This is a genomic window from Yonghaparkia sp. Root332 (genome assembly GCF_001425665.1).
Taxonomy (GTDB): domain Bacteria; phylum Actinomycetota; class Actinomycetes; order Actinomycetales; family Microbacteriaceae; genus Microcella.
Window position 1 is genome coordinate 339,392 of the sequence record NZ_LMCX01000001.1, and the last position, 113,064, is coordinate 452,455.

107 protein-coding genes and 4 tRNA genes (2 of these 111 only partly in view) are annotated in these 113,064 nt (G+C 72.1%); 42 read left to right on the forward strand and 69 right to left on the reverse strand.

Going from position 1 to position 113,064, the window contains the following annotated elements; translation table 11 throughout:
• Nucleotides 1-1,118, reverse strand: the 5' portion of a protein-coding gene (gene menD / locus ASC54_RS01590; RefSeq protein ID WP_055896279.1) for a 2-succinyl-5-enolpyruvyl-6-hydroxy-3-cyclohexene-1-carboxylic-acid synthase. The gene continues 601 nt to the left of window position 1, outside the view; 1,118 of the gene's 1,719 nt are visible here — the first part of the coding sequence; it begins with the start codon at nt 1,116-1,118; its stop codon lies off the left edge, out of view.
• Nucleotides 1,090-1,443 (reverse strand): PLD nuclease N-terminal domain-containing protein, encoded by a 354-nt coding sequence (locus tag ASC54_RS01595; RefSeq protein ID WP_055858106.1) that lies wholly within the window; start codon nt 1,441-1,443, stop codon nt 1,090-1,092. Before ASC54_RS01595 ends, menD begins: the two co-directional genes overlap by 29 nt.
• 90 nt (nt 1,444-1,533) lie before the next feature.
• Between ASC54_RS01595 and ASC54_RS01600 the strand changes: the two genes are divergently transcribed.
• Nucleotides 1,534-1,809, forward strand: a complete 276-nt coding sequence (locus ASC54_RS01600; RefSeq protein WP_055858103.1) for a DUF4229 domain-containing protein — start codon at nt 1,534-1,536, stop codon at nt 1,807-1,809.
• A gap of 10 nt (nt 1,810-1,819) precedes the next feature.
• Here ASC54_RS01600 and ASC54_RS01605 read toward each other — a convergent pair whose 3' ends face one another.
• Genes ASC54_RS01605 through ASC54_RS01615 form a run of 3 tightly spaced genes read right to left on the reverse strand, consistent with a single transcriptional unit; the run spans nt 1,820 to nt 4,981 of the window.
• Complete coding sequence (locus ASC54_RS01605) at nt 1,820-2,821, reverse strand: 1,4-dihydroxy-2-naphthoate polyprenyltransferase (protein WP_235451355.1); 1,002 nt, start codon at nt 2,819-2,821, stop codon at nt 1,820-1,822.
• 10 nt (nt 2,822-2,831) lie between these two features.
• Entirely contained in the window at nt 2,832-3,962 is a 1,131-nt protein-coding gene (locus tag ASC54_RS01610) for an AMP-binding protein (RefSeq protein WP_055896285.1), read from the reverse strand.
• A 59-nt stretch (nt 3,963-4,021) separates the two neighbouring features.
• Nucleotides 4,022-4,981 (reverse strand): 1,4-dihydroxy-2-naphthoyl-CoA synthase, encoded by a 960-nt coding sequence (locus tag ASC54_RS01615; protein ID WP_055858095.1) that lies wholly within the window; start codon nt 4,979-4,981, stop codon nt 4,022-4,024.
• 66 nt (nt 4,982-5,047) lie between these two features.
• On the opposite strand from ASC54_RS01615, the gene ASC54_RS01620 reads away from it, so the two are divergent.
• Nucleotides 5,048-6,061 carry an o-succinylbenzoate synthase gene (locus tag ASC54_RS01620; protein WP_055896286.1) on the forward strand — a complete coding sequence of 338 codons (1,014 nt, stop codon included), beginning with the start codon at nt 5,048-5,050 and terminating at the stop codon, nt 6,059-6,061.
• Between the two features lie 7 nt (nt 6,062-6,068).
• Here ASC54_RS01620 and pulA read toward each other — a convergent pair whose 3' ends face one another.
• The 6 genes from pulA to ASC54_RS01650 all read right to left on the reverse strand — a co-directional run bounded on the left by pulA (nt 6,069) and on the right by ASC54_RS01650 (nt 17,353).
• On the reverse strand, nt 6,069-12,314 hold the full coding sequence (gene pulA / locus ASC54_RS01625; protein WP_082514781.1) for a pullulanase-type alpha-1,6-glucosidase: 6,246 nt from the start codon (nt 12,312-12,314) through the stop codon (nt 6,069-6,071).
• Between the two features lie 355 nt (nt 12,315-12,669).
• On the reverse strand, nt 12,670-13,680 hold the full coding sequence (gene ccsB, locus ASC54_RS01630) for a c-type cytochrome biogenesis protein CcsB (RefSeq protein ID WP_055858089.1): 1,011 nt from the start codon (nt 13,678-13,680) through the stop codon (nt 12,670-12,672).
• Nucleotides 13,680-15,347 (reverse strand): cytochrome c biogenesis protein ResB, encoded by a 1,668-nt coding sequence (locus ASC54_RS01635; protein ID WP_235451356.1) that lies wholly within the window; start codon nt 15,345-15,347, stop codon nt 13,680-13,682. The genes ccsB and ASC54_RS01635 overlap by 1 nt, the downstream gene beginning before the upstream one ends.
• Entirely contained in the window at nt 15,325-16,068 is a 744-nt protein-coding gene (locus ASC54_RS01640; RefSeq protein ID WP_156376769.1) for a cytochrome c biogenesis CcdA family protein, read from the reverse strand. The genes ASC54_RS01635 and ASC54_RS01640 overlap by 23 nt, the downstream gene beginning before the upstream one ends.
• An 8-nt stretch (nt 16,069-16,076) precedes the next feature.
• Complete coding sequence (locus ASC54_RS01645; RefSeq protein ID WP_055896288.1) at nt 16,077-16,724, reverse strand: TlpA disulfide reductase family protein; 648 nt, start codon at nt 16,722-16,724, stop codon at nt 16,077-16,079.
• Complete coding sequence (locus ASC54_RS01650; RefSeq protein WP_055858083.1) at nt 16,721-17,353, reverse strand: histidine phosphatase family protein; 633 nt, start codon at nt 17,351-17,353, stop codon at nt 16,721-16,723. Before ASC54_RS01650 ends, ASC54_RS01645 begins: the two co-directional genes overlap by 4 nt.
• A gap of 90 nt (nt 17,354-17,443) precedes the next feature.
• Here ASC54_RS01650 and aspS point away from each other — a divergent pair, with 90 nt between their 5' ends.
• Nucleotides 17,444-18,784: an aspartate--tRNA(Asn) ligase gene (aspS, locus tag ASC54_RS01655; RefSeq protein WP_055896289.1), complete on the forward strand. Its 1,341-nt coding sequence runs from the start codon at nt 17,444-17,446 to the stop codon at nt 18,782-18,784.
• Between the two features lie 121 nt (nt 18,785-18,905).
• On the opposite strand, the gene ASC54_RS01660 is transcribed toward aspS, so the two are convergent.
• Nucleotides 18,906-19,274, reverse strand: a complete 369-nt coding sequence (locus ASC54_RS01660) for a hypothetical protein (protein ID WP_235451357.1) — start codon at nt 19,272-19,274, stop codon at nt 18,906-18,908.
• Nucleotides 19,275-19,385: 111 nt separating this feature from the next.
• Between ASC54_RS01660 and ASC54_RS01665 the strand changes: the two genes are divergently transcribed.
• Nucleotides 19,386-20,354: a ring-cleaving dioxygenase gene (locus tag ASC54_RS01665; protein ID WP_055858079.1), complete on the forward strand. Its 969-nt coding sequence runs from the start codon at nt 19,386-19,388 to the stop codon at nt 20,352-20,354.
• Nucleotides 20,351-21,019 (forward strand): alpha/beta hydrolase, encoded by a 669-nt coding sequence (locus tag ASC54_RS01670; RefSeq protein WP_200932255.1) that lies wholly within the window; start codon nt 20,351-20,353, stop codon nt 21,017-21,019. Before ASC54_RS01665 ends, ASC54_RS01670 begins: the two co-directional genes overlap by 4 nt.
• A 93-nt stretch (nt 21,020-21,112) precedes the next feature.
• On the opposite strand, the gene ASC54_RS01675 is transcribed toward ASC54_RS01670, so the two are convergent.
• Nucleotides 21,113-21,898 (reverse strand): alpha/beta fold hydrolase, encoded by a 786-nt coding sequence (locus tag ASC54_RS01675; protein WP_055858076.1) that lies wholly within the window; start codon nt 21,896-21,898, stop codon nt 21,113-21,115.
• A gap of 143 nt (nt 21,899-22,041) precedes the next feature.
• On the opposite strand from ASC54_RS01675, the gene ASC54_RS01680 reads away from it, so the two are divergent.
• Together ASC54_RS01680 and ASC54_RS01685 are read left to right on the forward strand one after the other, a co-directional pair.
• Nucleotides 22,042-22,695 (forward strand): hypothetical protein, encoded by a 654-nt coding sequence (locus ASC54_RS01680; protein WP_055858073.1) that lies wholly within the window; start codon nt 22,042-22,044, stop codon nt 22,693-22,695.
• Nucleotides 22,692-22,937 carry a DUF6186 family protein gene (locus ASC54_RS01685; protein WP_055858070.1) on the forward strand — a complete coding sequence of 82 codons (246 nt, stop codon included), beginning with the start codon at nt 22,692-22,694 and terminating at the stop codon, nt 22,935-22,937. The genes ASC54_RS01680 and ASC54_RS01685 overlap by 4 nt, the downstream gene beginning before the upstream one ends.
• A gap of 22 nt (nt 22,938-22,959) precedes the next feature.
• On the opposite strand, the gene ASC54_RS01690 is transcribed toward ASC54_RS01685, so the two are convergent.
• From ASC54_RS01690 to ASC54_RS12945, 6 genes are all read right to left on the reverse strand, one after another.
• Nucleotides 22,960-23,919 carry an alpha/beta fold hydrolase gene (locus ASC54_RS01690; RefSeq protein WP_055896291.1) on the reverse strand — a complete coding sequence of 320 codons (960 nt, stop codon included), beginning with the start codon at nt 23,917-23,919 and terminating at the stop codon, nt 22,960-22,962.
• Between the two features lie 9 nt (nt 23,920-23,928).
• On the reverse strand, nt 23,929-24,282 hold the full coding sequence (locus ASC54_RS01695) for an ATP-dependent DNA ligase (protein ID WP_200932256.1): 354 nt from the start codon (nt 24,280-24,282) through the stop codon (nt 23,929-23,931).
• Between the two features lie 127 nt (nt 24,283-24,409).
• The gene (locus ASC54_RS01700; protein WP_200932257.1) at nt 24,410-24,772 is read right to left on the reverse strand and encodes a hypothetical protein; all 363 of its coding nucleotides are present in this window, start codon (nt 24,770-24,772) and stop codon (nt 24,410-24,412) included.
• Between the two features lie 100 nt (nt 24,773-24,872).
• A complete protein-coding gene (locus ASC54_RS01705; protein ID WP_055858065.1) occupies nt 24,873-26,996 on the reverse strand; it encodes a heavy metal translocating P-type ATPase in 2,124 nt (707 codons plus the stop codon).
• Between the two features lie 39 nt (nt 26,997-27,035).
• Entirely contained in the window at nt 27,036-27,662 is a 627-nt protein-coding gene (locus ASC54_RS01710; RefSeq protein WP_055858063.1) for a TetR/AcrR family transcriptional regulator, read from the reverse strand.
• Complete coding sequence (locus tag ASC54_RS12945; RefSeq protein WP_055858062.1) at nt 27,659-27,883, reverse strand: hypothetical protein; 225 nt, start codon at nt 27,881-27,883, stop codon at nt 27,659-27,661. Before ASC54_RS12945 ends, ASC54_RS01710 begins: the two co-directional genes overlap by 4 nt.
• Nucleotides 27,884-28,266: 383 nt before the next feature.
• Here ASC54_RS12945 and ASC54_RS01720 point away from each other — a divergent pair, with 383 nt between their 5' ends.
• From ASC54_RS01720 to ASC54_RS01735, 4 genes are all read left to right on the forward strand, one after another.
• Entirely contained in the window at nt 28,267-29,286 is a 1,020-nt protein-coding gene (locus tag ASC54_RS01720) for an isopenicillin N synthase family oxygenase (protein ID WP_055858060.1), read from the forward strand.
• 274 nt (nt 29,287-29,560) lie between these two features.
• Nucleotides 29,561-30,523, forward strand: a complete 963-nt coding sequence (locus tag ASC54_RS01725) for a quinone oxidoreductase (protein ID WP_055896294.1) — start codon at nt 29,561-29,563, stop codon at nt 30,521-30,523.
• Nucleotides 30,524-30,632: 109 nt separating this feature from the next.
• Nucleotides 30,633-31,493, forward strand: a complete 861-nt coding sequence (ppk2, locus tag ASC54_RS01730; protein WP_055896297.1) for a polyphosphate kinase 2 — start codon at nt 30,633-30,635, stop codon at nt 31,491-31,493.
• Entirely contained in the window at nt 31,490-32,491 is a 1,002-nt protein-coding gene (locus ASC54_RS01735; RefSeq protein ID WP_055896300.1) for a diacylglycerol kinase family protein, read from the forward strand. The genes ppk2 and ASC54_RS01735 overlap by 4 nt, the downstream gene beginning before the upstream one ends.
• A 13-nt stretch (nt 32,492-32,504) precedes the next feature.
• Here ASC54_RS01735 and ASC54_RS01740 read toward each other — a convergent pair whose 3' ends face one another.
• The 5 genes from ASC54_RS01740 to ASC54_RS12715 form a co-directional block, all read right to left on the reverse strand.
• The gene (locus tag ASC54_RS01740; RefSeq protein WP_235451358.1) at nt 32,505-33,254 is read right to left on the reverse strand and encodes an alpha/beta hydrolase fold domain-containing protein; all 750 of its coding nucleotides are present in this window, start codon (nt 33,252-33,254) and stop codon (nt 32,505-32,507) included.
• A gap of 133 nt (nt 33,255-33,387) precedes the next feature.
• Nucleotides 33,388-34,005, reverse strand: a complete 618-nt coding sequence (locus ASC54_RS01745; protein ID WP_235451359.1) for an acetylxylan esterase — start codon at nt 34,003-34,005, stop codon at nt 33,388-33,390.
• A 467-nt stretch (nt 34,006-34,472) separates the two neighbouring features.
• Nucleotides 34,473-35,990, reverse strand: a complete 1,518-nt coding sequence (locus tag ASC54_RS01750) for an APC family permease (protein ID WP_055858048.1) — start codon at nt 35,988-35,990, stop codon at nt 34,473-34,475.
• Between the two features lie 468 nt (nt 35,991-36,458).
• Nucleotides 36,459-36,890 carry a DUF5956 family protein gene (locus tag ASC54_RS13265; RefSeq protein WP_369813312.1) on the reverse strand — a complete coding sequence of 144 codons (432 nt, stop codon included), beginning with the start codon at nt 36,888-36,890 and terminating at the stop codon, nt 36,459-36,461.
• Between the two features lie 35 nt (nt 36,891-36,925).
• The gene (locus tag ASC54_RS12715) at nt 36,926-37,453 is read right to left on the reverse strand and encodes a hypothetical protein (RefSeq protein ID WP_156376692.1); all 528 of its coding nucleotides are present in this window, start codon (nt 37,451-37,453) and stop codon (nt 36,926-36,928) included.
• A 374-nt stretch (nt 37,454-37,827) separates the two neighbouring features.
• Between ASC54_RS12715 and ASC54_RS01760 the strand changes: the two genes are divergently transcribed.
• Nucleotides 37,828-38,358, forward strand: a complete 531-nt coding sequence (locus ASC54_RS01760) for a hypothetical protein (protein WP_055896305.1) — start codon at nt 37,828-37,830, stop codon at nt 38,356-38,358.
• 242 nt (nt 38,359-38,600) lie between these two features.
• Here the strand turns inward: ASC54_RS01760 and ASC54_RS01765 are convergent.
• Nucleotides 38,601-38,688 (reverse strand) — tRNA-Ser (locus ASC54_RS01765).
• A gap of 134 nt (nt 38,689-38,822) precedes the next feature.
• Between ASC54_RS01765 and ASC54_RS01770 the strand changes: the two genes are divergently transcribed.
• Nucleotides 38,823-39,491: an SGNH/GDSL hydrolase family protein gene (locus ASC54_RS01770; protein ID WP_082514785.1), complete on the forward strand. Its 669-nt coding sequence runs from the start codon at nt 38,823-38,825 to the stop codon at nt 39,489-39,491.
• Nucleotides 39,492-39,567: 76 nt separating this feature from the next.
• Nucleotides 39,568-40,920: a DNA repair protein RadA gene (gene radA / locus ASC54_RS01775; protein WP_055858035.1), complete on the forward strand. Its 1,353-nt coding sequence runs from the start codon at nt 39,568-39,570 to the stop codon at nt 40,918-40,920.
• Between the two features lie 112 nt (nt 40,921-41,032).
• Here radA and ASC54_RS01780 read toward each other — a convergent pair whose 3' ends face one another.
• The 5 genes from ASC54_RS01780 to ASC54_RS01800 form a co-directional block, all read right to left on the reverse strand.
• Nucleotides 41,033-41,506, reverse strand: a complete 474-nt coding sequence (locus tag ASC54_RS01780; RefSeq protein ID WP_235451360.1) for a dehydrogenase — start codon at nt 41,504-41,506, stop codon at nt 41,033-41,035.
• Nucleotides 41,507-41,617: 111 nt separating this feature from the next.
• On the reverse strand, nt 41,618-42,256 hold the full coding sequence (locus ASC54_RS01785; protein WP_055896311.1) for a hypothetical protein: 639 nt from the start codon (nt 42,254-42,256) through the stop codon (nt 41,618-41,620).
• A gap of 107 nt (nt 42,257-42,363) precedes the next feature.
• Complete coding sequence (locus ASC54_RS01790) at nt 42,364-42,879, reverse strand: amino-acid N-acetyltransferase (RefSeq protein ID WP_055858028.1); 516 nt, start codon at nt 42,877-42,879, stop codon at nt 42,364-42,366.
• Between the two features lie 121 nt (nt 42,880-43,000).
• Nucleotides 43,001-43,573 carry a fasciclin domain-containing protein gene (locus ASC54_RS01795; RefSeq protein ID WP_055859378.1) on the reverse strand — a complete coding sequence of 191 codons (573 nt, stop codon included), beginning with the start codon at nt 43,571-43,573 and terminating at the stop codon, nt 43,001-43,003.
• A gap of 323 nt (nt 43,574-43,896) precedes the next feature.
• Nucleotides 43,897-46,392, reverse strand: coding sequence for an ATP-dependent Clp protease ATP-binding subunit (locus ASC54_RS01800; RefSeq protein ID WP_055896315.1), 2,496 nt, complete (start codon nt 46,390-46,392; stop codon nt 43,897-43,899).
• A gap of 209 nt (nt 46,393-46,601) precedes the next feature.
• On the opposite strand from ASC54_RS01800, the gene ASC54_RS01805 reads away from it, so the two are divergent.
• From ASC54_RS01805 to ASC54_RS01825, 5 genes are all read left to right on the forward strand, one after another.
• Complete coding sequence (locus ASC54_RS01805) at nt 46,602-47,240, forward strand: hypothetical protein (protein WP_156376693.1); 639 nt, start codon at nt 46,602-46,604, stop codon at nt 47,238-47,240.
• On the forward strand, nt 47,240-48,013 hold the full coding sequence (locus ASC54_RS01810) for a hypothetical protein (protein WP_055858023.1): 774 nt from the start codon (nt 47,240-47,242) through the stop codon (nt 48,011-48,013). The genes ASC54_RS01805 and ASC54_RS01810 overlap by 1 nt, the downstream gene beginning before the upstream one ends.
• The gene (locus ASC54_RS01815) at nt 48,013-48,732 is read left to right on the forward strand and encodes a hypothetical protein (RefSeq protein WP_055896319.1); all 720 of its coding nucleotides are present in this window, start codon (nt 48,013-48,015) and stop codon (nt 48,730-48,732) included. Before ASC54_RS01810 ends, ASC54_RS01815 begins: the two co-directional genes overlap by 1 nt.
• Complete coding sequence (locus tag ASC54_RS01820; protein WP_055858019.1) at nt 48,732-48,965, forward strand: helix-turn-helix transcriptional regulator; 234 nt, start codon at nt 48,732-48,734, stop codon at nt 48,963-48,965. The genes ASC54_RS01815 and ASC54_RS01820 overlap by 1 nt, the downstream gene beginning before the upstream one ends.
• Nucleotides 48,966-49,276: 311 nt before the next feature.
• Complete coding sequence (locus tag ASC54_RS01825) at nt 49,277-50,263, forward strand: pirin family protein (protein ID WP_055896323.1); 987 nt, start codon at nt 49,277-49,279, stop codon at nt 50,261-50,263.
• 30 nt (nt 50,264-50,293) lie between these two features.
• Here the strand turns inward: ASC54_RS01825 and ASC54_RS01830 are convergent, their stop codons facing one another.
• From ASC54_RS01830 to ftsH, 14 genes are all read right to left on the reverse strand, one after another.
• Complete coding sequence (locus ASC54_RS01830) at nt 50,294-50,476, reverse strand: hypothetical protein (protein WP_055858011.1); 183 nt, start codon at nt 50,474-50,476, stop codon at nt 50,294-50,296.
• Nucleotides 50,477-50,614: 138 nt separating this feature from the next.
• Nucleotides 50,615-51,193 (reverse strand): hypothetical protein, encoded by a 579-nt coding sequence (locus ASC54_RS01835; protein WP_055858009.1) that lies wholly within the window; start codon nt 51,191-51,193, stop codon nt 50,615-50,617.
• Nucleotides 51,194-51,448: 255 nt separating this feature from the next.
• Nucleotides 51,449-51,601 carry a hypothetical protein gene (locus ASC54_RS12720; RefSeq protein ID WP_156376694.1) on the reverse strand — a complete coding sequence of 51 codons (153 nt, stop codon included), beginning with the start codon at nt 51,599-51,601 and terminating at the stop codon, nt 51,449-51,451.
• Between the two features lie 12 nt (nt 51,602-51,613).
• Nucleotides 51,614-53,122, reverse strand: coding sequence for a lysine--tRNA ligase (gene lysS, locus ASC54_RS01840; RefSeq protein ID WP_055896326.1), 1,509 nt, complete (start codon nt 53,120-53,122; stop codon nt 51,614-51,616).
• 329 nt (nt 53,123-53,451) lie between these two features.
• A complete protein-coding gene (gene panC, locus ASC54_RS01845; RefSeq protein WP_055896330.1) occupies nt 53,452-54,318 on the reverse strand; it encodes a pantoate--beta-alanine ligase in 867 nt (288 codons plus the stop codon).
• Nucleotides 54,315-55,145, reverse strand: a complete 831-nt coding sequence (locus ASC54_RS01850) for a Rossmann-like and DUF2520 domain-containing protein (RefSeq protein WP_082514786.1) — start codon at nt 55,143-55,145, stop codon at nt 54,315-54,317. Before ASC54_RS01850 ends, panC begins: the two co-directional genes overlap by 4 nt.
• Nucleotides 55,142-56,755 (reverse strand): PH domain-containing protein, encoded by a 1,614-nt coding sequence (locus ASC54_RS01855; RefSeq protein ID WP_055896334.1) that lies wholly within the window; start codon nt 56,753-56,755, stop codon nt 55,142-55,144. Before ASC54_RS01855 ends, ASC54_RS01850 begins: the two co-directional genes overlap by 4 nt.
• A complete protein-coding gene (locus tag ASC54_RS01860; RefSeq protein ID WP_235451361.1) occupies nt 56,752-57,285 on the reverse strand; it encodes a PH domain-containing protein in 534 nt (177 codons plus the stop codon). Before ASC54_RS01860 ends, ASC54_RS01855 begins: the two co-directional genes overlap by 4 nt.
• Before the next feature lie 32 nt (nt 57,286-57,317).
• Nucleotides 57,318-57,782: a DUF3180 family protein gene (locus tag ASC54_RS01865; protein ID WP_055858001.1), complete on the reverse strand. Its 465-nt coding sequence runs from the start codon at nt 57,780-57,782 to the stop codon at nt 57,318-57,320.
• Complete coding sequence (folK, locus tag ASC54_RS01870; RefSeq protein WP_055896337.1) at nt 57,779-58,276, reverse strand: 2-amino-4-hydroxy-6-hydroxymethyldihydropteridine diphosphokinase; 498 nt, start codon at nt 58,274-58,276, stop codon at nt 57,779-57,781. The genes ASC54_RS01865 and folK overlap by 4 nt, the downstream gene beginning before the upstream one ends.
• A complete protein-coding gene (folB, locus tag ASC54_RS01875; RefSeq protein ID WP_055896339.1) occupies nt 58,273-58,635 on the reverse strand; it encodes a dihydroneopterin aldolase in 363 nt (120 codons plus the stop codon). The genes folK and folB overlap by 4 nt, the downstream gene beginning before the upstream one ends.
• Entirely contained in the window at nt 58,632-59,480 is an 849-nt protein-coding gene (gene folP / locus ASC54_RS01880; protein ID WP_055896342.1) for a dihydropteroate synthase, read from the reverse strand. Before folP ends, folB begins: the two co-directional genes overlap by 4 nt.
• Entirely contained in the window at nt 59,477-60,061 is a 585-nt protein-coding gene (gene folE / locus ASC54_RS01885) for a GTP cyclohydrolase I FolE (RefSeq protein ID WP_055896345.1), read from the reverse strand. Before folE ends, folP begins: the two co-directional genes overlap by 4 nt.
• A gap of 5 nt (nt 60,062-60,066) precedes the next feature.
• The gene (ftsH, locus tag ASC54_RS01890; protein ID WP_055857993.1) at nt 60,067-62,088 is read right to left on the reverse strand and encodes an ATP-dependent zinc metalloprotease FtsH; all 2,022 of its coding nucleotides are present in this window, start codon (nt 62,086-62,088) and stop codon (nt 60,067-60,069) included.
• Nucleotides 62,089-62,243: 155 nt separating this feature from the next.
• On the opposite strand from ftsH, the gene ASC54_RS01895 reads away from it, so the two are divergent.
• The gene (locus tag ASC54_RS01895; RefSeq protein WP_055896349.1) at nt 62,244-63,020 is read left to right on the forward strand and encodes a flavodoxin family protein; all 777 of its coding nucleotides are present in this window, start codon (nt 62,244-62,246) and stop codon (nt 63,018-63,020) included.
• A 72-nt stretch (nt 63,021-63,092) separates the two neighbouring features.
• Here the strand turns inward: ASC54_RS01895 and ASC54_RS01900 are convergent, their stop codons facing one another.
• From ASC54_RS01900 to tilS, 3 genes are read right to left on the reverse strand one after another with little or no spacing between them, the layout of a single operon-like run.
• Nucleotides 63,093-63,503 (reverse strand): NUDIX domain-containing protein, encoded by a 411-nt coding sequence (locus ASC54_RS01900; protein ID WP_162242481.1) that lies wholly within the window; start codon nt 63,501-63,503, stop codon nt 63,093-63,095.
• Between the two features lie 18 nt (nt 63,504-63,521).
• Nucleotides 63,522-64,073 carry a hypoxanthine phosphoribosyltransferase gene (hpt, locus tag ASC54_RS01905; protein ID WP_055857987.1) on the reverse strand — a complete coding sequence of 184 codons (552 nt, stop codon included), beginning with the start codon at nt 64,071-64,073 and terminating at the stop codon, nt 63,522-63,524.
• A gap of 18 nt (nt 64,074-64,091) precedes the next feature.
• Complete coding sequence (gene tilS / locus ASC54_RS01910; RefSeq protein ID WP_055896355.1) at nt 64,092-65,129, reverse strand: tRNA lysidine(34) synthetase TilS; 1,038 nt, start codon at nt 65,127-65,129, stop codon at nt 64,092-64,094.
• 68 nt (nt 65,130-65,197) lie between these two features.
• Between tilS and ppa the strand changes: the two genes are divergently transcribed.
• On the forward strand, nt 65,198-65,689 hold the full coding sequence (gene ppa, locus ASC54_RS01915; protein ID WP_055857983.1) for an inorganic diphosphatase: 492 nt from the start codon (nt 65,198-65,200) through the stop codon (nt 65,687-65,689).
• An 18-nt stretch (nt 65,690-65,707) separates the two neighbouring features.
• Here ppa and ASC54_RS01920 read toward each other — a convergent pair whose 3' ends face one another.
• Genes ASC54_RS01920 through ASC54_RS13245 form a run of 4 tightly spaced genes read right to left on the reverse strand, consistent with a single transcriptional unit; the run spans nt 65,708 to nt 70,648 of the window.
• On the reverse strand, nt 65,708-66,850 hold the full coding sequence (locus ASC54_RS01920; protein ID WP_055897874.1) for a glycerate kinase: 1,143 nt from the start codon (nt 66,848-66,850) through the stop codon (nt 65,708-65,710).
• Nucleotides 66,847-67,824, reverse strand: a complete 978-nt coding sequence (locus ASC54_RS01925; RefSeq protein WP_055857981.1) for a hypothetical protein — start codon at nt 67,822-67,824, stop codon at nt 66,847-66,849. Before ASC54_RS01925 ends, ASC54_RS01920 begins: the two co-directional genes overlap by 4 nt.
• A gap of 40 nt (nt 67,825-67,864) precedes the next feature.
• Nucleotides 67,865-69,289: an NlpC/P60 family protein gene (locus ASC54_RS01930; RefSeq protein WP_055896358.1), complete on the reverse strand. Its 1,425-nt coding sequence runs from the start codon at nt 69,287-69,289 to the stop codon at nt 67,865-67,867.
• Nucleotides 69,290-69,298: 9 nt separating this feature from the next.
• Entirely contained in the window at nt 69,299-70,648 is a 1,350-nt protein-coding gene (locus tag ASC54_RS13245) for a M23 family metallopeptidase (RefSeq protein WP_156376695.1), read from the reverse strand.
• A 288-nt stretch (nt 70,649-70,936) separates the two neighbouring features.
• Here ASC54_RS13245 and ASC54_RS01940 point away from each other — a divergent pair.
• The 7 genes from ASC54_RS01940 to ASC54_RS01970 all read left to right on the forward strand — a co-directional run bounded on the left by ASC54_RS01940 (nt 70,937) and on the right by ASC54_RS01970 (nt 73,810).
• Nucleotides 70,937-71,012: transfer RNA gene (locus ASC54_RS01940), tRNA-Glu, on the forward strand.
• 28 nt (nt 71,013-71,040) lie between these two features.
• A tRNA-Asp gene (locus ASC54_RS01945) sits at nt 71,041-71,117 on the forward strand.
• Between the two features lie 89 nt (nt 71,118-71,206).
• Nucleotides 71,207-71,282: transfer RNA gene (locus tag ASC54_RS01950), tRNA-Phe, on the forward strand.
• A 320-nt stretch (nt 71,283-71,602) separates the two neighbouring features.
• Nucleotides 71,603-72,040 (forward strand): iron chaperone, encoded by a 438-nt coding sequence (locus tag ASC54_RS01955; protein WP_055857977.1) that lies wholly within the window; start codon nt 71,603-71,605, stop codon nt 72,038-72,040.
• Between the two features lie 161 nt (nt 72,041-72,201).
• Nucleotides 72,202-72,588: a DUF2510 domain-containing protein gene (locus ASC54_RS12530; protein WP_082514787.1), complete on the forward strand. Its 387-nt coding sequence runs from the start codon at nt 72,202-72,204 to the stop codon at nt 72,586-72,588.
• Between the two features lie 53 nt (nt 72,589-72,641).
• Nucleotides 72,642-73,454, forward strand: coding sequence for a DUF554 domain-containing protein (locus ASC54_RS01965; protein WP_200932258.1), 813 nt, complete (start codon nt 72,642-72,644; stop codon nt 73,452-73,454).
• Nucleotides 73,455-73,543: 89 nt separating this feature from the next.
• A complete protein-coding gene (locus tag ASC54_RS01970) occupies nt 73,544-73,810 on the forward strand; it encodes a glutaredoxin domain-containing protein (protein ID WP_055857975.1) in 267 nt (88 codons plus the stop codon).
• Nucleotides 73,811-73,816: 6 nt separating this feature from the next.
• Here the strand turns inward: ASC54_RS01970 and ASC54_RS01975 are convergent, their stop codons facing one another.
• The gene (locus ASC54_RS01975; RefSeq protein ID WP_055857973.1) at nt 73,817-74,545 is read right to left on the reverse strand and encodes a dienelactone hydrolase family protein; all 729 of its coding nucleotides are present in this window, start codon (nt 74,543-74,545) and stop codon (nt 73,817-73,819) included.
• A 95-nt stretch (nt 74,546-74,640) separates the two neighbouring features.
• Here ASC54_RS01975 and ASC54_RS12950 point away from each other — a divergent pair, with 95 nt between their 5' ends.
• On the forward strand, nt 74,641-74,787 hold the full coding sequence (locus ASC54_RS12950) for a hypothetical protein (protein ID WP_162242482.1): 147 nt from the start codon (nt 74,641-74,643) through the stop codon (nt 74,785-74,787).
• Here the strand turns inward: ASC54_RS12950 and ASC54_RS01980 are convergent, their stop codons facing one another.
• Nucleotides 74,788-76,938: an acyl-CoA dehydrogenase gene (locus ASC54_RS01980; protein ID WP_055857971.1), complete on the reverse strand. Its 2,151-nt coding sequence runs from the start codon at nt 76,936-76,938 to the stop codon at nt 74,788-74,790.
• 260 nt (nt 76,939-77,198) lie between these two features.
• Between ASC54_RS01980 and ASC54_RS01985 the strand changes: the two genes are divergently transcribed.
• Together ASC54_RS01985 and ASC54_RS01990 are read left to right on the forward strand one after the other, a co-directional pair.
• Nucleotides 77,199-77,579: a co-chaperone YbbN gene (locus ASC54_RS01985; protein WP_055896361.1), complete on the forward strand. Its 381-nt coding sequence runs from the start codon at nt 77,199-77,201 to the stop codon at nt 77,577-77,579.
• Nucleotides 77,580-77,673: 94 nt separating this feature from the next.
• Nucleotides 77,674-79,323 carry a DHA2 family efflux MFS transporter permease subunit gene (locus tag ASC54_RS01990; RefSeq protein WP_156376696.1) on the forward strand — a complete coding sequence of 550 codons (1,650 nt, stop codon included), beginning with the start codon at nt 77,674-77,676 and terminating at the stop codon, nt 79,321-79,323.
• Here ASC54_RS01990 and ASC54_RS01995 read toward each other — a convergent pair.
• From ASC54_RS01995 to ASC54_RS02020, 6 genes are all read right to left on the reverse strand, one after another.
• The gene (locus ASC54_RS01995; protein ID WP_055857966.1) at nt 79,320-80,030 is read right to left on the reverse strand and encodes a 1-acyl-sn-glycerol-3-phosphate acyltransferase; all 711 of its coding nucleotides are present in this window, start codon (nt 80,028-80,030) and stop codon (nt 79,320-79,322) included. The two genes, ASC54_RS01990 and ASC54_RS01995, sit on opposite strands and share 4 nt — an antisense overlap.
• 59 nt (nt 80,031-80,089) lie before the next feature.
• Nucleotides 80,090-82,294 carry a DNA helicase RecQ gene (gene recQ / locus ASC54_RS02000; RefSeq protein WP_082514789.1) on the reverse strand — a complete coding sequence of 735 codons (2,205 nt, stop codon included), beginning with the start codon at nt 82,292-82,294 and terminating at the stop codon, nt 80,090-80,092.
• Complete coding sequence (gene epsC, locus ASC54_RS02005; protein ID WP_055857964.1) at nt 82,179-82,745, reverse strand: serine O-acetyltransferase EpsC; 567 nt, start codon at nt 82,743-82,745, stop codon at nt 82,179-82,181. Before epsC ends, recQ begins: the two co-directional genes overlap by 116 nt.
• A complete protein-coding gene (gene cysK, locus ASC54_RS02010; RefSeq protein WP_055896368.1) occupies nt 82,746-83,681 on the reverse strand; it encodes a cysteine synthase A in 936 nt (311 codons plus the stop codon). It abuts the gene before it with no gap.
• A 165-nt stretch (nt 83,682-83,846) separates the two neighbouring features.
• A complete protein-coding gene (locus tag ASC54_RS02015; RefSeq protein ID WP_055857960.1) occupies nt 83,847-84,725 on the reverse strand; it encodes a neutral zinc metallopeptidase in 879 nt (292 codons plus the stop codon).
• A gap of 106 nt (nt 84,726-84,831) precedes the next feature.
• Entirely contained in the window at nt 84,832-88,818 is a 3,987-nt protein-coding gene (locus tag ASC54_RS02020; protein ID WP_055857958.1) for an ExeM/NucH family extracellular endonuclease, read from the reverse strand.
• Nucleotides 88,819-89,113: 295 nt separating this feature from the next.
• Between ASC54_RS02020 and ASC54_RS02025 the strand changes: the two genes are divergently transcribed.
• Nucleotides 89,114-90,076 (forward strand): EamA family transporter, encoded by a 963-nt coding sequence (locus ASC54_RS02025; protein WP_055857956.1) that lies wholly within the window; start codon nt 89,114-89,116, stop codon nt 90,074-90,076.
• Between the two features lie 86 nt (nt 90,077-90,162).
• Here ASC54_RS02025 and ASC54_RS02030 read toward each other — a convergent pair whose 3' ends face one another.
• Nucleotides 90,163-92,115: a DEAD/DEAH box helicase gene (locus ASC54_RS02030; protein WP_055896369.1), complete on the reverse strand. Its 1,953-nt coding sequence runs from the start codon at nt 92,113-92,115 to the stop codon at nt 90,163-90,165.
• A gap of 240 nt (nt 92,116-92,355) precedes the next feature.
• Here ASC54_RS02030 and ASC54_RS02035 point away from each other — a divergent pair, with 240 nt between their 5' ends.
• From ASC54_RS02035 to ASC54_RS02045, 3 genes are all read left to right on the forward strand, one after another.
• The gene (locus ASC54_RS02035) at nt 92,356-93,387 is read left to right on the forward strand and encodes an alpha/beta hydrolase (protein ID WP_055857949.1); all 1,032 of its coding nucleotides are present in this window, start codon (nt 92,356-92,358) and stop codon (nt 93,385-93,387) included.
• A complete protein-coding gene (locus ASC54_RS02040) occupies nt 93,384-93,854 on the forward strand; it encodes a GNAT family N-acetyltransferase (RefSeq protein ID WP_055896372.1) in 471 nt (156 codons plus the stop codon). The genes ASC54_RS02035 and ASC54_RS02040 overlap by 4 nt, the downstream gene beginning before the upstream one ends.
• Before the next feature lie 166 nt (nt 93,855-94,020).
• On the forward strand, nt 94,021-94,347 hold the full coding sequence (locus ASC54_RS02045; protein ID WP_055896376.1) for a hypothetical protein: 327 nt from the start codon (nt 94,021-94,023) through the stop codon (nt 94,345-94,347).
• Here ASC54_RS02045 and ASC54_RS02050 read toward each other — a convergent pair.
• Nucleotides 94,337-97,453 (reverse strand): efflux RND transporter permease subunit, encoded by a 3,117-nt coding sequence (locus ASC54_RS02050; RefSeq protein WP_055896379.1) that lies wholly within the window; start codon nt 97,451-97,453, stop codon nt 94,337-94,339. The genes ASC54_RS02045 and ASC54_RS02050 overlap by 11 nt on opposite strands.
• A 219-nt stretch (nt 97,454-97,672) precedes the next feature.
• Here ASC54_RS02050 and ASC54_RS02055 point away from each other — a divergent pair, with 219 nt between their 5' ends.
• Nucleotides 97,673-98,356, forward strand: a complete 684-nt coding sequence (locus ASC54_RS02055; protein WP_055857942.1) for a YitT family protein — start codon at nt 97,673-97,675, stop codon at nt 98,354-98,356.
• On the opposite strand, the gene ASC54_RS02060 is transcribed toward ASC54_RS02055, so the two are convergent.
• On the reverse strand, nt 98,353-99,096 hold the full coding sequence (locus ASC54_RS02060; protein WP_055857939.1) for a MerR family transcriptional regulator: 744 nt from the start codon (nt 99,094-99,096) through the stop codon (nt 98,353-98,355). The genes ASC54_RS02055 and ASC54_RS02060 overlap by 4 nt on opposite strands.
• Before the next feature lie 141 nt (nt 99,097-99,237).
• On the opposite strand from ASC54_RS02060, the gene ASC54_RS02065 reads away from it, so the two are divergent.
• The 4 genes from ASC54_RS02065 (at nt 99,238) to ASC54_RS02080 (ending at nt 101,650) form a co-directional block, all read left to right on the forward strand.
• A complete protein-coding gene (locus tag ASC54_RS02065; protein WP_055896380.1) occupies nt 99,238-100,053 on the forward strand; it encodes a DUF4097 family beta strand repeat-containing protein in 816 nt (271 codons plus the stop codon).
• A complete protein-coding gene (locus tag ASC54_RS02070) occupies nt 100,050-100,673 on the forward strand; it encodes a helix-turn-helix transcriptional regulator (protein ID WP_055896382.1) in 624 nt (207 codons plus the stop codon). Before ASC54_RS02065 ends, ASC54_RS02070 begins: the two co-directional genes overlap by 4 nt.
• A gap of 66 nt (nt 100,674-100,739) precedes the next feature.
• Nucleotides 100,740-101,234 (forward strand): CrcB family protein, encoded by a 495-nt coding sequence (locus ASC54_RS02075; protein ID WP_235451363.1) that lies wholly within the window; start codon nt 100,740-100,742, stop codon nt 101,232-101,234.
• An 8-nt stretch (nt 101,235-101,242) separates the two neighbouring features.
• Nucleotides 101,243-101,650 carry a CrcB family protein gene (locus ASC54_RS02080; RefSeq protein ID WP_082514934.1) on the forward strand — a complete coding sequence of 136 codons (408 nt, stop codon included), beginning with the start codon at nt 101,243-101,245 and terminating at the stop codon, nt 101,648-101,650.
• Between the two features lie 6 nt (nt 101,651-101,656).
• On the opposite strand, the gene ASC54_RS02085 is transcribed toward ASC54_RS02080, so the two are convergent.
• The 4 genes from ASC54_RS02085 to ASC54_RS02100 are packed head-to-tail and all read right to left on the reverse strand — an operon-like array spanning nt 101,657 to nt 106,010.
• Nucleotides 101,657-102,577, reverse strand: a complete 921-nt coding sequence (locus tag ASC54_RS02085) for a carbohydrate ABC transporter permease (protein WP_055896385.1) — start codon at nt 102,575-102,577, stop codon at nt 101,657-101,659.
• Nucleotides 102,574-103,689 (reverse strand): carbohydrate ABC transporter permease, encoded by a 1,116-nt coding sequence (locus ASC54_RS02090; protein WP_055857932.1) that lies wholly within the window; start codon nt 103,687-103,689, stop codon nt 102,574-102,576. Before ASC54_RS02090 ends, ASC54_RS02085 begins: the two co-directional genes overlap by 4 nt.
• Before the next feature lie 5 nt (nt 103,690-103,694).
• On the reverse strand, nt 103,695-104,930 hold the full coding sequence (locus tag ASC54_RS02095) for an extracellular solute-binding protein (RefSeq protein ID WP_082514791.1): 1,236 nt from the start codon (nt 104,928-104,930) through the stop codon (nt 103,695-103,697).
• A 33-nt stretch (nt 104,931-104,963) separates the two neighbouring features.
• Complete coding sequence (locus ASC54_RS02100; RefSeq protein WP_235451364.1) at nt 104,964-106,010, reverse strand: LacI family DNA-binding transcriptional regulator; 1,047 nt, start codon at nt 106,008-106,010, stop codon at nt 104,964-104,966.
• Nucleotides 106,011-106,185: 175 nt separating this feature from the next.
• Here ASC54_RS02100 and ASC54_RS02105 point away from each other — a divergent pair, with 175 nt between their 5' ends.
• Together ASC54_RS02105 and ASC54_RS12535 are read left to right on the forward strand one after the other, a co-directional pair.
• Nucleotides 106,186-108,198, forward strand: a complete 2,013-nt coding sequence (locus tag ASC54_RS02105; protein ID WP_082514792.1) for a glycogen debranching N-terminal domain-containing protein — start codon at nt 106,186-106,188, stop codon at nt 108,196-108,198.
• Between the two features lie 261 nt (nt 108,199-108,459).
• Complete coding sequence (locus ASC54_RS12535) at nt 108,460-111,636, forward strand: carbohydrate binding domain-containing protein (protein WP_082514793.1); 3,177 nt, start codon at nt 108,460-108,462, stop codon at nt 111,634-111,636.
• A gap of 259 nt (nt 111,637-111,895) precedes the next feature.
• On the opposite strand, the gene ASC54_RS02115 is transcribed toward ASC54_RS12535, so the two are convergent.
• From ASC54_RS02115 to ASC54_RS02125, 3 genes are all read right to left on the reverse strand, one after another.
• Nucleotides 111,896-112,189 carry a hypothetical protein gene (locus ASC54_RS02115; RefSeq protein ID WP_055896387.1) on the reverse strand — a complete coding sequence of 98 codons (294 nt, stop codon included), beginning with the start codon at nt 112,187-112,189 and terminating at the stop codon, nt 111,896-111,898.
• Between the two features lie 62 nt (nt 112,190-112,251).
• A complete protein-coding gene (locus ASC54_RS02120) occupies nt 112,252-112,566 on the reverse strand; it encodes a hypothetical protein (protein WP_055896389.1) in 315 nt (104 codons plus the stop codon).
• A gap of 103 nt (nt 112,567-112,669) precedes the next feature.
• Nucleotides 112,670-113,064 carry the end of an NAD(P)-binding domain-containing protein gene (locus ASC54_RS02125; RefSeq protein ID WP_055896391.1) on the reverse strand. Its footprint extends 706 nt past the window's final position, so the window shows 395 of its 1,101 coding nt (coding positions 707-1,101); its start codon lies off the right edge, out of view; the stop codon is at nt 112,670-112,672.

Genomic DNA, 113,064 nt, shown 5'->3' on the forward strand with positions numbered 1-113,064 from the left:
ACGGCCGCACCGAGATCGGGCGCGGGGTCGTCGGGCGCCTCCGACTCGAGCACGGCGCGCGACATCGCGACCCAGCCGCCCACCCAGCGCCGCACGACCGCCGGGTCGGGGATGCCGTGCACGCGGACGCCGTCGACGATGCGCGCGCGGCGACCCGGGTCGTACGCCTCGACCCCGGGCGTGCGGATGACGATCGCCTCGACGTCCGCGCGCTGCAGCAGCGCCGGCACCTCGCGGCTCAGCGTCGGATGGCCGACGACGATCGCGCGCGCGACCGCGTCGCCGTGGGGCCCGCGCAGCACGTCGCGGTAGGCCGCGACGACGTGCCGACCGAAGCGCGACTCGCTCGCGACCTCGGCGATGAGCGGGGCGCCGAGCTTCTCGGCGAGCTCCGTCGCGAGCGGCCCGGCCCCGGTGCCCGCGATGACGACGGTCGCGTCGTCGGGCTCCAGGTCGAGCACGATGCGGTCGCGGCGATCGCCCGGCGCGGTCGTGCCGCGCTCGTCGTCACCGGCGGCGGGATGCTCGCCCGCACCGAGGTCGGCGGGAAGCTCCACGGCTCCGCTGAGCGGCTCGCGGTAGGCGAGGTTCACGTGCACCGGGCCCTCCGCCGCGGCGCGGACGGCGAGCTCGGCCAGGTCGCCCGCGTCGTCGACCTCGTGGGCAGCGCCGACGGGAGCCGCGACGTCCCAGTCGGCGCGCACGAGGTCGCCGAAGATGCCCGGCTGCACGGTCGTCTGATTGCTGCCGATTCCCCGCAGCTCGGCGGGCCGGTCGGCCGAGAGCACGATGATGCCGACTCCCGAGTGGTGGGCCTCGAGGACGGCCGGGTGCAGGTTCGCGACGGCGGTCCCCGAGGTGCAGATGACGGGCACGGGCAGGCCCGACTCGGCGGCGAGGCCGAGGGCGGTGAACCCCGCGACCCGCTCGTCCACGCGGACGTGCAGCTCGATCGCGCCGGCGCGGGCGGCGGCCGCGACGGCGAGCGCGAGGGCCTGCGAGCGGGAGCCGGGGCTCAGGACGACGTCGCGCACGCCGTGGCGGATCAGCCCGACGACGAGGGCGGTCGCGGCGCGCTGCGCCGGCGACTCAGCGGGCGGAGTCGTCGCGGGTGTCATCGTCGAGGTCGGCGAGTTCCTGCTCGAGACGGCGGAGGCGCTCGTCCTGCTCCGCGCGGCGCGCGACGTCCTCCCGGTTGATGGAGCCGAGGAAGTCGGGGTCGTCGTCGGGGGCGATGATGCGCGTGCCGCCGGACGTGCGGCGGGCCTTGCCGATGACGAGCCAGAGGATGCCGCCGATGACCGGCAGGAGAACGACGAGGATGGCCCAGACGGGCTTCTGCAGGCCGCGCACGCGGGAGCGGTCGGTGAGCAGGACGTCGACGAGCGTGTAGATCGTGAACGCGACCGCGACCACGGCGAGCACGACGAGGAACCTGGCCATGGGGCGAGTGTACGCCGGACCCCTGGGCCCGCGCCGGGTGCGGTCGGGGAGCGGAGCGGGTGCTCGGACGGCCGCTCCTAGACTGGGGGCGTGAACCCCTGGATCCAGTACAGCCTCGTGCGTCTCGGCATCTTCGGAGCGGCGTTCGCCCTGCTCTTCCTGGTGCTGCCGGCCCCGCTGGAGTCGATCGGCGTCGTCGGGTTCGCCGTCATCGTGATCGCCGCCGTCATCGCGGCCGTCGTCGCCCTCACGGTCTCGTACATCTTCTTCGGCCGGCTCCGCGACGCGGTGGCCGCCGACCTCGCCGAGCGCCGGGCGAAGCCCGCCGTCGACCCGGACGCCGCGGCCGAGGACGCCGCGAGCTGACCGAGTACGACTAGAAGGCGATCGCGGCAGCGAGCCCGAGCCCGGTCGCGAGCGCCGCGAGCGAGGTGAGCTTGAGCGCGAGCACGAGCTCGGCCGCCGTGCGCGCGAGCACCACGATGAGGATGACGGGCGCACTGATCAGCAGAGTGAAGTACACGTACGGCGCCCACACGTAGAGCGCCGCGTACCAGCCGAGCACGCCGTAGGCGCCGACGATGAGCACCGAGAAGAGGATGCGGGCCGCCCGATCGCCCAGCCGCACGGCCAGCGTGCGCTTGCCGGCCAGGGCATCCTGACCGCGATCGCGGATGTTGTTGACGAGCATGACGGCCGCCGCGAAGAGACCTGCGATGACGCCCGCGAGCCAGGCGTCGAGCGGAGCGTCGACGATCTGCACGTAGGTCGTGCCGACGGTCGCGACGAGGCCGAAGAACACGAACGCGACGAGCTCGCCGAGGCCCGAGTAGCCGTAGGGGCGGCGGCCGCCGGTGTAGAACCACGCGGCGGCGAGCGCGACGGCTCCGATCAGCAGCAGCCAGTACTGGCCGCTCAGCACGACCACGGCGAGGCCGGCGAGCGCACCGAGGCCGAAGAAGACGAGCGCGACGGTGAGCACGGTGCGCGCCGGCGCGGCACCCGAGCCGGTGAGGCGCCGCGGGCCGACGCGCTGGGCGTCGGTGCCGCGCACGCCGTCGGAGTAGTCGTTGGCGTAGTTGACCCCGATCTGCAGGAGCACCGCGGTCGCGAGGCAGAGCACCGCGATGAGGATGTCCGCGCCGGCGTTCACGTGCGCGACGGCCGTCCCGAGGGCGACGGGCGCGATCGCGAGGCTCAGGGTGCGCAGGCGGGCGCCGGCGATCCAGTCGCGCGCGGTCGCGCGCGACGCCGCCGCCGGGTTGCCCGAACGCGCGGCCGAGGCCGGTCGTCCGCCGGGTCGCCCCGAGCGCTTCTTCGCCGAGGAGGAGCCTGAGGTCTTCTGGGGTGCCCTGGTCGCAGGTCGCTTCGTCGCCACGAGCATGATCCTAGGGGCGGGCGCGCTCCGCGATGGCGAGGCGGTCGGGCTTGCCGGAGGGCAGCGTCGGCAGAGCATCCACCGTGATGACGCGGTCGGGGCGCGCCTCGGGCGGGAGGACGGCGCCCACCGCGCGCCGCAGCGCCGCGAGGTCGGGGCGCGCGGTCGTCACGACGACGGGGACCTCGCCCCACTCGGGGTGGTGGCCCGCGACGACGACGGCGTCGGAGAGCCCGGGCTGCTCGCGGACGACGCGCTCGACGTCGCCGAGCCTCACTTTGAGGCCGCCCGTCACGATCGTGTCGTCGAGGCGGCCGGTGACGCGCAGCACGCCGTCGACGAGCTCGCCGGCGTCGTCGGTGCGGTACCAGCGGTGCTCGTCGTGCTCGACGAACGTGCGCTCGGTGCGCTCGGGGTCGCCGAGGTAGTACTCGGCGATCGTCGGGCCGCCGAGCTCGATGCGACCGTCGACGATGCGCACCATCGCCTGCCCGATCGGGCGGCCGTCGTACACGAAGCCGCCGCACGTCTCGCTCGAGCCGTACGTGCGGGTGACGCGCCAGCCGTGCGCGCGGGCGCGGTCGACGAGCGCGGCGGGCGTCGACTGGCCGCCGACGAGGATGCGCGAGAACCCGGCGATCGCCTCGCGCAGCTCGTCGTTCGCGTCGGCCTCGTCGAGCAGGCGCCCGAGCTGGGCCGGGACGAGTGCGGTGTACCGCACCTTCTCGGTCATTCGGCCGGTCGCGGCGAGGACGGTCGCGGCGTCCATACGGCCGGGCGCGACCGCAACAGGGGGGATGCCCGCCGCGAGCGAGCGCGCGAGCACGTTGATGCCGGCGATGTAGTGCACGGGCAGCGCGAGCAGCCACTGGCCGGGCTCGCCGAGCGCGCCGTTGGAGGCGGCGGCGCTCGCGAGCACGGCGTCGGCGCTCAGGGCGACGCGCTTGGGCGTGCCGGTCGACCCGCTCGTCTCCACGACGAGGGCGATGCGCTTCTCGACCTCGAGCGGGGCGGTCTGGACGGGGTTCACTCCGCCGCCGCGGAAGAGGACCGCGGGCCCATCGCCGCTCAGCGCGTCGCGCAGGTGCGCGAGGCACGCAAGAGGGTCGGAAGTGTCGATGACGGCGAGCGGACGGGTCACCCGTTCACGCTAGCGCGCAGGGCTGTCAGTACTGCCAGGGGCCCCGTGCTGCCAGGGGCCTAGTACTGCCAGGGGAACGGCGACCAGTCGGGCGCGCGCTTCTCGAGGAAGCTGTCGCGGCCCTCGACGGCCTCGTCGGTGCCGTATGCGAGCCGCGTGGCCTCGCCCGCGAAGAGCTGCTGCCCCACCATCCCGTCGTCGGTGAGGTTCATCGCGTACTTGAGCATGCGGATCGCCGTGGGGCTCTTGGTGAGGATCGTCTCGGCCCAGTCGAGCGCCGTGGCCTCGAGCTCGGCGTGCGGCACGACGGCGTTCACGGTGCCCATCGCGTAGGCGCGGTCGGCGTCGTATTCGCGGGCGAGGAAGAAGATCTCGCGCGCGATCTTCTGCCCGACCTGCTTGGCGAGGTAGGCGCTGCCGTACCCGGCGTCGAAGCTGCCGACATCGGCGTCGGTCTGCTTGAAGCGCGCGTGCTCGCGGCTCGCGATCGTGAGGTCGCACACGACGTGCAGCGAGTGCCCGCCGCCCGCCGCCCACCCGGGCACGACGGCGATGACGACCTTGGGCATGAAGCGGATGAGGCGCTGCACCTCGAGGATGTGGAGCCGCGGCGCGCTGGAGCTGGGGCGGAGGCCATTTCTGGCCTCCGCTGCGACGCCAGCGCCGACGCCCGTCTCGGGCGTCGGTTCGTACTCATAACCAAAGCGGCCGCGGATGCGCTGGTCCCCACCCGAGCAGAACGCCCACCCCGCATCCTTCGGGCTCGGCCCATTGCCGGTCAGCAGCACGACGCCGACGCGCGGGTTCTGGCGGGCGTCGTCGAGCGCGCGGTAGAGCTCGTCGACCGTGTGCGGGCGGAACGCGTTGCGCACCTCGGGCCGGTCGAACGCGATGCGCGCGATGCGCCCGCTCGTGTCGAGGTGGTACGTGATGTCGGTGAGGGCGTCGAAGCCGTCGACGGGGCGCCAGCGCTCGGGGTCGAACAGCTCGGAGACGTGCGGGGCTGCGGGCTCGGCCATGCCGCCAGCCTACGCGCGGGGGCGCGCGGCCGACCTGCGCGACAGGGCAGTGCCAGACTGGGGCGCATGACGGCCCTCGGTGCGGATGCCCTGCCCACGCTCGACGAGGTGCTGAGCGGCTCCGCGGTGGTGTCGGTGCAGCTGACGACGCGGTTCCGCGGCGTCGAGCATCGCGAGGCCGTGCTGCTGCGCGGCCCGGCCGGGTGGAGCGAGTTCAGCCCGTTCGCCGAGTACGGAGACGCCGAGGCCGCGACGTGGCTCGCCGCGGCCCTCGACTTCGGCTGGCGCGACTCGGGGGCGGCGGTGCTTCGACGGAGCATCCCCGTCAATGCGACGCTGCCGGCGGTCGCGCCCGACCGCATCGAAGCGGTTCTCGCGCGCTACGACGGCTGCCGCACCGTGAAGATCAAGGTCGCCGAGCGCGGTCAGACGCTCGCCGACGACGTCGAGCGGGTGCGCGAGACGCGCCGGCTGATCGGCGCCGAGGGGCGGATCCGGCTCGACGCGAACGGCGCGTGGAACCTGGACGAGGCGGAGCACGCGGTGCGCGAGCTCGAGCAGTTCGACCTCGAGTACGTCGAGCAGCCGTGCGCCTCGGTCGAGGAGCTCGCGGAGCTGCGACGGCGCATCCACCGCATCGACGTGCTCGTCGCGGCCGACGAGAGCGTGCGGAAGGCGGCCGATCCGCTCGCGGTCGCGCGCGCGGGGGCGGCCGACGTGCTCGTGATCAAGGCCGCACCGCTCGGCGGCGTCGACCGCGCGCTCGCGATCGTCGAGGCGGCGGGGCTTCCGGCGGTGGTCTCGAGCGCGCTCGACACGAGCGTCGGGCTCGCGATGGGCGCGGCCCTCGCGGCCCGGCTGCCCGCGCTCGAGTTCGACTGCGGGCTCGGCACGGGCGCGCTCCTGGCCGACGACGTCGCGGTCGCGCCCGTCGTGCCCGTCACGGGGGCCATCGGCACGGGTCGCGCGACGGTCGACGAGGATGCCCTGCGCCGGCTCGCCGCCCCCGACGAGCGCGCGCAGTGGTGGAGGGCGCGGCTCGAGCGCTGCTACGCGCTGCTCGCCGCACCCCCCGCCTGACCCCCGGCTAGCTCCTCCCGCGGCGGCGCGACGCGATCAGCAGGCCGAGCGCGACGAGCAGGGCCAGCACGAGCGCCGATCCGAGGGCGATCTCGGTGACCGTGAGCTCCTCCGGCGCGACCGTCACGGGGGCCGTGGCCTCGAGGCCGGAGTCGAGGCCGACGAGCCGGAACTCATGGGACCCGAGCTCGGCATCCGCGGGCACCGCGATCTCGAGGGACACCCCGCCGCTCGCGTCGGCGATCGTCGCGACGAGCAGCTGCGGAGTCGAGTGCATCCAGAGCTGGACGCGCTCGCCCGGCTGGAAGCCGCGCGCGGCGAGCGCGACCGTCGACGCGGGCGCGAGGGTCGACGAGCTCACCGCCGTGAAGCGCGGCTTGCCCTCGTTGCCGGTGCCGTTCCCCTGGCCGACGCCGCCGTTGCCGAGGCCCTTGCCGTTGCCGTTGTTGCCGTTGCCGTTGTTCGCGTTGCCGTTGCCCTGGCCGCCGCTGTTGCCGGGGGCCTGCTGCTGCGCATCGACGAGCACCGCGGCGGTTCGCGCCGGGATGCTCACCGAGCCCGTCGCGGCATCCCAGGCCGTCTGCGCGACGACCGGGTCTGCGCCGTTCGCGAGCGCATCGGCGAGGGCGAACTCGCGACCCGCGAGCCCCTCGACCTGCTCGGTGATCGCCTCGGGCGTCGCGTTGAAGACGACGAGCGCGCCCTCGAGCTCGGGGTCGACGTCCTCGCCCAGCAGGTCGTCGATGAGCATGACGACGAGGCCGGGGGTGGCGTCGGCTCCGCTGTTCGGGAAGCTGACCTTCTGGCCGATGAGCTCGGCCGATCCCAGTTGCAGCAGGTCGACCGAGCTGCGCACGCGCAGCAGGTCGAGCGCCGCCGCCTCCGCCGCCGCCATGTCGGCCGGCGCGGGCTTGAGCGCGGGGTCGGCGAGCAGCGGAGCCATGATCGACCACTTCTCGCCGTTGTCCGCCTCGCTCGGCAGCCCGGAGCCGAACGTCGACTCCTGCCCCGTCCAGTCGATGCGGTTGAACCAGTCGCCCGAGTTGTAGCTGTTGCGGTCGAGCGACTTCGAGCGCAGCAGCTCGGTGCCGGCGTGCCAGAACGAGGGCGCCTGCGAGAGCGTCACCGTCGCGAGCGACAGCGTGTTCATGCGGATGCGATCGGCCATCGTCGTGTCGCGCGGCAGCTTGATGACGCTCAGGTCGTAGAGCGTCTCGTTGTCGTGCGCGTCGACGTAATTGATGACCTCGTCGGGCTGGTCGGCGTAGCCCGCGGGCGAGCCGCGGTAGTCGAGCTCGTCGCCGGGCACGACCGCGCCGCTCGCCGACTCGAGCGCGTAGTCGCGCAGGTTGCCGACGAGGCCGAGCTTGACGAGATCGGTCTGCTTCAGCAGCTCGGCGATCGACTGCTCGGCCGAGCCGTTGATCGGGTCGCCGTTCGGGTCGGTGCCGAGGCCGGTGCCGAAGCCCTGGACGAAGGTCGAGGAGCCGTCGACCGGGCTGCCGCCGTGGACGGCGTCGCGCAGGCGATCGTTGAACGTCGCGATGCCCGTGCCGCCGAGCTGGCCCTGCGTGGCCTGCTCGAAGCGCGCGTTGTTCGCGACCTCGCCGAAGTTCCAGCCCTCGCCGTAGAGGAACACCTCGGAGCCGTCGACGCCGTCCTCCTCGAGCGTGAGGGCGTCGAGCGCGGCCCGCACGTTCAGCATGTTCTGCTTGGAGTGGTGGCCCATGAGGTCGAAGCGGAAGCCGTCGACCTTGTACTCCTTCGCCCACAGCACGACGGAGTCGACCATGAGCCTCTCGGCCGCGGCGTGCTCGGTCGCGACGTTCTGGCAGCAGGTCGAGGTCTCGACCGCGCCCGTGGCGTTCAGGCGGTGGTAGTAGCCGGGCACGATGCGGTCGAGCACCGACTTCTCGCCCTGACCGGACTGCGCGGTGTGGTTGAACACCTGGTCGAGCACGACCTCGAGCCCCGTCGCGTGGAGCGCGCCGACCATCTCGCGGAACTCCTCCACGCGCGCGCCGCCGTCGGCGTCGACGGCGTACGAGCCCTCCGGGGTGGAGAAGTGGTACGGGTCGTAGCCCCAGTTGAAGCCGTCGAGGTCGCGGATCCCGGCGATGCAGGCCTGCTGCTCCGCCGACGCCGGCCCGAACGAGGCCAGGTCGCACTCGGGCTCGGCCTGCTGCGCGCGGCGCTCCTCGATCGTGGCGATGTCGAAGGTCGGCAGCAGGTGCACGGTCGTGATGCCCGCCTCGGCGAGCTCGCGCAGCTGCGCCGTGCCGGCCGAGTCGCGCGTGAAGGCGCGGTAGGTGCCGCGCTCCTCCGCCGGAACGCTCTCGTCGCCGATCGAGAAGTCGCGCACGTGCAGCTCGTAGATCGCGCGGTCGACGCTGCGGTCGACAGTGGGCTGCGGGGTGTCGGCCCACAGCTGCGGCCGCAGCTCCGGAGCGTCGAGGTCGACCACGACCGAGCGGGCCGAGTTGACTGTGAGCGCGACCGAGTAGGGGTCGGTCACCGAGTTCGACTCGACCTCGCCGGTCGACGGGGCGAACACCTCGACCCGCCAGCGGTACTCGTCGCCCGCGGCGAGCCCGGAGTCGACGCTCCACGCCCCGCTCGCGTCGTCGTAGCCGGCGTCGATGAGCTCGGGGTCGCCGGTCATCCCGGCGTCCCAGCGCTCGAGCACGACCGAGCGCGCGGTGGGGGCCCAGAGCGACACGGCGGCCGAGGAGCCGTCGACGACGGGGCCGAGGTCGGTGCCCGCGAGGCCGTCGGCGTAGAGGTCGTCGAGCACCCCCGGGATCTGCACCCCGGTGAGCGCCGTCAGCGCGCCGTCGACGCGCTGGGCGACGAGCAGCTCGCCGCGCACGAGCTCCGCGATCGCAGCGCGGTCGAGACCGACCGGCGTGAGCGCGACGTAGTCGGCGAGGTGCGGGAAGGCCTGCAGGACGCCGGCGGGCAGCCCGTCGGGGTCGACCGCGAGGTCGATCGGCTCGCCGCGTCCGGTGACGGCGCCATCGGAAGTCGCGAGGCCGCCGTCGGCGGCGTGCTCGAGGGTGAACGTCGCGCTCGATGCGGGCGTGCCGCCGAGCAGGGCGACGGGCCAGGCGATCGCGTCGCCCGCGGCCCAGATGGCCTGCTGCGTGCCGACGCCCGCGAGGGGCGGGTCGGTCACGACGATCTCGAGGACGTTCGTGGCGAGCGTGTAGAGGAAGCGGACCTCCTTGCCCTCGCTCGCGCTGAAGGAGTAGTTGGCGCCGTTGCGGACGCCGTCGACGCCGTAGTTCTCGTCCCACGAGAGGCCGTGCGCGACCTTCACCTCGTAGCTGCCGCTCGGCAGGGCCGAGGTCGCGAACTCGTAGACGCCGTCCTTGTCGCCGTCCTGCGCCAGGGTCGCGAGGCAGTCGGGCTGCCAGTCGCCCGGGCAGCCGAGCTCCGACTGCAGGCTGCCGGGCAGCGTGACGACGGGGCCCTCGGCGCTCGAGGAGATGATCTTCGTCACGGGGTCGAAGTAGAACGTGATCGGGCCGCCCGCGTGCGAGTAGGTGATGTTCCCGCCGTCGCGCACGCCGTTCGCCCCGTAGTTCTCGGCCCACGAGCCGTTGACCGCGACCTTGTACTCGTAGTCGCCGGCCGGGACGTCGAAGGTGCCCGTCCAGATCCCCGAGGCGGTCAGCGTGAGCTCGGCGGCGCCGCAGTCGGGCTGCCAGTCGCCGGCGCAGCCCATCTCGCTGTTGTGGCTGCCGGGGACGACGACCGAGTCGTAGCCGGGCTCGACCGGGCCGCCGTCGTCGACGGCGCCGTCGATCGCGACGCCGACGGAGGCGTAGGTCGAGGCGGCCGAGCGGTTGCCCGCGGCGTCGACCGTGACGGCCCGGTACTCGACGAGCGTGCCCGTGGCGAGGCCGCGGGTGTCGTGGAAGAGACGCGGCGAGGTGTCCTCCGCCGTGCCGAGAGGCGTCCAGGCGTCGTCGCCCGCGATGCGCCAGGCGAAGCTCGTCTCGGCCCACGTCGCGTCGTCGATGTCGGCGGCGACCGGCGCGAGGTCGGTGACCGCGGCACCGGCGGAGGGCGCCGACACGGTGATGGCCTGCGCTGCCTCAGGAGCGGTGACCAGGCGGTCGGCGACCCAGACGACGGCGGAGAGCGCCGGCACCGTGACCGACACGAGGCCGGTCGCGTCGGCCGTCGCGGCCGCGCCGTCGCCGTGCAGCACCGAGAAGGAAGCCCCGGCCGTGAGGGTCGGGATCTCGACCGTCCGCGGCTCGGCGGCGTTGTTGACCGCCACGAGGTGCTCGATCCTCTCGTCGCGATCGACGCGGCTGAAGGCGTAGACGCCCGCGCCGTCGGCGACGTAGCGCTCGATCTGGGCGCCCGTGTCGAGCGCGGGGTGCGCCTCACGGAGGGCGGCGAGCTCGGAGATCGCGCCGTAGAGCGGAGCATCCGTGCTGAATCGATCGACGCTGCCGGCCGTCTCGCCCGTGACGAGCGGCTGGTTCGCGTACTCGGCCACCTGCGTCGCGAAGAGGGTCTGGCGGGCGTCCTTGTCGCCGCCCGTGCCCGCGAAGCCCTGCTCGTCGCCGTAGTAGACGACGGGCTGGCCGCGCGTGAGGTACATGAGCTCGTGGGCGAGGACGGTGCGCTCGAGCGGCTGGCCGGTCGAGGCGAGGAAGTAGCCGACGCGGCCCATGTCGTGGTTGCCGAGGAAGGTCGGCAGCGCCGTCGAGGACGAGTCGGGGGTCGTGTAGCGGTCGTCGCCCGCGAAGAGCTCCTGCAGGCCCTTCGCCGAGTTGCCGCTCGCGAACGAGACGGCCTTCTGCTGGAAGGTGAAGTCGAGCACCGAGTTCATGTCGGTGTCGCGGATGTACGGCGCGAGCTTCACCGGGTCGGCGTCGTAGACCTCGCCGAACATGAAGAAGTCGGGCTTGCCCGCGACGTTCTTGGCGTAGTCGAGGACCTCGGTGCTCCACTGCTCCCAGAACTCGAAGTTGACGTGCTTGGCGGTGTCGATGCGGAAGCCGTCGATGCCGAGATCGATCCACTGCTGGTAGACGTCGACGAAGCCGTTCACGACGGTCGGATGCTCGGTCATGAGGTCGTCGAGCCCGACGAAGTCTCCGAACGTCACCGACTCGCCCGTCCACGTCGAGTCGCCGCGGTTGTGGTACAGCGTGGGGTCGTTGAGCCAGGCCGGGACCTTGACGGTCTCCGTGCCCGGTGCGATGACGGGCGTGTAGGGGAAGCTCGTCGCCGCGTCGAGCGCGGGGAAGTCGCCCGTGCCCGCGTAGTCTCCCGGGTCGAAGGCGGTGCCGTCGGCCGCGAGGTACGGGCTCGTCGCCTGGTCGATGTACGAGTACTGCCCCTCCTCGTACGCGATCACATCGGCGGTGTGGTTCGTGATGATGTCGAAGTAGATCTTGATGCCGCGCGCGTGCGCCTCGGCGATGAGGGCCTCGAGCTCGGCGTTCGTGCCGAGGTGGGGGTCGATCTGGGTGAAGTCGGTGATCCAGTAGCCGTGGTACCCGGCGGAGGCGTTCGCGCCCTCGCCCTGCACCGGCTGGTTCGTGAAGCTCGGGGTGAGCCAGATCGCGCTCGTTCCGAGCCCGGCGATGTAGTCGAGGTTCTCGCGGATGCCCGCGATGTCGCCGCCGTGGTAGAAACCCTTGTCGGTCGGGTCGAAGCCCGTGACCATGCGGTCGCCCTCGAGCCCGCCGAGGTCGTTGGCGACGTCGCCGTTGGCGAAGCGGTCGGTCATGACGAAGTAGAAGTTCTCATCGCTTCCGGCCTGGCGCACGGGCGGGGCGATGATCGCGTCGTCGGCGGCGGAGTAGGCGCCCGCCATGCTCAGCAGCTCCAGGCCGACGCGCTGCGCCGCCTCGTCGAAGGTCACCCGGACGGTCGCGTCGCCGGCAACCGTGAGCGGGATGTTGTCGCCGCCTCCGTCGCGCCCCCACGCGGCGTCCCACGAGTCGTTCGCGGCGACCTTGTACTCCCACGATCCGGCCGGGATCGTGAATTCGGCGGAGAACACGCCCGACGTCCCGGTCGCGGCGAGCTCGGTCTCCGCGCACGCGGGGGCCCAGTCCTCGGCGCAGCCGAGCTCTGACTGCAGGCTGCCGACGAGGGCGTACGTGTCGCCCTCGGCCGAGGCCGCTGTCATCGCGGGGAGCGGACCGGCGACGAGCGCCGTGACGGCGAGCGCTCCGATCGTCAGCTGGGCGGACACGGTGCGGATGCGCGCGCGAGAGGTCATCGTCGACTCCGGTTTCTGCGGCACAGCGAGGTGCCAGGGGTGGTCGGGCCGACGCTAGCAACTGGCTGAGAATTGTGCAAGCGTTTGCACCTCTACCCCCCGAGTGCGGGGCCGGATGCCCGGAATGACGGGGCAGGAGTCTGCCCTGAATCCGGTTCACGCCCTGTGGAACCGGGCTGGAACTCGACGACCATCGACTGGAACCGCTTGCAACCACGGGCCGTGCCAACCAGAGCTCAGAGAGCGCCGACCACGGATCGGGGCGCGCCGACCACGGATCAGAGCGCGCCGGTTCCCGGCGAGACCGGCGCCGTGGCGGCGGAGCCGAGCGGGCCGGCACCGCCGGCCGCGCGGACTAGAGCCCGCTGTACGAGTGCAGGCCCTTGAAGAAGAGGTTGACGACCGTGTAGTTGAAGATGACCGCGCTGAAGCCGATGATCGCGAGCCACGCCGAGCGGTCGCCGCGCCAGCCGCGCGTCGCGCGGGCGTGGATGTAGCCGGCGAAGAGGGTCCAGATGATGAAGGTCCAGACCTCCTTGGTGTCCCAGCCCCAGTAGCGGCCCCACGCGCGCTCGGCCCAGATGGCGCCGGCGATGAGCGTGAAGGTCCAGAACACGAAGCCGACGACGTTCACGCGGTAGGCGAGCGACTCGAGGGCGGATGCTCCGGGCAGGGTCTGCACGAAGCGCAGCCCCTCGGCCTTCGACGCGGCGGCGCGCGATCGCAGCAGCTGCATGATCGAGAGCCCGGCGCCGATCGCGAAGAAGCCGGTCGCGAGCGTGGCGACGAGCACGTGGATCACGAGCCAGCCGGACTGCAGCGGCGGCGGGGTCGGCACGACGTCGACGTAGAAGTTCGTCGTCACGATGCCGAGGGCGAGCAGAGAGAAGCCCGTGATGTAGGCGCCGAGGTAGCGGATGTCCTTCCAGAGCAGGGCGCCGAGGAACGTGCCCATCCCGAGCGCCGTCGCCGTGAGCCCGAACTCGAACATGTTGGCCCACGGCACCCGTTCGGCCGCGATGCCGCGGGTGAGGACGGCGGCGAGGTGCAGCAGCCAGCCGAGCGCGGCGAGGGCGACCGCGACCTTCTGGAAGCGGGTCGCGCCGATCGGCGCGTCGACGGGGGTGCCGGATGCCCGGGCCGTCGTCGTCCGCTCGATCGTCGATGTTCCGCCGCGGGCCGACCCTGCGGCCGCCTCGGCGGTGAGGGAGGAGGCGGGGGCGACCTGAGCGGGCGCGACCCGTGCGGCATCCGTCGACGCCGCCGAACGCGTGGCGAGGTCGATCGTGAACAGCACGAACGCGATGGTGTAGACGCCCATGGCCGAGTAGACGGCGACGAGCGAGTAGGCGACGAGGTTCTCCATCAGGTCTCCAGAGTAGGCGCGAGTCGCTGGGAATGCGCATCGGCGAGGTCGGCGACCGCCGCCTCGAGCCCGGGGTCGTCGCCGCGGGCGAGGCCGGCGTACTCCAGGCGCACGCCGTCGTCGGTCGCGGTGGCCACGACCCACAGCCGTCGACGCGGCACGAAGAGGCTGACGACGAGCCCGCCGAGCACGAGCAGCGCCGAGATGAGCACGCCGGTCTGCGTCGGGTCGTGGTGCACATCGACGCTCACGAAGCGCTGCAGGCCGCTGAACTCGACGGACCCGAGCCCATCGGGCAGCTCGGCCGTCTGCCCGAGCCCGATCACGAGCGGATCGGCCGGCGCTTCGCGGCCCGCGATCTGGGTGAGTCCGTCGGTGTCGAGCGCGTAGGCGTTCCGCGGCACGCCGTCGTTCAAGCCGAGGTCGCCGGTGAAGGCGTTGAAGGTGAGGACGGGCTGGTCGGGCTCCGGGTACACCGACGAGAGCGCCCGCGACTCGAGCTGGATCGCCGAGGGGTAGAAGAAGCCGATCATGCCGAGCTGCTCCTCCAGGCCGTCGGGCACCTTGATGACGCCGATGCTCGTCAGGTTCGCGTCCTGCGGGAGGAAGGGGACGGCCTCGCTGAAGACGATGTCGCCGTCGCCGTCGCGCACGGTGATCTCGGGGGCGAATCCGTTGCCGAGGAGGTAGAGGTTCGTGCCGCCGACGGTGAGCGGGTCGTTGACCTTCAGCGTGCGCTGCGCCTCGCGGCCGTTCTCGACGACCGTCATGCTCGCGGTGAAGTCGAGCGGCTGCACCTGCCCGGTCGTCGTGTCGAGCCCGTACTCGGCCTCGAAGTCGTCGAGCCGCACGCCGTAGGGGTCGAGCAGGGCGTCGTCGAAGAAGCGGCCGGGGTTGAACGAGTCGTAGCTGCCGAGCTGGTTGACGAAGGTCTCGCCCTGCACGATGACCTTCTGGCCGTTGTAGCCGAAGCCGCCGGCGAAGCCGATGGTCGCGAGCACTCCGACGAGAGCCATGTGGAAGATGAGGTTGCCGGTCTCGCGCAGGTATCCCCGCTCGGCCGAGAGCGAGTCGCCGTAGCGCTCGACGCGGTACCGGCGGCGGCGCAGCTCGGCGCGCGCGGCCTCGAGCGCGGTCTCGACGTCGCCGGGAGCATCCGTCGCCCGGTACCCGACCAGGCGGTTCAGGCGGGCCGGCGTCTTCGGCGGAGCCGAGCGCAGCGCGCGCGCGTGGTGCAGCGTGCGCGGGATGATGCAGCCGATGAGCGAGACGAACAGCAGCAGGTAGATGGCCGAGAACCACACCGAGGTGTAGGTGTCGAACACCTGCAGGGCATCGAGCACGTCGAAGAGCTCGGGGTTGTCGACGCGGTACTGGGAGACGCCGTTCGGGTCGGCCGAGCGCTGCGGCACGAGCGACCCGGGGATCGCCGCGACGGCGAGCAGCAGCAGGAGGACGAGCGCCGTGCGCATGCTCGTCAGCTGCCGCCACGCGAAGCGCAGCCAGCCGACCGGGCCGAGCGACGGCTGGGCGATGGGCGCGGATGCCCCGCGCGCGTCGCCGCCGTCGGCGCCGTCGGCCGCCGCGCGGGCATCGATCGCGGCTTCGCGCTGCTCGGCGGCGAGCGCGTCGGCATCGATGTGGTCAGAGGGGCGTAACGGTTCCACCGATCACCGCCCCGAGGCTCGAGACGAAGAGCTGCCAGAGGCCGGTGACCATGGCGAGGCCGATGACGATGAGCAGGAGCCCCCCGATGATGTTGAGGACGCGGATGTTCCTCCGCAGCCACGCGGTCGCACCCGCGACCCAGCGGAAGCCCAGCGCGATGAGCAGGAAGGGCACTCCGAGGCCCAGGCAGTAGACGAGGCCGATGAGGGCCGCGCGCCCCACGTCGCCCTCGTTGAGGATGAGCGCGTTGACGGCGACGAGGGTGGGGCCGATGCACGGCGCCCAGCCGAGGCCGAACACGATGCCGAGCACGGGCGCCCCCGCGAGGCCCGTGCGGGCCGCGATGCGCGGCTTCATCGTGCGCTGAAGGAACGACACCTGCCCGATGAAGACGAGCCCCATGACCACGACGACGACGCCCGCGACGCGCGTGATGACGTCGAGGTACTGCTGCAGGAGGAACCCGGCGGTCGCGAAGACGATCGAGAAGGCGACGAAGACGACGCTGAAGCCGAGGACGAACAGCAGGACGCCGAGCAGGAGGCGCCCGCGCTCGCGGCGGTTCTCGGCGGGGCGCGTGATGCCGCCGACGTAGGCGAGGTAGCCGGGCACGAGCGGCAGCACGCACGGCGAGGCGAAGGCGAGGAAGCCCGCCGCGAGCGCGATCGGCAGTGCGAGCAGCAGGTTGCCGCTCAGCACGATCTCGCCGATCGGGTTCACCACGCCGATCAGCTCGACTCGGCGAGGGCGTCGGCGATCATGGCCCGCAGCGTCGACGGCTCGGAGACCAACCCTGAGATGCGGGCGGCGACCCGGCCCTGAGCATCCACCACGAGGGTCGTCGGCGTGGCCGTCGGCGCGACCTGCCCCGCGAAGGCGAGCCGGACGATGCCGGTCTTCGCGTCGAGCACGGAGGGGTAGGTGACGCCGAACTCGTCGGCGAAGGCGAGCGACTGCGCCGCGGCATCGCGCGTGTTGACGCCGATGAAGGGCACGCCCGCTCCACCCTGCTCGTCGGCGAACTCCTGGTGCAGCGCCTCGAGGTCGGGCGCCTCGACGCGGCACGGCGGGCAGCCGGCATACCAGAAGTTGACGACGTACACCTGGCCGGCGAGGTCATCGCTCGAGAGTTCGCCGCCCTCATCGAGCGGAGCCCCCTCCCAGGCGACGGGCGCCGAGCGCTCGTCCGCGGCGATGACCGTGTAGGCGCCGTCGCCCGAGATGTAGCCCTGCCCGGAACCCGAGCGGTACTGCTCGGCGAGCGGGTCGCTCGAGCAGCCCGTGAGGGCGATCGCGGCGACGGCGAGGGTCGCGGCGAGACGCGCGCGGGCGGTCGCGCGGCGTGCGGGCGTGCGGGCTGCGGAGAGGCGGGTCACACGGCTCCCAGATCGATGGACTGCGCGAGCAAGTCTGCCGCGGGATCCTGATAGCCGATCTCAGTGAAGGCGCCGTCGCGCCAGGCGAAGCTCGTGACGCTCGAGAGCGAGCAGCGGCGCTTGCGCGGGTCGTGCGCGAGCCTCTTGCCGGCGACGGCGCGGTGGGCCATCCAGATCGGCAGCTGGTGGCTGACCATGACGACCTCACCGGAGTCGGTGCGCTCGTGGGCGTCGCGCATGGCGATGAGCATCCGCGCCGCGATGTCGGCGAACGGCTCGCCCCAGCTCGGCGTCGACGGGTCGCGCATGAGGTGCCAGTGCTTCGGGTGCAGCAGCGTCCGCCGGTTCATCCGCTTGCCCTCGAACCGGTTCGTCGGCTCGATGATGCGCTCGTCGGTGCGGATCGGGAGCCCGAACGCGTCGGCCCACGGCTGCGCGCTCTCCTGGGCGCGCTGCAGGGGGCTCGCGTAGAGCGCGGTGACCGGATGCCCGGCGAGGGCCTGGACCGCCGAGGACGCCATGCGGTGCCCGAGCTCGCTGAGCCCGAACCCCTCGAGCCGCCCGTAGAGCACCCGCTTGGGGTTGTGCACCTCGCCGTGGCGCACGAGATGGACGATGTCGGCGGGCATGAGCCCAGTCTACGAGCGGGCGGATGCCCGGATTCGCGCCCGGTCGCGGCCCGAGCCCGGGTATCCCGCCCGCCGGTAGGCTGTTCTCTCGTGACTCGCACCCTCATCAAGAACCTCGCCCCCCTGCCCGACGGAACCGTGACCGTGGCCGGGTGGGTCGATACGGTGCGCGATCAGAAGAAGGTGCAGTTCGTCATCCTGCGCGACGAGTCGGGGGCCGTTCAGCTGGTCAACCCTGCGACGCGCGAGCCGGGTGACGACGCTGACGACGCCACGCGGTCGGCGCTCGCGCTCACCGAGTCGATCTCGGGCCTCGCGCACGGCTCGATGGTGCGCGTCACGGGCGAGCTCAAGCACGACGAGCGCGTCAAGCTCGGCGGGATCGAGGTGAAGATCGCGAGCCTCGAGGTCGTGAGCGAGGCGCTGCCCGAGACCCCCATCGCCGACGACTCGAGCCTCGACAAGCGGCTCGACTGGCGCTTCCTCGACCTGCGCCGCCCCGAGGCGAACCTCATCTTCCGCGTGCAGACGACGTTCGAGCACGCGCTGCGCACGTGGTGGGTCGAGAACGACTTCGTCGAGATCCACACCCCGAAGCTCATGGCGAGCGCGTCGGAGTCGCGCGCCGAGCTGTTCGAGCTCGAGTACTTCGAGGGCAAGGCCTACCTGTCGCAGAGCCCGCAGTTCTTCAAGCAGATGGCGCAGCCGGCGGGCTTCGGCCGCGTGTTCGAGATCGCGCCGGCCTTCCGCGCCGACCCCTCGTTCACGTCGCGCCACGCGACCGAGTTCACCTCGATCGACGCCGAGTTCAGCTGGGTCGACTCGCACGAGGACGTCATGCAGATGCACGAGCAGCTGCTCGTGGCCGGGTTCACCGCGGTCGTCGAGAAGCACGGCGCCGAGATCGAGGCCGCGTTCGGTGTCACCGTGACGGTGCCCGCCGTGCCGTTCCCGCGCATCCCTCTCGCGGAGGCCCTCGAGCTCGTGAAGGCCCGCGGCTACGAGGTGCCCCGCACCGACGGCGACCTCGACCCGGAGGGCGAGCGCCAGCTGTCGGCCCACGTGCGCGAGGCGTTCGGCCACGACTTCGTGTTCGTCACCGACTACGCGAGCGGGATCCGGCCGTTCTACCACATGCGCCATGAGGGGGATGCGGGGCTCACGAAGAGCTACGACCTCCTGTACAACGGCACCGAGATCTCCACCGGAGCCCAGCGCGAGCACCGGGTCGAGGTCCTCATCGCGCAGGCGCAGGAGAAGGGGCTCGAGCCCGAGGAGCTCGAGTTCTACCTCGACTTCTTCCGCTACGGCGTGCCCCCGCACGGCGGGTTCGGCATGGGCCTCGCGCGCGTACTCATGCTCATGCTCGGGCTCGGGTCGATCCGCGAGACGACGTACCTGTTCCGCGGGCCTACGCGCCTGCTGCCGTAGTGCTGCCTGCGCGGCCAGCGCCTCCGGCCCGAGTGAGCCGCGATGTCGCAGTTGAGCCTGAACTTTTCAACCCAACGGCGACTTTCGGGCTCACTCGCTCGCGGAGCAGGGGGCGGGTCGGCTAGACCTCGAAGTCGGGGCGGATGCTCCAGCCGGTGTACGTCTCGAGGGCGGCCATGAGGCGCAGGGCCTCGAGCGCGGCGTGCTCGTGGCTGACCGTCGAGTAGACGTCGATCGCGAGGGGCGGCGGCTCGCCGAACTTCGGGATCTCGATCTCGGCGCGGGCCCCGCCGGCGAGCTCGACGTAGGGCCGCATGGTCCGCGCTTCGCGCACGGGGCTGTCGACGGCGAGGGCGACGATCGCGAGCGCGTCGATCTTGGTCACCGGGCTGCGGACGACGATGGTCGCGCACCACTCGGGCTGCTCGGCTCCCGAGCGACCGATTCGGGGCAGGAGGCGGCCGACGAGGTCGCGGACGGGCTCGATCACACCGTCACGATAGGCACGCCGGCTGGGCGGCCGCTCGGCGGCGGTCGGGAATATCCCTGGCGTCTATGCGTTTGCATCGATATCATCGGCGCGACAACCTCAGGAGCTGACATGACCGCGACCACCCAGGGCCTGCACCACGTCACCGCGATCGCGGGCGACCCCCAGAAGAACATCGACTTCTACATCACCGGCCTCGGGCTGCGGCTCGTGAAGAAGACCGTCAACTTCGACGACCCCGGCACGTACCACCTCTACTACGGCGACGAGTCGGGGCGCCCCGGCACGCTCATGACGTTCTTCCCGTGGCGCGGCATCCAGCCCGGCCGCATCGGCGCGGGCCAGTCGACCTCGACCGCCTTCTCGGTGCCGGCCGGCTCGCTCGGCTGGTGGGTCGACCACTTCGCCTCCGTCGGCGCCGAGGCGCGCATCACCTCGACCTCCTCGAGCGAGGAGCGCCTGCTCGTCCACGACCCCGACGGCCTGCAGATCGAGCTCGTCGCGACGCACGAGCACGACCCGCGTGACCCGTGGGACTCCGCGAGCGTCCCCGCCGAGCACGCCATCCGCGGCCAGCACTCGAGCGTCCTCACCGTGCGTGACGCCGAGAGCACCGTCGCGCTCATGGTGAACGACCTCGGGATGCGCGTGGTCGAGCAGGAGGGCAACCGCACCCGCCTCGCCGCGGGCGACGGCATGCCCGGCGCCCTCGTCGACGTCCACGCCTCGTCCCTCGCCCCCGCCGGCCTCACCGCGGGCGGCACCGTGCACCACATCGCGTTCCGCGTGCCCGACCAGGCGACGCAGCAGCAGTGGCGCGACGAGCTCGCGAGCAAGGGCCACCGCGTCACCGAGATCCTCGACCGCCAGTACTTCACGAGCATCTACTTCCGCGAGCCGGGCGGCGTGCTGTTCGAGATCGCGACCGACACCCCCGGATTCGACATCGACGAGCCGCTGCTCGAGCTCGGCCGCGCGCTCAAGCTGCCGCCGTGGCTAGAGCCCTCGCGCGAGGCGATCGAGGCGCGCGTGATCCCCGTCACCCTGCCGGAGGAGAACAACCCCGAGGTCGCCGCGTGACCGGCGCGGCCGAGCCGGGCGGCGCGGCCGCGGGTGTCGCCCTCGACGCCTGGCCGCACCTGTTCCAGCCCGGACGGGAGGGCGCCCCCGTTCTCCTCACGCTGCACGGGACGGGCGGCGACGAGCGCGACATCGCGCAGATCGCGCCGCACCTGCTCGATGGGGCGGGCATCCTCTCGCCGCGCGGTCGCGTGAGTGAGCACGGCATGAACCGCTGGTTCCGGCGCATCGCCGAGGGCGTGTTCGACGTCGACGACGTGATCGTGCGCGCCGGCGAGCTCGCCGCGTTCATCGCGCTCGCCCGCGAGCACTACGGCATCCAGGATGCCCGGCTCATCGCCGTCGGATTCTCGAACGGCGCCAACATCGCGCTCGCGACCGCGCTGCTGCACCCCGAGGCGATCGACCGGGTCATCGCGTTCAGCGGCATGTATCCGTTCGGCGATCGCGACCCGATCGGCGACGTCTCGGGGGTGAGGCTGCTGCTCGCGAACGGCGCGGCCGACCCGATGGCCCCCGCCGAGAGCGCCGCGCACCTCGCGCGGGTCGCGGCCGAGCACGGCGCGGAGGTCGAGCGGCACATCCGCGCAGGCGGCCACGGCATCGACGGCAGCGACATCGCGGCCGCGCGGACGTGGGTCGCTGACGTGGTCGCGACCGTCTGATCGTGCGCTCGTGCCAGCACGTGCGGGCGCGCAGCTCGGGCTCGGCCCGACCTGCTCGCACGGGCGCGGGCTGAGCCCGCCCCAGCCCCGGGCTCAGGCCTGGTGGGCGACCGCGTCGACGAAGTCGAGCAGGGCCGCGGCGGTGGCGCGCGCATCCTCCGCGGGCGGCAGGTGAGCGACCCCGGGCACCATGACCGCCCGGCCGTCGACGACGCCGTGGGCGATCTCGGCGGCCCTCGCCTGGGGCGCGACGAGGTCGTGCTCGCCCCAGAGCGCGAGCACGGGCATCCCGATCTCGCCGAGTCGTGCCCGCACGTCGTAGTCGGCGAGCGCCTCGCAGCAGCGGGCGTAGCTCTCGTCGTCGGCGTCCTGCAGCACCCGTAGCAGGCGGTCGGTGAGGTCGGGCTCGCGCTCCCTGGATCCGGGGGCGAACCAGCGCTCCGCCGATGCCACCATGACCGCCGTGGTCGACCGCTCGCGCACGATCGCGGCGCGCTCGTGCCAGGACTCCGGCGTGCCGAGCCGGGCGCCCGAGGCGACGATCGCGGCTGCGACCACGAGGTCGGGGTGTCGCAGCGCGAGCTCGAGGCCCGTCGCCCCGCCGAGGGAGACGCCGGCGGACAGGATGCGGTGCTCGCCCCGAGCGCGGAGAGCGGCGGCCAGTCCGTCGGCGATCGCGCCGACCGTGACGGGCCCGTCGGCGGCGGGGCCGGCGCCGTGCCCGGGCAGATCCCACGCGCACACCCGGTAGCGCTCCTGGAGGAGCGGGGCCACCGCCTCCCACAGGATCGTCGACGTTCCGAGCGAGGGACCGAGCACGACGAGAAGCGCGTCCGCCGGGCCGACCGTCTCCGTGAGGCGGATGCTCGGGGTCGTCATCGTCCGTCGCCCTCGTCGGCGACGCCGCCGATCGACATTCCCGCGATCCGTCCGTCCATGGCGCGAGCGTAGCGCCCGTTCGCCCGCACCGGCTGGCCGTCGTCTGCCGCGTCGCGCGCCGCTCTCGCCCGTAGGCTGACGTCGTGACGCGAGCCGCCGCCCTGACCCGCGCGTCCGCCCAGCGCTGGCCGACGAGCGCCGTGCTCTGGGTGGTCGCGCTGGCGATCATGGCGGGGTTCCAGTTCTGGCGCGGCGCCCCGATCGACGGCGTGATCTTCGCTGTCATCACGTCCGGCCTCCTCATCGAGCGGTCGGTGCGGATGCGCCGCCCCGCCGCCGACCCCGCTCCCGCCCCGAGGAGGTCGCCCTTCACGCCCCGCCTCTCCGTCGTCGTCGGCGTCGCGCTCGCCGCCGGGCTCGCGCTCGTGCTCGCCCCGCGGACGGGCGCGATGAGCATCGCGCTCGTCGCGGCCCTCGGGCTCGCGGCCGTCGCGCTGGTGTGGGATCACGCGCCGGGCTCCCGCCCGAGCTCGCCCGCCTCGCGCCGCCGCTCGCGCATCGCGTGGGGCTCGATCGGCATCGCGCTGTGCCTGTGGGAGGCGGCGGCGTACATCCTCTCGGTCGCCGTGCCGCGCGGCTGGATCGGCTTCCCGACGGTCTCGCTGCTGCTCGAACCCGCCGTCGACTTCGACCCGACCCGCGCGCTGCTCGCCGCGGCCTGGCTCGCCGTCGGCGTCTGGCTCGTCGCCGGCGCGGCCGCGCGGCGAGCGACCCCCCGAGCGGGAGCGCGCTCGTGATCGACGTGGTCATCGACGTCGAGCTCACGCGGACGATCACGATCGCCGGCTACCTCGCCGTGATCGTCGCGGCCGTCGCGATCGACGTCGCCGCCCGTCGCGGGGTCGGCCGGCTCGAGCCGCTCGGCGACACGATCGCCGCCGCGATGGGCGACCGGACCATCCGGATCGCGGTGGTCGCCACGTGGTGGTGGATCGGCTGGCACTTCCTCGCCGACCCGACGCGCAGCTACGGTCTCTGAGGCGCGGCCGTCGCGCGAGCCGTCAGAGTCGGGCGGCGCGGTCGGTCGAGAGGAGCATCCCCTCAATGACGCCCGCGCACGCCGCGGGGTCGGCGAGCGGCAGGTCGTGGCGACCGGGCAGGCTGCGGGCCGAGACGCTCGGGAAGCGCTCGGCGAGCTCGACCGCGCGTCCGGTGACGGGGACCGGGTCGCGGTCGCCGTCGACGAGCAGGACGGGGATGCCGCGCTCGTCGAGGTGGGTGAGCGCGCCCTCCCAGGTCTGGCCGGCGACGAGGGCGTCGAAGCTGCGGGTGTAGGCCTCCCAGGTGTGGCGCACGCCCGCGCGGGCGATCGGCGCCGGGAGGTCGGGGTTGAGGGCGACGGCGAGGCGCGCGGCGCTGTCGCGGTTCTCGCACACCCACGCGCACGTGCGCTCGGCGACCGGTCCGCTCGCCATGAGCGCCTCGAACCAGCCCATGCCCGCGACGCGCTCGTCGGCCTCGGCCCGCGTGCGGTACAGCGGAGCGTCGAACGCGACGACCGCGCGCACGGTCGACGCCGTCGCCGCCCACTGGATGGCGAGGCTCGCGCCCATCGAGTGCCCGACCGCGATCGTCGGGCGGTCGCCGAGCCCGAGCTCGTCGAGGGCCGCATCGAGCGCGGCGAGGTGGGCCGCGAGCGAGACGGACTCGCCCGCGGTGCCGTGCACCATCGAGTCGCCGAAGCCGAGCGGGTCGGCGACGACGACCGTGGCGTGGGCGCCGAGCCGGTCGTAGACATCGCCGTAGAAGACCTGCGTGGCCGCGATGCCCGGCAGCAGAAGCACGACCGTGTCGCCCTCGCCGAAGACCCGCACCCCGAGCGGTCCGGCGACCCGTACGTCGCCCGCCCCCGGACGCCACGAGCGGACCGCGGGCGACGCGGCGCGGGCCGCGAACCAGCCCGCCGCGGTGAGGCCCGCGCCGAGGGCGAGGCCCGTGATGATGCGGAGGGCTGCGGTCATCGCAGGGCCCTAGTGGGCATCCTTGCGCTTGACGCTGTTGCCCTTGGCGGTGACCTGGCGCTTCATGCGCGGGTCGTCCGAGAGGTCGAGGCCCTGCGGGCCGAGAGCGGCGACCGCCATCTCCTCGAGCCACTCGCGGTCGAGCGGGCCGTGCGCGGCGCTCGAGTACTTGAAGTAGATCGGCACGGAGGTGTCGATCCAGATGGCGCTGCGCCCGTCGCCGACGCTCTGCGGGTCGCGCCAGTTGAGGAAGAAGTTCTCGCCGCGGCGCAGCTTGGCCGAGAACAGCGCCTGCAGGTGCGCGAGCACGCGGTCGTCGAACTCGAACTGCTGGCCGACCGAGCCGTAGATCAGGGTCCCCATCGTGCAGAATCCTTCCGGTGTCGCCGCCATCGCGGCGAAAGCGCATGATGGGGGCATGCTACCCGGGTGACCTGGACTCCATGCGGATGGATGATTCCTCATGCGGCCACCGGCCCCGACCCGGCGCTCAGACCGTCATCGGGAGGTCGTGCCTCTTCACGGTGTTGTGGGCCGGCATCGCGGTGCGGCTGAGGTGCACCTCGTCGGAGAGATCGAGACCCCCGGCGCCGTGCGCGGCGATGGCCATCTCCTCGAGCAGCTGCCGGTCGAGAGACGGCCGCTCGACGCTGTCGTAGTGGAAGCCCAGCGGGATCGCCGGGTGGAGCCAGATCGCACTGCGCCCTCCCCCGACGACCTGCGGATCGCGCCAGGACAGGAAGAAGCACTCGCCCCTGCGGAGCTTCGCCGTGACGACCGCCTGCACGTGCGCGAGCACGGCGTCGTCGAAGTGGAAGCTCATGCGCTCCGCGCTGTACGCGAGAACGCCCATGGTGCACCTCCCGATCCGAGGTAACCGAACGGCCACAGTATGGCCCTCTCCGCGGGCGCGCGCCAGAGGCTCTCGACACCCGTTCGCGCGACGGCGCGGCCTACCGCCCGAGGCGGTCGGGGCGCAGGTCGAGGCGGCGCAGCAGCTGCGCGTTGAGAGCGACGACGACCGTCGACGCCGACATCAGCAGGGCGCCGACCGACATCGGCAGGATGAACCCGATCGGGGCGAGCACGCCCGCCGCGAGGGGCACCGAGATGAGGTTGTAGCCGGCCGCCCACCAGAGGTTCTGCGTCATCTTGCGGTAGCTCGCGCGCGACAGCTCGATCACCGAGAGCACCGATCGCGGGTCGTCGCTCGCGAGGATCACTCCGGCCGAGCCGATCGCGACGTCGGTGCCGGCGCCGATCGCGATGCCGACGTCGGCCTGCGCGAGCGCCGGGGCGTCGTTGACGCCGTCACCGACCATCGCGACGCGGAAGCCCTCGCCCTGCAGCTCGGCGACCTTCGCCGCCTTGTCCTCCGGCCGCACCCCGGCGAAGACGCGGTCGATGCCGAGCTCGGCGGCGACGGACTGCGCAACGGCCTCGGCGTCGCCCGTGATCATGACGACCGTCAGCCCGCGCTCGTGCAGCGCGTCGACCGCCTGGCGCGACTCGGCGCGGATCTCGTCGGCGAGCGCGAGCGCCCCGACGACCTCGTCGTCGACGAGCACGTGCAGGATGATCGAGCCCTGCTCGCGCCACGCGTCGGCCGCCGGCAGCTCGGTCGCGCCGTGGCGCTGCAGCATGCTCGGGCCGCCGACGCTCACGGTGCGGCCCTCGACCCTCGCCGTCACGCCCGTCGCCGGACTCGAGGTGAAGCCCGAGGCCGCCGGCACGGCGATGCCGCGCTCGGCGGCCGCGCGCACGATCGCCGCGGCGAGGGGATGCTCGCTGTCGCCCTCCGCGGCGGCGGCCAGACCCAGCAGCTCGTCCTCGCCGATCGGGCCGGCGCTGCGCGCGCCCGCGGTCTCGACGGCCGTCACGGTCGGGGCGCCCTTCGTCAGGGTGCCGGTCTTGTCGAAGAGCACGGCGCTGACGGTGCGCATGCTCTCGAGCGCGAGGCGGTCCTTCACGAGCACGCCGCCGCGGGCCGCGCGCTCGGTCGCGATCGACACGACGAGCGGGATCGCGAGGCCGAGAGCGTGGGGGCACGCGATGACGAGCACGGTGATGGTGCGGACGATCGCGTCGCCGGGCATCCCGAGGGCGAACCAGACGATCGCGGTGATCGCGGCGGCGCCGAGCGCGAACCAGAACAGCCAGGCCGCGGCTGTGTCGGCGAGGCGCTGCGCGCGCGACGACGAGCTCTGCGCCGTCTCGACCAGGCGACGGATGCCCGCGAGCGCCGTGTCGTCGCCGACCGCCGTGATCTCGATGCGCACGCCCGAGTCGGTGGCCACGGTCCCGGCGACGACCGGGTCGCCGACCTCGCGCTGCACGGCCCGCGACTCGCCCGTGATCATCGACTCGTCGAAGGCGGCCGAGCCCTCGACGATGCGGCCGTCGGCGGGAACCCGCGCGCCCGGCCGCACGATGACGCGGTCGCCGAGGCGCAGCTCGCTCGGGGCGACCGTCTCGGTGCCGGAGTCGGTGATGCGCTCGGCTTCATCGGGCAGCAGGGCGGCGAGCGAGTCGAGGGCGCTCGTGGTCTGCGCGAGCGAGCGCATCTCGATCCAGTGCCCGAGCAGCATGATGACGACGAGCAGGGCGAGCTCCCACCAGAAGTCGAGCTCGTGCGGCAGCAGGCCGAGGCTCGCGCCCATGCTGGAGAGGAAGGCGGTCGTGATCGCGAGCGCGATCAGCAGCATCATGCCCGGCTTGCGGGCCTTCAGCTCGTCGACGGCGCCGGTGAGGAACGGCCGGCCGCCCCAGACGTAGATGACGGTTCCGAGTGCGGGCGAGATCCATTCGATGCCGGGGATGCCCGGGAGCTCGTAGCCCAGGATCATCGCGAACATCGTGCTGAAGCCGATGACCGGGAGGGCGAGGAGGAGGTTCCACCAGAAGAGGCGGCGGAACTGGCCGACGTGGTCGGCGTGGCCGCCGTGGCCGCCGTGGCCGCCGTGGCCCGCGTGCGCTCCAGCGCCCTGTGGGGCGTCATGGGCCTCGTGGCCCCCGTGCTCGGGCGTCGGCGCGGGCTCGTGCATCTGCTCCTGCGTGTGCTCAGCGTGCGTGCTCATGCCGGCACTGTATACCCCCCTGGGGTATGTGTCGAGGGTCTAGGAGGAAGTTGTCAGGACCCGGCGGACGAGCACGATGGAGTTCTCGATGAGCTCGCGCACCGTCCGGTCGAAGCCCGGCTCGTACCACTTCGCCGCCGTGTAGGTGAGGACGCCGCGTGAGAGCGCGATGACCATGTGGGCCTCGTCGTCGAGCTCGGCATCCGTCGCCTCGGTTCGCCCCGCGGCGCGGAACCGCTCGACGACGACGGCACGATAGCGCGCCTCCATCTCCCCGTCGATCGCGAGCCGCTTCGCCGAGAGCTCCGGCGTCGTGTAGATCACGCGCTGCCGCAGCCGGTAGAGCGCCGGGTCGACGGCGACCTCGGTGAGCGAGTCGATCACCATCGTCAGGAAGTCGACCAGCACGTCATCCGTCGGCTCGTGCACGAACCGCCGCACCTGCTCCTCCGACGCGAAGGGGGTGCGCGGCCCGAGGATGGCCGCCTCCTTCGAGCCGAGGTAGTTGTAGAAGGTGCGCGGCGAGGTCATGCACGCCTCGCAGATCATCTCGACGGTGACGGCGTCGTAGCCGTGCTCGGCGGCGAGCTCGACGGCCGTGCGCTCGAGCTGCTCGAGCATCGCCGCGCGCTTGCGTTCCCGCAGCGGCGGCGATGACGAGGTCACGAGCCGATCGCAGTCCGAATCGGCACCGCGGCCTCGTCGTCGAAGTAGCCGGCGCCGTGGGAGGGGAGGTCGAAGTCCCACTCGGCGAAGTACGGCGAGTGCACGCGCGGCTGCACCGGCTGCGGGTGCGCCGCCAGGTCGAAGTCGGGGTCGCTCTCCAGGCCGAGCGACGCAGCGACGCGAATCAGTCGCGCGGTGTCGAGTGAGTAGGTGAAAGGCACGTGTGCGCTCCGTTCCGACTGGGCGATATCCCGAGCCGGATGGTGCAGGCAAGGCATATTTGCAGGGTATGCAGAAGTGTAGGCATGCACCTTTCGCCACCGCCAGCATCGATCCGCCGTCAGGAACGCTCGAGGAACGAATGAGCCGCCCTCGCCAGCGCCGCGAGAGCCCCGCGACATCCGGGCTCCCGACCCGGGCGAGCGTTTGCTACTCTCGACGCATCATGAGTCGCCTCCTGTGTCGTCGCTGCTGTTGTCGCTCGTCTCTCTGACCGACCAGCACCCTCCGCGCATCCCCGCGCTCCCTCGACGACACTCGCGGCCGACCGCATCCTGACAGAACGGATGCCCGTCGCCGCCCGCTGCGAAAGGCACCGCTCATCATGTCCACGACCCCCGCTTCCGCCCTCACCCTCCCCGTGCTCGACCTGTCCCTCCTCGACGGGACGGACGCCGACGCCGCGCGCTTCCGCGACGAGCTGCGCCGCGCGACGCACGAGGTCGGCTTCTTCTACCTCGTCGGCCACGGGGTCCCGGCCGAGCTCATCGCCCGCGCGTTCGACACGGCTCGCGCCTTCTTCGCCCTCCCGGAGGAGGACAAGCTCGCGATCGAGAACGTCACGAGCCCGCACTTCCGCGGCTACACGCGCATGGGCGGCGAGCAGACGCTCGGGCAGACCGACTGGCGCGAGCAGATCGACATCGGCGCCGAGCGCCCCGCGGTGCCGCTCACCGAGGGCGTCGAGCGCTACTGGGCCCTGGAGGGACCGAACCTGTGGCCCGAGGCGCTGCCCGAGCTGCGCGAGGTGTCGGAGGAGTGGATCGCCCGCCTCGACGCGATCGGCACGCGCCTGCTGCGCGCCTGGGCGGAGGCCCTCGGCGCTCCGGCCGACACCTTCGACGCGGCCTTCGCGAACTCCTCCCCGCACCTGAAGATCGCCCGCTACCCCGGCGTCGACGCGCCCGAGCCGGCCCAGGGCGTCGGCGCCCACAAGGACCTCGGCGTGCTCACCCTCCTCTACGTCGAGGAGGGCCGCGGCGGCCTGCAGGTCGAGAAGGACGGCGCCTGGATCGACGCGCCCCCGATCGACGGCGCCTTCGTCGTCAACATCGGCGAGCTTCTCGAGATCGCCACCGACGGCTACCTCAAGGCCACCAAGCACCGCGTGCTCTCCCCCGCGCCGGGCACCGAGCGCATCTCGATCCCGTACTTCCACGGCCCGGCCCTCGACGCCGAGGTGCCCACGATCACTCTGCCCCCGGGGCTCGCCGCCGAGGCCCCCGGAGTCGACCGCGACCCGGCGAACCCGCTGCACCCCGTCTTCGGCCGCAACTGGCTCAAGAGCCGCGTGCGCGCGCACCGCAACGTCGTCGAGACGCAGTACCCCGACTGGCTCCAGTGAGCGGGTCGAGAGGTCGCTGACCCCCCTGTCGGGTGCCCCCCGAACGTAGGCTCCCCCTAGTGGGGGATGACCGCTCCCGGGCCGGCCACTACCGTCGTGGTAGCGGCACAGATCCGGGGGGATCGTACGTGACGCTTCACTGGGGGGCACGACTTCGGTCGGTGCACACTGCTTCCCCGGCTCGGGGGAGCCGGGGAGCAGGGCCCGCCTCTTCGGCCCGCTCTCGTCGGGCATCCTGGCTAGGCTCGTTCCGCACCCCGCGGAGAGGACGAGCATGCGCGCGATCGTGATGACCGAGACCGGCGGCCCCGAGGTCCTGCAGGCGACGGATGCTCCGCCTCCCGCCCCGGCGCCTGGCGAGGTGCTCGTCCGAACGCACGCCTCCGGGGTCAACTTCATCGAGATCTACCAGCGCTCCGGCGGCTACCCGGTGGGTCGGCCCTTCACTCCGGGCTCGGAGGCCTCCGGCGTCGTCGAGCAGCTCGGCGAGGGCGTCACGACCCTGCGCGTCGGCGACCGCGTGACGACGTGCGAGGCGCGCGGCACCTACGCCGAGCGCTTCACGGTCGCGGCCGACCGCGCGGTCGTCGTGCCCGACGGGGTCGACCTCGACACCGCGGCCGCGCTGCCGCTGCAGGGCATCACTGCCCACTACCTGTCGACGTCGGTCGCGCATCCCGGCCCGGGCGAGACGGTGCTGCTGCACGCGGGCGCCGGCGGCGTCGGGCTGCTGCTCACGCAGCTGCTCGCCGCGCGCGACGTGCGCGTCATCACGACGACATCCGACGACGAGAAGGCCGCGCTCAGCCGCGCGGCCGGCGCGTGGCGGACGATCCCGTACGAGGGCTTCACCGAGACCGTGCGCGAGCTCACCGACGGCGACGGCGTGCCGGTCGTCTACGACGGCGTCGGCCGCGCGAGCTTCGACGGCTCGCTCGCGGCGCTCGCCGTGCGCGGCCTGCTCGTGCTGTTCGGCGCCGCGAGCGGGCCGGTGCCGCCGTTCGAGCTCCAGCGCCTGAACTCGGGCGGCTCGCTGAGCGTGACCCGCCCGACGATCGGGCACTTCCTCCGCACCGCCGACGAGCGCGCCTGGCGCTACCGCGACCTGTTCGCCTCGCTCGCGGCGGGCGAGCTCGACGTGCGCGTCGGCGCCCGCTTCCCGCTCGCCGAGGCCGGGGCGGCGCAGGCCGCGCTCGCGAGCCGCAGCACGACGGGGAAAGTGCTGCTCACGCCGTAGCGGCGGCTGGCTCGTGATGCCCTCGGGGCTTACATGCTGCTGATGGGCCGACCATAACGATTCCTCGATTCCGCGCGGGGGCTAGGGTGAGGCGACCGAGAGGCGACGCATGTCGAAGAAGACGAAGAAGCACGGCACGAATGTGAAGCGCGTGCCGAAGAAGCTCTACGAGGCGGAGCTCGAGCGCCTGCAGATCGAGCTCGTCGAGATGCAGCAGTGGGTCATCGCGACCGGCGCCCGCATCCTCGTCATCTTCGAGGGCCGCGACGCCGCCGGCAAGGGCGGCGCGATCAAGCGCGTCATGCAGTACCTCAACCCGCGGCACGCCCGCGTCGTCGCGCTGCCGCAGCCCTCCGAGCGTGAGAAGGGGCAGTGGTACTTCCAGCGCTACGTCGAGCGGTTGCCGACCAAGGGCGAGATCGTGCTCATGGATCGCTCCTGGTACAACCGCGCCGGCGTCGAGCGCGTCATGGGGTACTGCACCGATGAGGAGTACCACCGGTTCCTCCACCAGGTGCCCGTCGTCGAGCGGATGCTCGTGGAGGACGGCATCACCCTCATCAAGTACTGGTTCTCGGTGTCGGACGAGGTGCAGCAGGAGCGCTTCACGTCTCGACTCGAGGACCCGATGCGGCGGTGGAAGCTGTCGCCGACCGACCTCGAGTCGATCCATCGCTGGGAGGACTACTCGCGGGCGAAGGATGCCATGTTCGACGCCACGGACATCCCCGAAGCGCCCTGGTGGACGATCGAGAGTGACGACAAGCGGGCCTCGCGCCTCAATTCGATCGCCCATCTGCTCAGCCAGATCGACTACCACCGCACCGAGCCGGAGCCGGTGGAGATCCCCGACCGGCCGGAGGCCACCGACTACGAGCGCCCGCCCCGCGATGACCATCAGTTCGTGCCGGACATCGCGGCGAAGCTCGTGAAGAAGGCGAAGAAGAGCAAGAAGGGGGAGGCGTCATGACAGCCGATTCGACGAACGGGCCCGCCGACCGCCGCCGCGTCGCCGCTGTCGTGTACAACCCCATCAAGGTCGACCTGCCGGCCATCAAGGCCGTGGTGGCAGAGGAGGAGTCCGCCGCAGGGTGGGGGACCACGCTGTGGTTCGAGACCTCGGAGGAGGATCCGGGCCAGGGCGCCACCGAAGCGGCCCTCGCCGAGGGCGCGGAGATGATCATCGTCGCAGGCGGCGACGGCACCGTGCGCGCCGTCGCCGAGGCGGTGCACGAGCACGGAGTGACGCTCGCCCTGCTCCCCTCGGGCACGGGCAACCTGCTCGCGCGCAACCTCAAGCTCACGCTCGACGACCTCGAGCACTCCATCCACTCCGCCTTCACCGGCGACGATCGCGCGATCGACCTCGGGATGATCGAGATCCGCCGTGCGGACTCCTCTGTCGACCGGCATGCGTACCTGGTGATGGCGGGGCTCGGGCTCGACGCTCAGATGCTCGCCAACACCGACGAGGAGCTCAAGGCGAAGGTCGGTTGGCTGGCTTACGTCAAAGCGATCGCCATCGCGTTGAAGGACGACAACCAGCTGCGCATCCGCTACAAGCTCGACGGCGGCCGATCGAAGTCGATGCGCGCGCACACCGTCATCGTCGGCAACTGCGGCACTCTGCAGGCCAACGTGCTGCTCATGCCCGACGCCGCCGTCGATGACGGAAAACTGGACATCGTGCTCCTGCGCCCCGAGGGCTTCGTCAACTGGGTGCAGGTGTTCACCAAGATCGTGTGGGAGAACGGAGTGCTCAGCCGCACGAGACTCGGTCGGAAGCTGCGCACCGACGAGGTCAAGGCCCTCAACTACCTCAAGGGCTCCCGTTTCACGCTCACGGTCGAGAAGCCCGAGCTGATCGAGCTCGACGGCGATGAGTTCGGCGAGGCGGTGGCGTTCCGCACCTGGGTGGAGGCCGGGGGCCTCACCGTGAAGGTGCCCGCCGAGTCATCGGAGGACTGAGGAGCCGCCGCCATCAGGGCCGCCGCACCACCTCGCGGAGAGCCGCGACGATTACCCGCCGCGCCCTCGCACCCTCGCGGGTGGGCAGCAGCGGGTAGACGTGCAGTTGTCCGGCGATCTCCGTGAACGCGACCTCGACGCCGGCCGCGCGGGCCTTCGCCACGAGCAGATGGGCGTCGGGATTGAGTACGTCGCGGGTTCCGGTGAGCACGGTCAACGGCCCGAGCCCGGCGAAATCGCCGAACAGCGGGCTGACGACGGGGTCGGTGAGCTCACGGTCGCCTCGCCAGAGGTCGGAGAGCACCTGGCCGCCCGGCACGCCGAGCCATGGGTCGGTGGGCTGCACCTCGGGGATGCGCGGGTTGCTCCAGCTCAGATCGACGGCCGGCGAGATCAGCACCGTCACGGGCAGTGCGATGCCGTCGTCGCGCAGGGCCAGCGCCGTGCTGAGTCCGATCTGACCACCCGCGGAGTCTCCGGCGAGGCAGGTCGGGCCGTAGCGCTCCCGGTTCTCGACGACGAGGGCCGCGACCCGCTCGGTGACCTCGGCCGCCGTGCCGAACGGCACCAGCGGGGAGATCGGAAGCGAGACGACCGTGGCGGATTCTGCCGCGATCTGGGCCGCCAGCTGCCAGTGCTGCAGTGCGATCTCGTTCACCCAGCCGCCGCCGTGGGCGTACACGACGCTGCCCACCGGGCTGCTGAGAGTCGGCGTGATCGTGTAGATCGGCCGTCCGCCGTCGGTGCGCACGTCGATGCGCACGTCGGGTCGCAGCCGCGCCGGCGGGCCGTAGCGCGCCGGCCGCAACGCCCGCTCGCGCACGCGGCGGCGAGCGCCCGCGGCGGTGATGAAGGTGCGGTGCCCAGTCGCCCGCAGGCGACGGCAGCGGCAACCTTCAGCGCAAGAGTCGCGCGAGCCATCGGTACTTCTCGACCTGGTGAAACTCCTGCCCGCCCTCGTGGTCATTGAACGGGTAGACCGCCATCGACTTGGGGCCCCCGTACCGGTTGTAGGCGGCATACACGGTCGAGGGCGGACACGTGGCGTCCATGAGGGCGACGGAGAACAAGGCTGACGCCGTGGCGCGCGAGGCGAGAGACGCGCCATCGACATGAGACAGCGTGCGCAAGATCCGCTCGGCGTGGTCGCGGTTCACGCTGAGGTAGCGCGAAATCTCGCGGTACGGGTCGCGGTCACTGACCGTGATCGCTCGGCCGAAGTGGCACAGGAACGGCACGTCGATGAGCGCCCCAACGGGCACGTCGCTGAGGCTCGCAGCAGCCAGCGCCAGCCCGCCCCCCTGGCTGCCCCCGGCCACAACGATGCGAGCCGGGTCGACGTGCACCGATTCGGCGACCGCGGTGATCGCCCGCACCGCATCCACGTAGACCCGGCGGTAGTAATACCGCTCCGGGTCGAGAATTCCCTCGGTCGTTTGGCCGGGCACCGCGTTCGAGAGCGACGAGTGATGAGGGTCGGGGGTCGCTCCCGGCGTGTTCGTGCCCGTCGTCATAGGACGCCCGGGGTTGACGCGGATCGAGGACGCGTCCCTGGGTGGGTTCCGCCTACGCCGCGGCACATCAAGCTTCGGGGATCGTTGGGGTCGTGCATCGATCAGGAACCGGAGAACTACAGGCCTGACCGACACCCGAACGTGATGGCTAACCGACATGCGCCGTAGGGCAACCCTTGTGTTACTGAGCCCGCCGGATCTAGCGACGAAGAACGCGATCGTGACCGCGATGGTGATGATCCAGATGAGGGGCGTGACGCCCTCAGGGGTGCTCCTTGGTCAGTCAATGAATGACCAGGGTCACTTCCACCCCGGCGAACCAGGGCAAGCCGCCCGGGGCACGAAGGCGTGCTCGTAGTGACGAGTCCGCTTCGAAGGAGTACTCCCCTTGATTCGCCGATCGTAGCGTGCCGAGTGCCGCACGGCGGAGTCGTTCCGTCGTGCGACACTCGGGTCAGTTCGTCGAATTACTTCCGCACGGTCGGGATCGAGCCGGTGCGACGGTTGATCTCGTCAGCCACCGCGATCGCGTCACCCGCCGGCGCAGTCGACTTAGCATCGGGCCGCGCCGCGAACAGGTAGATCGCGCCCGTGCCCAGCACGATGCCCAAGCCGATCAGCACGACCCAGTCGGTGACGAAGTCGCCCGACGCGCCCGGGGTGGCGAGCAGATACATGGCGAAGATGCCGTAGGCGAGCGCAAGGATGTTGACGACCATGCCGAACGCACCGAGCGAGAACGGCCCGGCAGGGCGCCAGCCCTTGAACCGCTGCCGCAGCGACGCCAGCACCACCATCTGGAACGCCACGTAGATGCCGAGCACCGCGAAGGCCGTCACGGGGTAGAGCAGAGCGGGGTTGATCCAGACCAACACTGAGATCACCGCGGGAATCGTGCAGGCCACGATGAGCGCGTTGACCGGCACCTTGCTCTTCGGCGAGACCTTGGCCAGCCAGCGGTGACCCGGCAGCATCCCATCGCGGGCGAAGGAGAAGAGCAAGCGGCTGGCCGCCGCCTGCAGGCTCAGCACGCACGAGAGGAACGCGGTCACGGCGACGACGAGGAAGATCTTGGCGCCGACATCGCCCAGGGTGGCGCTGAGGATGCCCGGGATCGGGTCGGCGTCCTCGCCGGCAACAATCGCCTCCAGGTTCGGTGCCGCCATCACGTAGCCGGCGAAGGAGAACAGTGCCGAGACGCCCCCGACGAGGATCGTCAGGACCATGGCGCGCGGAACCTGGCGAGCCGGCGACGCGACCTCTTCGGCAACATCACCGCAGGCCTCGAAGCCGTAGAACAAGAACAGCCCCGCAAGCGCGGCACCGACGAAGGCCGTCAGGTAGCTGCCATCGCCCTCGACGCCCATCGTGTCGAAAAAGACGCTGAACTCCTGCTGGCGCTGGAAGATCAGTAGGTACAGGCCAACCCCGATGACGCCGATCAGCTCGGCCGCGAGGCCGATGCGGGCGACGCGAGCCAGCCACGTCGTACCCGCGAAGTTGATCACGAGCGCGATGAGAAGAAGGGCGAGCGCCAGCAGCAGTCCGGATGTCGCATCCAGGGTGATGCCGAACAGGCTCGCCGCGAAGCCCGCGCCGTACTGCGCGACGGCGGTGATCGTGACGATCATCGCCCAGATGTAGACCCACGCAGCCATCCACGCATAGCGGCGGCTCCACAGGCGGCGTGCCCACGGGTAGATGCCGCCGTGGATTGGGTACTGCGAGACGACCTCGCCGAACACGAGAGAGACCAGCAACTGCCCGCCTCCGACAATGAGGAGCCACCAAATCGACGGCGGGCCACCCACCGTCAAGGCGAGCGCGAAGAGCGAGTAGACGCCGACGAGCGGTGAGAGATATGTGAATCCGAGGGCGAAGTTCGCCCACAGACTCATCGACCTGTTGAAGGTGTCGTCGTACCCGAGCACCCTGAGGTGTTCGTTGTCGGACAGCTCCGAAGGCTGATCGGGGTGGGTCGTCATGGTGCCCTTTCGATCGTCATTGAACTGCGGGACCTGGAGACTGCTACTGGGCGTGGTGACTCTCCGATGGCGCCGCCTCAGCGAGCGGTGGAGCAATCATGGTCCCGAGCCGGACCGTCGTCAACAACCACACCACGCGAGCCGCCGACGCTCTCCGAGGCTTCCTCTGAGAAGCAGAAAACCCCCGATCCAAGGGGGTCGGGGGTTTCCTATTTGCTGAGACAGGACAACGCGGGCTGCTTGCGAAACTCCTCCAGCCGCCCAGATGCAGGTCAGATTGAGCCCGGGAAAAGCGCTCATCCTCTGCGAGTGACCGGAAAATCCTCTGCGGGCCGCCTAGGCGGGCCGCCGCCGCAGACGACCCGCATGCTCGATCACCTACGGGAGATTAGCTCTCGTTCGCACTCTGCACCGGCAGCCCCTCATTTGCCCCGCCGCGCTACGCCCCGGCCGGGACGGCTCAATCGATCAATCGCTAACCAAGAGAGTACGAAGCTCTCTCTCTACGACCTCCCGGACCCGCTGTTGAGCCGGATCCAGGCCCACGACAGAGCGGTTGACGCGACCCCAGAACGAGTCTCCGTCCGTTCCAGCCGGAAGCACGAGGCGCCACTCGATCCCCTCCGGCGGATACGGCACAGAGTTCTCTTCCAGGAATACCCGCAACTCCTCGCTGCGGATCTGCTCTTCCTCGACTGTGGCCGGCCTCGAATGGCCTGTGGTATCGGAATACACAACGACCGGCTCGCTGGACGCGGTCACCTGATATGTCCACGCTGGGCCGGAAAGATAGGCGAGGAGCGCCTGCCAACCGTTTCTCTCCAGCCTCAGCTCGTCTCCACGCCGGGGTGGCTCGCGCGGTAAATCTTCCCAGCTTCGAGGCAGTGAGTCGCTTGTCATCCAGCCAGCCTCATCCCGGGAAGTAGCAATTGTCGTTACCGTAGCAGTTGAATTTCTGACCCATGAGCGGCGGGTTCATTCGGATAGGCGTGTCCGGACGGCACTACCCATCCACGGACTTCGCCGGTGTATTGAGCCGATTGCACCAGCCTATTCCCGTAGATAAGCGGTCCATTGAATCGGCCTAGCCCGATGGCTATGGATGCATCGCCGTTGTCCGCAGCGTGGGTGCCGCACGAGCTGAAAAAGGCACCCACCTGGGTGCAGTGCACATTTGCCCCGCTGATGGAGATGCGGGGCCCCGTCTCGTGGATCCACGAGACCGTCCAGCGAGCCTGCCGACCATTGAGGCTGTTGCGTATGATGACGTCGAATGTGCCGATCACACCATTCTGATCGCCGTAGGCCGCGTTACCTTTCGTCTCGGAAATGTAGGCGCTGATTCGACGGGTGCAGGTCGTTCCGAACTCACACCAGGTGTCGTAGTCGTCGCCCACGGCCATCGTCCCAATATTCGCCGCGGCTTCCACGGTCTGCGGGTCATCCGCCACGCGCTCGGTCACATACCGCGCAGGATGCTCGGCGTCAGCGCGCGGCGCCAGGTACGTGAGCTGTCCACCGAGGCAGGACCAGCTCTCCAGCTTCTTGGCCGTGGCTGCGGCAATGCAGGCCTCTAAAGGCGCACGTGCGGGCAAGTTCTCAGGAGGGGCAGCTGCCGCGGGGGCGCTTGAGAGTAGTAGAGCTACGACTGCAGCCGCCGCCGCCCATCCTGTGATGCTCTTCATCTGACTTGGCGTTCCGGGCTCCATTGCCCTGTGTTTTCGAGACGATCTCGAAAACTACTGTTGATGCTGACCGTAGGTCCTGCCGGAGCTGACGAAAAGTCGGCCATATGGGGGACTCGGGAGCCTTAGCGTCCGGGCCTCCCCGTAGGGGGATGTGCCCGGCCATCGGACCGCAGGCGAAGGTGGAGTGCCCGCTGCGCGAGATCCACCCACAGTCGTCGAAGAAGGCAAAGCCGGAGATCCTCAACGCACCCAGCGAGGACCAGCGCGATCGCATCTGCCGCCAGACGTCCGTGATGTTCCCGGTGTCGGAGGGTCAGAAACTTCGGCAGGAACTGATCTACGGCACCGAGGAGTGGGCCGCCGTCTACCGCCATGACCGCAACACGGTCGAGAGCTGGAACCGCGAGTTCAAGTACGAGAGCAGCTCCATCGCGGCGACAGCGCGGCGGCGCATGCGCGGCCTCGGCGCGGCCCAGTTCATGTTCGTCCTCGAGATCATGCAGCGGAACTTCGCGCGCATCGCCTCCTTCTTCGAGAAGCAGGCCCGAAAGAAGACTGCCCCCGTTGTGCGTCGCCGCCGCGATCGAGACGGACTGTCGCACTACGTGATGAACCGCGGTCCCAAGGACGAGACGTTCGTCGCGGTTCCCGGCGCTCCACCAAAGCCGCTCCGCACATAGAGGCTGCTCGGCCCCCAACTCCCGCTACAGGCACACCTGCACGACCGAAGGCTTCGCCGCGCCCGCACACGGGTCCGGCGGAGCCTTTCGTCGTCTTCGGGGCCGCGAGTACGGCCAGTGAGGCGTGCCGGCCGGCCAGTACGTCGCCGGGAACGCAGAAAACGCCGCCGATCGCTCGGCGGCGTTTTCTATGGGCCTAGTTTCGCAACCAGATCTCGCGAGTTTCGCAAGGAGCCCCAACGCGGAACCGGTGGGATTTGAACCCACGGTGGGCTCAACACCCACACAACTTTTCGAGAGTTGCACCTTCGGCCGCTCGGACACGGTTCCGCGGGAGAGTTTAGTACAGGCCGGCGGGTGGCGCGAACCGGGCCGGAAAGGCAGCATCCGGCCTTCCGTCGCTGCATCCGCCGCCGCATTCGCCCCGCGGCATCCGCTTCATCCTCGCTCGCTACGATGCGGGAATGGCCCCCTCAATGCGCACGCCCTGGCTGTGGCAGCGGCGGCGGCAGTGGGCGGCCCGCGAGCGCGCCGAGGGCGAGCTGCTCTACGTCGCAATCGGTGACTCGGCGGCGCAGGGCATCGGCGTGCGCGACCTGGACTTCTCCTACGTCGGACTGCTCAGGAACCGTCTGCAGCGTCTCTCGGGCCGTACCGTGCGCGTCGTTAACCTCTCGCGCTATGGCGCGCGCATCGGCGACGCGCTCGATCGGCAGCTGCCCCTGCTGCGCGCGATCATCGATGAGACCGGTCGCGAACCCGACCTCGTCACGGTAGCGATCGGCGCCAACGATATGCGCGACGTCGACCACGACGGGTTCGTCGCCGGCGTCGAGCGGCTCATCGACTCGGTGCCGCGGCACGCGGTGATCGCCGACCTGCCGTGCTTCCACTTCGGCCCTCGCGAGCTGAATGCCGCGGCCGCCTCGCGCGCCATCGAGACGCGCGTGCGCGCATCCGGCCGCCCCTTCGCGCCGCTGCACCGCGTCACCGAGCTGCGCCGCGGGCCACAGTCGTGGGCGGAGTTCACGTGGGACCAGTTCCACCCCAACCGCCTCGGCTACCGCGTCTGGGAGTCGGCCTTCGCCAGCGCCGTGAACCGCCGGGCGCGTCAGCTGCGGCTCGGCGACTGACCGCGCCCTGCGCGGGTTGCCCACCGTCGGCCCGCCTCATCGCCCGGCGTCGGTGCTCGGCCGTAGCATCGGGAGCATGGCCCGCCCGACGACGACCTTCCGCTGCTCCGAGTGCGGGTGGACGACCCCGAAGTGGGCCGGCCGCTGCGGCGAGTGCCAGCAGTGGGGCACGGTCGTCGAAGCCGGCCCGGCGGCAGTGACGCAGCGCACGACCTCGGCGCGCGTCGCCGAGGCCCGCGTCGCCCGCCCGATCACCGAGATCACGGCGCGCGACGAGAGCCACACCCCCACCGGCATCGCCGAGTTCGACCGCGTGCTCGGCGGTGGCATCGTGCCGGGCGCGGCGTTCCTGCTCTCGGGCGAGCCGGGCGTCGGCAAGTCGACGCTCCTGCTCGAGGTCGCCTCGCGCGCCGCCCGTCGCGGCCAGCGCGTGCTCTACGTCTCTGCGGAGGAGTCGACCGCGCAGGTCCGCCTCCGCGCCGGCCGCACGAACGCGCTGAGCGACGAGCTCTACCTCGCGGCCGAGACCGACCTCTCGGTGATCCTCGGCCAGATCGACGAGGTGCAGCCGCAGCTCGTCATCGTCGACTCGGTGCAGACCGTGGCATCCCCCCTCATCGACGGCCTCGCCGGCGGCGTCTCGCAGGTTCGCGAAGTCGCGGCGACGCTCATCCGCGTCGCGAAGGAGCGCGACCTCCCGGTCATCCTCGTCGGCCACGTCACGAAGGACGGCACGATCGCGGGGCCCCGGCTTCTCGAGCACCTGGTGGATGTCGTGTGCCAGTTCGAGGGCGATCGCCAGACCGCGCTGCGCTTCGTGCGCGCCCACAAGAACCGCTTCGGGCCGACCGACGAGGTGGGGTGCTTCGAGATGACCGGCGACGGCATCGCCGAGGTCGCCGACCCGAGCGCGCTGTTCCGGTCGCACGCGCCCGTGCCCGTGAGCGGCACGTGCGTCGCCATCGCGATGGAGGGCCGCCGCGCCATCCCCGTCGAGGTGCAGGCGCTCGTCGTCGCGTCGAGCGCGCCGCAGCCGAGGCGCGTCGTCAACGGCGTCGACTCCTCGCGCGTGGCCATGCTGCTCGCGGTGCTCGAGCGCCGCTGCGGCATGCCGCTGTCGAGCTTCGACGTCTACGTCTCCACCGTCGGCGGCATCCGCCTCACCGAGCCCGCCGCCGACCTCGCCATCGCTCTCGCGATCGCGAGCGCCCGACGCGAGAAGGCCCTCGATGGCCATCTCGCCGCGATCGGCGAGATCAGCCTCGCCGGAGAGATCCGCGCCGTCGCCGGGGCGCCGCAGCGCGCCGCCGAGGGCCGACGCCTCGGCTATCGCACGCTCATCGACGCCTCGGCGCTGCACGTGCGCGAGGCAGTGCGGCTCGCGTTCGCGAGCGCGAGCGACGAGAAGATCGACATCCCAGAGTTCTGACCTGCGGCAGGCGGATGCCGCGCGCTTGAGTGCGAAAGTCGCAGTTGTGCCGGGAAGTTCCGGCTCACTCGCGACTTTCGGGCACATCCGCCGGCAGTCTGGGCGTGCGGCCCTACTCCGCGGCGTCGGCGACCGGTGCCTCGAGCCGCAGCGCGTCGAGCACCGTCTGCGGCTCGGCCTGCATCGCGTGCGGGCCGGCGACGTCGAACCACACGGCCTCGAGAACGCCGATGTTCTGCTCGAGGAAGTCGGCGAGCGTCGCCCCGTCGTAGGCGAGCACGCGCAGGTCGGTCTCGTTCGGCAGCATCGAGACGTACGTCTCGGGGCTCGAGAACAGCAGCAGCATGTACTTGTCGGCCTCGCCGCGCCGGAACACCCGCACCTGCGACGGCCCGTCGACGGGGAGCAGGGGCACGATCACGTGGTCGTTGCGCAGCGCGAAGGCGACGGCCGCGGCATCCTGCCTCTCGAGGGCGGCGGCGAGGCGCTGCTCGATCGGCAGGGTCGACTCGGGCAGCGGGCTCGCGGCTCCGGGCATGCGGCGCGGGGTGCCGCCGGGGCGTGAGGGGCGCTTCTTCTTCGGCATCGCCACCAGCCTACGCGGGCGCCGCCGAACGACCGTGGTGGGGATGCCCGGGGAGAGCGGGCGCCGACCGCACGCGCCCGCGGGCGTCTCGCCGGGCATCCGCCCCCATCGCTACTGGAGGATGAAGGGCTTCGGCTCGGAGGTGAAGCCGCCGATCGTGACCGTCAGCCGGTAGGTCGCGCCGCCGCCGATCGCCGCCGTGCGCTTGCCCTCGCAGGCGCCCCCCGGCTCGGAGCGCACGCGCTGCCACGAGAACGGCGTCGTCGAGAGCGGCGTGCCCGGCTCGAGGGTGACCTCGGCCGGCGCGGGGTCTGTCTGGCAGTCCTTCGAGGACCAGATGCGGTCGCTGCCGGAGGTGATGACGTACTCCTGCACGTCGGTGCCGACGGTCGCGACGCACGGGGCCGAGCCCGTGTTGGTGAGCGTGAGCGAGAGCAGCGGCTGCACCTCGGCGGGGTACGAGTCGGCGTCGGTGACGGCCGCGACCTGCACCTGGTCGGGCGTGCACGCGTTCGGGTTGGCCGGGTCGACGGGCTCGGCGGGCTCCTCGGCGCCCGCCTCGTCGGCCGGGGCGTCGCTCGCGGCGGGGTTCGCGCCCGGGTCGCCCGCGCCCGCCTGATCGGCTCGGGGGCGGACGAGGATCAGCACGACGATGAGGATCACGGCGAGCAGGCCGATGCCGACCACCAGACGGCGGCGCCAGTAGACCTGGGGCGGCAGCGGCCCCACGGGTTGACGCAGGGTCTGCATGGGGTCAGGGTACGTCGCGGCGGGCCGGATTCCGGGGCGGGCGGGCGGCGTGTGCGCAGATCGCCCGCGGGCGAGGGGGCGGATGCCGTCGGCGGTCGCCGCCGGTGCTAGTGCAGCTGCTTGAGCATGCGCGTGTTGCCGAGCGTGTTCGGCTTGACGCGCGAGAGGTCGAGGAACTCGGCGACGCCCTCGTCGGGCGAGCGCAGCAGCTCGCTGTACACCTCGGGGTCGACGAGCAGCTGCTCGCCCATGGGCTCGAACCCGTGCCGGGCGAAGAAGTCGACCTCGAAGGTCAGGCAGAACAGGCGGGAGAGCCCGAGCGCGAGAGCGGCATCCTCGAGGGCTGTGAGGATGCCGTGGCCGACCCCCCTGCCCAGCCACGATTCGGCGACCGCGAGGGTGCGCACCTCGCCGAGGTCCTCCCAGATGACGTGGAGCGCGCCGCAGCCGATGACCTCGCCGCCGCCGTCGACGGCGACCACGAACTCCTGCACCGACTCGAAGAGCACCACGAGCTCCTTGCCGAGCAGGATGCGCTTCTGCACGAGCGGCTCGACGAGCTGCGTGATGGCGCGCACGTCGGAGGTGCGGGCCGGCCGCACGAGGAATCCGGGGGTGGTCACGCGATCAGCCTAGAGGCGGCGGCGGATGCCCGGCTCACCGACCGCGGACAGCACGGAGCCCCGGCCACCCGAACGGCCGGGGCTCCTGCTCGCGCCGACGTGACGGGGCGCGGAACCGCGATCAGGATCCGGGGACGAGGACCCGGTCGATCGTGTGGATCACGCCGTTGGAGGCGTGGATGTTGGAGAACTCGGGGAGGATCTTCGGGTCGGCGAGCGGAGCGCCGTCCCGCAGGTTGACGCCCTGGACGCGGAAGCTGACGCCGCTGAGCGTGTCCACGCTTCCGGCCTTGACGACCTGGGTGCGCGACTTCTCGCCGGCCGACACGTGGTAGAGCAGCACGTCGACGAGGTTCGGGAGCGTCGCGGCGGTTGCGAGGGCCTCCTGCTCGGTGGCGGGACGCGAGCCGGTGAGGTCGGTCACGAGGCGGAGGAAGGCCTCGTCGTTCGGGGCGAACACCGTGAGGTCGGCCGAGGGGTCGGCGGTCGCGCCGGCGAGGCCCGTGGCGACGAGGGCGCCGACGAGGATGTCGTAGTCGCCACCGTTGGTGTCGTAGGCGCCGACGCCACCCGAGGCCGCGACGGCGATGTCGGTGATCGTGGGGCCGTCGTGGCCCGCGGCGACCGCGGGGGCGGCGGTGCTCGCGGCGAGCGCGAGCGAGGCGAGACCGGCGAGGGCGAGACGCTTCTTCATCGAGGTTCTCCAGTTCATGAGCCGCGGGGGCGCGGCGGGGATCGGTATCGGCGGAGGGCGGAGATGCCCCCCGAATGAGGGTGCTTCTCCGTGCCCTCCGACGACAAGGCGCCCCAGCCTTCCCGCGGCGAGCCTGCGGCCGGCTCGCGGCTGGTGCGCAGGCAGCGCGCGGCCACTCGTCGGCAACTTCGCGGCGGAGGGTGCATCCGGACCAGGAGTGTCGCCGGTACGCGCGCGCGACGCTCCGGATCCTCGCGACCTCGGGAACGACGACGCCCCGCCCCGGAGATCCGGGGGCGGGGCGTCGGTCGTGGTGCGCGCGGCTACTCGACGGGCGGCAGCTCGCCGGCGACCGCGGGGCCGGCCTCGACCGCCGCGAGCTCCTTCTGCGTGGTGACGAAGGTGAACTCGCCGTCGACGAAGTCGACCTCGACGTGGTCGCCGCCGTTGAGGCGACCGTGCAGGATCTCCTCGGACAGGCGGTCCTCGATCTCGTGCTGCACCGCGCGGCGCAGGGGGCGAGCACCGAGCGACGGGTCCCAGCCGAGCTTGATGAGCTGAGCCTTCGCCGAGTCGCTGACGTTGATGGTCAGGTCGCGGTCCATCATGCGGTCGCGCAGGCGCTTGATGAACAGGTCGACGATCTGCAGCAGCTCGTCCTGGTTCAGCTGCGGGAAGACGATCGTCTCGTCGACGCGATTGAGGAACTCGGGCTTGAAGTGCTTCTTCAGCTCCTCCACGACCTTCGCGCGCATGGCGCTGTAGGTCGCGGCCGTGTTGCCCTCGAGCGTGAAGCCGACCGGGCCGCCCGTGATGTCCTTCGTGCCGAGGTTGGTCGTCATGATGATGACCGTGTTCTTGAAGTCGACGACGCGGCCCTGACCGTCGGTCAGGCGCCCCTCCTCCAGCACCTGCAGCAGCGAGTTGAAGATGTCCGGGTGCGCCTTCTCGATCTCGTCGAAGAGCACGACGCTGAACGGCTTGCGGCGCACCTTCTCGGTGAGCTGGCCGCCCTCCTCGAATCCGACGAATCCGGGAGGGGCGCCGAACAGTCGCGAGACGGTGTGCTTCTCGCCGTACTCCGACATGTCGAGCGCGATGAGCGCGCCCTCGTCGTCGAAGAGGAACTCGGCGAGCGCCTTCGCGAGCTCGGTCTTCCCGACGCCCGTGGGGCCGGCGAAGATGAACGAGCCCGAAGGGCGCTTCGGGTCCTTGAGGCCCGCACGGGTGCGGCGGATCGTCTTGGCGAGGACGGAGATGGCCTCCTCCTGGCCGATGACCCGCTGGTGCAGGGCCTTCTCCATGAAGATGAGGCGGCTCGACTCCTCCTCCGTGAGCTTGAAGACGGGGATGCCCGTGGCCTGCGCGAGCACCTCGGCGATGACGCCCTCGTCGACGGTGCCGCCGACGCCGGCCTCGCCCGAACGCCACTGCTTCTCGAGGCGCAGCCGCTCGCCGAGCAGCTTCTTCTCGTCGTCGCGCAGGCTGGCGGCCTTCTCGAAGTCCTGGTTCTCGATCGCGAGCTCCTTCTCGGAGCGCACGCCGGCGATCTTCTCGTCGAACTCGCGCAGCTCGGGCGGTGCCGACAGGATCGACAGTCGCAGCCGAGCGCCGGCCTCGTCGATCAGGTCGATCGCCTTGTCGGGCAGGAAGCGATCCTGCACGTAGCGGTCGGCCAGGTTCACGGCCGAGACGATCGCGCCGTCGGTGATCGAGACCTTGTGGAACGCCTCGTACTTGTCGCGAAGCCCCTTGAGGATGTTGATCGCGTGCGGCAGCGACGGCTCCTGCACCTGGACCGGCTGGAAGCGACGCTCGAGAGCGGCATCCTTCTCGAAGTGCTTGCGGTACTCATCGAGCGTGGTCGCGCCGATCGTCTGCAGCTCACCGCGCGCCAGCAGCGGCTTGAGGATGCTCGCCGCATCGATCGCGCCCTCGGCGGCACCCGCACCCACGAGGGTGTGGATCTCGTCGATGAAGACGATGATGTCGCCGCGCGTGCGGATCTCCTTCGTGACCTTCTTCAGGCGCTCCTCGAAGTCGCCGCGGTAGCGCGAGCCGGCGATGAGCGAGCCGAGGTCGAGCGAGTAGAGCTGCTTGTCCTTCAGCGTCTCGGGCACCTCGCCCTTGACGATCGCCTGGGCGAGGCCCTCGACGACGGCGGTCTTGCCGACGCCGGGCTCGCCGATCAGGACGGGGTTGTTCTTGGAGCGGCGCGAGAGGATCTGCATGACCCGCTCGGCCTCCTTCTCGCGGCCGATGACGGGGTCGAGCTTTCCGTCGCGCGCGGCCTGCGTGAGGTTGCGGCCGAACTGGTCGAGCACCTGCGAGCCCTTGTCGGCGCTCGGGGTGTCGCCGCCGACGGCGACGGCCTCCTTGCCCTGGTAGCCCGACAGCAGCTGGATGACCTGCTGGCGCACGCGGTTGAGGTCGGCGCCGAGCTTGACGAGCACCTGGGCGGCGACGCCCTCGCCCTCGCGGATGAGGCCGAGGAGGATGTGCTCGGTGCCGATGTAGTTGTGGCCGAGCTGCAGCGCCTCGCGCAGGCTCAGCTCGAGCACCTTCTTCGCGCGCGGCGTGAAGGGGATGTGCCCGGTCGGCTGCTGCTGACCCTGGCCGATGATGTCCTGGACCTGCTCGCGCACGGCGTCGAGCGAGATGCTGAGCGACTCGAGCGCCTTCGCGGCTACTCCCTCACCCTCGTGGATGAGGCCGAGGAGGATGTGCTCGGTGCCGATGTAGTTGTGGTTGAGCATCTTGGCCTCTTCCTGGGCCAGGACCACCACGCGACGGGCACGGTCGGTGAAGCGTTCGAACATCGGATACCTCCTCAGGCGCCGGGGCGCTGACGGGGCCCCGGTTGCTATCGAGGGTAACCAGGGGTGGTGGGGAAAACTGCCCCTGTTCGCCGTAGGCGTGCGGGATTCCGGGGCGTGCGCTCACCGGGCCGGAATCGACTCTTGCTCGATTGGGCATTCGCCGGTACCGTATCGATATTCGTTATTAACGATCATCGATAAGGATGCTCATGCCGACCTCGTCCGCCCCATCCGTCCCACCGCCCGTCGTCGCCAGTCGAGACGCGACCGCGCTCCGGTTCGTCGCGGCGCTCGCGCTCACCGCGAGCGCCGTATGGGCCATCGGCGCCATGCTGGCGGTGCTGCTCCCGCTCGTCGGGGGAGAGCCGGTCGAGGTGGAGCTTCTCGCGGCAGGGGCCGTGACCGTCGGCGACGCCGACGGCATCCCCCCGCTCATCGCCCAGAGCTATCTCGTGCTGGTCGATGCGGGCGACGTGAGCGGTGGAGCCTTCGGGCTGCTGCTCGCCGAGGCGGGTCTCACGAATCTGGTCGGCGCGGTCGTCGCCGGTGTCATCGCGTTCGCGCTGCGGGCGATCGCGCGAGGCGACGCGTTCCACCGCGCGATGCCCGGGCTCATGGTGGCGGTCGGCTCGGCGCTCGCAATCGGGATGCTCGCCGCCTCGGCGCTCGGCGGGCTCGGCCGAATGATGGCGGCCGACGAGCTCAACGCCGCGGCCGGATCGGAGCAGCTCGCTGTCGGCTTCGCGTTCGACCCCGTGCCGGTCGTGGTCGGAGTCGCGGTGCTGGCGCTCGCGTTCGTCTTCCGCGCGGGAGCGCGGCTGCAGCGCGAGACGGCGGGGCTCGTCTGATGGACGCGATTCTTCTCTGGAACATCGCGTACGCGGCGATCCCGCTCGTCGCACTCGCCGTGATCATCGTGACGGTCACGATCCGTAGGCGGCGAATTCGCGCGGCCATAGCCGCCGCGGGCGGCGAGCCCTCCGGCGCTCCAGCCGCACGTGTCATCGGCATGCTCGCCTTCATCTACGGGCTGGGTGCCTCTTTCGCAGCATTCATCGGGCTCGTCGTGACGATTTCGATGACGACCAGCAGAGTTCAAGGCGCCCCAGGCTCCAGCGCGCTGACGCTGCCGGTGCCCATCTCGCCCGCGTCAGTGATTCCCGAGTCGGTTCTTCGACCGCCCGTATTCGATGGTCAGCTCATCGGCTCGGGATACTTCACCGAGATCTCGATCCCGGGCGCAGGGCTCAGTCTCGGGACCGAGCTCCTGTACGTCGCGCCGATGCTTCTCGCCCCGGTGCTGCATGCGATCGTTGCTTTCGGCATCGCGTCGCTCGCTTCGCGGATCGAGAAGAACGAGGGCTTCGCGCCCGAGCTCGCCCGCACTGCCACGGTGGTCGGTGTCTCACTTGTCGCGATCGGCTCGGCCTCGCAGGTCCTGCATGGCTACGGCGTGAGTCTTGCACGGCACGAGCTGCTCGCCGGAACCGAGCTCGGCGGCTGGATCGGACCGGGGCCCCTCGACGTCACTCACATCGCCGCCGGCGTCGGGGTGCTGCTCGTCGGCGTGCTCCTGCGGCGAGGGGTGCGGCTCGAGCGCGAGACGGCGGGGCTCGTCTGATGGACCTGTCAGTCCTGCTCCTCATCGTCGCCGTGCTCGTCGGCGTCGCCGTCGTCGTCGGGGTGCTCTCACCACGGCGGGAGTCTGTCGAGGCTCGACGACCGCTGCTGCCGCGACTCGTCGCCGCCGCATGCCTCGTCGGAGTCGCGGTGGTGGCTCTGGGAACGGTGATCGGCGTCGCGCAGTCGCTCATCCCCACGAGCTGGGTGACGCTCGAGATCCCCGTCACACTCAGGGTTGAGCAGACCCCCGCCGACCTCCGCGCCGACCCTGCCGGCAGCCTCACCGACGCCGTCGTCTCGGCGCCTACCGCCCTCACCGTCGACGGGCTCGGCGCCGCGGCCCGGATCTGGCTCGCCGCAGGCACGCTGATCGAGGGCGCGGTCGCAGTGACGCTGCTGCTCGTGGTCGCCCGCTTCGCGCGCCAGTCGATCTCCGACACCCCCTTCACGCCCCGACTGAGCCGGCTTCTCGTCATCGCCGGAATCACCCTCGCCATCGGCGGGATCACGGGCCAGATCGCCTCGAGCATCGCCGGGACGCTCGCTCACGAGCAGCTGTTCGCGCTCTCGCCGGAGGCGCTCGGCGACGGCATCGCCGTTCCCCCGTCGCTGACGTTCGACCTCTGGCCCCTCGGAGTCGGACTCGCTCTCGTCGTCGTGGCCGGGCTCGTGCGCAGCGGCGAGCGGCTGCAGCGCGAGACGGCGGGGCTCGTGTGATGGCGCCGGCGGCGTCCGATGATGATGAGACGGGCATCCACTGCCGGCTCGACGAGCTGCTCGAGGAGCGCGGGCTCACCCTCACCCGGTTGAGCGAGCTCGTCGGCGTGAGCCTCGTCAATCTGTCGGTGCTGAAGAACGACCGCGCTCGGGCGATCCGGTTCTCGACGCTGCGGGCGATCTGCGAGGCGCTCGATTGCGAGGTCGGCGACCTGCTCGTCGTCGAGCGCTGAGCCCTTGCCCGGCGTGCGGTCGCCGGGCGCTGCCGGGCGTGCACTGACTCCGGAGTTCCGGAGGACGCGGCCTGTCGAGGCGCGGGCGGACGGGACCGCGACGACGGATCTCCGGAATTAGTGCACGCCCGGCGGCGGGGCGGTGGCGGGCAGCTGCGGCGCGGCAGCTGCGGCGCGGCAGCTGCGGCGCGGCAGCTGCGGCGGGCAGGCGCCGCCGAGCAGCCGCCGCCAGGCAGGCGCCGCCGGGCAACCGCGGCCGGGCAACCGCGGCCGGCGAGGCGCCAGCCCCACCGCCGACGTAGGGTGACGGCATGAGCAACCTCGAGCCCGAGCCCGCCGAGCTCGTGTGCGACGAGCAGCCGGCGCCGAGCATCCTCGTGCTCGAACCGCGCGAGGTGCCGCTCGGCGGGCCCCGCGCGATGACCGTGCGCCGCACGCTCCCCCAGCGCGGGCGCAGCCTCATCGGCGCCTGGTGCTTCGTCGACCACTACGGCCCCGATGACGTCGCAGAGACGGGCGGCATGGTCGTGCCGCCGCATCCGCACACGGGGCTGCAGACGGTGAGCTGGCTGTTCGAGGGTGAGATCGAGCACCGCGACTCCACCGGGGCCCACCAGCTCGTGCGCCCCGGCGAGCTCAACCTCATGACCGCGGGCAGGGGGATCCAGCACAGCGAGGTCTCAACCCCCGCGACCACGCGCCTGCACGGCGCCCAGCTGTGGGTCGCGCTGCCCGACGCCGACCGGCGCACGACCCCGTTCCTCGAGCACACCGAGCCGCGGCCGGTCGAGGTCGGCGCCGCTACCGTGCGCGTGTTCATCGGCGCGCTCACCGGCATCGCCGACGCCGCCGCTCGCGTCTTCAGCCCGCTCGTCGCCGCCCAGCTCGACCTGCCTGCCGGCGCGAGCGTCGAGCTGCCCGTCGACCGGCGCTTCGAGCACGGCCTGCTCGTGGATGCCGGCGTCGCGACGATCGACGACGTCGCCATCCCGACGGCGCACCTCGCGTTCACGCCCACGGGTCGGTCGACGCTGCGGGTCTCCGCGGGCGATGCTCCCCTGCGGGGGCTGCTCATCGGCGGCGAGCCGCTCGGCGAGCCGATCGTCATGTGGTGGAACTTCATCGGCCGCGACCACGACGAGATCGTCGGCTTCCGCGCCGCGTGGCAGTCCGAGGTGATCGACGGCACGGCGCCGGCCGATACCTTCGGCCGGGTCGAGAGGTGGCCGGGGTCGGCGCTTCCGGCACCGACGCTGCCGGGCATCCGCCTCAGGCCCCGTCGGCAGCCGCCCGCGTAGGGGCGAACGACGACGGATGCTCCGCGCGCGCTACTCGTGCGGGTCGGCGTGGAGCTTCTCGAAGCGCGCGCGCTCCTCGGCCTCGATGTCGCTGTAGGCCTGGCGCTCGGCGCGGTCGGCACGGATGATCGCACGCATCGCGAACCAGAAGATCAGGCCGACGACGATCGTCGGTGTGATCGAGAACACCGCGTTCGTCCAGAAGTCGTCCACGACACCAGGATACGTCGCGCCGGCTCGGAAGAAGGTGCCGCCGGGTCGTCATCCGTTGGGGGGGGTCGGACGACGACCCGGCCGGCGGAGCCGGATCGCGCATCGGGGGGTAAAGCGATCGGGCTCCCGTCGATCGAGCTAGGGGCGCATGAGCCTCCGGCCGGAAGCGATGCCGTACACCGCGACGCCGAGAGCGAGGATGCCGGCGAGGGCGAAGGCCGCGACCGCGATGACCGGGCCCGACTCGGCGGGCACCGCGGCCTCGATGGCCGAGGCTCCGTCGGTCGGTTCGGGGAGGGACTCGGTGGGGAGCTGGATGAAGCCGCGCAGGATCTCGTTGTCGATGCGGATGTCGGCCTGGACATCCGACAGCCGGCCGCGGTCGGCGACCGCGACGAGGCAGTACGTTCCGTCGGCGACGGTGAGGGTGTCGACGAGGGCGCTGAAGCCGTCGCGGGCGGAGACGGTCGTGGTCGTCGAGGCGACGGCGCTGCCGCACTCGCCGAGCTGCTGCGGTGCGAGCTGCAGGGTGAGCTCGTGCTCGCCGTCGCCGGCGATCGTGCCGGCGATGTAGAGCTCGCCCGAGACGATGGTCCCGGAGACGGGGGTCGTGATGCGCAGCGCGTCGGCGGCGATGCCGGGCGAGGCGACGAGGATGAGGCTCGTCGAGAGCGCAGCCGTGATGAGGCTGTGCGTGACGGCATGGGTGTGCTTCACGGGGGTTCGCCTTCGGGTCAGGCGAGGTCGACGACTCGTGGGGCGGGCCGTCGGCGTCGTATCGGGTGTGGTGCGTCAGAGCCGCGCGGGTGTCCGGTGGGTGGCCGGTCGCGGTTCTGCGAGCACCCTCATGGTACGGACGCCGCGGGCCGGCATGCTCGCCCCAGATAGGGGGTCACGGCCCGGAGGCGACCGCTACATGTTGTGGCTGGAGTGGGCGGTGAGGGCGGTGTGGCTCGTGTGACTGACGAGGTTTCAGCCCTTGGCGATGATGCCCACGAGGCCCGAGATCAGCAGGTACGCGCCGAACCCGCCGGCGATCAGCCAGATCGCCAGGCGCATCGGCGAGATCTCGCGCTTCTTCCGCTCGGCGTCGCCGGGGAGGGGGAGCTCGTTCTTGTCGGCCATGGGGGTCTCCGGCTACTTGACCAGCGGGAAGAGGATCGTTTCGCGGATGCCGAGCCCGGTCAGCGCCATGAGCAGGCGATCGATGCCCATGCCCATGCCGCCGCTCGGGGGCATCCCGTGCTCGAGAGCGGTGAGGAAGGCCTCGTCGAGGCGCATCGCCTCAGGGTCGCCGCCCGCCGCCAGCGTCGCCTGCGCGACGAAGCGCTCGCGCTGGATGACCGGGTCGACGAGCTCGGAGTACGCGGTCGCGAGCTCGAAGCCGCGCACGTAGAGGTCCCACTTCTCGACGCGGCCCGGAAGGCTGCGGTGCTCGCGCACGAGCGGGCTCGTGTCGACGGGGAAGTCCATGACGAAGGTCGGGCGCACGAGGTCGCCCTTCACGAAGTGCTCCCAGAGCTCTTCGACGAACTTGCCCGGCAGCGGGTGGTCGATCTCGATCTCGACCGCGTCGGCGAGCCTCTTGAGCTCGGCCATGGGCGTCTCGGGCGTGATCTCGACGCCCGCGGCGGCGCTCAGCGAGTCGTACATGCTGAGGCGATCCCACTCGCCGCCGAGGTCGTACTCGGTGCCGTCGGCCCACGTGACGACGTGCGAGCCCGAAATCGCGACGGCCGCGTTCTGGATCATCTCCTGCGTCAGGTCGGCCATCTGGTGGTAGTCGCCGTACGCCTGGTACGCCTCGAGCATCGCGAACTCGGGGCTGTGCGTGGAGTCGGCGCCCTCGTTGCGGAAGTTGCGGTTGATCTCGAACACGCGCTCGATGCCGCCCACGACCGCGCGCTTGAGGAACAGCTCGGGCGCGATGCGCAGGAACAGCTCGGTGTCGAAGGCGTTCGAATGCGTCGTGAAGGGGCGGGCGGATGCTCCGCCGTGCATCGTCTGCAGCATCGGCGTCTCGACCTCGAGGTAGCCGTGATCGGCGAACGTCCGGCGCAGGCTGCCGACGGCGAGCGCCCGGGCGCGGACCGTCTTGCGCGCCTGCTCGCGAACGATCAGGTCGAGGTAGCGCTGGCGGACCCGGGTCTCCTCGTTGAGCTCGTTGTGCAGGTTCGGCAGCGGGAGGATCGCCTTCGCCGCGATCGCCCAGCTGCGGACCATGATGCTGAGCTCGCCGCGGCGACTGGTGATGACCTCGCCCTCGACGAAGACGTGGTCGCCGAGGTCGACGAACTCCTTCCAGCGGGCGAGCTCGTCGTCGCCCACCTCGGCGAGCGACACCATCACCTGGATGCGGCTGCCGTCGCCGGACTGCAGCGTCGCGAAGCAGAGCTTGCCCGTGATGCGCGAGAAGACGACGCGACCGGCCAGGGCGACGCGCTCGCCCGTGGCCGTGTCGGGCTCGAGGTCGGGGTGCCGCTCGCGCACGGCCGGGATCGTGTCGGTGATCGGCAGGCCGACGGGGTAGGCGTCGATACCTGCGGCGAGCATCCGCTCGCGCTTGTCGAGGCGCACCTGCTTCTGCTCGGCGATCTCGGCGACGGTCGGCTCAGCGGCGTCGGGCGCGGGCGTGGTGTCGGTCATGAGGCTCCTCGGTTCAGCAGTTCAGCCTACCGGCGGGCGCGCGGGAGCCCGGCCGGGGCGGTGGGCGCGCACGGGGGTGCGCAACTCAGGAAGGTCGGGTCTCCGCAGGAGCCGGCGGCGCGGAAGGTCGCCGTCGGAGGGAGCGACGTTCCTGAGCTGCGCATGGTCTCGGCGCGACCGATACCGAATGCAGTCCCCGGATCGCTGCGAGGGGCGGGTCAGCGGGCTGCAGGCGAGCGTCACGTCGGATCGACTGCAATCGGTTCGAGGGCAGCGCGGGCGACGCGGGCGACACAGGCGGCGGGCGGATGCTCGCGCGGGGTCGCGCGTCAGGCGAGGTGCAGCAGGTGCGTGTCGATGAGGCGGGTCGAGCCGACGCGCGCGGCGACGAGGGCGCGTGCGGCTCCGGTGTGGCCGGGCTCGGCGGGCTGGAAGGTTTCCGGGTCGACGACGGCGACGTAGTCGAGCTCGAGCAGCGGCTCGGCGTCGAGCACCGCGAGCGCGGCCTCGAGCGCGGTCGGCAGCCCGGCACCGGCGATCGCTGCGGCGCGTGCGGCTGCGAGGGCGCTCGGCAGCGCGAGCGCCGCCGTCCGCTGCTCGGGCGACAGGTACGCGTTGCGACTCGAGAGCGCGAGACCATCCGAAGCACGCACGGTCTCGACGACGTCGATGCGCGTCGGCACGTCGAGGTCGCGCACCATGCGCTGCACGAGGAAGACCTGCTGCGCATCCTTCTCGCCGAAGACGGCGACGTCGGGGGCGGCGATGAGCAGGAGCTTCGCGACGACCGTGAGCATGCCGTCGAAGTGGCCGGGTCGTGAGGCTCCGTCGAGGATCTCACCGACCGCTCCGGCCGAGACGCGCGTGCCGATGGGTCCGCGCGGGTACATCTCGGCGACGGTCGGCGCGAAGACGACGGCGACCCCGCGGTCGGTGAGCGCGGCGAGGTCGGCCGTCAGATCGCGCGGGTAGCGGTCGTAGTCCTCCGAGGGCCCGAACTGCAGCGGGTTCACGAAGATCGACACGACGACCGCATCGGCGAGCGCCGCCGCGCGGTCGACGAGCGCGAGGTGCCCCTCGTGGAGCGACCCCATGGTCGGCACGAGCGCGACGGTGCGGCCCGCGGCGCGCTCGGCGTCCAGCCGGGCGCGCAGGCCGTCGATCGTGGTGTCGACGGGCGGCGGCGTGCGGCTCATGCGGCTCCGGGGTCGAGGGGGTCGGGGCGGTCGGGGCGGTCGGGGCGGTCGTCGGTGCGGCCGCGCGGGCGGTCGTCGCGCGGATCGGCTTCGGCGGGAGCATCCGCCCCCGCATCGGCGAGCGCCGCGAGGTCGATGCTATCGACGGTCGCGGACCGCAGCGCGTTCTCGACCGCGGAGCGCACGACTGCTCCGAGCACGCGGCCCGGCTCGTCGACGCCGATGTCGCGGAGGGCGCCCATCGCCTGCGACACGATCGCGGTCGAGAAATCGGAGGCCGACTGGATGGCGTCGGCGTAGGCGGCGCGGTGCTCCTCCGAGACGATGATCGGCTCGGCGCCCATCTCGACGACGAGGGCCTGCGCGATCGGCAGCACGGGGCTCGGCGCGGTCACCGCGCACCAGGCCTCGCGCAGGCGCACGAGATCGATCGACGTGCCGGTGAAGGCGAGGGCCGGATGCACGGCCAGAGGGATGATGCCCGCGGGCCGCGCGGGGTCGAGCACCCGCACGCCGTGCGCCGCCGAGGTGTGCATGACGAGCTGGCCCGGCTGCCACACGCCGAGGGCCGCGAGCCCCGAGACGAGTCCGGGCAGCTGGTCGTCGGGCACGGCGAGGATGACGAGCTCGCTGCGCTCGACGATCGCCGACACTTCGAGGTGAGGGACTCCGGGGAGGATGCTCGCGGCGCGCTCGCGCTCGTCGTCGGTGCTCGCCGAGATGCCCGTGATCGCGTGGCCGGCGCCGGCGAGGGCGGCGCCGAGGACGGGGCCGACGCGGCCCGCGCCGATGATGCCGACGCCGAGGCGTCCGTCGCGGGGGGTCACGCGTCGCCCCCGTCGACCGTGAGCGGGGCCGCAGTGCTCGCCCGCCAGCGGTGCGTCGTGTCGACGGTCGCCGTGCGGATGGCGGCCTCGGCGACCGCCGCGAACAAGCCGAGCGCCGCTTTTCGGTCGATCGCCCCGAGCGCCGGCGTGATCGGCCCGGACACCGTGTGCACGTGCACCGCCGCCAGTCGCAGCGGCCGCAGCACGGGGCCCTGCCGCACGCTCACGCTCTGCATGCGCGGGAAGGGCACGATCGTGAGCGAGCGCCAGATCGCTCCCGTCCGCAGCAGCACCCCCGACTCCGTCATCGCGAAGCCGTTGCGCGGCTGCGAGAACCAGCGCAGCGCCCGCGCGCGACGGGGCGAGTTCGTGAAGCCGTCCTCGCCGCCCGGCGAGAGCATGCCCCGCTCGAGCAGCGGCATCGCCTCGTCGGTCGCGACGTCGGGGAGCAGCAGTCGCAGCACCGTGCGCACGTCGTCGAGGTTGCCGACCGGGAGGATCGTCGTCTGCTGCTGGCCCGCGGCCCCCTGCTGCGATGAGCGGGATGCGCGGTTCACCGCGATCTGCCACCACCCGAGCGGACGCCACAGCAGCGGCTGGTTGACGCGCACCGAGTGGATGCGGCCCGGGGGCAGCGTCTCGTTCGAGGTCGACAGGAGCCCGAACCCGACGCGCACGCCGTCGGGCGTCGAGGCGATCGAGTAGCGCAGCGAGCGCGTGATGCGCGAGACGAGGAAGCCGCCGACGCCGAGGAGGGCCGGCAGGAAGCCGATGAGCAGCAGCGCGTCGCCCGTGATGCCGACCGCGATCGCGAGGCCGACCCCCGCGATCAGGAGGAACAGCATGGCGTCGCTCAGGACGGTCGAGCCGATGAGCCGCCCCGGGTTCATGCGCAGCACGGCCTCCGGTGGCGCGAGCGCCGGGTCGAGCTCGGGAGCGAGGAACTCGCGCGCGCGGTCCTCCAGCAGGGCGCCGACGCCACCGGGTCCCTGCCCGGCGCCGACGCCGACGCCGGGGCCGGGGCCGGGATGCTCGGGCCCTGCCTCGGCGTCGCCCGCGATCGCGGACCGGCGCGCGCCGGACGCGAGGAGCAGGATCTCGCGGCGGAGGGCATCCGCGTCACGGGACGTCAGGTACGACAGCGGCACGTTCGCGTCGTTGCCGGCGACGGAGATCTCGAGCTTCGCGGCTCCGAAGAGGCGCGGGATGAACGGGCGCGCGATGTTGATGCCCTGGATGCGGTCGAGGCGGCCCTTGCGGGTGGTGCGGAAGAGGATGCCCGACCGCACCTCGACGACCTCGTCGGTGATGCGGAAGGTGTGCATGCGCCACGAGAGCCAGAAGCCGCCGACGGCGAGCAGCAGCACGAGCAGGGCGACGCCGAGCGCGGCGAGCACGAGGTTTTCGCGCAGGATGAAGTCGAGCGGGTCGCCCGAGAACTCGCCGTCCGCGCCCGGCCCGTAGCCGGGGACTCCGACGAACAGCTCGATGAGCCGCTCGCGCAGGTTGCCGAACACGATTCCCGCGAGGATCAGCACCGTGATCCCGCCGCGGAAGAGCGGCGTCGCGCGGTGCAGGCGGTGCCACTCGCCGTCGGCGAAGTCGGTCACAGGCCCGCCCGGCGGGTCTCGGCCACTGCGACGAGGTGGTCGCGCAGGCGCTCGGCGTCCTCCGCCGGGAGCCCCGAGATGACGATGCCCGACGACGCGGCGGCCGTCACGAAGCGCAGCTCGGAGAGGCCCGCCGCTCGCGCGATCGGCCCTCGGGTGATGTCGACGAGCTGCATCCGCCCGTACGGCACGGCCGTCACGCGCTGCGACAGGATGCCTCGTCGGAACAGCAGGTCGTCCTCGCGGAGCGCGTAGCCGATCGCGCGAACCCGACGCGGGGTGAGCGCGATCACGAGGAGGAAGCACGCGCCGAGCGCGATGCCCAGCAGCGAGGCGGGCGCCCAGTCGCTCACCCAGAAGGGGATGAACCCGGCGGTCGTCATGATGGCGCCGAAGATCAGGTAGCCGACGATCTCGACGACGATGTACTTCGGCGAGACGCGCTGCCAGTCGGTGCCGTCGAGCTCGAGCGCGGCGGGCGGCGCCTGCGGCATCGGGGTCGCGGCGGTCGCCTGCGGCTGGTCGGTCACGAGTGCGTCTCCCCCGGTGGTCGTCGGCCGGCTCACGGCGATGCCGCGGCGGCCTCCTCCGACTCGTCGTCCTCGGGCGGGAGGCTGCAGAAGTGCTCCGCTACGAGAGCGGCGATCAGGAGGATCACCGCCGCGACGAGCGTGCCCGTCGCGGTCAGCGTCGAGCCTATCGGCACGACCGCGCGCGACAGTAGATAGGTGAGGATGCCTGCGGCGCCTCCCGCGAGCAGGGCCGCGGCGAGCGCGCTGGCCTTCGCGAGCACGACCACGCGGGTGGCGTAGAACGGGTCGATGCGCTTCTCGCCCTTCGCGGCGCGGCGCACCGGCCAGGCGAGGGCGATCAGCAGCGCGGCGATGAGCACGAGCCCGACGGCGAGCGAGGGCGGCGGAACGAGCACGGGCTGTCCGCGCATCGCGAGCGAGAGGTCGATGACGAACGCGAGAGCGAACCCGACGAGCGCGAGCACCGCGAGCGGGAGGGGGCGCGAGCGGCTCATCCCCGACCTCCGGCCTCGCCCCGCGATCGCAGGCCCGCCAGCAGGTCGGCGACGCGTCCGTGACCGGCGAGCTCGGCATCCGGCTGCACCTCGAGCCATGGGGCGAGCACGAAGTCGCGCTCGTGGGCGCGGGGGTGCGGCACCTGCAGCTGCTGGGAGTCGATCTCGAGCGCCCCGAACGCGATGAGGTCGAGGTCGAGCGTGCGGTCTCCCCAGCGCTCGACGCGCTCGCGGCCGTGCAGGTTCTCGATCGCGCGCAACCCGTCGAGCAGCTGGAACGGATCGAGCCGCGTGTCGAGCAGCGCAACGCCGTTGAGGTACTCCGGCTTATCGGGGTCGGGCCCGTCGACCGTGAGCGCGACGGTGCCGTGCCACGACGACACGGCGCGGATGCTCGACTCGGGCAGCGCGCCGAGCGCACCCACGGCGCTCACCAGTGTGGCCTCGCGGTCGCCGAGGTTCGAGCCCAGGGCGATGACGGCGAGGGCGGTCATGCGCGGCTCCGCTCGATCGCGACGGCGACGTCGGCGAACGGCACCGGGATCGGCGCCTCGGGCTTGTGCACCGTCACCTCGACGCGCTCGACCGCGCGGTGCGCGAGCACGACGGCGGCGACGCGCTCGGCGACGGTCTCGATGAGGTCGACGGGGTCGCGCTCGACGGCCTCGACAATCTCGACGGCGAGCTCGCCGTAGTGCACGGTGTCGGCGACGTCGTCGCTGCCGGCGGCGCGCGCGAGGTCGAGGTGGGCGACGACGTCGATGACGAAGGGCTGGCCGTCGCGTCGCTCGTGCTCGTAGACGCCGTGGTGGGCCTGCGCGCGCAGGCCGGTGAGGATGATGCGGTCGCTCATGCTGCGGCCCCTCCCGTGACCGGGGCGGGCACGCCGCGCCACGCCGCCCACACGGCGAGCGCTCGGCTCGTCGCGGCGGCGTTGTGCACGCGCACGGCCCGCACGCCGGCGTCGGCGCACAGGGCGCTCACGACGGCGGTCGGCAGGTCGCGCTCGTCGACGCTCGCGCCCTCGGGCAGCAGCGCGCCCAGGAACCGCTTGCGCGACGCCCCGACGAGCAGCGGGAATCCGAGCTCGGCGAGCGCCGGCAGCCCGTGCAGCAGCGTCCAGTTGTCGGCACCACGCTTCGCGAATCCGAGCCCCGGGTCGAGCCAGAGCCGCTCGGGCGCGATCCCCGCCGCAATCGCGGCGTCGGCGCGCGATCGCAGCTCGTCGCGCACCTCGGTGACGATGTCGGCGTAGTCGCTCACGGCATCCCATCGATCGCTGCGGCCGCGCCAGTGCATCGCGACGTAGTCGACCTCGAGCGCGGCTATCGTCGACAGCATGGCGGGGTCTTCGAGGCCACCGCTCACGTCGTTGACGATCGACGCCCCGGCCTCGACGGCCGCGCGCGCGGTCGACGCGTTGAGGGTGTCGATCGAGACGCGGATGCCCGCCGCGGCGAGCGCGCGCACGACCGGCACCACGCGGGCGGTCTCCTCGATCGCGGACACGGGCTCGGCCCCGGGCCGGGTCGACTCGCCCCCGACGTCGATGACGTCGGCGCCGTCGTCGACGAGCCGGCGGGCCTGCGCGACCGCGGCCTCGGGCTCGAGGTAGCGGCCGCCGTCGCTGAACGAGTCGGGCGTGACGTTGAGCACGCCCCACACCTCGGGCCGCACGGGCCCGGGTGCGGTGCTCACGCGCCGCTCCGGCCGATGAGCGCCATGACCTCGGCTCGCTGCACGGGGTCGGCGAGGCTTCCGCGCGAGGCGACGGTCACGGTGGTCGACTCGGCGTAGCGCACGCCGCGCGCGGCGACGCAGCCGTGCCGCGCCTCGATGACGACGAGCACGCCGGCGGGGGCGATCGCGCGGTCGAGCGCGTCGGCGACGTCCTCGCCGAGGCGCTCCTGCAGCTGGGGGCGGGCCGACACGATCTCGACCAGGCGCGGGATTCGCCCGAGCCCGATGATGCGCTCGGCCGGCACGTACGCGACGTGCGCGACGCCCGTGAACGGCAGCAGGTGGTGCTCGCACATCGAGCGCAGGGCGATGTCGCGCAGCAGCACGAGCTCGCCGCGCTCGCCGGGCTCGGTCGCCATCTCCGCGCCGTCCTGCAGCTCGGGAACGGGGTCGACGCCGACGCCTGCGAAGAAGTCTCCGTACGCCTTCGCGATGCGCTGCGGCGTCGTCGCGAGGCCGGACCGCTCGACGTCCTCGCCGATGGCGGCGAGGATCTCGGCGACCGCCGCCTCGATGCGGGGGATGTCGATGGGCGCCATGCGCGTCAGCTCGCCTGGTCGGTTCCCGGGTCGGCCTCGCTGCGCGCGACGCTCGCGGGCGCGGCGTGCTCGCTCGCGACGCCGCCGTCGGTCACGGAGCTGTCGATCGGCGCCTTCGCCGGCATCGGCACGGGCGGCAGGTCGGGCAGCGGTCGGTCGTCGCTCGAGAGCCACTGCGGGCGCTCGGGCAGCTTCTTGACGTCCGCGAAGATCTCGGCGAGCTGCAGGTGGTCGAGGGTCTCCTTCTCGAGCAGCTCGGTCGCGAGCCGGTCGAGCACGTCGCGGTTGTCGTTGATGACGTTCCACGCCTCGGTGTGCGCCTGGTCGATGAGCGCGCGCACCTCGGCGTCGACGCGCTCGGCGACGCGCTCGGAGTAGTCGCGCTGATGGCCCATGTCGCGGCCGAGGAAGACCTCGCCGCTCGACTGGCCGAGCTTGATCGAGCCGACCTCGGCGCTCATGCCGTACTCGGTCACCATCTTCCGGGCGATGCTCGTCGCCTTCTCGATGTCGTTGCTCGCGCCCGTGGTCGGGTCGTGGAAGACGATCTCCTCCGCGACGCGGCCGCCCATCGCGTAGGCGAGCTGGTCGAGCAGCTCGTTGCGCGTGACCGAGTACTTGTCGTCGAGCGGCAGCACCATCGTGTAGCCGAGGGCCCGGCCGCGCGGGAGGATCGTGACCTTCGTCACCGGGTCGGTGTGGCGCATCGCGGCCGCCGCGAGCGCGTGGCCCCCCTCGTGGTAGGCGGTGATGAGCTTCTCGTGGTCGCGCATGACGCGGCTGCGGCGCTGGGGGCCGGCCATGACGCGGTCGACGGCCTCGTCGAGATTGCGGTTGGTGATGATCTCGCCGTTCGTGCGCGCGGTGAGGAGGGCCGCCTCGTTGAGCACGTTCGCGAGGTCGGCGCCCGTGAAGCCGGGCGTCTTGCGCGCGAGCACCTCGAGGTCGACGTCGTCGGCCATGGGCTTGCCCTTGGCGTGCACGCCGAGGATCTTCGCCCGGCCCTTCATGTCGGGCGCGTCGACCTGGATCTGCCGGTCGAAGCGGCCCGGGCGCAGCAGGGCGGGGTCGAGGATGTCGGGGCGGTTGGTCGCCGCGATCATGATGACGTTCGTCTGGGGGTCGAAGCCGTCCATCTCGACGAGCATCTGATTGAGCGTCTGCTCGCGCTCGTCGTGCCCGCCACCCATGCCGGCGCCGCGGTGGCGACCGACGGCGTCGATCTCGTCGACGAAGATGATGGCCGGAGCGTTCTCCTTGGCCTCCTTGAAGAGGTCGCGCACGCGGCTCGCGCCGACGCCGACGAACATCTCCACGAAGTCCGAGCCGGAGATCGAGTAGAACGGCACGCCCGCCTCGCCCGCGACGGCGCGCGCGAGGAGCGTCTTGCCGGTACCGGGAGGGCCGTAGAGCAGCACACCCTTGGGGATGCGCGCGCCGACGGCCTGGAAGCGCGTCGGGTCCTTCAGGAAGTCCTTGATCTCGTGGAGCTCCTCGATCGCCTCCTCGGCGCCCGCGACGTCCTCGAAGGTGACCTGCGGGCTCTCCTTGCTCACGAGCTTCGCGCGCGACTTGCCGAACTGCATGATGCGGCTGCCCCCGCCCTGCAGGTTCGACAGCAGGAACCAGAAGATGACGCCGATGATGAGGAAGGGAATGAGCAGGCCGAGCAGGCTCACGAACCAGTTGGTCTGCGGCACCTGGTCGTCGAACTCGTCGAGGTTCGCGTCGTCGATCGCAGCGACGATCGCCTCGCCGCGCGGGGTGACGTACTGGAACTGCACGCGGTCGCCGTTGTCGCCGTCGGGCTCGCTGAGCTCGAGGTCGACGCGCTGCTCGCCGTCGATGATCGTGGCCTTCTCGACCGTCCCGCCCTCGAGGAGGGCGAGGCCCTCCTGCGTCGTGATCGTGCGGAATCCGCCGCCGCTCAGCAGGCCGAAGCCGATCCAGAGCGCGATGGCACCCGCGAGGATGTAGAGGAAGGGGCCTTTGACGATGCGCTTGGCATCGAACTTCTTGCGGGCCATGAGGCGAGCCGCACCTTTCTGCGAGCGTTCGTCCGGAACTCGGGATGCGAGGGGAACGGTTAACGGTATCGGGCGCCTCTTGGGCGATGCTGATCTGTTCGCGGTCGGCGCAGACCCCTTACGCCTTCCAGGAGGTCCGTGCTCGGGTGGAGCCCATGACCGAGATCACCGTCCCGAACCCCGACCGCTTCCGAGACCTCCGCGTCGTCGTGGTCAACACGACACTCAAGCGGAGCCCCGAGCTCAGCAACACGCAGGGCCTGCTCGACCGCTCGATCGCGCTGCTGCGCACCAATGGCGCGACCGTCGACACCTTCCGGCTCGTCGACCACGACGTCGCGCCGGGTGTTCAGCCCGACATGCGAGAGCAGGGATGGCCGACCGATGCGTGGCCGACGCTGTGGCCGCGCATCGCCGAGGCGGACATCCTCATCATCGGCAGCCCCATCTGGCTGGGCGAGCAGTCGAGCGTGACCCGCCGCCTCGTCGAGCGCCTCTACGCGCACTCGAGCGAGACCGGGGAGGACGGACTGAGCGTGTTCCACGGCAAGGTCGGCGGCGTGATCGTCACGGGCAACGAGGACGGCGTGAAGAACGTCGGCGCCTCGCTGCTGTACGCGCTGCAGCACATCGGCTTCACGATCCCCCCGGGGGCGGACGCCGGCTGGATCGGCCCGGTCGGCCCCGGCCCGAGCTATCTCGACGACGACTCGGGCGGGCCCGAGAGCGACTTCACGAACCGGAACACGACGTTCGCGACCTACAACCTGCTGCATGTCGCGCGACTGCTGAAGGATGCGGGCGGCTTCCCGGTCGGCGGCAACCGGCCGGGCGCGTGGGAGGACGGCGAGCGCTTCGGCTTCGACGCGGCGCCGCCCGCGACGCAGCCCGAGGCCGAGCCGCAGCAGACGGCCAACCCCGAGCACGACTAGCGCGTGGGTCCCCGCCGGGCAGGTGCGTCACTCAGGAATGGTGACGGCTTCGGCGCTTTCTCCCCTCGTGTTTCAGGGGGTCAGCACGTGCGAGTTGTCGGAGATTCCTGAGTTGCGCACCAGCCATGCCGCGGCGGACCGCACGGCTGGGCGGCCGTCGAGCCTCACGAGATAGGCGATCGTCACGAACGCGGACCCGTCGCCGTTCGGTTGACGTGCCCGATGCCGTGGGCCGCCATAGGCCCCGAGCATCTCTGCGCTTGCGATCCCGACACCGAGCTCCTCCGCGACCTCGCGCGCGACCGCGGCGAGGGGCGACTCATCAGGGTCGATCGCTCCGCCGATGGTGCTCCACCGGCCGGTATCGGCGTGAAGGCCCAGGAGCACGCGACCATCACCATCGACCGCGATCGCAGATACTGCGGGAAGAAGCATCATCCGGTGACCGATGAGGTCGCGCATCCCCGCGACGTACTCGCTCATCGGCATTGAGCCGCGGCCCTACTCGTAGACGTGCGGCGCGAGCACGCCGATGGCGCGCAGGTTGCGGTAACGCTCGGCGAAATCGAGGCCGTAGCCGACGACGAACGCGGGCGGGATGTCGAAGCCGACGTACTCGACGTCGACCTCGACCTTGATCGACTCGGGCTTGCGCAGCAGGGCGAGGATCTTCACGCTCTTCGCGCCGCGCGACTGCAGGTTCTGCAGCAGCCACGAGAGCGTGAGCCCAGAGTCGATGATGTCCTCGACGATGAGCACGTCGCGGCCGGCGATGTCGGTGTCGAGATCCTTGAGGATGCGGACGACGCCGCTCGACTCGGTGCCGGCGCCGTAGCTCGAGACGGCCATCCAGTCCATGTCGATGTGGATCTGCAGCTCGCGCGCGAAGTCGGCCATGACCATGACCGCGCCCTTGAGCACTCCCACGAGGAGCGGCGTCGTGTCGGCGTAGTCGGCCTCGACCCGGCGCGCGAGCTCGGCGAGCTTGGCGTGGATCTCCTCCTCGGTGATGAGCACCTCGGTCAGATCGGCGCGGATGTCCTCGACGTCCATCGGTCTCCCAGTCGCATGTCAGCTGTCGGCGGGCGAAGGCGCGGGCTCGGGCGCCGCCGTGAAGACGATGCGGCCCGCGGTGCGTTCCACCCTAATGCCGGGCAGGTGCACCGCTTTCTGCCCGTGCCAGTCGGTGACGAGGCGCGCGACCTCGAGCGTCTGCGCCCGGCTGAGGGCGGCCCCGAACTCGACGCGCGCGACGAGCCGGATCAGCCGGTTCCGCAGCGCGGCCGGGTTCGCGGCGAGCCAGTCGACGGGGAGCGAGCAGCCCGCCTCCTCGAGCTCGACGAGCTCCTCGGCGACCTCGTCGACCATCCGGTCGAGCGCCTCGGAGTCCTCCCGCGCGATCTCCGCGGTGCGGGCGAGCGCCTCCGTCGCGCCCGCATCGAGCTCCGATTCGAGCATCGGCAGGATGCTGCGCCGCACCCGCACGCGCGCGAACCGGTCGTCGCCGTTGTGGGGGTCGTGCCACGGCGCGAGGCCCGCGTCGACGCACGCCTGCGCGAGCACGGCCCGGCGCAGCCCGAGCAGCGGCCGCCGGTAGAGGCCCGCCTGCGCGGCCATGCCCGCGACGCTCGCCGTGCCGCTGCCGCGCGCGAGTCCGAGCAGCACGGTCTCGGCCTGATCGTCCATCGTGTGCCCGAGCAGCACGGCCGCAGCGCCGAGCTCGGCCGCCGCGGCGTCCAGCGCGCCGTACCGGGCCGCGCGCGCCGCCGCCTCGGGGCCGCCCGCGGCCCCCACGTCGACGCGTCGCACGAGCACCGGATCGAGCCCCAGATCGCGAGCGGACTCCGCCGCCCGCTCGGCCACCTCCGCCGAGCCCGGCTGCAGACCGTGGTCGACGATCACCGCGCCGGCGCGCAGGCCGGCCCGCGGCGCCTCGAACGCGACGGCCGCGGCGAGCGCGAGCGAGTCGGGGCCTCCACTGAGGGCGACGAGCAGCAGGTCGCCCGCCGCCAGGTCGGCGACGTGCTCGCGCACGGCGCGGCGCGCGTCGGCGATCGCGGGCGTGAGGCGCGGGCGCCGGGGGCTGTCTGCGGGCCGCTCGGGGGGCATCCACTAAGATTAGAGCCGCCTCCGGCGCGTCCGGGGCCGTCAATCTTCCCCTCCCGTCTGGAGCGTTCATGAGTGCCTACGCCGCCGTCATCGAGATCCCCAAGGGCAGCCGCAACAAGTACGAGGTCGACCACGAGACCGGTCGCGTGTTCCTCGACCGCGTGCTGTACACGACGTTCGTCTACCCCACCGACTACGGCTACTTCGAGAACACGCTCGGCCTCGACGGCGACCCGGTCGACGTGCTCGTGCTGCTCGACTACCCGCTCTTCCCGGGCGTCGGCGTCTCGGTGCGCCCCGTCGGCGTGTTCAACATGACCGACGACGGCGGCAGCGACGCGAAGGTCATCGCCGTGCCGGCGAAGGACCCGCGCTGGGCGCACATCCAGGACGTGACCGACATCCCCGAGTTCACGCGCAAGGAGATCGAGCACTTCTTCGAGCACTACAAGGATCTCGAGCCCGGCAAGTGGGTCACGACCGAGGGCTGGGGCGACGCCGCCGAGGCCGAGGCGATCGTGCAGGCGGGCCTCGCGGCCTACGTGCCCGGCGCGCACTAGCGCGCGTCGCCCTCGCACTCAGCGCAGTCGCTCGCCCATCTCCCTCGCGGCGGCGCGGATGCGCGCGCCCGCCTGCGCCATGAGCTCCGCGAGCGGGTCGCCTCCCTCGTCGAGGGCGACCGCATCGGCGATGCCGGCGCTGTCGCGCTCCTCCGCCGTGATCCGCACCGACCCGGCCACGACGACGAGCGGCACTCGCGCGGCCCGCGCCCGCTCGGCGAGGTGCCCGACGACCTTGCCTCGCAGCGAGGAGGCATCGAGCGCGCCCTCGCCCGTCACGATGACGTCGGCCCGAGCGAGCGCCTCCTCGAGCCCGAGAGCGTCGGCGACGAGCCGCGCGCCGGGCACGAGCTCGGTACCCAGAACCGCGTGCAGGGATGCCGGAATGCCTCCCGCGGCGCCGCCGCCGGGCAGGCGGGCGGCCTGCACTCCCGTCGCACCGTCGAGCGCCGCGGCGAGCCGCGCGAGCCCTCGGTCGAGGATTCGGACCTGCTCGGAGTCGGCTCCCTTCTGCGGCCCGAAGACCGCGGCCGCCCCCGCCGGCCCCGTGAGCGGGGTGTCGACGTCGCACGCCACGCGCCACGGCACGGCTCTCGCGGCCGGGTGAAGCGCGTCGAGCTCGACGCGCGCGAGGTCGACGAGGGCGCCGCCGCCGGGAGGGAGCTCCGCGCCGTGCGCGTCGAGGAACCGCGCCCCGAGCGCGCGCAGCAGCCCCGCCCCGCCGTCGGTCGTCGCCGAGCCGCCGACGGTGAGCAGCACGCGCGCCGCCCTCGCGTCGAGCGCCGCGCGCAGCAGGAGCCCGACCCCGGCGCTGTCCGCCTCGAGCGGGCGCAGCGCCACGTCGGTCACGAGCGGGAGGCCGTTGGCCTCGGCCGCCTCCACCACGGCGGTGCCGTCGGGCAGCAGGGCCCAGCGCGCGACCCTCGGGCGACCGAGCGCGTCGGTCGTCGGCGTGCGGTGCTCGGTCGCCCCGTCGAGGGCGAGCAGGGCATCCAGCGTGCCCTCGCCCCCGTCTGCCAGCGGGAGCCGCTCGATGCGCGCCCCCGCCCCGAGAGCGTCGGCGAGCCCGGCGGCGATCGCGTCGGCCGCATCGCGCGCCGAGAGGCTGCCCTTGAACGCGTCGGGCGCGACGAGCACGCGCAGGGGCTCGCGTCCGGTCACGCGGGCACGGCGGCGTCCCACCAGGCGAGCGCGCGCGTGCTGAAGAACGTCAGCCAAGGGGAGCGCTCGCCGACGGGCACGTCGATCTCGAACCAGACCCGCCCGGGGTAGCGGCGCTCCTGCAGCCACGAGCCGTCGGGCTGCCGGGCCGCACGCACCGAGTCGACGGCTTCGGCGAGCCGCGGGTCGGGCGCCGTGCCGTCGTGCAGCGACGCGGCGCGGAAGTAGTCGATCGCGCGCAGAGCCGTGTGCCGCCAGCGGAAGGGGTAGGCGATGCGCGTCACCCAGTCGCCGAGCGGCTCGCCCGTCGTCTCGCGGAAGAGGATGCGCCGCCGCAGCAGGTACCCCTCCGCGCGGTGGCGCGCGTCGCGCAGGCGGGTGTCGCCCGTGCGCGCCTCCCAGTCGAGGATGCTCGTGAGCGCGTTGATCGTCGAGTGCACCGAGGCGCGCGTCGAGCCCTCGACCCACTCGCAGTTCCAGCCGCCCTCCGCCATCTCGTGCTCGGCGAACCAGTCGGCGAGCTGACCCATGTCGACGCCGAGCCAGGCGCCGTTGGCGAGGGTCCAGCCGTTGATGCACGCGTCGACCTCGCCGCCCCAGTACGGCAGATCGTCGTACTCCCAGCGGGCGCTGGCCGCGAGCTTCTCGGCGGTGCCGGCGAGAACGGCGGGGTCGAGTCCCCAGTCGCGCAGGGTCGAGAGGCTCCACGTCGTCGCCGTCCACGGCTGGCCGGCGCCGTCCGCGGCCTCGGGGCCGTCGAAGTCGAAGTCGGCGGGGAAGTACGCGCCGCCGGCCCACTGGCCGTCCTCGCCCTGGTGCGCGAGCAGCGCAGCGCCCATGCCCTCGGTCGCGATGCGCGCCCGCGTCGCCTCCCAGACGGCGGGCGGCTCGCCGACCAGGTCGCGCTCGACCTGCCACCGGAGGCTCGGGTCGGAGTCGAGCATCCAGGTCAGCAGAGCGGCGTCGGTCGGCATGCCCGGAGCCTAGCGACGACCCCCGACGCGCGGAACGCCCCTACCCGGTGGGGCGCGCGACGTACGGCACGAGGTCGTAGGTGTAGACCGGCCACTCGCGCACGGTCTTGCCCGGCGACGGCGCCTCGATCATGCGGTTGCCCCCGATGTAGAGCGCGACGTGGTACTTCGAGCCCGTCGTCGACCCGCCCGACGCGTAGAAGATGAGGTCGCCCGGCTGACGCAGGGCGTACGGGACGAGCCGGCCCCGCTCCTCCGCGTAGCGGTACTGCATCGTCGCGCCGTGGCCGCCGATCGAGACTCCCGCCGCGGCGTACGACTGCATCGTGAGGCCCGAGCAGTCCCAGGAGTCGGGGCCGCGGCCGGCGAACGCGTAGGGCTCGCCGAGCTGCTGGCGCGCGAAGGCGATGGCCGTCGAGACGGCCGCCGCGTTCGGCGTCGCGTAGACGGGAGCGGGCCCCGCGGGCGCTGCGGGCGGCGGCGCGGGCGCCGTCGTCTCCGCCGGCGCGGGCGCGGGTGGCCGCGTCGCCGTCGGTGACGGGGCGGGCGCGGGCGACGAGGCGGTCGGGCTGGGCACCGGGGCGGGGATGCTCGGCGCGGGCGCGCTGGGCGTCGACGTTCCCGGCTGCGGGGTCGGAGCCGGCGCACCGGACGGTGCCGGCGCCGACGGCACCGGCGGCGCGGGCGCGGGCTCGGTCGGAGCTGCCGGGCTGCCCGCGGGCGGCTCGGCCGCGATCGCCTCGAGGTAGGCGCGCTCGATGTCGGCGGAGCGGCCGGTGAGCACGGAGAGCTGCTGCGCGAGCTCGTCCATGGCGGCGGACTGCTCGGCCACGCGCTGCTCGGCCACGGCGACGAGCTCGACCGCGCGATCGAAGGCCGACTGCGCGTCGACGGAGCGGGCCTCGAGCACGGCGCGGGCGGCATCCGCCTGCTCGGCGAGCGAGCTCGCGACGTTCCGGTCGTGCGTCGCGAGTGCCATGAGCGAGGCGGAGTGCTCGCCGAGCTTCGTCATCGTTCCCAGGCGGTAGAGCAGGCTGTCGGCGTCGCCGCCCACGAGCAGGCTCGTCGTGATGTCGCCGTGCCCGGCCCTCAGGAGCTGGGTGGCGAGGATCCCGGCGCGCTGCGCGGACTCGTCGGCCCGCTCACCCGCTGCGGCCTCGCGGCGCTCGAGCGACTCGACCGTGGCCGCGGCGTCGTCGAGGGCGACGATCGCGAGGGCGTAGTCCTCCGCGCTCTGCTGGGCGGCGCGGGCGGCGACCGCGTAGTCGGCCTCGAGGCGTCGCACCACGTCGGCGATGCGCTCGATCGCGGCCTCGGTCGCGGCGACGTCGCCGCGCGCATCCTGCACCTCGTCCCACGTGGGGGCGTCGGTCGGCGCGGCCTGCGAGGAGGTGACCCCGAGCCCAAGCGTCAGAACCGCCGCGAGTGCGGCGGCTCCGATGGCCAGGCGCTCGGGGCGCCGCATCAGCGCCGCCTAGCCAAGACTGACCCCTCGCGCCGCCATGAAGGGGACGGGGTCGATCGCGGTGCCGCCGGTGCGGACCTCGAAGTGGAGGTGGCAGCCGTTGGACGCGCCGGTGCTGCCGACCGCGGCGATGGTCTGCCCGGCCGAGACCTGCTGGCCGTTGCTGACGCGGATGCCCCCGTTGAGGATGTGCGCGTATCCGGTCGTGAGGCCGTTGCCGTGGCTGATCATCACGAAGTTGCCGTAGGTGCCGTTCGGGCCGGCGTACACGACGGTGCCGCTCGCGGCGGCCGCGATCGGCTGGCCGCAGCTGGCCGCGATGTCCGTTCCGGTGTGGAGGCGGTAGGTGCCGTAGATGGGGTGGATGCGGTAGCCGTAGGGCGAGGACACCCAGCCGTACGCGGGTCGGGTCCAGCCGCTCGCGGCGACACCGCCCCCGCCTCCCCCGCCGCCGTTGCCGGCGTTGGCCGCGGCCTCGGCGGCGCGACGGCGCTCCTCCGCGAGACGGGCCTCCTCGGCCGCCTTGCGACGGGCCTCCTCCTCGCGCTTCTTGCGCTCGCCCTCCTGGTACTGGGCCTCCGTGATGACGAGGTCCTCCTCGAGGACCTTTATCTGGAGCTCGAGCCGCGACTTGTTCGCCTCCTGCTCGGCGAGGGCGGCGGCCGCGGCGGCGGCGGCCTCCTGGGCCTGCTGGAAGGCGGCCTCGGCGGCGATCCTCAGTTCCTCGCGCTTCTGCTTGGCGACGACGGCCTGATCGGCGAACGACTGGGCGGCCTGCTGGTCGCGCATCGCCGCGGCGTAGATGCCCTCGGCCTGCTCGGAGATCTTGCTCGCGTAGCCCAGGCGTGAGAGCAGGCTCTCGGCCTGGTCGGGGTTGGTGAAGAGCGACGCGGAGAGGTCGGCGCCGCCGGCGCGCGAGAGCTCGGCGACGAACTGGCCGGCGCGCAGTCGCGACTCCTCAGCCTTCGCGGCCGCCTCGTCGGACTTGCGCTGGAGCTCGTCGGCCTGGAAGGAGGCCTCGTCGAAGGCCAGCTGGGCCTCCTCGTAGAGGGCGCCGAGGCGCTCGGACTCGGCCTGCGCGGCGGCCGCGGCCTCGGCCAGCTGCACGAGCAGCGCGCGGAGCTCGTCGGCCTTCTGCTTGGCGGTGGCGACGTTCTTCCGCGCCTCGAGGACGTCGTCGAAGGAGGGGTAGCTCGCGGCGAAGGCGGGCCGCTCGGCGCTCGCCACGCCCGTGGTCACGAGGAGGAGTGCCGCGGCGATGCCGGCGATGAGCGTCGTCCAGCGGGCGCGGCGAGGCGCGGTCGCGCTCGTCGTCGTGCTCCGGCCCATTCCGCTCCCCCAGCGTGCGTGCTCGCGCATGTGCGTGATTCCCCATCCGGTGCAACGCGTTATGTCGCAACAATCACACGCGCACCATCGTTAACACTAACAACGGATGCACTCGAACGCGAGGCACCCGAACAGGGGAGTGTGCGAATCGCGCACTCCCGTCGTTCCGGGCACCGTAACCCGGGGTCGCCCGCACGCCCGGGAGGCGGTGCGGACGGTCGGCGAACCGGCCCGCGCCGCGCATCCCGGCCGGTTTGGTGTTTCGCGCGGACGGCGGGTATGCTCGTGCCTCGGTTGCTGTACGGCTCGCGCCGCTTCGGCCCCATCGTTTAGTGGCCTAGGACACCGCCCTTTCACGGCGGCAGCACGGGTTCGAATCCCGTTGGGGTCACCAGACCGCAGCAGTACAATTCAATACGCATGGCCCTGTAGCGCAGTTGGTTAGCGTGCCGCCCTGTCACGGCGGAGGTCGCGGGTTCAAGTCCCGTCAGGGTCGCCACGGCGACGAGCCCTCCCCTCGGAGGGGGCTTGTTCCGTCAGGAGCGAAAGCTCCGGTGCCGGAAGGCGCAGTGGGCGGCAACGCCCCACGGCTCTGTAGCTCAGTTGGTAGAGCGCACGACTGAAAATCGTGAGGTCACGGGATCGACGCCCGTCGGAGCCACCACGGCATCACCGCCAGGAACCCCCGCCGCGTGCGGGGGTTTCGTCGTTCTCGAGTCCTGCGCTTCGCGAGCGCCGCTCGGCGCAACGGGCGCAGCGGGCGCAACCTGCGCAAGGTGCGCACGGTGCGCAACTCAGGAACCTGTCGTCGCACTCCGCGAACCTGCGCGCGGCGCCAGCCGTCGAGGCGCAGTTCCTCCTGCGCTGCGCATGGGCCAGGCCGCTCGGTTCCCTCGGGGATCGGCCGCGCGCACCCACCGCCGCGCGCGTACTCTGGGGCCGCGCGCTCACGCGGGCGGGCATCCAGACGTCGAGGAGGACCCCATGGCGAACGACGGATTCAGCGCCGACGAGCGCGCCGCGATGAAGGAGCGCGCGGCGGAGCTGCGCGCCGAGGCGAAGCGCGAGAAGGGTGCGGCGAGGGCGGCCGCCGAGCTGCAGGACGTCCTCGACGCGATCGCGAAGCTCGACGAGGGCGACCGCGCGATCGCGGCGCGCGTACACGAGCTCGTCACCGCAGCGGCCCCGCAACTGGCGCCGCGCACCTGGTACGGCATGCCGGCGTACGCGCTCGAGGGCAAGGTCGTGTGCTTCTTCAAGGCGGCGGGCAAGTTCGACGCCCGCTACGGCGAGCTCGGCTTCAACGACCCCGCCCGGCTCGACGACGGCAGCATGTGGCCGACGGTGTTCGCGATCACGGCGATCGGGCCCGCGGAGGAGAAGCGCATCACCGAGCTCGTGGAGCGCGCCGTCGGCCGCTGAACCGCCGCTGGACGGAATCGAGCACGGCATCGCCCGTCCTCCTCGGCATCGCGCGTCGATCGCGGCGCGGCGCGGCGCGGCGCGTGTCCTCTTCCATGAGCGATCATCGGTACTGTCGGGCGCACCCGGCACGACGACGGCCCGACTCGGAGGATGAGGCGATGACCCAGGCAGCGGCAGGCTGGTACGACGACGGGGCCGGACGTCAGCGGTGGTGGGATGGCCAGCAGTGGACGGATCAGTACCAGGACCCGCAGCCCGCGAACGGCCCGGGCGCCCTCATCGAGCAGATCAGGGCCGACGCCGTCTCCGGAGCCCAGCCGCGCCCCGCGCCGACCGGGATGAGCTACGTGGTTCTCCAGGTCGTGCTCAAGGAGAAGCTCTTCGGCTCCGGGTCGGGCAATCTCACCGAGCTCGAGGGCGCCATCAACCGCCAGGCCGCGCTCGGCTATCGTCTGCATACGATCACCACCGCGTCGTCCGGGAGCAAGGGGATGGGCGGCGGCGACCGCATCCAGGCGACCCTGGTGTTCGAGAAGCTCGTCTAGCGATCGCCCCGGCCGCGTCACGCGGCACATTCGCGGCCGAATAGCCTGATGACGTGATCGTCGGCCTCGGCACCCTGCTCAACGTCACGACAATCGTCGTCGGCGCGGCCCTCGGCGTCCTCATCGGCCACCGCCTGAAGGAGCGCACGACGCGCGTCGTCACCGACGCCCTCGGCCTCATCACGATCGTGCTCGGCGGCCTCAACCTCGTCTCGCTGTCCGACGCCGCGTTCGTCGACGCGGTCGGCGCGGGCGGCACCTTCCTCGTCGTGATCGGCGCCCTGCTCATCGGCAGCATCATCGGATCCCTCGCGGGCATCGAGAGCCGCCTCGAGGGCTTCGGCGGGTGGCTGCAGTCGCGCTTCACGCGGAAGGGCGCGAGCGGAGCATCCGTCGCCGGACCGATCGACCCCGCGATCGTGGATGCTCCGCTCGTGCTCTCGCCCCGCGAGCGCTTCATCACCGGGTTCGTGGACGCGTCGCTCGTGTTCGCGATCGGCCCCCTCGCGATCCTCGGCGCCTTCCAGGACGGCACGGGTCAGGGCATCGACCAGCTCGCCCTCAAGGCGACCCTCGACGGGTTCGCGTCGATCGCGTTCGCGGCCTCGCTCGGCTGGGGCGTCGCGGCCTCGGCCCTGCCCGTCGGGATCTGGCAGGGGCTCCTGACGGCGCTCGCGTTCCTGCTCGGCTCGGTCATGTCGGGCGCGGCGATCGCGGCGCTCACCGCGACGGGCGGCGTGCTGCTGCTCGGCGTGGGGATCCGCCTGCTCAACCTGCGCCACATCGCCGTCGGCGACATGCTGCCCGCGCTCGTCGTCGCTCCCCTGCTCGTGGTCGGCATCCAGTCCCTCGGCATCGCCGGCTGAGCGGGGCGGGGCGGGACTGAGCGGAGCGGGCGTGATCGCGCGCGGCCGCGTCGGGAAGACTTCCGGGCCGCCCGTGGTTGGCTGAAGGCATGACCGACACCACCTCCCTCACCCCCGTCGACGGCGGCATCACCATGTACGGCGCCGACTGGTGCCGCGACTGCCGCCGCACCGAGGCCCTGCTCAACGACCTCGGCGTCGAGTGGACCAAGATCGACGTCGAGCAGTCAGCCGAGGCCGCCGCGCAGGCGCAGGCGATCAGCGGGCGCATGAACATCCCCGTCGTCGTCTTCCCCGACGGCTCGCACCTCGTCGAGCCGAGCGACGACGCGGTGCGCGAGAAGCTGAGCGTCTAGCTCCCGTCAGGCCAGCTGCCGCTGGAAGAAGCGGTGGATGCGCTGCCACGCGTCCTCCGCCTCCACCGGTCGCGGCCCCAGCCCCATCGTCGGGCCCATGAGCACGCGCATCAGCCGCGGCCCCGCCGGCCGCGCGTTGAGGAAGGCGTGACCCGCGCCGGGGTACTCGACCACGTCGTGGTCGATGCCGCGCGCGGCGAGAGCCGTCTCCAGTCGCTCGGCCGCGCCGGGCAGCGTGCGGTCGCGCCCGCCGAAGGAGCCGACGATCGGGCACGCGCCGTCGAGCACGTCGTCGAGGTCGGGCGGGAGCATCCCGTAGTTGACGGAGGCGGCGTCGTACGCGCCGGAGCCGGCGAGAAGCAGCGCGAAGCCGCCACCCATGCAGAAGCCGATGACGCCGACCGTGCCGCGCGCGTCGGGCCGGGCGAGCAGCAGCGCGCGGGCCGCGGCGATGTCGTCGAAGGCCGGTCCGGTTCCCGCGCGCAGCGCGCGGAAGGTCGCGACGAGGCAGCGGCGGCGGCCTCCTCGGCTGAACAGGTCGGGCATGAGCACGAGGTACCCGAGCCCGACGAGGCGCTCGAGGTGGTCGCGCATCGCGTCGTCGACGCCGAACACCTCGTGCACGACCACGAGAGCGGGGAAGGGGCCGGGGCGGTCGGGGACCCCGAGCAGGCCGCGCAGCTCACCCCCGCGCGGATCGCCGGGCTGCGGGATGACGACGTCGGTGAGGGTCATGCTCGGATGCTAGCCCGGGCGCCCGGGCGCCCCGGCCGAAAGGGGCGTACGCTCAGCCCGACAGGGTCGCCTCGGCTCTCGAATGGAGAGACATCATGGGTGAGAAGTCAGTGCGCAAGAGCTCGGGCAAGACCGCGGCCTCGAAGACGCTCAAGGAGAAGCGCGTCGCCAAGGCCGACAAGAAGGCCGCGAGCGACCGCCAGCAGAACCACGACGCGGTCTCCCGCGCCGCGAAGAACTAGCTAGCGACGCACGCCCTTCGCCGCGACGAGATCCTTCTCGTCGATCGGCGCGAGCCCGCGCGCCCGCTGATCGGCGAGGTAGGTGCGCGCCTCCTCCTGGCGCTCGCGCTCGACGCCGGTCGCGATCTCGGCCCGGATGTGCTCGTCGCGGAGACCGAACGCCTCGGTGAGCGAGAGGGCGTGCGGGCGCAGGCGCGGCAGCAGGCGGCCGTCGATGTACTCGGTGATGGCCTGCGCGCGCTGCCCCGAGAGGCGGCCGTGGATCAGGTACCAGGCGAGGTTCTTCTCGATCAGGGTGAAGCCGAACAGATCGCGGAGCCAGGTGAGGACCTGCTTCGTGCCGGGGTCGACGACCTCGTCGAGCGCGTCGGTGAAGGCCTCCCACTGGAGGAGCTCGCCGTGCGCGCGGGCCGCCTCGATGAGCTCGTTCTGGTGGCGGTTGAAGAGCGCCGCGGCCTCGGCCTTCGGCAGCTTGGATGCCGAGCGCAGCCGGCCGGCCAACTCGGCGACCATCGTCTCGACGCGATCGGTCAGCAGCTGGCGCTGCGCCGCGCTGCCGCGGACGTAGCCGACCGAGCGCGCGGTAGAGCCGAAGTCGACGACCGACTGGGCGAGGCGACGCAGGCCCGAGCGGTGCACCGCGGCCTCACCGACCTGCTCGACCATGTACGCGGCGAGCGCGCCGGCGTCGGCCTTGGCGAACTTGCGGGAGTAGTCGGTCAGCAGGCGCTTGGCGACGAGCTGGAGGAGGACGTTGTTGTCGCCCTCGAAGGTGGCGTACACGTCGAGGTCGGCGCGGAGCTGCACGAGCCGGTTCTCGGCGAGGAACCCCTGCCCGCCGCAGGCCTCGCGCGCCTCCTGGATGATGTCGAGCGCGCTCCAGGTGCTGAGCGGCTTGAGCGCGGCGGCGAGGGTCTCGAGATCCTGCCGCGACTCGTCGGTGTCGTCGGCGCCCGAGAAGACGGCGTCGAACTTGGCGAGGAAGACCTCGTGCGCGAACGACATCGCATAGGTCTGGGCGAGACGCGGCAGCAGGCGGCGCTGGTGGCGCTGGTAGTCGAGCAGGACGACCTCGTCGTCGGTGTCGGCCGTGAACTGGCGACGCTCGCTGCCGTAGCGCAGCGCGATCGTGAGGGCGAGCTTGCTCGCGACGACAGACGCGCCGTCGAGCGAGACGCGACCCTGCACGAGAGTGCCGAGCATCGTGAAGAAGCGGCGGCCGGGGCTCGCGATCGGCGAGGTGTAGACGCCCTGGGCGTCGACGTCGCCGTAGCGGTTGAGCAGGTTCGTGCGGGGCACTCGGACGTTCGTGAAGTGCAGGCGACCGTTGTCGATGCCGTTGAGCCCGCCCTTGAGCCCGTCGTCCTCGCCGCCGATGCCGGGGAGGAAGTCGCCCTTCTCGTCGCGGATCGGCACGTAGATGGCGTGCACGCCGTGGTTCACGCCGCGCGTGATGAGCTGGGCGAAGACCACGGCGGCCCTGGCGTGGATGGCGGCGTTGCCGAGGTAGTCCTTCCAGGCGGCGCGGAAGGGCGTGTGGATGACCCACTCGTCGGTCGCGGGGTCGAAGGTCGCGGTCGTGCCGACGGCCGAGACGTCGGAGCCGTGCCCGGTCTCCGTCATCGCGAAGGCTCCGGGGACGGCCAGGCTGAGGGCGTCGGGGAGGAGGGCGACGTGGTGCGCCTCCGTGCCGAGATGCTGGATCGCCGCGGCGAAGAGGCCCCACTGCACGCCGGACTTGATCTGCATGCTCGGGTCTCCGAGCACGAGCTCCTCGAAGCTCGCGATGTTGCCGCCGTGGTCCTCCTGGCCGCCGACCGACTTCGGGAAGGCCCGGTGCACGGAGCCCGCTTCGACGAGCAGGTGCAGCTGGCCGAGCACGCGCTCGCGATGGGCGTCCTTGCCCAGCTCGGGGTCGCGGTGGAACTCGGGGCGGGCCATGAGCTCGCGGGCGTGGAGGCGGGCCTCGGCCCACGAGCCGAGCAGCTGGCGGCCGAGGCTCTCGACGTCGACGGCGATGGCGTCGGTCTCGGGGGCGGCGGGCGAGGCGGGGAGGTCGGCGGCGGCAGCGGCAGCAGGGCCTGCCGCCTCGGCGGGCGCGGGGGTGGGAGCGGCGGTGCTGGCGGTCGTGGAGTCGGCGAGCGGAGTCATCTCTGTCCCATCGTGTGGAGCCGGAAGAAGGGCGAGGCTCGACCGCGGGCGGCGGCGAGCGTTCCCGACTGCGACAGTAGGAGCGCGAGCGCGGCACCGGGCGATCGTGGTGCGCGACGCACGAAGGGTCGACGGATGCTCGCGGCACGCGTTGTAGGAATCCGCGGGTTCCTGAGCGCCGCCATGGTGGACTCCCCACGGCCGTTCGCCGTGCGCTGATACCCCTGGGGGTATCCGCGGATCTGTGGCACGATGGACGCATGGCAACCGTAGACCTGACCTCGGCCGACTTCGAGCAGACCGTGACGGCCCCCGGGATCACCCTCGTCGACTTCTGGGCGGAGTGGTGCGGCCCGTGCCGCCAGTTCGCCCCCGTCTACGACAGGGCGAGCGAGCAGCACCCCGACGTGACCTTCGGCAAGGTCGACACCGAGGCCGAGCAGGCTCTCGCCTCCGCGGCGAACATCCGCTCCATCCCGACCCTCATGGCCTTCCGCGACGGCATCCTCGTCTTCGCCCAGCCGGGCGCCCTGCCGGGCCCCGCGCTCGAGCAGGTCATCACCGCCGTGAAGGGGCTCGACATGGACGATGTGCGCGCGAAGGTGGCCGCCGCGCAGGCCGAGGCCGGGCGCGGTCAGTAGCCCTGCGCATCCCGACATCGCCGGACGAGCGGCGCCCGGAACTGCGGGCGCCGGTCACGGCGGAATCGCGGCCTCCCGGGAGTAGCGTGTGCCGGTGACCTCACCGCGCACCCGCTGGATCGGCCTCTTCGTCATCAGCCTGGCCGTCTCGCTCATCATCGTCGACTCGACGATCGTCAACGTCGCCGTGCCGTCGATCGTCGACGAGCTCGGCATCACCTCGACCGAGGTGCAGTGGGTGCAGGAGAGCTACACGCTCGTCTTCGCCGCCCTGCTGCTCGTCTTCGGCACGCTCGGCGACCGATTCGGCCGGCGCAGGATGCTCGTCATCGGCGTGGTCATCTTCGCGCTCGCCTCCGTCTGGGCGGCGTTCGCCGACTCCGGCTCGACGCTCATCATGGCGCGCGTCGTGCAGGGAGTCGGCGGGGCGATGATCCTTCCATCGACGCTGTCGACCCTCAACGCGACCTTCCAGGGCCGCGAACGGGGCATCGCGTTCGCCGTGTGGGGCTCCACGATCGGCGGAATGGCCGCCGTCGGGCCGCTGCTGGGCGGCTGGCTCACGACCGACTACTCGTGGCGGTGGGCGTTCGGCATCAACGTTCCGCTCGGCCTTCTCATCCTCGTGGGGCTCATGCTGTTCGTGCCGGCGACGCGCGCCGAGCATCCGCCCGCCATCGACGTCGTCGGCGCCCTGCTCTCGATCGTCGCGAGCGGATCGCTCGTGTTCGGACTCATCGAGGGCCGCACCTACGGCTGGTGGTTCACGGAGGAGGGGCTCGTACTCGGCGACTGGGAGTGGCCGCTGGACGTCAGCCCCATCCCGTTCGCGTTCGCCCTCGCCGTCATCGCCGGCGCCGCCTTCGTCGCCTGGGGCCTCCGCCGCGAGCGGGAGGGCAGGTCGACCATGCTCGCGTTCGGCCTGCTCCGGATCCCCTCCTTCCGAAACGGCAACATCGCCGCGCTCATCGTCTCGATGGGCGAGTTCGGCATCATCCTGTCGCTGCCGCTGTGGCTGCAGAACGTGCTCGGGTACGACGCGCTGCAGACCGGCACCGTCCTGCTCGCGCTCGCCGGCGGGTCCTTCCTCGCGAGCGGCGCGGGCGGATCGCTGAGCGGGAAGGTCGCGGCGGTCTCGATCGTGCGCGTCGGCATCGCGCTCGAGATCGCCGGACTCATCGTCATAGGGCTCGTCATCGCGGTCGATACGCCCTGGTGGGCGATCGCGGTCGGCCTGCTGGTCTACGGCATGGGCGTCGGTCTCGCGACCGCGCAGCTCACGGGCGTCGTGCTGCAGGATGTCCCGGTCGCCGCGAGCGGGCAGGCTTCGGGCACGCAGTCCACGGCCCGGCAGCTCGGCTCCGCGCTCGGCATCGCCGTGCTCGGGACCGTGCTCTTCACGTCCCTCGGCGGCGCCCTCGACACGCGGCTCGAGGCCGACGGTCTGCCGACCGCCGCGCGCGACGAGATCGTCCAGGTCGTCGTCGACAGCGCCGGGGCGGCGATCCCCGCTCTCGACGCGCAGTCGGCGCAGGTGGCGATGGAAGCACGGCAGGCCTTCAGCGACGCGACACGGTACTCGGCGTTCGCCGCGGCGGGCTTCCTCGCGATCGGGCTCCTCGCGACGCTGCGACTCACGGGGTCGGGCGGCGGCGCGAGCGCCGGCCGCCGGGAGGAGCCGGGTGCTGCGGAGCAGGGTGCTTCGGAGCCGCGCGTCGGGGAGCCCCGCCCGGCCGAGGGCTAGAGCTCGGCCCGCGAGCGGAACGCCCGCCGCACCTTCTCGACGACCCCGTGCGCGGGCGGCTCGTTGTAGACGCCCGCGTACTCCTGGCCCGACATGCGCTGGATCTCGGCCATGATCGCGTCGGTCGCCTGTCGGCGGGCGCGCCCGGAGCTCGCGGGGCCGAATCCGCTCACATCGATCGGGTCGCCGAACTCGACCCGGATGCGCGCGAGCCGGATGCGCCTCGAGCCCACCGGCTGGAGATCCTGCGTCCCCCGCAGCGCGACGGGGACGACCGGGACGCCGGCGGTCAGGGCGAGCCAGGCGACGCCGGTCTTGCCGCGGTAGAGGCGGCCGTCGCGCGAGCGCGTGCCCTCCGGGTAGATCGAGAACGGCTGGCCGGCCTGAAGGCGGGCGAGCCCGGCATCGAGGGCGTCCTGCGCGGCCTTGCCCGCTCCGCGCTCGACCGGGATCGCCCCGACTCCGGTGAAGAAGGCCCGCGAGAGGGCGCCCTTCAGCCCACGACCGGTGAAGTAGTCGGACTTCGCGAGGAAGCTCACCGGTCGCTGGGCGAGCAGGCTGATGACGACGCTGTCGATGAAGGACAGGTGGTTGCTCGCGACGACGACTCCGCCACTGCTCGGCATCCGCCGACGACCGATGACGACGGGCCGGAAGACGAGACGCGCGATCGGCGTGAGCACGAGTCGGGCGAGCAGGGTCAGCACCGGGTCATCCTGGCAGGCGGCACATTCCGCCGTGGGCATGCGAGTCGCGGGCGGTCGGGTCAGTGGTCATCAGGCGGCGGCGGGAAGAACTCGTCGTCGGGCGGCATCTCGTCGAACGGGATCTCGGAGTAGTCGGCGCGAGCGGTGCGGGTCGGGGCGGCGCGCGACCGGAGGGGAGCATCCGTCATCGGCTCAGCGGGGGCGCCGGACGCGGAGGACCCCGCGGGATCGAGAGCGGCGGGCTCCTCGCCGCGGACGATGGCGAGCACGGCCTCGCCGAACTGGTCGAGCTTCTTCGCGCCGACGCCGCTGATCTGCCCGAGCTCGTCGAGCGTCGAAGGGGTCGTGAGGGCGATGCCGCGCAGCGTCGCGTCGCCGAACACGATGTACGCCGGGGCGTTGAGGGCGCGGGCGGTCGCACCCCGCCAGGCGCGCAGGCGCTCGAAGAGCGGCGCCGCGCCTGCCGGGAGGTCGGAGGGGGCGCTGCGCTTCGACGAGCGCGTCGGACGTGCGACCTCGCGGCGCAGACGGACGACGCGACCGCCGGTGAGCACCTCGGCGCTCGCCTCCGTGATCACGAGCGTGCCGTACCCGTCGCCGTGCACGGCGAGCAGTCCCTGGGCGAGCAGCTGCCGCACGACGCCGCGCCACTCCTGCTCGCTCAGCTCGGTGCCGATGCCGAACGTCGCGAGGTCGCCGTGCCCGAGCTGCTCGACGCGCGGCGTGCGCTTGCCGAGAAGGATGTCGATGAGCTGGCCGGCGCCGTAGCGCTGGCGGCGCTCGCGGTCGAGCCGCACGATCGTGGAGAGCAGCTTCTGGGCCGGCACGGTGCCGTCGAAGCTCTCGGGCGGCGCGAGGCACGTGTCGCAGTTGCCGCAGGGTGCGGACTGCTGGCCGAAGTACGCCAGCAGCTGCACGCGCCGGCACTCGACCGTCTCGCACAGCGCGAGCATCGCGTCGAGCAGCTGGCCCATCCGCCGCTTGTAGGCGGGGTTGCCCTCCGAGCGGTCGATCATCTGGCGCTGCTGAACGACGTCCTGCAGGCCGTAGGCGAGCCACGCGGTCGAGGGCAGCCCGTCGCGGCCGGCGCGGCCGGTCTCCTGGTAGTACCCCTCGACGCTCTTGGGCAGGTCGAGGTGGGCGACGAAGCGAACGTCGGGCTTGTCGATGCCCATGCCGAACGCGATCGTCGCGACCATGACGATGCCGTCCTCCCGGAGGAAGCGCGACTGGTGGTCGGAGCGCGTCCGGGCGTCGAGGCCCGCGTGGTAGGGCAGTGCGGGGATGCCGTGGTCGACGAGCGCCGCCGCGGTCTTCTCGACGGATGCCCGCGACAGGCAGTACACGATGCCCGCGTCGCCCGGGTGCTCCGTCCTGATGAGCTGCAGCAGCTGCTGCACCGGCTGGTTCTTCGGCTCGATGCGGTACTGGATGTTCGGGCGGTCGAAGCTCGAGACGAACGTGCGCGCCTGCTCGAGCTGCAGGCGCTGCTGGATCTCCGTCGCCGTCGCCGCCGTCGCCGTCGCCGTGAGCGCGATGCGGGGCACGCTCGGCCAGCGCTCGTGCAGCATCGACAGCGCGAGGTAGTCGGGGCGGAAGTCGTGCCCCCACTGCGAGACGCAGTGGGCCTCGTCGATCGCGAAGAGCGAGACGTTCAGGCGGTCGAGGAGGTCGCCCGTCGAGGGCACGGTCACGCGCTCGGGCGCCATGTACAGCAGGTCGACCTCGCCTGCGGCGAGAGCCCGCTCGACCTCGCGCCGCTCGTCGGGCCCCTGGATGGAGTTGAGGAACGCGGCGCGCACGCCGACCGCCTCGAGGGCATCCACCTGGTCCTTCATGAGGGCGATGAGCGGCGAGATCACGACGCCGACGCCCCCGCGCACGAGCGCGGGGATCTGGTAGCAGAGCGACTTGCCGCCACCGGTGGGCATGAGCACGAGCGCGTCGCCGCCGGAGACGACGTGGTCGATGATCTGCTGCTGGTCGCCGCGGAAGGCCGGGTAGCCGAAGACCGATTCCAGGATCGCCTGCGGGGTGCTCGCGCCCGGGCTGCGGCTGTCAGGTCGGGTCGCGGTCGTCGTCACCGGTCCAGGGTAGTCGTCGCCTCCGACGACGCCGGCCGCCGCCGAGCGATCGGGGGAGAGCGGTCTAGATGTGGATGGCCGGGTCGACCCAGAAGCCGTCGGCCCCCGTGCCGCGCGCGGTGCGATCGAGAGGGCGGGAGGTCGCGGGGATGCCGGTCGCGACCGAGTCGGGCGGGACATCCCTCGTCACGAGCGCGAGCGCGCCGATCTGCGAGCCCGATCCGATCGTGATGGGGCCGAGCACGGTGGCGTTCGCGCCGATGAGCACGCCGTCGCCGACCGTGGGGTGCCGCTTGCCCCTCTCGAGGGTGCGCCCGCCGAGCGTGACGCCGTGGTACAGCATCACGTCGTCGCCGATCTCGGCCGTCTCGCCGATCACGACGCCCATGCCGTGGTCGATGAAGAAGCGCCGGCCGATCGTGGCGCCGGGGTGGATCTCGATGCCCGTCCACCAGCGCGCGCCCTGCGCGACCATGCGACCGAGGAGCTTGGCGTCGTGCGTCCAGAGCCAGTGCGCGATGCGGTGCCACCAGATCGCGTGCAGCCCCGCCGACGTGAGGAAGACCTCGATGCCCGATCGCGCGGCGGGGTCGCGCAGGCGGGCCGTGGCGATGTCCTCGCGAACGCCCATCTAGGCGCGGAGGTCTTCGTACAGGACGCTCGAAAGGTAGCGCTCGCCGTAGCTGGCCACGATCACGACGATCGTCTTGCCGGCGTTCTCGGGACGCTTCGCGAGCTCGACGGCGGCGTGCAGGGTCGCGCCGGACGAGATGCCCGCGAGGATGCCCTCCTCCGTCGCCGCGCGACGGGCCATCGAGATCGCCTGGCCGATATTGACGTCCATGATCTCGTCGTAGACCTCGCGGTCGAGCACGCCGGGGACGAAGTTGGCGCCGATGCCGGCGATCTTGTGCGGGCCGGGCGCGCCGCCGGTGAGGATGGGGCTCTCCTCCGGCTCGACGCCGACGACCTGGATGCCGGGCTTCTGCTCCTTCAGGTACTGGCCCGTGCCGGTCAGCGTGCCGCCCGTGCCGATGCCCGAGACGAAGATGTCGACCGCGCCGTCGGTGTCGCTCCAGACTTCGGGGCCGGTGGTCGCGCGGTGGATGGCGGCGTTCGCCTCGTTCTCGAACTGGCGGGCGAGGATGGCGCCCGGGCGCTCGGCGACGATCTGCTCGGCGCGGGAGACGGCGCCCTTCATGCCCTCGGACCCGGGGGTCAGGACGAGCTCGGCGCCGTAGGCCTTGAGGAGCATCTTGCGCTCCTCGCTCATCGTCTCGGGCATCGTGAGCACGACGTCGTAGCCGCGCGCCGCGCCGACCATCGCGAGCGCGATGCCGGTGTTGCCGCTCGTCGCCTCGACCAGGGTGCCGCCCGCCGTCAGCTCGCCGCTCGCCTCGGCGGCGTCGACGATCGCGACGCCCAGGCGGTCCTTCACGCTCGAGGACGGGTTGAAGAACTCGAGCTTCGCGAGCACCGTGGCGCCGGCGCCGTTCGTGATCGCGTTGAGCTGCACGAGGGGGGTGTTGCCGAACACCTTCGTGATGTCGGAGTAGATGCGGGCCATGGCGTTCTCCTCTGGGGGAAGTCGTGGTGGGCGAGCCGTCGCCGGTCGCCTCTCAGCGTAGAGCGCGCGAGCCTCGAGCGCCCCTGACGGGGCGCGCTCGCGTGCACCACCCACCCTCAACGCGGGGAGCGACCGGTTGATTCCCTCCGGGTCGGAACTCGCGCGCTAGAGGTCGCCGCCCGCGACGGCGAAGGTGTCGCACGCGGTGACCCCGCGCTCGAAGCCGACGGTGAACCAGCGCTGGCGCTGCTCGCTCGAGCCGTGCGTCCAGCTCTCGGGCGAGACCTGTCCGCTCGTCTGCTCCTGGATGCGATCGTCGCCGATCGCCTCGGCCGCATCGAGGGCCTGCGCGACCTGCTCGCTCGTGATCGGCTCGAGCAGGGCATCCGGCCCATCGGACGCGGCCCCCGCCCAGGCGCCGCCGTAGCAGTCGGCCTGCAGCTCGAGGCGCACGGCGTCGGACTCGGGCCCGGTGCTCTGCTTATCGGCGGCCTCGAGCGCGCCCGTGATCTTCTGCATGTGGTGGCCCCACTCGTGGGCGACGACGTACATCTCGGCGAGCGGGCCGCCCTCGGCGCCGAAGCGCGTGCGGAGGTCATCGTAGAAGCCGGTGTCGAGGTAGATCGTCTCGTCGTTCGGGCAGTAGAACGGGCCGACCGCGCTCGTCGCCTGGCCGCAGCCGGTGCTCACCGACTGCTCGAAGATGATCGCGCCCGGGCCGCGGTACTGCACGCCGAGGTCGGGGGCGACGTCGATCCAGAACTCCTCGAGCGACACGGCGGCGCCGGCGACGCGGCAGTCGACGCTCGCGTTGGCGTCGGCGCCCGTGTCGCACTCGGCGAGGGCCGTCGTCTCGGGGGCCGGCCCCGCTGCGGAGCCTCCGCCTCCGAGAAGCCCGCTGAGGTCGACCCCGGTGAACTGGGAGATCAGGAAGACGGCGATGATGCCGATGAGGCCACCGCCGCCGCCGATGGCGAGCCCGCGCCCGCGCCCGGAGCGGCGGACGGAGGAGCCGGAGATGTCAGCATCGTCTCTGAAGGTCACCCCGCGAACCTACTCCCCGTGACGCCGGGGCGCGAAGGGGGTTGCGCGCACGGGAAAGCGGGGCGGAGAGCATGCTCTCCGCCCCGCTTCAGTGGGGGATGCCCGGCTAGGCCGCCCGGGGCAGGCGCGCCGGCTTGCCGGCCACCTTGCGCTCCGCGCTCTCGCTGCTCGCCGACTCGTAGCCGGGAGCGTTGGCGGTGACGACGACCGCGATGCGAGCACCGGCGTCGGCGGCGGTCACGAGGTAGGTCGCGCCCGTGGCGCCCTCGATCGGCTCGCCGTCGCGCAGCCACTGGTAGGCGAGCTCCGCGCCCTCGACCGAGAGGACGGGGGCCTTGGCCCGCGCCTCCTTGCCGATGACCACGGGGCCGATGACCTTCGCGGTCTCGATGACGTCGATCGCGCCGAGGGTCTCGGCGATCTCGAAGGCGACGCTCGCCTCGGTGCCGTTGTCGGGCACCGCGATCGTGAGCTGCTGGGCGCCCGTGACGCCCTCCGGCACCGTGAAGGTGACCGTCGCACGACCCGTCTCGTCGGAGCGGCCGACGATCGTGGCGTCGATCGGAGCCGAGCCGAGGATCTCCTCGCCGAGGCTCACGACGACGTCCGCCTCGCGGTCGCCCTGGTTGGTGAACAGGAGCGAGCTGAGGGCGAGCGTCACCTGGTCGCCGGCGGTGTAGCCGTCGGCGTCAGGGGCGCTGATCGAGACGCCGACCGAGCGCTGGGCGAAGTCGGGCGAGATCGGGGTGTTCGCCCCGACGTAGTCGACGAACGCCTGCAGGTCGATGCGACCCGAGTCGGCGCGGTCCGTGCCCTGCGCGAGGGTGAAGAAGTTGTCTCCACCGGCGGCGAGGAACGAGTTCGCGACGACGCGGATCTGCTGGTCGGCCGTCACCGGCGCGCCTCCGAGGAGCATCGTGCCGATGCGCTCGCCGGCGGGCTTCGTCGGGTCGTAGTCGTACTCGAGCGTCGAGGAGACGCCGAGCTTGAGGAACGGCCGGCTGCTGCCCGCGGGCTGCCACTGCTCCTCCAGCACCGCCCGGAGCTGCGCACCCGAGAGAGTCATGGTGAACAGCGTGTTGGCGAAGGGCTGGACGTTGGCGGCCTCGCGGAAGGTGAGGTTGCCGGCCGGGTCCAGCTCGCCGCTCGCGGCGTAGAGCAGGTTGGCGCGAAGGCCGCCCGGGTTCATGAGCGCCACCTCGGTGCCGAGATCCTGCGTCGCCCACAGCTGGGCGTCGGCGACCTCGTTGCCGAGCGTCGACTCCGCCCCGCGGTTCTCGTTCTGGGCCCCGTTCTGGCCCGTGAAGTCGACGCCCCGGAGGAAGTCATCGGTGATCGCGCCGAGGCTCTCGTTGCCGGCCACCGCGGCGAACGCGACGGCGTCGGCGACGATGGCGGCGATCTCCGGGTCGGGCTGAGCCGCGCCCACGAGCGGCTTGACGCCGGCCGTGATGCTCAGCAGCTCGTTCGACTCGGGGTCGACCGACAGCTCGAGGTGACCGTAGGCCTCGCCGTACTGCCCGCCCTGGATGAGCGGCATGACCTCGTCGGTGCCGGGGACCGGGACCTCGAGGTCGTACTGGAGGTGGGTGTGGCCGGAGACCACGGCGTCGACCTTGCCGACGACCCCGTTGATGAGGTCGCCGAACTCGCTGTCGCCGGTGGCGGCCTCGAGCGTCGTGGTCGGGGCGCCCTCGTGCACGATGAGGATCACGACATCCGCCTCTCCGTTCGCCGCGTCGCCGTCCTGCAGCTGGTCGGACACGCGCACGGCGGCGGCGGTCATGTCGCCGAAGTCGAGCGTCGAGATGCCGTCCGGGCTCACGAGCGAGGGCATGCTCTCCGTCAGGACTCCGACGAAGCCGACCTTCACGCCGTCGACCTCGACGACCTCGTACTCCTGGTAGGCGGGGGTCTGCGTGCCCTTCTCGTAGATGTTCGCGCCGAGGTAGGGGAAGTCGGAGTTCGGGATGACCCGCTCATCGACGTCCGCACGGCCCTGGTCGAACTCGTGGTTGCCGAGCGCGCTGAGGTCGAGACCCATCGCGTTGAGCGCATCGAGAGTCGGCTCGTCGTTCTGGATGAAGGAGGTGAACGTCGAGGCGCCGATGCTGTCGCCCGCGGAGATGAACAGCGTGTTCGGGTTCGCGGCGCGCGTGGCCGCGACGAGACCGCCGAGGACGGCGGCGCCGGCGGCCGGCGGCGCGGCCTCGAGGCGGCCGTGCAGGTCGTTGATCGTCAGGATGTCGATCTCGACCGGGGGAGGCGTGGTGCTCAGGCCGACGACGACGGGGTCGTGGTCGCTCGAGCGGAAGACGGTGCCGGCCTCGGTCGCGCCGAAGGCGTACTGGCGGTCGCTCCACTCGGCCGAGTTGATGCTCCAGACGCCGACGCCCGTGACCTGCTCCGCGATCCCGGGGCTCGCGATGGCGTGGTCGAGCGAGCCGAGCTCGCCGTCGAAGGTGTAGGTGTACTGGTCGTCGGTCAGGTCGGCGACGAGGTCGCTCCAGCCGGCGTCGGTGAGGGCCTGGATCGGGTCCTCCTCGCTGTACGAGTTGAAGTCGCCCATGAGCAGGACGTTCTCGCCGGCCTCGCCGGGCAGCGTCTCGACGAGCGCCGCGAGGGCGTTGGCCTGCTCGACGCGCTCGGCGGTGAAGAAGCCCTGGCCGTCGGCGGGCTCGGTGCCCGAGCCGCCCTTGGACTTGAAGTGGTTCGCGATGACGGTGAACTCGATGCCGCCGGAGGCGAAGGTCTGGCCGATCGGCTCGCGCGCGATGTCCCAGACCGTCTCGTCGATCTGCGTGAAGCTGTCGCCGACGGGGGTGACCGCGGCGGGCTTGAAGATGATCGCGTTGCTGATGACGTCGACGATCGAGGCATCGGTCAGCGCGACGGGCGTGCGGACGTAGTCCCACGTGCCCGCGCCGGCCTGGGCGTTGAGCGCCGCGACGAGCGCCTGCAGCGCCTCGTCGGTCGGTTCGCCGAGCGCCACCGAGTTCTCGATCTCCTGGAGCGCGACGACGTCGGCGTCGAGGCCGTTGATGGCCGCGACGATCTTCGACTCCTGGATGGCGAGCTGCTCGGCGGTGCGGGCTCCGCGCGCCTCGCTGTTCTGCGTCGTGAGGGTCGTGAAGTAGTTGAGCACGTTGTAGGCGGCGACGCGGATGTCGCCCCCGACCTCGGGCGCCGCGGCGGGGCGCGGGTTGCGCGTCTCGAACGTGACCCCCGACTGCGCGGCGGTCTCGGTGGAGGTCGGCCGCTGCGGCTGGAGTCGCCACTGGTCGAAGCCGTAGGTCAGCACCATGCCGGCCGTCGGGAAGACGACCCTGTCGCCGTTGCGGACGACGGCGTCCTTGCGGAAGTAGGGCTGGTCGCCGGGGTGGGTGCTCGAGGTCACCTGAGCGTTGAACCCGTCGTCGAGAAGGATGCGCGAGGCGCGGTTGGCTGCGGCGATCGCGTCGGCCTCGGGGCCGGCGTCGACGAGCTCGGTGCTCTTGACCGCGAGCTCGGCGGGGCTCAGCCAGAGAGCGCCGAAGCGGAACAGCTCGTGGCTGGAGGAGACCAGGTAGTCGCCGCTCGGCGCGACGAGCATGTCCTCGAAGGCCTCGCGCTCGGCGCCCGTGACGTCGGTCGGGAGGGCGACCGGGGCGGGAACGCCCACGGCGGCCTCGACGAGGGTGACCTGGCCGGCGGTCGTCGCGCTCACCTGGGTCTGCCCGAAGTACTCGGAGGCGACACCGGTGACCTCGACGAGGTCGCCGATCGCGACGGCGTGCGCCTGGCTGCCGGTGAAGACGAAGAGCCCGTCGGAGACGCCGGGGGTCGTGTCCTCACCCGGGGTCTGGATGTAGAACCCGCTGTAGCCGCCGGCGCCGCGGTGGTCGGCGACGACGACGCCCTGCACGGTGACCGACTGGTTCACGAGAGGCGTCGACGCCCCCGGGCCCTGCACGTCGGCGATCGGGATGTGGGTGCTGGCCATGGCGGGCGTCGCGGTGATGCCCGCGAGGCCGAGGCCCACGCAGACGGCGGTCGTGAACGCCGTCGCGCGCGCGGTCGCGCGTACGCGGCCGCCCTGAGAGGTGGATGACATGGTGCGCTGAGCTCCTTGGGGTGGGAGGGCGATGGGGTGCGTCCCCCTGAACGGGGGTCAGAACGAACCATAAGCACAGAACGGTCGATGCACCTAGTGCTCACATGAGTGGTCACGCGCTGTTCACGTGCTCGATGGAGCGGGCGTCTCGCGGACGACCCCCGGTCGTCGGGCGCCCGTCACGGTACGGCGGCCGCGTGAACGCGCGACGACGCCGAGGTGAGCAGGGGGTGCCAGGATCATGGCATGCGCCGGATGCCCGGCCGCCCACCCCGTCCCCAGCCCCGGAGGTCCCATGCTCACGGTCGTGCTCGGCCTTGCCGGCGCTCTCGTCTACGGCGCGGCCGACTTCGTCGGGGGGCTCGCCGCGCGCCGCATCTCGGCGCTGCGGGTCACCGCGCTCGGCGCCGTATCGGGCGTCGTGCTCCTCATCGCGGGCGCGCTCGTCATCCCCGGCCGCTGGTCGGCCGAGGCGCTGCTGTGGGGCGGCATCTCCGGCCTGACCGGCGCCGTCGCGATCGCGCTGCTCTACGCGTGCCTCGCGATCGGTCCGATGAGCATCCTCTCGCCCCTGACGGCCGTGACCTCCGCGATCGTGCCGCTCACCTGGGGTCTCGCCACCGGGTCCGAGCTCGGTGCGCTCGCCTACCCCGCCTTCGCGCTCGCACTCGTGGCGGTCGTGCTCGTGGGCGTCGTACCGGGCGAGGGCGCCGTGCGTCCGACCGCGCGCGGCCTGATCATGGCGACGATCTCGGGCACGCTCATCGGCGCCTTCTACATCCTCATGGAGCAGACGCCCGTCGACAGCGGCCTCGTGCCCCTCATCGCCAACCGCGCCGTCAACGCGACGCTCATGGTGACGGTCATCGTGCTCCTCGCGATCGTCGCGGGGCAGAAGGGCATGGCGGCGGATGCCCGGCTCGCCGTGCTCGACGGAGCCCACGGCGCCCCGCACGCCCTCACCGCGCCGCGCGGCCCCGGCGACGCGGTGCGCGCGAGCGCGGCCGCCCTCCGGCGAGGGTGGCGCGGCGGCATCGTGCTCGGCCTGCTGTGCGGCGTCCTCGACGCGGGGGCGAACGTCATCGCGCTCGTGGGCCTGCGGCTGGGCGACCTGGAGGTCGTGTCGGTGCTCACCGCGCTGTACCCCGCCGGCACGATCCTGCTCGCGGCGCTCGTGCTGCGCGAGCGCATCGCTCGGCTGCAGTGGGTCGGGCTCGTGCTCGCTCTCGCGGCGAGCGCGATGCTCGCGGTGTCCTGAGCAGAGCATCCGCCCTCGAGGTCGCGTGCGGACGCGAACGGCCCGGCACCCCCTGAGGGGCCCGGGCCGTCGTGGCGAGGGTGCGGCTAGAGGGCCGCGAGCTCGTCGAGCAGACGGTCGCCCGCGCGCACCTCGTCGGTGCTCGCGACGATCTCGGCGCGGTCGAGGAGCTCCTCGAAGCGGCGGCGGCGCGGGCGCGTGATGAGCGTGACGACCGTGCCGACCTTGCCCGCGCGGCCCGTGCGGCCCGAGCGGTGCAGGTACGTCTTGTACTCGTCGGGCGCGTCGGCCTGGATGACGAGTGAGATGTCGTCGACGTGGATGCCGCGCGCGGCGACATCGGTCGCGACGAGCACGTTCACGCGACCGCTCGTGAGCTTGTCGAGGTTGCGCTGACGGTTGCGCTGGTTGAGGTCTCCGTGGAGGCTCGTCGCCGGAATGCCGGCGTCGTCGAGCTGCTCGGCGAGCTCCTCGGCGAACGCGCGCGTGCGGGCGAAGACGAGAGTCTTGCCGGCGCCCGAGGCGAGCTGCTCGATGACCGCGCGCTTGTCGCGCTGCTCGACGAGGAGCACCTTGTGGTCGATCGTCGAGGACTGCTGGTCCTCGCCGGCGACCTCGTAGACCGAGGGGTCGTGGAGGAACTCGGTGACGAGGTTCGCGACGCCCGAGTCGAGGGTCGCCGAGAACAGCAGCTTCTGGCCGCCGTCGGCGGTCTCGCGGAGGATGCGCTGCACGGGTTCGAGGAAGCCGAGCTCGCACATGTGGTCGGCCTCGTCGAGCACCGTGATGACGACCTCGCTCAGGTCGAGGCGGCCCTGCTGGATGAGGTCCTCGATGCGGCCGGGCGTGCCGATGATGATGTCGACGCCGCGCTGGAGGGCGCCGACCTGACGGCCCTGGGGAACACCGCCGTAGATCTGCGTCGTGAACAGGCCCACGCTGCGGGCGATGGGCTGGACGGTCGCGTCGATCTGCAGGGCGAGCTCGCGCGTCGGGGCGAGGATGAGCGCTCGCGGGTTGCGGCCGGGCTGACGACGACGGCCGCCGCCGTTCTCCATGAGCCGCTCGACGAGGGGCGCGCCGAACGCGATCGTCTTGCCGGAGCCCGTGCGACCGCGGCCGAGGACGTCGCGGCCGGCGAGCACGTCGGGGATCGTCGCCGCCTGGATCGGGAACGGGCTGTGGGCGCCGAGCTCGGCGAGGGTGCGGGCGATGTTGTCGCCGAGACCGAGGTCGCGGAAGGTCACGCCCTCGACGTCGGTCGCGAGCACGGCGTCGGCCGTGAGGCGCGCGAGCACGACGTCGTCCTGCGGCCCGGTGTGCTGGGCGCGGGTCGGATAGAACTCGGAATCGCGGCGGGCCGGGCGCTCGTCGCGGTCGAAGGAGCGCGCGGGGCGGGCGTCGCGGTCGAAGCGGTCGTTCGAGCGCACCGGACGCGCATCGCGAGCGAAGCGGTCGTTCGAGCGCGCGGGACGAGCGTCGCGATCGAACTCGCGGCGCGCCGGGCGCGCATCGCGGTCGAACGAGCGCGCGCCGCGATCGGCGTCGCGCGCCGGGCGCGCCGGGCGCGCCGTGCTCTCGGCGCCGCGGGGCCGCCACTCGGGCCGGTGAGCCGTGCGGCCCGTGCCCGTGCGGTCGACGTGCACGTCACGGCTGGGGCGACCCGTGCGGGCGCCGGCGCCGCGGCCGACGGTGCCGCTCCGCGGAGTCGAGCGGTCGAAGCGGTCGACGCGGTCGTTCGAGCGGGTCGGACGCGCATCCCGGTCGAAGCGGTCGGCCGAGCGCGCGGGACGCGCATCCCGGTCGAAGCGATCGTTCGAGCGCGCGGGGCGCTCGTCGCGGTCGACGGGGCGCGAGCGCTCGGGAGCGTGGCCGCGGTCGACGCGCTCGTCACGCGACCAGCGCGCCTTCTTGACCGGGGCATCCGCATCATCGGGGCGGTGGCCGCGGTGCTTGGGGCTGCGGGAACCGGCCGGAGCGGCGGTCGAGCGGGCAGGGGCGTGGGCGCGCGAGGGGCGGCCCTTGTTGTTCTGGGGCATGGTGCTTTCCGGGGTAGAGCAAGAAGCAGCGTCGACGCGACGGCGTCGTTCCCGGGCACTCATCGACCGGGCCGATACATCCTGAAATGGTGTATTCCGCGCCTTCTGGCGGGGAAACCGGCCCGGGAGACGCACACAATGGCACGCGGATCGCTCCGCGCCGTCTCCCAACCGACCCTTCAGCGTACCCGACGGGCTGGCTTAAGCCCAGGCCGCCCAGCGCTTACCCTGGTGACCACTGTGCCAGCCCGAGCCCTGCCCGCCTCCGCCGCGCGCGCGATCATCGCTGCGGCGGCCGTCGGCGCGCTCGCGGTCGGACTGCTCGCGGGCTGCGGCGCGACCGAGCAGGAGGCCGCGCGCGAGCAGGCGATCGCCGCGGCGGCGCCCGAGAGCGCGGTCTTCCCGCTGTCGGCGCAGCCCGAGGCGGAGATCACCGAGGACGTTCCGATCGCGAACTTCGGCGCGGGCGACGGCGTGAGCGTCGACGTGTGCCGGCCGGCGGACGGCGGCGCGACCGGCGGCGCCTCGACCGACGAGGCGCGCCCGGCGGTGCTCGCCGTCCACGGCGGCAGCTGGGCGCGCGGCGACAAGGCGCACCCGACGTGGCGCACGATCTGCCAGTGGCTCGCGAGCTCGGGCTTCGTCGGCGTCTCGGTCAACTACCGCCTCGCCCCGGCTCACCCCTACCCGGCCGCCGCCGACGACCTCACCGCCGCGATCGCGTGGGCGCAGGACGCGTCGACCGCGGCCGAGCACGGCATCGACCCCGAGTCGATCGCCCTCCTCGGCGGCAGCGCGGGCGGCAACCTCGTGTCGCTCGTCGGCCTGCGCAGCGCGAGCTCCGATCGCATCGACGCGGTGGATGCCGTGGTCACCCTCTCGGCCCCGCTCGACCTGACGGTCGGCTCGGCCGCCAATCCCGTCTTCGAGCAGTCGATGCTCGACTACCTCGGCTGCGCCGATCGTGCCGAGTGCCCGGCCGCGATCGAGGCCTCGCCGCAGTTCGCGATCGCGCCGGGCGGCCCCGACTTCCTCGTCGTGCACGGAACGGAGGAGGAGCTGATCCCGGTCGGGCAGGCGACGCCGTTCGCGCTCGCGCTGCGCGAGGCGGGCATCCGCGTCGAGCTGGACCTCATCGAGTCGTCCGCGCACTCGGTGGGCCTCCTCGACGACGCGCTCGCCGAGCGCATCGCGTCCTTCCTGCGCGAGCGCCTCCAGCCGGCCGCGGCCCTCGCGCTCGAGGAGCCCGGAGCCGAGGAGCCCGCGCCGTGAGCCTCGCCGTCGCCGCGGAGGCCCCGCGGCAGGCCGACGTCGAGCGCCTTCTGCGCGACGGCGAGGCCTACGCCCTCAGCCTGTACCCCGCCGACAGCTGCTACCTGATGTCGGTGGACGAGCTCGCGGGCGACGAGGTGACCGTCATCGTCGCCCGCGCCGAGGGCCGAGCCGTCGGCATGGCCGCCCTCGTCGACCGCGGCGACGGATCGGCCGAGCTCAAGAGGCTCTTCGTCGACGAGCGGGGCCGCGGCCGCGGTGTCGCCACGGCGATCATGGATGCCCTGGAGCACGCCGCGCGCGAGCGCGGGGTGCGCATCCTGCAGCTGGAGACCGGGCCGAAGCAGCTCGCGGCCATCGCGCTGTACGAGCGGCGCGGCTACGCCGTCATCGACGCGTTCGGGCCGTACGTCGGCGACGCGTTCAGCGTCTGCATGGAGAAGGATCTCTCGGCTCCTAGCACCTGAGCGGCGGCTGTGCCACCGATTGTCGGCGCTCGCTCGACCGGCGTACCGTGGCCGTCGCGCGAGATCAAGGGGCGATACCGCGTCCTCCCCGCCGCGAGCGGACGAGGGTCATCGAACGACTGCCGACGATGTCTCAGGGTCGATCATGCTTATTGCGAAACTGCACGTGAATCTCACCTCCTACGTACTGGACGAGAGCGTCGCCCTCGCCGAGCTCGCTCGCGACATCGAGAGCGCGGCCCGCTCCGGGGGCGCCTTCGTCCCCGTCCGCACCTGCGACGGCGTCGAGCGCTCGGTGCTCATCACTCCATCGGTGGTCGTCGAGATCGAACCGCTCGAGATGGCGGATGACGCCCACGCCGAGACCGCCGTCGAGCCCTCGGCCGTCACCGAGATCGGGACCGGCGACTGGGAGACCCACTCGGGCGAGCTGTCGACCTTCAGCGGACTCGAGCGATACGAGGCGCGGAGCCCGAGCTACTTCAGCTGGTGACCTCGGCCGCGTGGGCCCCTCGGTGCGCGCGCTTCTCCTCGCGGCGCTCCTTGGCTCCTTCGACGAGGTAGTAGAGCGCGGGCAGCACGACCAGCGTCAGCAGCGTCGACGACACGAGGCCGCCGATCACGATGATGGCGAGCGGCTGCGAGATGAACCCGCCCGAGCCGGTCAGGCCGAGGCCGAGCGGCAGGAGCGCGAAGATCGTCGCCGCGGCCGTCATGAGGATGGGGCGCAGTCGCCGCGAGGAGCCCTCGATGACCGCCTCCCGGGCTCGCATCCCCCGCTCGCGGTACTGATTGACGAGGTCGACGAGCACGATCGCGTTCGTCACGACGATGCCGATGAGCATGAGCACGCCGATGAGCGAGGGCACCCCGAGCGGGATGTCGGCGATGAGCTGCAGCGCGATCGCGCCGGTCGCGGCGAAGGGGATCGAGATGAGCAGCAGGAGCGGCTGGCGCAGCGACTTGAAGGTCGCGACCATGACGACGTAGACGATGAGGATCGCGGCGAGCAGCGCGAGCCCGAGCTGGCTGAACGCGTCGGCCTGCTGCGAGGTGACGCCGCCGAGCGAGGCGCTCGCGCTGTCGGGCAGCTCGAGCTCGTCGATCGCGGCCTGCACGACGGCCGAGGCCGACCCGACGTCGTCGGTGCCGGGCGTGATCGTGATCGTCGCGCTGCGGGTGCCGCGGATCGTGGTGATCGACGCCGGCCCGTCCTCCTGCTCGACGGTCGCGAGCTCGCTGAGCGGCACCGGCCCCGCCGCTGTCGGGATGGGGAAGTCGCGGAGCTCCTGGACGGTGGTCGGGGCATCCGGATTCGGGATGTAGATCGACAGGCTTCGCTCATCGATGACGACCGATCCGACCGAGGCCGGGAACATCGCGGCGGTCACGATGCCGCCGACCGCCACCTCGCTCAGGCCCAGCTCGGCGGCGCGGGCGCGGTCGACCTGGATCGCGAGGTAGGGCTGGGTGTCGGAGAGGTTGCTGCGCGCCTCGGCGGTCACGTCGAGGTCGCGGACCTCGTCGAGGACGGTCTGCGCGGCCGCCTCGAGGTCGTCCTGGCCCGCGGCGGTGATGTCGACCTCGATGTCGGAGGAGGCGAACCCGCCGCCCGCCGCCTGCACGCTCAGCTCGCCGACGCCGTCGAGGCCCTCGACCGCGTCGCGCACGTCCGCCTGCAGCTGCGTCTGGTCGACGTCGGGGTCGGTCGTGATCGAGTAGGTGATGTCGCTGCCGCCGCCGAACACGGCGCGGATCGACGCGCCGTCGGAGCCGATCGACGCCTGCACCGTCTCGATGCCATCGATGTCGGCGAGCGCGTCCTCCACGGTCGTCGCCGCCGCGTCGAGCGCGTCGAGGCTCGCGCCGTTGTCGAGCGACTGCGTCACCGTGAGCGTGTTCTGACCCGAGTCGCCGATGAAGTTGGTCTTGAGGTTCGTGGCGAGCGCACCCGTGCCGCCGAGCACGAGCACGGCGAGCAGGAGCGTCGCGACCGGTCGACGGAGCGTCCAGCGGATCACCGGCAGGTAGCCGCGCTGGAGGCGGGTCGGGCGGGCGGATTCCTCCTCGATGGAGGCGGGCCGGGCATCCGCCCCCTCGGCGACCGCCGTGACGTCCTTCGGCGCCCGCAGGAACCAGTACGAGAGCACCGGCACGATCGTGAGCGAGACGAACAGGGAGGCGGCGAGCGCGATCGCGGTCGTGAGGGCGAAGGGGCGGAACAGCTCGCCCGTGATGTCGCCGACGAGCGCGAGAGGCAGGAAGACGGCGATCGTGGTGACGGTGGATGCCGTGATCGCCGTCGCGACCTCCTTGACGCCGACGAGGATGGCGGTCTTCTTGTCCTCGCCGAGGCCGAGGTGCCTCTTGATGTTCTCGACGACCACGATCGAGTCGTCGACGACGCGGCCGATCGAGATCGTGAGCGCGCCGAGCGTGAGGATGTTGAGCGTGTACCCCGACGCCTGCATGCCGATGAAGGTCAGCAGCACGGAGGTCGGGATCGAGATGGCGGTCACGAGCGTCGAGCGGATCGACAGCAGGAAGACGAGGATCACGATCACGGCGAAGAACAGCCCGAGCAGGCCCTCGGTCGCGAGCGACTCGATCGACTTCTCGATGAACGGCGCCTGGTCGAAGACGATCGTGAACTCGGTGCCGTTCCCGATCGACTCGGCGATGGCCGGGAGCGCGGCCTGCACGGCGCGCGAGACGTCGACGGTGTTGCCCGCGGGGGTCTTCGTGACGCCGAGGGTCAGGGCGTCCTCGCCGTTGACGCGGCTGTAGCTCGTGACCGGGTCGCTCACGATCGCCACGTCGGCGACGTCGTCGATCGTCGTGATCGCGCCGTCGGCGGTCGGCTCGGCGCCTGGGAGGGGGAGTGCGGCGAGCTCGTCGGCGCTCTCGATGCGCACGCCGGACAGGACGGCGAGGGTGCGGTCGTCCTCGGTGATCGTGCCGGCGGGGAGGAGGACCCCGTTCGCGTCGAGCGCGTCGGTGATGTCGGCGTTCGTGAGTCCGCGCGCGGCGAGGGCCGCGGCATCCGGCGTGATCGTCACGCGGTCGCCCACGGCGCCCTGGACCGACACCTCGCGCACGCCTTCGAGGTCGGTGAGGTCGGTCACGGCCTGCTCCTCGAGCGCGTCGGCGAGGGCGCCGGGCTCGAGATCGCTCGTGACGGCGATCTGGAGGACGGGGAAGTCGTCGATCGAGCCGGTCAGCACCTGCGGCTCGACGTCGGCGGGCAGGTCGAGCCGGTTCACGGCGAGCTGAACGCGCTGCTCGGCGCGCGCGATGTCGGTGCCGAACGCGAACTGCGCCGAGACGACCGAGAAGCCGGTGCTCGAGGTCGCATTGGAGGCCTCGAGCCCGGCGACGCCCTGGATGGCGGTCTCGATCGGGGTCGAGACGTCCTGCTCGACGATCGCGGGGGCCGCGCCCTGGTACTGCGTGAGGACGATGACCTGCGGGAAGCTGACGGAGGGGATGAGCTCCTGCTTGAGGCTCGTCAGCGCGATCCCGCCGAAGAGGCCGACGACGATGGTGACGAGCGCGATGAGGGCTCGGTTGCGAAGGCTGAACACCGACAGCAGATGCACGGAGGACTCCGGTCAGGAAGGATTCGCCGACGTCGGCGCGGGGTGTGAACGCTGGCCAGCATCCCAGCGTTCGCTGTGCGTTCGCAAAGCGAGGGATGCACGGGGCCCTCGAATGTGACCGATCGGTCAGGACGCCCGCGGGGCGTTCGCGCGCTGCGTGCATGACGTCGCGCGTCGCCCCGAGTTGTCCGACTGGCGACTTCACGATGGACTGAGCGCATGACCATCGCGCGCGCCGGCTCGACGCGCACCGCCGTCCGCCGCTGGGCGCAGCTGCTGCTCGGGCTGTTCCTGTACGGCACCGCGGTCGCGCTGATGATCCGCGCCGAGATCGGGCTCGACCCCTGGACGGTCTTCGCGCAGGGCATCGAGGTGCAGACGGGCTGGTCGATCGGCGTCGTGGTCGTGCTCATCGGCCTCGGCGTGCTGCTGCTGTGGATCCCCCTCCGGCAGCGACCCGGAATCGGGACGGTGCTCAACGTCCTGCTCATCGGCCCCGTCATGGACCTCGCTCTGCTCGTCGTGCGGACTCCCGAGCCGCTGTGGGCGCGCATCCTCCTCTTCGCGGGCGGGCTCCTGCTGCTGGCGATCGCGACGGGCCTCTACATCGGGGCGCGCTTCGGCCCCGGCCCGCGCGACGGGCTCATGACCGGAGCCCATGCGCGCTTCGGCTGGGCGATCTGGAAGGTTCGGACGGGCGTCGAGCTCACCGTGCTCGGCATCGGCTGGCTGCTCGGCGGCACCGTCGGGTTCGGCACCGTCGCGTTCGCGCTGCTCATCGGGCCCATGGTCGGGCAGACGCTCCCGCGGCTGCGCGTGCCCGAGGCCGTCGACTCCGCCGGCGCGGGGACGGCCCCGGGCGCGACCGACGCCGACACCGACGAGGCGCCGACGGGCGGCTAGAGCTCGCGCTCGGCGTAGATGCGCATCGCGTCGCGCACGAACTCCGCGCCCTCCAGCCCGCCGTAGTGCTCGGCGAAGCGCGGGTCGGCGACGTACATGTCGCCGAGCCCGAGGTAGGCGTCAGTGCCCGGAGGGGTGCCGCCCCACCCGGCGCGCACCCATGCCCAGTGCCGGGCGGTGAGAGCCTGCACCTCGTCGGCGTCGGGGGCGAGGGCGGATGCGCGGGCATCCGCGAAGCCCTGCTGGATGGCGGCGGCCTCCGCCTGGAAGGCGGCGCGGCCGTCGTCCCCGAGCTCGCGCCACCAGCGGTCGCTGCGGGCGTAGGCGTCGGCGCCCCAGCGCTGCTCGACCTCCTCGCGGTAGCGCGTGTGGTCGAAGCCGTCGAGCGATTCGTCGGGCATGAGCGGTTCCTCTCTCTCGAGCTTCGCGATCGTCGTCATGACGCTCGCGATCTGGCGGTCGATGCGCTCGCGCTCGCGGCGCAGCCATTGCAGGTGCGTCGCGAGAGCGCGGGCGTCGTCGTCGTCACCGGCGAGCACGTCGGCGATCGCCGGGAGGCCGAGGCCGAGCTCGCGCAGCAGCAGGATGCGCTGCAGGCGCGTGAGCGCGGCCTCGTCGTAGTAGCGGTAGCCGTTCGCCGCGCGGCCCGCCGGGGCGAGCAGACCAAGCTGCTCGTAGTGGCGCAGCGTTCGGCTCGTCGTGCCGGCGAGGCGGGCGATGCGCTGGATCGACCAGGTCATGCTCCGACGGTAGAGGTTGACGTCGCGTCAAGGTCAAGGCTTGTCGCGAAGAATCGCTTGCGCCGCGATCGAAACGCGATATATCGTGATCGCGAAAGACGCGATATATCGCGATTCGCGCATCCGCAGAAGGAGCATGCCATGGCGCAGGAGACCTGGATCGTCACCGAACCGACCGTCATCGACCTCGAGGGCATCCGCCGGCTCAAGGTGAGCCTCATCGCCGGGCAGGTCGACATCGTCGCCCACGACGAGCCCGGCGCGCGCGTCGAGGTGCACGGCGTCAGCGGGCGCGACCTCAAGATCTCGGTCGAGGGCGGAACGCTCATCGTCGACCACCCGCAGCTGCGATGGGAGAACTGGCTCGACACGTTCCGCGCATTCCGCGGGCGGGCGCGGGCCGAGGTCTCCATACTCGTGCCGCGGACGACCGCCCTCACCTTCGGCGTCGTCACCGCCAACGCGATCATCAGCGGACTGCACGACGACGCGAGCATCAGCACCGTGAGCGGCGACATCGTCGTCGACGGCGTCGTCGGCGACCTCCAGCTGCAGAACGTGAGCGGCGAGATCGCCGTGCGCGGGCACCACGGCGACGTCACCGCCCACACCGTCAGCGGCGACGTGACCGTGAGCGGCGAAGTGTTCCGCTTCTCGTGCGACGGGGTCTCGGGCGCCGTGCTGCTCGACCTGTACGGCCGCCCCGACCGCATCGTCAACAAGAGCGTGAGCGGCGACCTCACCGTGCGCCTCGACGCCGGCGCCCCCGCGCAGTACACCGTCAACACCGTCGTAGGCTCGCTGCAGCTCGACGACACGCAGATCACCGGCGTCAAGGGGCAGTACTCGAGCCGCTACGGCGAGCTCGCCGGCTCGTTCACCGAGGTGCGCGCGAGCAGCGTCTCCGGCGACGTCTCGGTCGTGCACACCGAGCGCGCCTCCGCGGACGCCTCGTGACGCCCGCCGTCTTCGGCCACGGGCACCTGCGCCTCTACCTCCTGCACGTGCTCGCCGAGCGGCCGATGCACGGGTACGAGATCATCCAGGCGCTCTCCGACCGCTTCGGCGGCGCCTACGTGCCCTCGGCCGGGACCGTCTACCCTCGGCTCGGCAAGCTCGAGGCCGACGGGCTCGTCTCGCGGCTCGCCGACGGCAGGCGCACGATCTACTCGCTCACCCCAGAGGGGCGCGCCGAGCTCGCCGCCCGGTCGGCCGAGCTGGACGACATCGAGGCGGGGGTCGGCGACTCGGTGCGCCGGCTCGCGGACGAGGTGCGGGCATCCGTCGGCGAGGCGATGACGTCGCTGCGGGCGGAGCTCGCCGCGGCGACGCGCGAGGCCCGCGACGAGGCGCGCGCGACCGGCCGCCGGGTCGACGAGGCCGTCAGCGTCGTGCGGGGCGAAGGGCGCGAGCGGCTGCACCGGGCCGAGTCGGCGATCGCGAGCGCGCGGCTCGACCTGCGCACCGAGCTGCGCCGCGCCGCGGGCGACGACCGGCTGAGCGAGGAGGTCGTGTCGCTCGTCGAGCAGCGGCTGCGCGATCTGACCGACGAGGTGCGGGCGGCGCTGCGGCGGTAGGCATGTCGGCTAGTCCGACGGCGCGGGGCCGCGCAGGGCCGTGCGCCCCGGCGCTAGGTTGAGGGCGTGGGCCAGGGTTCGGGCGAGGGCGGAGCGACGACGGCGTCGACCGCGCGCCTTCCACGATCGCCGGCCGGAGCGCTGAGCCCCGCCGTTCTCGGGGCCGTCGCGGCGGGCGGCGCGCTCGGCACGCTCCTGCGGGCGGCGCTGGATGCGGCCATGCCCAACGCCGCCACGGGTTTCGCCGCGAGCACGCTCCTCGTCAACGTGATCGGGGCCGCCGGGCTCGGGGTGCTCGTCGGCTGGGCGTCGCCGCGCGTCCCCGGATGGGCCCGCGCGGGGCTCGGCGCCGGCCTGCTCGGATCGTTCACCACGTACTCCGCCTTCGCGGTGTCGGTCGTCCTGCTGGCCGAGGGCGGTCGTCTCCCGGGGGCCGTCATGAGCGTCGCGCTCACCCTGGTGCTCGGGCTCGGCGCCGCCGTCGCCGGGCACGTCATCGGCGAGCGGCTCGCGCGCGGACCCCGGGGCGCGGCCGACCCCTGGCCGGAGGTCGACGAGTGATCGGGGCGATGCCGGCTCTCGCCGTGCTCGCTCTCGCGGGGGCGGGCGCGGTCGGAGCCCTGCTGCGCTACCTCGTGGGAGTCGCGCTGCCCGCGCGCCGCGCGCTGCCGTGGGGCGTCCTCCTCGTCAACCTCGTCGGGTCGTTCGTCGCGGGGATCGGCCTCGCCGCGGTCGACGACCCCGTGCTGCGGCTCGCGATCGTCACCGGGTTCTGCGGCGGGCTCACGACCTTCTCGACGCACGCGGTCGACACCGTGCGGCTCGCGCTGGGCGAGATCGGGGTCGACGGCGCGCACGGTCGGGCGGCCGCGGCGCGCTGGACGGTCGCGGCCGCGAACGTCGTGCTGACGCTCGTGCTCGCGCTCGCCGCCGTGCTCGCCGGCGCCGCTGCGGGCGCGTCGCTGCTCGGCGGCTGAGGGTGCCTAGCCCTTCTCGGCGCCCGCCGTCGTGTTCATGATCCGGCGCTGGAAGATGAAGAACAGCACGGCGACCGGGATGGTCATGAGCACCGCCGCCGCGAGCTGAAGCGGGTACTGGTTGCCGGAGCCCAGCTGGCCGGAGACGAGCGAGGCGACACCGGTCGTGAGCGTGTTCAGCTCGGGGCTCTGCCGCGACACGATGAAGTGGCCGAGCTCGTTCCACGACCCCTGGAACGACAGGATGAACAGCGTCACGAGCGCCGGCCGCGCCATCGGCAGGACGATCGTCCAGAACACCCGGAAGGTGCTCGCGCCGTCGATGCGCGCCGCCTCTTCGATGCTCACCGGGATCGAGTCGAAGAACTGCTTCATGATGAACACGCCCGCGGCCGTCGACAGCAGCGGGATGATCATGCCGCCGTAGGTGTCGTAGAGCCCGAGCTGCTGCAGGATCAGGAAGCGCGGGATGAGCAGGACGACGCCCGGCACCGACAGGATCGCGATGAAGGCGACGAACACCGCGGTGCGCCCGCGGAACTGCAGCCGCGAGAGCGCGTACCCGGCGAGGGAGTCGAAGAACACGCGGCCCACGGTCACGACGACCGAGACGAGCAGCGTGTTGCCCGCCCAGAGCGGGAAGGGCACGTCGCCGAAGAGCCGCTCGTACGCGGCGAAGGTGATCGTGTCGGGGATGATCGACAGCGCGTTCTGCGTCGCCTCCGCGTCGGTCTTGAACGATGCCGATATCGAGATCAGGAACGGGTAGATGTAGATGAGCGCGAGCCCGATGAGGATCAGGTAGCCGAGCAGCATGTTCGCCCGGGCGCGGCCGCCGATCTGCTTCTTCCGCCGGAAGGAGCGTTCAGGGGTGCGGATGCTCGTCCCGCCCGTCCCGCCGGTGGCAGGTGTCACGGCCGCGGTCATCGGAGCCCCCCGGAGGTCGAGTCGTTCGCGGCGATCTTCTCGGTCGCCGCCACCCGGTTGCGCTTCCGCGGCGTCCGCTCCGTGAGCACCCAGCGCTGCACGAGGGTGAGCAGGATGATGAAGAGGAAGAGGATGAACGCGATCGCGGCTCCCTGGCCCCACTGCAGGTCGACGAACGAGCTGCGGTAGGCGAGGAAGGCGGGGGTGGAGATCGTGCCGCCGGCGCTGCCGCCGCCGATGACGTAGATCTGGTCGAAGACCTGCCAGGAGCCGATGAGCCCGAGGGTCAGGACGGTGAAGAGCGTCGGCCGGAGCATCGGGACGGTCACGGAGAAGAACTTCCGGAACGGGCCGGCCCCGTCCATGAGCGTCGCCTCGTCGATCTCCGATCCGATGCTCTGCAGGGCGGCGAGGAACAGGAGCATGAAGGTGCCCGAGGTCGTGAAGATGGCCAGGATGATGAGCGAGGTCATCGCGACCGAGGGGCCGGCGATCCACTCCCAGCCCGAGATGCCGAGGAAGCCCGGCTCGGCGAGCGCCGCCGGCGGCTGCGTGATCCCGAACGCCGACAGCAGCCCGTGGATGAGCCCGGTGGAGTCGTTGAACCAGTCGGGCCCGCTGATGCCGAGCGCGCCGATCGCGGCGTTGACCGCGCCGGACGCGGTGAAGAGGAACTGGAACACGACGACGATCGCGACCGTGCTCGTGACGGAGGGGAAGTAGAAGGCGGTGCGGAAGAAGCCGCGCCCGCGCAGCGCTGCGCGATTGACCTGCACGGCGAGCAGCAGCGAGATGATCGTCTGCAGCGGCACGACGAGCAGCACGTAGTAGAGGTTGTTGCGCACGGCGGTGCCGAAGTTGCGCTGATCGAGGCCGTCCTCGACCGTGATCGCCGCGTAGTTCTCGAGCCCGACGAAGTTGACGCGCGGGTTGAGCGGCGACTGGAAGCCGTTCCAGTCGCTCATGCTGACCCAGAGCGCGAGCGCGATCGGGATCACCAGGAAGACGGCGGTGATGAGCACGGCGGGGGTGACGAAGAGCCACCCCGCGCGGGCCTCGCCGCGGCGGATTCCTCCGCCGCGACGAGGCCGTGGTGCGGCGTTGACGGCCACGGTGGTTATCCGTTCGCCTCGGCGTAGGCGGCTTCGAGGTTCGCCTGGAGCGGGTCGAGGATGCTCGCGGGCTCCGCGCTCCCGATCGACTCGAGCTGCGTGTTGAAGTCGGCGAATGCCGCGGCGGCGCCCTGGAAGGCGACCGGGCTCTCGGCGTACTCGACTCCGGCGACGAAGGCCGAGTTGTCGGGGAACTGCTCGGCGTAGGCCGCCGCGCCCGACTCGGTCGACGGGATAACGCCGAAGGCCTCGGAGAAGGCGAGCTGCTGCTCGTCGCTCGTCAGGAACTCGATGAGATCCATCGTGGCGTCCTTGGTCTCCGAACCGACCGGCATGCCCCAGCAGTTGCTGAAGGCGTAGGTCGACGGGCCGGCGGGGCCGGCGGGCAGCTCGACCGAGATGAAGCGGCGGTCGGGGAAGTCGTTCGCCATGGCGCCGTTGATCCACGGGCCCTCGATGACCATCGCGGCCTTGCCGAGACCGAAGGCCTCGCCGCCCCAGCCGGCTTCGAGCTCCTGCGGGAACTTCAGCGACCCGGCGTCGATGAGCCCCTGGAGGTACTCGAGACCGGCCTGGTTCTCCTCGCTGTTCGCGGTGATCTCGTCGCCGTCGACGATCTCGCCGCCGGCCTGGTTCATGAACACGCCGACGCGGGCGTACTCGCGGCCCATCGAGAGGCCGACCTGGTCACCCGTGGTGAGGGTCTGCGCGACGGAGGCCAGCTGGTCCCAGTCGGTGGGGATGTCGGCGTCGGTCAGACCGGCGGCCTCCCACGCGTCGAGGTTGATCTGCAGACCCAGGGTCGAGAAGTCCTTCGGGGCGCAGTAGAAGTCGCCGTCGTAGCTGAACTGCTCGGCGAGCGCCGGCAGGAAGTCGCCGGCGTTCTCGAGCTCGGAGGCGTACGGCTCGATGAAGCCCTGCGCGGCGTAGGTCTGGAACTGGTCCCACGGCATGTAGAAGATGTCCGGCGGGTTGTTGCCCGAGAAGCCCTGACCTAGCTGCTGCACGAGATCGTTGGCGGCGATCACCTCGACGGTGTTGCCGGTCTCCTCGCCCCACGCGTCGGCCGCGGCCTGGACGGCCGTGGTCTCGGCCTCACCCGACGAGCCGATGAGCATGGTGAGCTCGAGGCCCTCCTCGACCGCGCCGCCCTCGCCGCCTTCCGACCCGGCGGAGCAAGCCGTTAGAGTGACGGCGAGCGCGCCGGCCAGCCCGAGCGCACTCCATTGTGATGTCCTCACGATGATTCCTTTCGATGTGTGATTGCCGGAGCCTCAGGCGCCGGGGTTGCCGTCGAGCGCGAGGTGGCTAGACCTGCGCTCGACGAGTCGAGGCACGAGGAGCCGGTGACCCGGCTCCTCGTCGCTGTCCGGGTTCGGCCGCACGTCGTCGCCGTGCTCGCCGAACAGGAGCGTCAGTGCGGTCGCGACGACCTCGTCGAGCGGCTGCTCGATGCTCGAGAGCCCGACGGCCGCGGCGACCGGGGTGTCGTCGAAGCCGACGATGGGGAGCCCCGCGCGCCCCGCCGCCTGCGCCGCCATCGTCGCGCCGAGGGCGAGCGAGTCGCTCGCGCACACGATCGCGTCCGGCGGCGCCGGCAGCTCCAGCAGGGCGGCGGCCGCCAGGCGGCCCTCGGTCACGCCGTCCTCGGTCGCGATCGCGAGGTTCTCGCGGTCGGCGCCCTCGAGCCCGCACGACTCCTCCCAGCCGGCGCGGCGCTCGTCGCCCGTGCCCGAGGGGCTCGGCCAGCCGATCCACGCGACCCGGTCGGCGCCGTGCGCGCGCAGGTGCTGCACCGCATCCCGGACCCCGGCCCGGCCGTCGACGTCGACCCAGCGGTGATGCGGGTCGGGCGTCTCGGCCCCCCACGGTCGGCCGAAGGACACGAAGGGCACGCGGTTCTCGACGAGCCAGGCGATGCGCGAGTCGCCGTGGTCGGTGCCGATGAGCACGAAGGCATCGACGTCGCTGCCGTCGCGCAAGCGGCGGATGTGGGCGAGCTCGTCGGCGTGGCCGTCGGCGGTGAAGATCATGACGCGCAGGTCGCGGGCGTCGGCCTGCTCGGCGAGCTTGTGCACGAAGCGGTCGAGCACGGCGCCGGAGATCCCGTCGCGCAGCGGATCGAGGCGCACGCCGATCGTCGACGACTTGCGGGTGCGCAAGCGCCGGGCGGATGCGTGCGGCCGGTACCCGAGGCGATCGATCGCCTCCTGCACGCGCTGCCGCGTCGTCTCGCGCACGATTCCCGGCGAGTTGATGACGTTCGACACCGTCTGGCGCGAGACCTGGGCGGCCTGGGCGACGTCGTCGACTGTCGGCATCCGTCCCACCCGCGCCTCCTTTGGCCAAGCGTGCTGCGCTGCTCCCCGGCTGTTCCGCCGGGAATTGGATCGTTCATTTTGAACGTTCGAATTCTTCGGTAGTGTGTCCGACACCGACAGCGGTGTCAAGTCCCGACGACGCCGCCCAGCGCCACCGACGGGAAGCTCACAGGACATGACCGCACCGCTCCAGCCCCTCCTCCACGACGCGCTCGCCGTGCTGCGCGCGCCCACGCAGGTCTGGTCGGGCGTCGACGGCTCCATCGGCTCCTCCGCCATCCACGGCGTCTACTTCTCCGACGTCCGCCTCGTCCGCGGCGTCCGCGTCCGCATCGGGGGCGCGGATGCGGAGCCCCTGTCGACCGCGTCGCCGACGGCCGACCGCGCCCTCCTGCACTCCCTGCTCCGGCACCTCGACGACCCGACCCCCGACCCCGGGGTGCGGCTCGAGGTCGATCGCCGCGCGACCGCCGCCGGCTGGAGCGAGCGACTCACGATCGTCAACCGTCGCGACGTCGCGATCGACACCGAGATCGAGATCGAGCTCGACCTCGACGCCCGCTCGCTCGACGAGATCAAGCAGGGCCTCGGCGAGCCGGTCGGGATCGAGCCCGAGCTCGGTGCGGGCGCGGTCACGTGGGAGGGCGAGGGCGTGAGCGCGCGCCTGCTCGCCGAGGGCTTCGAGGTCGAGCGCACGCCGACCGGCGTCCGCCTGCGGGCGGCGCTCGCGGTGCCGGCGCGCGGCTCGGTCGCGCGAGCCATCGGCCTCGAGGCGCACGACAGCATCGGCGTCGTCGGCGGAGCCGCGCAGCCCGTGCCGTGGAGCACGCCCCGCATCGACGCCCCCGACAGCCGATTGACGCGCTGGGTCGAGCGGTCGCTCGCCGACCTCGACTGCCTGCGCATGACGACGGCGCAGCATCCCGATCGCCAGTTCCTGGCCGCGGGAGCCCCCTGGTTCTTCACGCTCTTCGGGCGCGACTCGCTGTGGGCCGCGCGCTTCCTGCTGCCGCTCGGCACCGACCTCGCGCGCGACACCCTGCACGTGCTCGCCGGGCTGCAGGGCACGGCGATCGTCGACGACACCGCCGAGGAGCCGGGCAAGATCATGCACGAGCTGCGCCGCCAGACGCTCGTGATCGACGACGGCACCTCGCTGCCTCCGCTCTACTACGGCACCGTCGACGCGACCGCGCTGTGGGTGTGCCTGCTGCACGACGCCTGGCGCTGGGGCATGGCCGACGACGAGGTGCGGGCGCTGCTGCCCGCCCTGCGCGGCGCCCTCGCGTGGATGCGCGACCACGGCGACGCCGACGGCGACGGCCTGCTCGAGTACGTCGACCGATCGGGGCACGGGCTCGCCAACCAGGGCTGGAAGGACTCCGGCGACAGCGTGCAGTGGCGCGACGGCTCGCTCGCCGAGGGCCCCATCGCGCTGTGCGAGGTGCAGGCGTACGCGTACGAGGCGGCCGTGCACGGGGCCGAGCTGCTCGAGACGTTCGGGGCCGGCGACGGCGCCGATGCCGACCCTGCGACGGAGGCCGCCGACTGGCGCGCGTGGGCCGAGCGGCTCAAGACGCGCTTCCACGAGAGCTTCTGGATCGACGACCCCGCCGGCGCGTACCCCGCGATCGCGCTCGATGCCGCCAAGCGGACGGTCGACACCGTCACCTCCAACCTCGGGCACCTCCTCGGCACGGGACTGCTCGATGCCGAGCAGTCCGAGCTCGTCGCGCGCCGACTCGGATCCCCCGCCATGAGCTCGGGCTTCGGCCTGCGAACGATGTCGACCGAGTCGAGCGGCTACTGGCCGCTGAGCTACCACGGCGGCTCGGTCTGGACCCACGACACCGCGATCGCCGTGCTCGGCCTCGCCCGCGACGGGCACGACGCCGTCGCCGCTGAGCTCATCGACGGGCTGCTGGCCGCCGCCGAGGGATTCGACTACCGCGTGCCCGAGCTCCACAGCGGAGACGCGCGCGCCGAGGTCGGCGCGCCCGTCCCGTACCCCGCCGCGTGCCGCCCGCAGGCCTGGTCGGCCGCGTCGGCCGTCGCCGTCCTGTCGGCGGCGCTGCGCCTGAGCCCGGATGCCCGTGGCGGCGCGATCGCGCACGCCCCGCTCCCCGGCTTCGAGGGTCTGCGCGTCGCGGGCCTGCGTCTCGGCGCGGCCGCCCACGACATCGGCTGAGCCCCACCCGAGCGGGGCATCCCCGCCCGACCGCCCGTCCGCCCCACTCGCTGAGCATGAGCGGGGTTGATGAGGGTGAGCGCCATCGATGCGTCGCATCGTCATCAGACCCGCGCTTTCTCGCGCAGGCACGCCCGCCGACCCCGCGCCTCACGCCCGCCCTGTCCGCCTTAATGCGGACTGTGAGAGCGCTCTCACGCTCCGTACTCTGAGACGGCCGACCAACGAGGGCCGGCAGCTGAACGAGCGGAGAGCATCCCCATGTCCCCCACCTCGAGACCGCCGTCGAGACGCGCCATCGCCGCTCTCGCCGCCGCGGCCGTCGTCCTCCCCCTCGCGGTCGCGGCCGCTCCGGCAGCCGCCGCCGAGACCGTGTCCGTCATCGCCGACTTCGAGTCGGGCGCTCCGGCCGGCTTCTTCGGCTACGGGTCAGCCGGTTTCGGGCTCGTCGAGGTCGCCCCGGGCACGCCCGAGGCGAAGCCCGGCCAGACCGAGCCCTCCACCGTCGTCTCCTACGGGTGGGACGTCACCGCACCGGGCTCGTTCGGCGGCATCGGCGAGAACTTCTCCGGAGCCCGCGACCTGAGCGCCTTCGACGGCGTCCGCTTCCTGCTCAACGGGTCCGGCAACGGCAGCGCCCTGCAGTTCGAGCTCTTCGACGGCGGCGCGAACTCCGACTCCTCCGAGCGCTTCGACGCGACGATCGTCGACGACGTCGCCGGGTGGCGCGTCGTCGACCTCCCGTGGTCGGCCTTCGCGCGCGCGACCGACTTCCAGCCCGGTGGCGCCCCGAACGACGGACTCACTCTGAGCACCGTGTGGGGCTACGCCATCCCTGCCGTGAACGGTGCAAACACCGTCCGCGTCGACGACATCGTCGCGTACGCCGACGAGGCGCTCGCTCCGACGGCCTCGATCTCGCCGGCCGCTCTCGGCGTGATCGAGGGCCGCACCGCGAGCCTGGAGGTGCGTCTGACCGTCGCGCCGACCGAGACCGTCACGGTCGACGTCACCACGGCGACCGGCACCGCGAGCGCCGACGACTTCACCGCGGTCACCACGACCCTCGAGTTCGCCGCCGGCGTCACGAGCCGCACCGTCGAGATCCCCACGACCGACGACGCGATCGAGGAGGGCGACGAGACCTTCGCCGTGAGCCTCGGAGCACCCTCGGGCGTGCTGCTCGGCTCGGCGACGAGCTCGACCGTGAGCATCCTCGATGATGATGGCGCGGTCGTGGGCCCGCCCACCGGCCGCACCCTGCTCGTCGACGACCACGAGGCTCCGCTGACGACCGGCGCCGACGGCGACGTGCCGCTCGGCTGGTTCGCCGCGCAGGATCCGTCGAGCTCGGTCTCCTTCCAGGCGACGGATGCGCCTCCCGCGCCCGTCCCCGGCGCCGCGGGCGACAACACCGTGCTGCAGGCCGTCGCGAGCGTCGTCTCGTTCGGCGTCGTCGTCCGCAACTTCGCGAACGAGACGGCCGACGAGTGGGTCACGCAGGACTGGTCGAGCTACGAGGGCATCGGGTTCTGGATGCTCGGCACCGGCTCGGGAACGGACCTGTTCTTCGACCTCCTCGACAACCGCAACCCCGGCTCGACCCGCGACGACGCCGAGCGCTACGTCGCGAGCTTCGAGGACGACTTCGTGGGCTGGAGGTTCCTGACCTTCGACTTCGCGGACTTCACGCGCAAGGAGATCGGCAACGGCGCCCCCGCCGACGGGCTGACCCTCACCGAGATGCACGGCTACGCCTTCGGCGTGCTGCGCACCGCGGGCGCGCAGACCTTCCACTACGACGACGTCACTCTCTACGGCGAGGCCGCTCCCATCCCGCTCCAGGTCTCGTTCGACCGCGCGGGCTACGAGGTCGCCGAGGGCGACGACGCCGTCACGAGGGTGCGGCTCAACCGCGTCGCCGCGACCGACGTCACCGTCGACTGGTCGGCGTTCTCGACGAGCGCCCGCACGCGCACCGAGGATCTGCCGGCGACCGACGGCGAGGACTTCACCTCGGCGAGCGGAACCGTGACGATCCCCGCGGGCGAGCGCGAGGTCGCGATCTCGGTGGAGACCCTGCAGAACGCCAAGTTCGAGGTCGACGAGACGTTCGTCGTCGCGCTGTCGAACCCGGTCGGGGCTGAGTTCGGCATCGTCCGCACGGCCGCGGTGAGCATTCAGGACGACGACGAGAAGGTCGAGGGTCTCGTGGACGACGTCGAGTCGTTCCCGTGGCTCATCGACACCGCGCGCGGCACGAGCATCCAGACGCGCGACGGCGGCGGCTACCAGGGCGCCGATGTCGACGAGACGATCCTCGACATCTCCTTCCGCGGCAACGGCGGCATCACCCGCCCGATCGAGGGCGGCCAGGACTGGTCGACCGCCGACGGCCTCTCGTTCTGGGTCGACAGCGCGAAGGCCAACCAGCGCATCACGGTCGGGATCGCCGACAACGGCGCGCCGGACACCGGCCCGGACAGCTGGGTCCCGGTGTGGAGCGACGAGTTCGACGGCGCCGCGGGCGAGCCCGCCGACCCCGACAACTGGACGTACGAGACCGGCGGCTGGGGCTGGGGCAACGACGAGCTGCAGTACTACACCGACTCGACCGACAACGCGTCGCTCGACGGCGACGGCAACCTCGTGATCACCGTCGAGGAGATCGACCCCGCCACCACCGACCTCGAGTGCTGGTACGGCCCGTGCGAGTACACCTCGGCTCGCCTCATCAGCGAGAACAAGCAGGAGTTCGAGTACGGCCGCATCGAGTCGCGCGTCAAGGTGCCGCAGGGCAGCGGCATCTGGCCCGCGGTCTGGACGCTCGGCAACGACTTCCGCGAGGTCGGCTGGCCCCAGACGGGTGAGATCGACGTCATGGAGTTCGTCGGTCGACTGCCGAACGAGATCTTCGGCACGATCCATGGGCCCGGCTACTCGGGCGGCCAGTCGTTCGGCGGCATCTACGACTTCGGCACCCCCGTGTACGACGACTGGCACACCTTCTCGGTGGAGTGGACGCCCGAGCGCATCGACTGGTTCGTCGACGGCATCCAGTACCACTCGGCGACGCCGGCCGACATCGCCCCGAACGAGTGGGTGTTCGACCACCCGTTCACGCTGCTGACGAACGTCGCGGTCGGCGGCAACTTCGGCGGGGCGCTCGGGGATGACCTCGAGTTCCCGCAGTCGCTGACGGTCGACTACATCCGGGTGTTCCAGGCCCCTGGCACGGCCGAGCGGTTCACGGCCGACGTCATGGTGAAGGGCACCGGCTGGCAGAAGGTGACGGTGCCGTTCGAGGAGTTCCGCCGAGCGGCCAGGCAGCCCGCCGGCGCCCCGAACGACGGGCTCACCCTCACCGACGTGCAGGGCTACAGCCTCGGGCTGAACGGCCACGGGTCGATCAGCATCGATCGCGTGATGGTCGAGTAGCGCGACCCCTCAGGGATGCGGAGCGGGGCGGCCGTCGGGTCGCCCCGCTTCCGCGTTCCGCGGCGGATGCGGGGACTCGCGCGAGGGGGCAGGCGCAGAAGCGCGCTCGGTTCGTCGGTGCGGCATGCGCAACTCAGGAGGACGGACGGCAGCGCTCCCCGATTCCCGCCACGGGGCGCTCGTGGGGCCGAAGAGTTCCTGAGTTGCGCATCGCGTACGAGCAGGTGTCGGGCGCACTGCCGCGGGCGGATGCCCGCCGTCAGTCGCCGTCGGAGCCGTGCGCGCCGCTCGCGGGGCCGCCGTCGCCGTCGGAGCCCGGCGCGTCCGCGTCCACATCGGTCGGCGTCGGATGCCCGCCGTCGTCGTCCGCGCCCGTCCAGGCGTCGCGCCCTCCGCTCAGCCCCTCCGCCTCCTGCTGCGCGCGGCGCTGGGCGAGTGCGTCGCGCGTGGGCTTGCGCAGCGCACGGAAGAACAGCACGCCGATGACGAGGATGATCACGGCCATCACGATCGGCGTCACGATCAGCACGAGCCAGAGCAGGTCGATGTCCACGGCTCCACCCTGGCAGGTGCGGGCGCGGATCGCGCGCTACCGCGGGGCCCGGAGGAGGGAAGCTACAGCCAGAGCGCGAGCAGGAACCCGCCGTACGCGGCGAGCGCCGCCCAGGCGGTGAGGTCGATCGCGCGCCGCGGCGCGCGCGCCGTCCAGAGCGCCGCGGTCGCGGCGAGCAGCAGCCAGCACAGCGAGTGCCCGAACCGCAGCAGCCAGGACGCGACGCCCGTCGACGTCTCGGCCTTCTCGGGGACGACGACGAGCCACAGTGCGGCGAGGCCGAGGGCGATCGCGATCGCCGCGAGGCCGACCGGTCGGCGGTGCCGCTCGAGCCAGACGGAGCGTCGCGTGCGGGCGGGGCGGGAGGTCTCGGTCACGCGCCCAGCCAAGCGGAGGGGCTAGGGCGGGCGCATCCACCGATCGGTCGAATCGGACGACCGACGATCGGCGGGCGATCGGCCCGCGCGCGCCGGCCCGGGCTCAGCGACCCATGCGGCTGAGCGTCGCGACCACCTGCCGGGCGATGTTCCGTCCGGCCCGCGCGGCGCCGATCGTCGAGGCCGAGGGGCCGTAACCGGCGAAGAAGATGCGCGGGTCGCGCTCGGAGTGGTGGCTCGCGACGCTGACGCCGCCCTCGCGCTCGCGCAGCCGCAGCGGGGCGAGGTGGCGCAGCTCAGGGCGGAATCCCGTCGCCCAGATGATCGCCGAGGCGGGGCTGAACGAGCCGTCCTCCCAGCGCACGCCGTCGGGCTCGATGCGCTGCATGACGCCGCGCGAGCTGAGCACCCCGCGGTCGAGCGCGGCCTGGATGCGTCGGGTGCGCGGCACGCCCGTCCCCGAGACGATGGAGGGGAGCGCACGTCCCGCCCTCGCGG

Coding starts and splice junctions, on each gene's coding strand:
- ASC54_RS01595 (WP_055858106.1), bottom strand. CDS start 1,443: ATGGCCAGGTTCCTCGTCGTGCTCGCCGTGGTCGCGGTCGCGTTCACG.
- ASC54_RS01615 (WP_055858095.1), bottom strand. CDS start 4,981: ATGGCCGAGCCCGCAGCCCCGCACGTCTCCGAGCTGTTCGACCCCGAG.
- ASC54_RS01620 (WP_055896286.1), top strand. CDS start 5,048: ATGACGGCCCTCGGTGCGGATGCCCTGCCCACGCTCGACGAGGTGCTG.
- pulA (WP_082514781.1), bottom strand. CDS start 12,314: ATGACCTCTCGCGCGCGCATCCGCACCGTGTCCGCCCAGCTGACGATC.
- ccsB (WP_055858089.1), bottom strand. CDS start 13,680: ATGGAGAACCTCGTCGCCTACTCGCTCGTCGCCGTCTACTCGGCCATG.
- ASC54_RS01650 (WP_055858083.1), bottom strand. CDS start 17,353: ATGCCCGCCGACATCGTCCATCTCGTGCGCCACGGCGAGGTGCACAAC.
- ASC54_RS01665 (WP_055858079.1), top strand. CDS start 19,386: ATGACCGCGACCACCCAGGGCCTGCACCACGTCACCGCGATCGCGGGC.
- ASC54_RS01675 (WP_055858076.1), bottom strand. CDS start 21,898: ATGACGACCCCGAGCATCCGCCTCACGGAGACGGTCGGCCCGGCGGAC.
- ASC54_RS01690 (WP_055896291.1), bottom strand. CDS start 23,919: ATGACCGCAGCCCTCCGCATCATCACGGGCCTCGCCCTCGGCGCGGGC.
- ASC54_RS01695 (WP_200932256.1), bottom strand. CDS start 24,282: ATGGGGACCCTGATCTACGGCTCGGTCGGCCAGCAGTTCGAGTTCGAC.
- ASC54_RS01700 (WP_200932257.1), bottom strand. CDS start 24,772: ATGGGCGTTCTCGCGTACAGCGCGGAGCGCATGAGCTTCCACTTCGAC.
- ASC54_RS01705 (WP_055858065.1), bottom strand. CDS start 26,996: ATGAGCACGCACGCTGAGCACACGCAGGAGCAGATGCACGAGCCCGCG.
- ASC54_RS01720 (WP_055858060.1), top strand. CDS start 28,267: ATGTCCACGACCCCCGCTTCCGCCCTCACCCTCCCCGTGCTCGACCTG.
- ASC54_RS01725 (WP_055896294.1), top strand. CDS start 29,561: ATGCGCGCGATCGTGATGACCGAGACCGGCGGCCCCGAGGTCCTGCAG.
- ppk2 (WP_055896297.1), top strand. CDS start 30,633: ATGTCGAAGAAGACGAAGAAGCACGGCACGAATGTGAAGCGCGTGCCG.
- ASC54_RS01735 (WP_055896300.1), top strand. CDS start 31,490: ATGACAGCCGATTCGACGAACGGGCCCGCCGACCGCCGCCGCGTCGCC.
- ASC54_RS01745 (WP_235451359.1), bottom strand. CDS start 34,005: ATGACGACGGGCACGAACACGCCGGGAGCGACCCCCGACCCTCATCAC.
- ASC54_RS01750 (WP_055858048.1), bottom strand. CDS start 35,990: ATGACGACCCACCCCGATCAGCCTTCGGAGCTGTCCGACAACGAACAC.
- ASC54_RS13265 (WP_369813312.1), bottom strand. CDS start 36,890: ATGACAAGCGACTCACTGCCTCGAAGCTGGGAAGATTTACCGCGCGAG.
- ASC54_RS01760 (WP_055896305.1), top strand. CDS start 37,828: ATGTGCCCGGCCATCGGACCGCAGGCGAAGGTGGAGTGCCCGCTGCGC.
- ASC54_RS01770 (WP_082514785.1), top strand. CDS start 38,823: ATGGCCCCCTCAATGCGCACGCCCTGGCTGTGGCAGCGGCGGCGGCAG.
- radA (WP_055858035.1), top strand. CDS start 39,568: ATGGCCCGCCCGACGACGACCTTCCGCTGCTCCGAGTGCGGGTGGACG.
- ASC54_RS01780 (WP_235451360.1), bottom strand. CDS start 41,506: ATGCCGAAGAAGAAGCGCCCCTCACGCCCCGGCGGCACCCCGCGCCGC.
- ASC54_RS01785 (WP_055896311.1), bottom strand. CDS start 42,256: ATGCAGACCCTGCGTCAACCCGTGGGGCCGCTGCCGCCCCAGGTCTAC.
- ASC54_RS01795 (WP_055859378.1), bottom strand. CDS start 43,573: ATGAAGAAGCGTCTCGCCCTCGCCGGTCTCGCCTCGCTCGCGCTCGCC.
- ASC54_RS01800 (WP_055896315.1), bottom strand. CDS start 46,392: ATGTTCGAACGCTTCACCGACCGTGCCCGTCGCGTGGTGGTCCTGGCC.
- ASC54_RS01805 (WP_156376693.1), top strand. CDS start 46,602: ATGCCGACCTCGTCCGCCCCATCCGTCCCACCGCCCGTCGTCGCCAGT.
- ASC54_RS01810 (WP_055858023.1), top strand. CDS start 47,240: ATGGACGCGATTCTTCTCTGGAACATCGCGTACGCGGCGATCCCGCTC.
- ASC54_RS01815 (WP_055896319.1), top strand. CDS start 48,013: ATGGACCTGTCAGTCCTGCTCCTCATCGTCGCCGTGCTCGTCGGCGTC.
- ASC54_RS01820 (WP_055858019.1), top strand. CDS start 48,732: ATGGCGCCGGCGGCGTCCGATGATGATGAGACGGGCATCCACTGCCGG.
- ASC54_RS01825 (WP_055896323.1), top strand. CDS start 49,277: ATGAGCAACCTCGAGCCCGAGCCCGCCGAGCTCGTGTGCGACGAGCAG.
- ASC54_RS12720 (WP_156376694.1), bottom strand. CDS start 51,601: ATGGCCGACAAGAACGAGCTCCCCCTCCCCGGCGACGCCGAGCGGAAG.
- lysS (WP_055896326.1), bottom strand. CDS start 53,122: ATGACCGACACCACGCCCGCGCCCGACGCCGCTGAGCCGACCGTCGCC.
- panC (WP_055896330.1), bottom strand. CDS start 54,318: ATGAGCCGCACGCCGCCGCCCGTCGACACCACGATCGACGGCCTGCGC.
- ASC54_RS01865 (WP_055858001.1), bottom strand. CDS start 57,782: ATGAGCCGCTCGCGCCCCCTCCCGCTCGCGGTGCTCGCGCTCGTCGGG.
- folK (WP_055896337.1), bottom strand. CDS start 58,276: ATGACCGCCCTCGCCGTCATCGCCCTGGGCTCGAACCTCGGCGACCGC.
- folB (WP_055896339.1), bottom strand. CDS start 58,635: ATGAGCGACCGCATCATCCTCACCGGCCTGCGCGCGCAGGCCCACCAC.
- folE (WP_055896345.1), bottom strand. CDS start 60,061: ATGGCGCCCATCGACATCCCCCGCATCGAGGCGGCGGTCGCCGAGATC.
- ftsH (WP_055857993.1), bottom strand. CDS start 62,088: ATGGCCCGCAAGAAGTTCGATGCCAAGCGCATCGTCAAAGGCCCCTTC.
- ASC54_RS01895 (WP_055896349.1), top strand. CDS start 62,244: ATGACCGAGATCACCGTCCCGAACCCCGACCGCTTCCGAGACCTCCGC.
- ASC54_RS01900 (WP_162242481.1), bottom strand. CDS start 63,503: ATGAGCGAGTACGTCGCGGGGATGCGCGACCTCATCGGTCACCGGATG.
- hpt (WP_055857987.1), bottom strand. CDS start 64,073: ATGGACGTCGAGGACATCCGCGCCGATCTGACCGAGGTGCTCATCACC.
- tilS (WP_055896355.1), bottom strand. CDS start 65,129: ATGCCCCCCGAGCGGCCCGCAGACAGCCCCCGGCGCCCGCGCCTCACG.
- ppa (WP_055857983.1), top strand. CDS start 65,198: ATGAGTGCCTACGCCGCCGTCATCGAGATCCCCAAGGGCAGCCGCAAC.
- ASC54_RS01925 (WP_055857981.1), bottom strand. CDS start 67,824: ATGCCGACCGACGCCGCTCTGCTGACCTGGATGCTCGACTCCGACCCG.
- ASC54_RS01930 (WP_055896358.1), bottom strand. CDS start 69,289: ATGCGGCGCCCCGAGCGCCTGGCCATCGGAGCCGCCGCACTCGCGGCG.
- ASC54_RS13245 (WP_156376695.1), bottom strand. CDS start 70,648: ATGCGCGAGCACGCACGCTGGGGGAGCGGAATGGGCCGGAGCACGACG.
- ASC54_RS01955 (WP_055857977.1), top strand. CDS start 71,603: ATGGCGAACGACGGATTCAGCGCCGACGAGCGCGCCGCGATGAAGGAG.
- ASC54_RS12530 (WP_082514787.1), top strand. CDS start 72,202: ATGACCCAGGCAGCGGCAGGCTGGTACGACGACGGGGCCGGACGTCAG.
- ASC54_RS01970 (WP_055857975.1), top strand. CDS start 73,544: ATGACCGACACCACCTCCCTCACCCCCGTCGACGGCGGCATCACCATG.
- ASC54_RS01975 (WP_055857973.1), bottom strand. CDS start 74,545: ATGACCCTCACCGACGTCGTCATCCCGCAGCCCGGCGATCCGCGCGGG.
- ASC54_RS12950 (WP_162242482.1), top strand. CDS start 74,641: ATGGGTGAGAAGTCAGTGCGCAAGAGCTCGGGCAAGACCGCGGCCTCG.
- ASC54_RS01980 (WP_055857971.1), bottom strand. CDS start 76,938: ATGACTCCGCTCGCCGACTCCACGACCGCCAGCACCGCCGCTCCCACC.
- ASC54_RS01985 (WP_055896361.1), top strand. CDS start 77,199: ATGGCAACCGTAGACCTGACCTCGGCCGACTTCGAGCAGACCGTGACG.
- recQ (WP_082514789.1), bottom strand. CDS start 82,294: ATGTCCCGCCCGACTCGGTCGCGACCGGCATCCCCGCGACCTCCCGCC.
- epsC (WP_055857964.1), bottom strand. CDS start 82,745: ATGGGCGTTCGCGAGGACATCGCCACGGCCCGCCTGCGCGACCCCGCC.
- cysK (WP_055896368.1), bottom strand. CDS start 83,681: ATGGCCCGCATCTACTCCGACATCACGAAGGTGTTCGGCAACACCCCC.
- ASC54_RS02020 (WP_055857958.1), bottom strand. CDS start 88,818: ATGTCATCCACCTCTCAGGGCGGCCGCGTACGCGCGACCGCGCGCGCG.
- ASC54_RS02025 (WP_055857956.1), top strand. CDS start 89,114: ATGCTCACGGTCGTGCTCGGCCTTGCCGGCGCTCTCGTCTACGGCGCG.
- ASC54_RS02030 (WP_055896369.1), bottom strand. CDS start 92,115: ATGCCCCAGAACAACAAGGGCCGCCCCTCGCGCGCCCACGCCCCTGCC.
- ASC54_RS02055 (WP_055857942.1), top strand. CDS start 97,673: ATGACCATCGCGCGCGCCGGCTCGACGCGCACCGCCGTCCGCCGCTGG.
- ASC54_RS02060 (WP_055857939.1), bottom strand. CDS start 99,096: ATGACCTGGTCGATCCAGCGCATCGCCCGCCTCGCCGGCACGACGAGC.
- ASC54_RS02065 (WP_055896380.1), top strand. CDS start 99,238: ATGGCGCAGGAGACCTGGATCGTCACCGAACCGACCGTCATCGACCTC.
- ASC54_RS02080 (WP_082514934.1), top strand. CDS start 101,243: ATGCCGGCTCTCGCCGTGCTCGCTCTCGCGGGGGCGGGCGCGGTCGGA.
- ASC54_RS02085 (WP_055896385.1), bottom strand. CDS start 102,577: ATGACCGCGGCCGTGACACCTGCCACCGGCGGGACGGGCGGGACGAGC.
- ASC54_RS02100 (WP_235451364.1), bottom strand. CDS start 106,010: ATGCCGACAGTCGACGACGTCGCCCAGGCCGCCCAGGTCTCGCGCCAG.
- ASC54_RS02105 (WP_082514792.1), top strand. CDS start 106,186: ATGACCGCACCGCTCCAGCCCCTCCTCCACGACGCGCTCGCCGTGCTG.
- ASC54_RS12535 (WP_082514793.1), top strand. CDS start 108,460: ATGTCCCCCACCTCGAGACCGCCGTCGAGACGCGCCATCGCCGCTCTC.